At 30.8% G+C, this 105,847-nt stretch carries 112 protein-coding genes (1 of these 112 running past the window's edge); 56 read left to right on the top strand and 56 right to left on the bottom strand.

Annotation, left to right across the window (positions count from 1 at the left end; genetic code table 11):
* On the top strand, positions 1 to 537 hold the end of the coding sequence (locus tag ELQ16_RS01760; RefSeq protein WP_134237851.1) for a capsular polysaccharide biosynthesis protein. 1,536 nt of this gene lie to the left of the window's left edge; only the last 537 of its 2,073 coding nucleotides appear in the window; the start codon falls outside the window, past its left edge; its stop codon occupies positions 535 to 537.
* Between the two features lie 128 nt (positions 538 to 665).
* A complete protein-coding gene (locus tag ELQ16_RS01765) occupies positions 666 to 1,562 on the top strand; it encodes a DMT family transporter (protein WP_134237852.1) in 897 nt (298 codons plus the stop codon).
* Here ELQ16_RS01765 and ELQ16_RS01770 read toward each other — a convergent pair.
* Genes ELQ16_RS01770 through ELQ16_RS01790 form a run of 5 tightly spaced genes read right to left on the bottom strand, consistent with a single transcriptional unit; the run spans position 1,559 to position 5,983 of the window.
* Positions 1,559 to 2,323 (bottom strand): putative hydro-lyase, encoded by a 765-nt coding sequence (locus ELQ16_RS01770; protein WP_134237853.1) that lies wholly within the window; start codon positions 2,321 to 2,323, stop codon positions 1,559 to 1,561. The genes ELQ16_RS01765 and ELQ16_RS01770 overlap by 4 nt on opposite strands.
* A gap of 9 nt (positions 2,324 to 2,332) precedes the next feature.
* A complete protein-coding gene (locus ELQ16_RS01775) occupies positions 2,333 to 3,298 on the bottom strand; it encodes a biotin-dependent carboxyltransferase family protein (protein ID WP_134237854.1) in 966 nt (321 codons plus the stop codon).
* Positions 3,279 to 4,019, bottom strand: a complete 741-nt coding sequence (pxpB, locus tag ELQ16_RS01780) for a 5-oxoprolinase subunit PxpB (protein WP_134237855.1) — start codon at positions 4,017 to 4,019, stop codon at positions 3,279 to 3,281. Before pxpB ends, ELQ16_RS01775 begins: the two co-directional genes overlap by 20 nt.
* 1 nt (position 4,020) lies before the next feature.
* On the bottom strand, positions 4,021 to 5,190 hold the full coding sequence (locus tag ELQ16_RS01785) for an NRAMP family divalent metal transporter (protein ID WP_134237856.1): 1,170 nt from the start codon (positions 5,188 to 5,190) through the stop codon (positions 4,021 to 4,023).
* Positions 5,191 to 5,212: 22 nt separating this feature from the next.
* Positions 5,213 to 5,983 carry a LamB/YcsF family protein gene (locus ELQ16_RS01790; RefSeq protein ID WP_134237857.1) on the bottom strand — a complete coding sequence of 257 codons (771 nt, stop codon included), beginning with the start codon at positions 5,981 to 5,983 and terminating at the stop codon, positions 5,213 to 5,215.
* Between the two features lie 608 nt (positions 5,984 to 6,591).
* Between ELQ16_RS01790 and ELQ16_RS01795 the strand changes: the two genes are divergently transcribed.
* Positions 6,592 to 7,128, top strand: a complete 537-nt coding sequence (locus ELQ16_RS01795; protein ID WP_134237858.1) for a hypothetical protein — start codon at positions 6,592 to 6,594, stop codon at positions 7,126 to 7,128.
* Complete coding sequence (locus ELQ16_RS01800; protein WP_134237859.1) at positions 7,116 to 7,379, top strand: hypothetical protein; 264 nt, start codon at positions 7,116 to 7,118, stop codon at positions 7,377 to 7,379. Before ELQ16_RS01795 ends, ELQ16_RS01800 begins: the two co-directional genes overlap by 13 nt.
* A 16-nt stretch (positions 7,380 to 7,395) precedes the next feature.
* Here ELQ16_RS01800 and ELQ16_RS01805 read toward each other — a convergent pair whose 3' ends face one another.
* Both ELQ16_RS01805 and ELQ16_RS01810 read right to left on the bottom strand, forming a co-directional pair.
* Entirely contained in the window at positions 7,396 to 8,562 is a 1,167-nt protein-coding gene (locus ELQ16_RS01805; protein WP_134237860.1) for a glycosyltransferase, read from the bottom strand.
* A complete protein-coding gene (locus tag ELQ16_RS01810) occupies positions 8,559 to 10,775 on the bottom strand; it encodes a capsular biosynthesis protein (protein WP_134237861.1) in 2,217 nt (738 codons plus the stop codon). The genes ELQ16_RS01805 and ELQ16_RS01810 overlap by 4 nt, the downstream gene beginning before the upstream one ends.
* Positions 10,776 to 10,896: 121 nt before the next feature.
* Between ELQ16_RS01810 and ELQ16_RS01815 the strand changes: the two genes are divergently transcribed.
* On the top strand, positions 10,897 to 11,313 hold the full coding sequence (locus ELQ16_RS01815) for a helix-turn-helix transcriptional regulator (protein WP_134237862.1): 417 nt from the start codon (positions 10,897 to 10,899) through the stop codon (positions 11,311 to 11,313).
* On the opposite strand, the gene tupA is transcribed toward ELQ16_RS01815, so the two are convergent.
* Positions 11,310 to 12,119, bottom strand: coding sequence for a tungstate ABC transporter substrate-binding protein TupA (gene tupA, locus ELQ16_RS01820; RefSeq protein WP_134237863.1), 810 nt, complete (start codon positions 12,117 to 12,119; stop codon positions 11,310 to 11,312). The genes ELQ16_RS01815 and tupA overlap by 4 nt on opposite strands.
* A 78-nt stretch (positions 12,120 to 12,197) precedes the next feature.
* Here tupA and tupB point away from each other — a divergent pair, with 78 nt between their 5' ends.
* Genes tupB through ELQ16_RS01840 form a run of 4 tightly spaced genes read left to right on the top strand, consistent with a single transcriptional unit; the run spans position 12,198 to position 15,883 of the window.
* Positions 12,198 to 12,890, top strand: coding sequence for a tungstate ABC transporter permease TupB (gene tupB / locus ELQ16_RS01825; RefSeq protein WP_134237864.1), 693 nt, complete (start codon positions 12,198 to 12,200; stop codon positions 12,888 to 12,890).
* Positions 12,887 to 13,828: an ATP-binding cassette domain-containing protein gene (locus ELQ16_RS01830; RefSeq protein WP_134237865.1), complete on the top strand. Its 942-nt coding sequence runs from the start codon at positions 12,887 to 12,889 to the stop codon at positions 13,826 to 13,828. The genes tupB and ELQ16_RS01830 overlap by 4 nt, the downstream gene beginning before the upstream one ends.
* Positions 13,829 to 13,838: 10 nt before the next feature.
* On the top strand, positions 13,839 to 14,663 hold the full coding sequence (gene galU, locus ELQ16_RS01835; RefSeq protein ID WP_134237866.1) for a UTP--glucose-1-phosphate uridylyltransferase GalU: 825 nt from the start codon (positions 13,839 to 13,841) through the stop codon (positions 14,661 to 14,663).
* The gene (locus ELQ16_RS01840) at positions 14,657 to 15,883 is read left to right on the top strand and encodes a glucose-6-phosphate isomerase (RefSeq protein ID WP_134237867.1); all 1,227 of its coding nucleotides are present in this window, start codon (positions 14,657 to 14,659) and stop codon (positions 15,881 to 15,883) included. Before galU ends, ELQ16_RS01840 begins: the two co-directional genes overlap by 7 nt.
* Here ELQ16_RS01840 and dcuC read toward each other — a convergent pair.
* From dcuC to ELQ16_RS01855, 3 genes are all read right to left on the bottom strand, one after another.
* Positions 15,873 to 17,336, bottom strand: coding sequence for a C4-dicarboxylate transporter DcuC (gene dcuC, locus ELQ16_RS01845; RefSeq protein WP_134237868.1), 1,464 nt, complete (start codon positions 17,334 to 17,336; stop codon positions 15,873 to 15,875). The two genes, ELQ16_RS01840 and dcuC, sit on opposite strands and share 11 nt — an antisense overlap.
* A gap of 135 nt (positions 17,337 to 17,471) precedes the next feature.
* Positions 17,472 to 18,581 (bottom strand): tRNA pseudouridine(13) synthase TruD, encoded by a 1,110-nt coding sequence (truD, locus tag ELQ16_RS01850; RefSeq protein WP_134237869.1) that lies wholly within the window; start codon positions 18,579 to 18,581, stop codon positions 17,472 to 17,474.
* The gene (locus ELQ16_RS01855; protein WP_134237870.1) at positions 18,550 to 19,371 is read right to left on the bottom strand and encodes a thiamine-phosphate kinase; all 822 of its coding nucleotides are present in this window, start codon (positions 19,369 to 19,371) and stop codon (positions 18,550 to 18,552) included. Before ELQ16_RS01855 ends, truD begins: the two co-directional genes overlap by 32 nt.
* A gap of 93 nt (positions 19,372 to 19,464) precedes the next feature.
* Between ELQ16_RS01855 and ELQ16_RS01860 the strand changes: the two genes are divergently transcribed.
* From ELQ16_RS01860 to mutY, 6 genes are all read left to right on the top strand, one after another.
* A complete protein-coding gene (locus ELQ16_RS01860; protein WP_134237871.1) occupies positions 19,465 to 20,541 on the top strand; it encodes a DUF5644 domain-containing protein in 1,077 nt (358 codons plus the stop codon).
* The gene (locus ELQ16_RS01865) at positions 20,538 to 20,921 is read left to right on the top strand and encodes an ornithine carbamoyltransferase (protein WP_134237872.1); all 384 of its coding nucleotides are present in this window, start codon (positions 20,538 to 20,540) and stop codon (positions 20,919 to 20,921) included. Before ELQ16_RS01860 ends, ELQ16_RS01865 begins: the two co-directional genes overlap by 4 nt.
* Positions 20,914 to 21,594, top strand: coding sequence for an RsmD family RNA methyltransferase (locus ELQ16_RS01870; RefSeq protein WP_134237873.1), 681 nt, complete (start codon positions 20,914 to 20,916; stop codon positions 21,592 to 21,594). The genes ELQ16_RS01865 and ELQ16_RS01870 overlap by 8 nt, the downstream gene beginning before the upstream one ends.
* A gap of 83 nt (positions 21,595 to 21,677) precedes the next feature.
* Entirely contained in the window at positions 21,678 to 24,947 is a 3,270-nt protein-coding gene (gene carB / locus ELQ16_RS01875) for a carbamoyl-phosphate synthase large subunit (protein ID WP_134237874.1), read from the top strand.
* A complete protein-coding gene (locus tag ELQ16_RS01880) occupies positions 24,944 to 25,366 on the top strand; it encodes a Sua5 YciO YrdC YwlC family protein (protein WP_134237875.1) in 423 nt (140 codons plus the stop codon). Before carB ends, ELQ16_RS01880 begins: the two co-directional genes overlap by 4 nt.
* Positions 25,367 to 25,407: 41 nt before the next feature.
* Positions 25,408 to 26,424, top strand: coding sequence for an A/G-specific adenine glycosylase (mutY, locus tag ELQ16_RS01885; protein WP_134237876.1), 1,017 nt, complete (start codon positions 25,408 to 25,410; stop codon positions 26,422 to 26,424).
* Here the strand turns inward: mutY and ELQ16_RS01890 are convergent.
* Positions 26,410 to 27,687, bottom strand: a complete 1,278-nt coding sequence (locus tag ELQ16_RS01890; protein ID WP_134237877.1) for an MFS transporter — start codon at positions 27,685 to 27,687, stop codon at positions 26,410 to 26,412. The two genes, mutY and ELQ16_RS01890, sit on opposite strands and share 15 nt — an antisense overlap.
* A 158-nt stretch (positions 27,688 to 27,845) precedes the next feature.
* On the opposite strand from ELQ16_RS01890, the gene ELQ16_RS01895 reads away from it, so the two are divergent.
* The 7 genes from ELQ16_RS01895 (at position 27,846) to ELQ16_RS01925 (ending at position 36,100) form a co-directional block, all read left to right on the top strand.
* Positions 27,846 to 28,706 carry a radical SAM/SPASM domain-containing protein gene (locus tag ELQ16_RS01895; protein WP_134237878.1) on the top strand — a complete coding sequence of 287 codons (861 nt, stop codon included), beginning with the start codon at positions 27,846 to 27,848 and terminating at the stop codon, positions 28,704 to 28,706.
* A 314-nt stretch (positions 28,707 to 29,020) separates the two neighbouring features.
* Positions 29,021 to 31,111: a type I DNA topoisomerase gene (gene topA, locus ELQ16_RS01900; RefSeq protein WP_134237879.1), complete on the top strand. Its 2,091-nt coding sequence runs from the start codon at positions 29,021 to 29,023 to the stop codon at positions 31,109 to 31,111.
* Between the two features lies 1 nt (position 31,112).
* Positions 31,113 to 31,949 (top strand): biotin synthase, encoded by an 837-nt coding sequence (locus tag ELQ16_RS01905; RefSeq protein ID WP_134237880.1) that lies wholly within the window; start codon positions 31,113 to 31,115, stop codon positions 31,947 to 31,949.
* The gene (locus tag ELQ16_RS01910; RefSeq protein ID WP_134237881.1) at positions 31,930 to 33,120 is read left to right on the top strand and encodes a cation:proton antiporter; all 1,191 of its coding nucleotides are present in this window, start codon (positions 31,930 to 31,932) and stop codon (positions 33,118 to 33,120) included. Before ELQ16_RS01905 ends, ELQ16_RS01910 begins: the two co-directional genes overlap by 20 nt.
* Positions 33,121 to 33,233: 113 nt before the next feature.
* Entirely contained in the window at positions 33,234 to 34,502 is a 1,269-nt protein-coding gene (locus ELQ16_RS01915; RefSeq protein WP_134237882.1) for a citrate synthase, read from the top strand.
* A gap of 125 nt (positions 34,503 to 34,627) precedes the next feature.
* The gene (locus ELQ16_RS01920; RefSeq protein WP_134237883.1) at positions 34,628 to 35,401 is read left to right on the top strand and encodes a 3'(2'),5'-bisphosphate nucleotidase CysQ; all 774 of its coding nucleotides are present in this window, start codon (positions 34,628 to 34,630) and stop codon (positions 35,399 to 35,401) included.
* Between the two features lie 9 nt (positions 35,402 to 35,410).
* Entirely contained in the window at positions 35,411 to 36,100 is a 690-nt protein-coding gene (locus ELQ16_RS01925; protein ID WP_134237884.1) for a hypothetical protein, read from the top strand.
* Here the strand turns inward: ELQ16_RS01925 and ELQ16_RS01930 are convergent.
* The 3 genes from ELQ16_RS01930 to ELQ16_RS01940 are packed head-to-tail and all read right to left on the bottom strand — an operon-like array spanning position 36,093 to position 38,005.
* On the bottom strand, positions 36,093 to 36,869 hold the full coding sequence (locus ELQ16_RS01930; RefSeq protein WP_134237885.1) for a UDP-N-acetylmuramate dehydrogenase: 777 nt from the start codon (positions 36,867 to 36,869) through the stop codon (positions 36,093 to 36,095). The genes ELQ16_RS01925 and ELQ16_RS01930 overlap by 8 nt on opposite strands.
* The gene (fliQ, locus tag ELQ16_RS01935; RefSeq protein ID WP_134237886.1) at positions 36,866 to 37,132 is read right to left on the bottom strand and encodes a flagellar biosynthesis protein FliQ; all 267 of its coding nucleotides are present in this window, start codon (positions 37,130 to 37,132) and stop codon (positions 36,866 to 36,868) included. The genes ELQ16_RS01930 and fliQ overlap by 4 nt, the downstream gene beginning before the upstream one ends.
* A 9-nt stretch (positions 37,133 to 37,141) precedes the next feature.
* On the bottom strand, positions 37,142 to 38,005 hold the full coding sequence (locus ELQ16_RS01940; RefSeq protein WP_134237887.1) for a menaquinone biosynthesis family protein: 864 nt from the start codon (positions 38,003 to 38,005) through the stop codon (positions 37,142 to 37,144).
* Between the two features lie 110 nt (positions 38,006 to 38,115).
* On the opposite strand from ELQ16_RS01940, the gene recA reads away from it, so the two are divergent.
* The 5 genes from recA (at position 38,116) to ELQ16_RS01965 (ending at position 42,189) form a co-directional block, all read left to right on the top strand.
* Positions 38,116 to 39,153: a recombinase RecA gene (gene recA, locus ELQ16_RS01945; protein WP_134237888.1), complete on the top strand. Its 1,038-nt coding sequence runs from the start codon at positions 38,116 to 38,118 to the stop codon at positions 39,151 to 39,153.
* Complete coding sequence (gene eno, locus ELQ16_RS01950; RefSeq protein WP_134237889.1) at positions 39,153 to 40,397, top strand: phosphopyruvate hydratase; 1,245 nt, start codon at positions 39,153 to 39,155, stop codon at positions 40,395 to 40,397. Before recA ends, eno begins: the two co-directional genes overlap by 1 nt.
* 116 nt (positions 40,398 to 40,513) lie before the next feature.
* Positions 40,514 to 40,672 (top strand): hypothetical protein, encoded by a 159-nt coding sequence (locus ELQ16_RS01955; RefSeq protein WP_243832572.1) that lies wholly within the window; start codon positions 40,514 to 40,516, stop codon positions 40,670 to 40,672.
* Positions 40,656 to 41,339 carry an AMIN domain-containing protein gene (locus ELQ16_RS01960; RefSeq protein ID WP_134237891.1) on the top strand — a complete coding sequence of 228 codons (684 nt, stop codon included), beginning with the start codon at positions 40,656 to 40,658 and terminating at the stop codon, positions 41,337 to 41,339. Before ELQ16_RS01955 ends, ELQ16_RS01960 begins: the two co-directional genes overlap by 17 nt.
* Position 41,340: 1 nt before the next feature.
* Positions 41,341 to 42,189, top strand: coding sequence for a DNA ligase (locus tag ELQ16_RS01965; protein ID WP_134237892.1), 849 nt, complete (start codon positions 41,341 to 41,343; stop codon positions 42,187 to 42,189).
* On the opposite strand, the gene ELQ16_RS01970 is transcribed toward ELQ16_RS01965, so the two are convergent.
* From ELQ16_RS01970 to ELQ16_RS01980, 3 genes are read right to left on the bottom strand one after another with little or no spacing between them, the layout of a single operon-like run.
* Positions 42,172 to 42,990 (bottom strand): metal ABC transporter permease, encoded by an 819-nt coding sequence (locus ELQ16_RS01970; protein WP_134237893.1) that lies wholly within the window; start codon positions 42,988 to 42,990, stop codon positions 42,172 to 42,174. The two genes, ELQ16_RS01965 and ELQ16_RS01970, sit on opposite strands and share 18 nt — an antisense overlap.
* Positions 42,983 to 43,783, bottom strand: coding sequence for a metal ABC transporter ATP-binding protein (locus tag ELQ16_RS01975; protein ID WP_134237894.1), 801 nt, complete (start codon positions 43,781 to 43,783; stop codon positions 42,983 to 42,985). The genes ELQ16_RS01970 and ELQ16_RS01975 overlap by 8 nt, the downstream gene beginning before the upstream one ends.
* 9 nt (positions 43,784 to 43,792) lie before the next feature.
* Positions 43,793 to 44,632, bottom strand: coding sequence for a metal ABC transporter solute-binding protein, Zn/Mn family (locus ELQ16_RS01980; RefSeq protein WP_134237895.1), 840 nt, complete (start codon positions 44,630 to 44,632; stop codon positions 43,793 to 43,795).
* Between the two features lie 156 nt (positions 44,633 to 44,788).
* Between ELQ16_RS01980 and ELQ16_RS01985 the strand changes: the two genes are divergently transcribed.
* The 3 genes from ELQ16_RS01985 to ELQ16_RS01995 are packed head-to-tail and all read left to right on the top strand — an operon-like array spanning position 44,789 to position 46,676.
* Positions 44,789 to 45,133, top strand: coding sequence for a Fur family transcriptional regulator (locus ELQ16_RS01985; protein WP_134237896.1), 345 nt, complete (start codon positions 44,789 to 44,791; stop codon positions 45,131 to 45,133).
* Positions 45,134 to 45,844: a class I SAM-dependent methyltransferase gene (locus tag ELQ16_RS01990; RefSeq protein ID WP_134237897.1), complete on the top strand. Its 711-nt coding sequence runs from the start codon at positions 45,134 to 45,136 to the stop codon at positions 45,842 to 45,844.
* A gap of 10 nt (positions 45,845 to 45,854) precedes the next feature.
* A complete protein-coding gene (locus ELQ16_RS01995) occupies positions 45,855 to 46,676 on the top strand; it encodes a DUF6602 domain-containing protein (protein ID WP_134237898.1) in 822 nt (273 codons plus the stop codon).
* Between the two features lie 4 nt (positions 46,677 to 46,680).
* Here the strand turns inward: ELQ16_RS01995 and ELQ16_RS02000 are convergent, their stop codons facing one another.
* From ELQ16_RS02000 to ELQ16_RS02010, 3 genes are all read right to left on the bottom strand, one after another.
* Positions 46,681 to 49,938, bottom strand: coding sequence for a type ISP restriction/modification enzyme (locus ELQ16_RS02000; protein ID WP_134237899.1), 3,258 nt, complete (start codon positions 49,936 to 49,938; stop codon positions 46,681 to 46,683).
* 10 nt (positions 49,939 to 49,948) lie between these two features.
* Positions 49,949 to 50,944 (bottom strand): dihydroorotase, encoded by a 996-nt coding sequence (pyrC, locus tag ELQ16_RS02005; protein ID WP_134237900.1) that lies wholly within the window; start codon positions 50,942 to 50,944, stop codon positions 49,949 to 49,951.
* Positions 50,945 to 51,026: 82 nt separating this feature from the next.
* Entirely contained in the window at positions 51,027 to 52,334 is a 1,308-nt protein-coding gene (locus tag ELQ16_RS02010) for an MFS transporter (RefSeq protein WP_134237901.1), read from the bottom strand.
* Between the two features lie 128 nt (positions 52,335 to 52,462).
* Here ELQ16_RS02010 and ELQ16_RS02015 point away from each other — a divergent pair, with 128 nt between their 5' ends.
* From ELQ16_RS02015 to rdgB, 4 genes are all read left to right on the top strand, one after another.
* Entirely contained in the window at positions 52,463 to 52,939 is a 477-nt protein-coding gene (locus tag ELQ16_RS02015; RefSeq protein ID WP_134237902.1) for a hypothetical protein, read from the top strand.
* A 72-nt stretch (positions 52,940 to 53,011) separates the two neighbouring features.
* On the top strand, positions 53,012 to 53,482 hold the full coding sequence (locus tag ELQ16_RS02020; protein ID WP_134237903.1) for a hypothetical protein: 471 nt from the start codon (positions 53,012 to 53,014) through the stop codon (positions 53,480 to 53,482).
* Positions 53,483 to 53,515: 33 nt separating this feature from the next.
* Positions 53,516 to 53,998, top strand: a complete 483-nt coding sequence (locus tag ELQ16_RS02025; protein ID WP_134237904.1) for a hypothetical protein — start codon at positions 53,516 to 53,518, stop codon at positions 53,996 to 53,998.
* Positions 53,970 to 54,584 (top strand): RdgB/HAM1 family non-canonical purine NTP pyrophosphatase, encoded by a 615-nt coding sequence (gene rdgB, locus ELQ16_RS02030; RefSeq protein WP_134237905.1) that lies wholly within the window; start codon positions 53,970 to 53,972, stop codon positions 54,582 to 54,584. The genes ELQ16_RS02025 and rdgB overlap by 29 nt, the downstream gene beginning before the upstream one ends.
* Here the strand turns inward: rdgB and ELQ16_RS02035 are convergent.
* The 3 genes from ELQ16_RS02035 to ELQ16_RS02045 are packed head-to-tail and all read right to left on the bottom strand — an operon-like array spanning position 54,559 to position 58,260.
* On the bottom strand, positions 54,559 to 56,982 hold the full coding sequence (locus tag ELQ16_RS02035) for an RND family transporter (RefSeq protein WP_134237906.1): 2,424 nt from the start codon (positions 56,980 to 56,982) through the stop codon (positions 54,559 to 54,561). The genes rdgB and ELQ16_RS02035 overlap by 26 nt on opposite strands.
* A gap of 3 nt (positions 56,983 to 56,985) precedes the next feature.
* On the bottom strand, positions 56,986 to 57,552 hold the full coding sequence (locus ELQ16_RS02040) for a phospholipid-binding protein MlaC (protein WP_134237907.1): 567 nt from the start codon (positions 57,550 to 57,552) through the stop codon (positions 56,986 to 56,988).
* Between the two features lie 15 nt (positions 57,553 to 57,567).
* On the bottom strand, positions 57,568 to 58,260 hold the full coding sequence (locus tag ELQ16_RS02045) for a VacJ family lipoprotein (RefSeq protein WP_134237908.1): 693 nt from the start codon (positions 58,258 to 58,260) through the stop codon (positions 57,568 to 57,570).
* Positions 58,261 to 58,407: 147 nt separating this feature from the next.
* Between ELQ16_RS02045 and ELQ16_RS02050 the strand changes: the two genes are divergently transcribed.
* Together ELQ16_RS02050 and ELQ16_RS10385 are read left to right on the top strand one after the other, a co-directional pair.
* The gene (locus ELQ16_RS02050; protein ID WP_134237909.1) at positions 58,408 to 60,216 is read left to right on the top strand and encodes a DASS family sodium-coupled anion symporter; all 1,809 of its coding nucleotides are present in this window, start codon (positions 58,408 to 58,410) and stop codon (positions 60,214 to 60,216) included.
* Positions 60,217 to 60,299: 83 nt separating this feature from the next.
* Positions 60,300 to 60,425, top strand: a complete 126-nt coding sequence (locus ELQ16_RS10385; protein ID WP_279586250.1) for a hypothetical protein — start codon at positions 60,300 to 60,302, stop codon at positions 60,423 to 60,425.
* A 465-nt stretch (positions 60,426 to 60,890) separates the two neighbouring features.
* Here the strand turns inward: ELQ16_RS10385 and ELQ16_RS02055 are convergent, their stop codons facing one another.
* The 4 genes from ELQ16_RS02055 to ELQ16_RS02070 form a co-directional block, all read right to left on the bottom strand.
* Positions 60,891 to 61,121 (bottom strand): hypothetical protein, encoded by a 231-nt coding sequence (locus tag ELQ16_RS02055; RefSeq protein WP_134237910.1) that lies wholly within the window; start codon positions 61,119 to 61,121, stop codon positions 60,891 to 60,893.
* Between the two features lie 19 nt (positions 61,122 to 61,140).
* Positions 61,141 to 61,362, bottom strand: a complete 222-nt coding sequence (locus ELQ16_RS02060) for a hypothetical protein (protein WP_134237911.1) — start codon at positions 61,360 to 61,362, stop codon at positions 61,141 to 61,143.
* 105 nt (positions 61,363 to 61,467) lie between these two features.
* Positions 61,468 to 61,848 carry a hypothetical protein gene (locus tag ELQ16_RS02065; protein ID WP_134237912.1) on the bottom strand — a complete coding sequence of 127 codons (381 nt, stop codon included), beginning with the start codon at positions 61,846 to 61,848 and terminating at the stop codon, positions 61,468 to 61,470.
* 18 nt (positions 61,849 to 61,866) lie between these two features.
* Positions 61,867 to 62,139, bottom strand: a complete 273-nt coding sequence (locus ELQ16_RS02070; protein WP_134237913.1) for a hypothetical protein — start codon at positions 62,137 to 62,139, stop codon at positions 61,867 to 61,869.
* 95 nt (positions 62,140 to 62,234) lie between these two features.
* Here ELQ16_RS02070 and ELQ16_RS02075 point away from each other — a divergent pair, with 95 nt between their 5' ends.
* Complete coding sequence (locus ELQ16_RS02075) at positions 62,235 to 62,483, top strand: helix-turn-helix domain-containing protein (RefSeq protein ID WP_134237914.1); 249 nt, start codon at positions 62,235 to 62,237, stop codon at positions 62,481 to 62,483.
* A gap of 75 nt (positions 62,484 to 62,558) precedes the next feature.
* On the opposite strand, the gene mnmA is transcribed toward ELQ16_RS02075, so the two are convergent.
* The 12 genes from mnmA to aroQ all read right to left on the bottom strand — a co-directional run bounded on the left by mnmA (position 62,559) and on the right by aroQ (position 71,221).
* On the bottom strand, positions 62,559 to 63,575 hold the full coding sequence (mnmA, locus tag ELQ16_RS02080; protein ID WP_134237915.1) for a tRNA 2-thiouridine(34) synthase MnmA: 1,017 nt from the start codon (positions 63,573 to 63,575) through the stop codon (positions 62,559 to 62,561).
* Positions 63,575 to 64,180 (bottom strand): TIGR00730 family Rossman fold protein, encoded by a 606-nt coding sequence (locus ELQ16_RS02085; protein ID WP_134237916.1) that lies wholly within the window; start codon positions 64,178 to 64,180, stop codon positions 63,575 to 63,577. Before ELQ16_RS02085 ends, mnmA begins: the two co-directional genes overlap by 1 nt.
* Positions 64,181 to 64,308: 128 nt before the next feature.
* On the bottom strand, positions 64,309 to 64,683 hold the full coding sequence (locus ELQ16_RS02090; protein WP_134237917.1) for a hypothetical protein: 375 nt from the start codon (positions 64,681 to 64,683) through the stop codon (positions 64,309 to 64,311).
* Between the two features lie 28 nt (positions 64,684 to 64,711).
* Positions 64,712 to 64,969: a hypothetical protein gene (locus ELQ16_RS02095; protein WP_134237918.1), complete on the bottom strand. Its 258-nt coding sequence runs from the start codon at positions 64,967 to 64,969 to the stop codon at positions 64,712 to 64,714.
* A 44-nt stretch (positions 64,970 to 65,013) separates the two neighbouring features.
* Positions 65,014 to 65,859, bottom strand: a complete 846-nt coding sequence (fliY, locus tag ELQ16_RS02100) for a flagellar motor switch protein FliY (protein ID WP_134237919.1) — start codon at positions 65,857 to 65,859, stop codon at positions 65,014 to 65,016.
* Positions 65,852 to 66,940 carry a flagellar motor switch protein FliM gene (fliM, locus tag ELQ16_RS02105; protein ID WP_134237920.1) on the bottom strand — a complete coding sequence of 363 codons (1,089 nt, stop codon included), beginning with the start codon at positions 66,938 to 66,940 and terminating at the stop codon, positions 65,852 to 65,854. Before fliM ends, fliY begins: the two co-directional genes overlap by 8 nt.
* The gene (locus ELQ16_RS02110) at positions 66,940 to 67,632 is read right to left on the bottom strand and encodes an RNA polymerase sigma factor FliA (RefSeq protein WP_134237921.1); all 693 of its coding nucleotides are present in this window, start codon (positions 67,630 to 67,632) and stop codon (positions 66,940 to 66,942) included. The genes fliM and ELQ16_RS02110 overlap by 1 nt, the downstream gene beginning before the upstream one ends.
* On the bottom strand, positions 67,613 to 67,969 hold the full coding sequence (locus ELQ16_RS02115; RefSeq protein ID WP_134237922.1) for a hypothetical protein: 357 nt from the start codon (positions 67,967 to 67,969) through the stop codon (positions 67,613 to 67,615). The genes ELQ16_RS02110 and ELQ16_RS02115 overlap by 20 nt, the downstream gene beginning before the upstream one ends.
* Positions 67,970 to 67,990: 21 nt before the next feature.
* Positions 67,991 to 68,857, bottom strand: a complete 867-nt coding sequence (flhG, locus tag ELQ16_RS02120; RefSeq protein ID WP_134237923.1) for a flagella biosynthesis ATPase FlhG — start codon at positions 68,855 to 68,857, stop codon at positions 67,991 to 67,993.
* Positions 68,850 to 70,229 (bottom strand): flagellar biosynthesis protein FlhF, encoded by a 1,380-nt coding sequence (flhF, locus tag ELQ16_RS02125; protein ID WP_134237924.1) that lies wholly within the window; start codon positions 70,227 to 70,229, stop codon positions 68,850 to 68,852. Before flhF ends, flhG begins: the two co-directional genes overlap by 8 nt.
* Before the next feature lie 11 nt (positions 70,230 to 70,240).
* Positions 70,241 to 70,714 carry a 2-amino-4-hydroxy-6-hydroxymethyldihydropteridine diphosphokinase gene (gene folK / locus ELQ16_RS02130; protein ID WP_134237925.1) on the bottom strand — a complete coding sequence of 158 codons (474 nt, stop codon included), beginning with the start codon at positions 70,712 to 70,714 and terminating at the stop codon, positions 70,241 to 70,243.
* Between the two features lie 9 nt (positions 70,715 to 70,723).
* Positions 70,724 to 71,221: a type II 3-dehydroquinate dehydratase gene (gene aroQ, locus ELQ16_RS02135; RefSeq protein WP_134237926.1), complete on the bottom strand. Its 498-nt coding sequence runs from the start codon at positions 71,219 to 71,221 to the stop codon at positions 70,724 to 70,726.
* 95 nt (positions 71,222 to 71,316) lie between these two features.
* Between aroQ and ELQ16_RS02140 the strand changes: the two genes are divergently transcribed.
* On the top strand, positions 71,317 to 72,546 hold the full coding sequence (locus ELQ16_RS02140; RefSeq protein WP_134237927.1) for a metal-dependent hydrolase: 1,230 nt from the start codon (positions 71,317 to 71,319) through the stop codon (positions 72,544 to 72,546).
* The gene (gene sppA / locus ELQ16_RS02145) at positions 72,534 to 73,427 is read left to right on the top strand and encodes a signal peptide peptidase SppA (protein ID WP_134237928.1); all 894 of its coding nucleotides are present in this window, start codon (positions 72,534 to 72,536) and stop codon (positions 73,425 to 73,427) included. Before ELQ16_RS02140 ends, sppA begins: the two co-directional genes overlap by 13 nt.
* Positions 73,428 to 73,454: 27 nt before the next feature.
* Here the strand turns inward: sppA and ELQ16_RS02150 are convergent, their stop codons facing one another.
* Both ELQ16_RS02150 and uvrB read right to left on the bottom strand, forming a co-directional pair.
* Positions 73,455 to 74,852: an anaerobic C4-dicarboxylate transporter gene (locus ELQ16_RS02150; RefSeq protein ID WP_134237929.1), complete on the bottom strand. Its 1,398-nt coding sequence runs from the start codon at positions 74,850 to 74,852 to the stop codon at positions 73,455 to 73,457.
* A 153-nt stretch (positions 74,853 to 75,005) separates the two neighbouring features.
* On the bottom strand, positions 75,006 to 76,979 hold the full coding sequence (gene uvrB / locus ELQ16_RS02155; RefSeq protein WP_134237930.1) for an excinuclease ABC subunit UvrB: 1,974 nt from the start codon (positions 76,977 to 76,979) through the stop codon (positions 75,006 to 75,008).
* A 161-nt stretch (positions 76,980 to 77,140) separates the two neighbouring features.
* On the opposite strand from uvrB, the gene ELQ16_RS02160 reads away from it, so the two are divergent.
* The 6 genes from ELQ16_RS02160 to ELQ16_RS02185 all read left to right on the top strand — a co-directional run bounded on the left by ELQ16_RS02160 (position 77,141) and on the right by ELQ16_RS02185 (position 82,237).
* Positions 77,141 to 77,371, top strand: coding sequence for a hypothetical protein (locus ELQ16_RS02160; RefSeq protein WP_134237931.1), 231 nt, complete (start codon positions 77,141 to 77,143; stop codon positions 77,369 to 77,371).
* Positions 77,368 to 77,616 (top strand): hypothetical protein, encoded by a 249-nt coding sequence (locus tag ELQ16_RS02165; protein ID WP_134237932.1) that lies wholly within the window; start codon positions 77,368 to 77,370, stop codon positions 77,614 to 77,616. Before ELQ16_RS02160 ends, ELQ16_RS02165 begins: the two co-directional genes overlap by 4 nt.
* Positions 77,616 to 78,092, top strand: coding sequence for a type II secretion system protein (locus tag ELQ16_RS02170; protein ID WP_134237933.1), 477 nt, complete (start codon positions 77,616 to 77,618; stop codon positions 78,090 to 78,092). The genes ELQ16_RS02165 and ELQ16_RS02170 overlap by 1 nt, the downstream gene beginning before the upstream one ends.
* On the top strand, positions 78,089 to 79,927 hold the full coding sequence (locus ELQ16_RS02175; protein WP_134237934.1) for a primosomal protein N': 1,839 nt from the start codon (positions 78,089 to 78,091) through the stop codon (positions 79,925 to 79,927). Before ELQ16_RS02170 ends, ELQ16_RS02175 begins: the two co-directional genes overlap by 4 nt.
* 67 nt (positions 79,928 to 79,994) lie before the next feature.
* Positions 79,995 to 81,068 carry a flavodoxin-dependent (E)-4-hydroxy-3-methylbut-2-enyl-diphosphate synthase gene (gene ispG, locus ELQ16_RS02180; RefSeq protein ID WP_134237935.1) on the top strand — a complete coding sequence of 358 codons (1,074 nt, stop codon included), beginning with the start codon at positions 79,995 to 79,997 and terminating at the stop codon, positions 81,066 to 81,068.
* Positions 81,065 to 82,237: an acyltransferase gene (locus ELQ16_RS02185; protein ID WP_134237936.1), complete on the top strand. Its 1,173-nt coding sequence runs from the start codon at positions 81,065 to 81,067 to the stop codon at positions 82,235 to 82,237. The genes ispG and ELQ16_RS02185 overlap by 4 nt, the downstream gene beginning before the upstream one ends.
* Before the next feature lie 142 nt (positions 82,238 to 82,379).
* On the opposite strand, the gene ELQ16_RS02190 is transcribed toward ELQ16_RS02185, so the two are convergent.
* From ELQ16_RS02190 to ELQ16_RS02230, 9 genes are all read right to left on the bottom strand, one after another.
* A complete protein-coding gene (locus ELQ16_RS02190; protein WP_134237937.1) occupies positions 82,380 to 82,832 on the bottom strand; it encodes a hypothetical protein in 453 nt (150 codons plus the stop codon).
* Between the two features lie 11 nt (positions 82,833 to 82,843).
* Entirely contained in the window at positions 82,844 to 83,251 is a 408-nt protein-coding gene (locus ELQ16_RS02195; RefSeq protein ID WP_134237938.1) for a hypothetical protein, read from the bottom strand.
* A 4-nt stretch (positions 83,252 to 83,255) separates the two neighbouring features.
* Entirely contained in the window at positions 83,256 to 83,852 is a 597-nt protein-coding gene (locus ELQ16_RS02200) for a DUF4879 domain-containing protein (protein ID WP_134237939.1), read from the bottom strand.
* A 129-nt stretch (positions 83,853 to 83,981) separates the two neighbouring features.
* Positions 83,982 to 84,263 (bottom strand): FlhB-like flagellar biosynthesis protein, encoded by a 282-nt coding sequence (locus tag ELQ16_RS02205; protein ID WP_134237940.1) that lies wholly within the window; start codon positions 84,261 to 84,263, stop codon positions 83,982 to 83,984.
* 2 nt (positions 84,264 to 84,265) lie between these two features.
* A complete protein-coding gene (locus tag ELQ16_RS02210) occupies positions 84,266 to 86,494 on the bottom strand; it encodes a flagellar hook-length control protein FliK (RefSeq protein WP_134237941.1) in 2,229 nt (742 codons plus the stop codon).
* Positions 86,487 to 87,677, bottom strand: a complete 1,191-nt coding sequence (locus ELQ16_RS02215) for an MFS transporter (RefSeq protein WP_134237942.1) — start codon at positions 87,675 to 87,677, stop codon at positions 86,487 to 86,489. The genes ELQ16_RS02210 and ELQ16_RS02215 overlap by 8 nt, the downstream gene beginning before the upstream one ends.
* A complete protein-coding gene (locus ELQ16_RS02220) occupies positions 87,655 to 88,143 on the bottom strand; it encodes a hypothetical protein (protein ID WP_134237943.1) in 489 nt (162 codons plus the stop codon). The genes ELQ16_RS02215 and ELQ16_RS02220 overlap by 23 nt, the downstream gene beginning before the upstream one ends.
* Entirely contained in the window at positions 88,140 to 89,135 is a 996-nt protein-coding gene (locus ELQ16_RS02225; protein ID WP_134237944.1) for an alanine racemase, read from the bottom strand. Before ELQ16_RS02225 ends, ELQ16_RS02220 begins: the two co-directional genes overlap by 4 nt.
* Positions 89,135 to 90,109: a murein L,D-transpeptidase family protein gene (locus ELQ16_RS02230; RefSeq protein WP_134237945.1), complete on the bottom strand. Its 975-nt coding sequence runs from the start codon at positions 90,107 to 90,109 to the stop codon at positions 89,135 to 89,137. The genes ELQ16_RS02225 and ELQ16_RS02230 overlap by 1 nt, the downstream gene beginning before the upstream one ends.
* Positions 90,110 to 90,246: 137 nt before the next feature.
* Here ELQ16_RS02230 and ELQ16_RS02235 point away from each other — a divergent pair, with 137 nt between their 5' ends.
* From ELQ16_RS02235 to ELQ16_RS02245, 3 genes are read left to right on the top strand one after another with little or no spacing between them, the layout of a single operon-like run.
* Positions 90,247 to 90,675 (top strand): copper chaperone PCu(A)C, encoded by a 429-nt coding sequence (locus ELQ16_RS02235; protein ID WP_134237946.1) that lies wholly within the window; start codon positions 90,247 to 90,249, stop codon positions 90,673 to 90,675.
* A gap of 44 nt (positions 90,676 to 90,719) precedes the next feature.
* Positions 90,720 to 91,121, top strand: coding sequence for a hypothetical protein (locus ELQ16_RS02240; protein ID WP_243832568.1), 402 nt, complete (start codon positions 90,720 to 90,722; stop codon positions 91,119 to 91,121).
* Positions 91,118 to 91,678 (top strand): SCO family protein, encoded by a 561-nt coding sequence (locus tag ELQ16_RS02245; protein WP_134237948.1) that lies wholly within the window; start codon positions 91,118 to 91,120, stop codon positions 91,676 to 91,678. The genes ELQ16_RS02240 and ELQ16_RS02245 overlap by 4 nt, the downstream gene beginning before the upstream one ends.
* On the opposite strand, the gene cysK is transcribed toward ELQ16_RS02245, so the two are convergent.
* The 3 genes from cysK to ciaB form a co-directional block, all read right to left on the bottom strand.
* The gene (gene cysK, locus ELQ16_RS02250) at positions 91,675 to 92,580 is read right to left on the bottom strand and encodes a cysteine synthase A (RefSeq protein ID WP_134237949.1); all 906 of its coding nucleotides are present in this window, start codon (positions 92,578 to 92,580) and stop codon (positions 91,675 to 91,677) included. The two genes, ELQ16_RS02245 and cysK, sit on opposite strands and share 4 nt — an antisense overlap.
* Before the next feature lie 120 nt (positions 92,581 to 92,700).
* Complete coding sequence (locus ELQ16_RS02255) at positions 92,701 to 92,991, bottom strand: HU family DNA-binding protein (protein WP_134237950.1); 291 nt, start codon at positions 92,989 to 92,991, stop codon at positions 92,701 to 92,703.
* A gap of 113 nt (positions 92,992 to 93,104) precedes the next feature.
* Entirely contained in the window at positions 93,105 to 94,955 is a 1,851-nt protein-coding gene (gene ciaB / locus ELQ16_RS02260) for an invasion protein CiaB (RefSeq protein WP_134237951.1), read from the bottom strand.
* A 67-nt stretch (positions 94,956 to 95,022) separates the two neighbouring features.
* Here ciaB and ELQ16_RS02265 point away from each other — a divergent pair, with 67 nt between their 5' ends.
* A complete protein-coding gene (locus ELQ16_RS02265) occupies positions 95,023 to 95,430 on the top strand; it encodes an acyl-CoA thioesterase (RefSeq protein ID WP_134237952.1) in 408 nt (135 codons plus the stop codon).
* 31 nt (positions 95,431 to 95,461) lie between these two features.
* Here ELQ16_RS02265 and kcuS read toward each other — a convergent pair whose 3' ends face one another.
* Together kcuS and ELQ16_RS02275 are read right to left on the bottom strand one after the other, a co-directional pair.
* Positions 95,462 to 95,659, bottom strand: coding sequence for a KCU-star family selenoprotein (gene kcuS / locus ELQ16_RS02270; protein ID WP_134237953.1), 198 nt, complete (start codon positions 95,657 to 95,659; stop codon positions 95,462 to 95,464).
* Positions 95,656 to 97,764: a carbon starvation CstA family protein gene (locus ELQ16_RS02275; protein WP_134237954.1), complete on the bottom strand. Its 2,109-nt coding sequence runs from the start codon at positions 97,762 to 97,764 to the stop codon at positions 95,656 to 95,658. The genes kcuS and ELQ16_RS02275 overlap by 4 nt, the downstream gene beginning before the upstream one ends.
* Positions 97,765 to 98,029: 265 nt before the next feature.
* Here ELQ16_RS02275 and ELQ16_RS02280 point away from each other — a divergent pair, with 265 nt between their 5' ends.
* From ELQ16_RS02280 to ELQ16_RS02310, 7 genes are all read left to right on the top strand, one after another.
* Positions 98,030 to 98,815, top strand: a complete 786-nt coding sequence (locus ELQ16_RS02280; RefSeq protein WP_134237955.1) for a sulfite exporter TauE/SafE family protein — start codon at positions 98,030 to 98,032, stop codon at positions 98,813 to 98,815.
* Between the two features lie 94 nt (positions 98,816 to 98,909).
* Positions 98,910 to 101,726: an excinuclease ABC subunit UvrA gene (gene uvrA, locus ELQ16_RS02285; RefSeq protein WP_134237956.1), complete on the top strand. Its 2,817-nt coding sequence runs from the start codon at positions 98,910 to 98,912 to the stop codon at positions 101,724 to 101,726.
* A gap of 1 nt (position 101,727) precedes the next feature.
* Entirely contained in the window at positions 101,728 to 102,297 is a 570-nt protein-coding gene (locus tag ELQ16_RS02290) for a hypothetical protein (protein WP_134237957.1), read from the top strand.
* A gap of 107 nt (positions 102,298 to 102,404) precedes the next feature.
* The gene (locus ELQ16_RS02295) at positions 102,405 to 104,039 is read left to right on the top strand and encodes a hypothetical protein (protein ID WP_134237958.1); all 1,635 of its coding nucleotides are present in this window, start codon (positions 102,405 to 102,407) and stop codon (positions 104,037 to 104,039) included.
* Positions 104,027 to 104,740 (top strand): hypothetical protein, encoded by a 714-nt coding sequence (locus tag ELQ16_RS02300; protein WP_134237959.1) that lies wholly within the window; start codon positions 104,027 to 104,029, stop codon positions 104,738 to 104,740. The genes ELQ16_RS02295 and ELQ16_RS02300 overlap by 13 nt, the downstream gene beginning before the upstream one ends.
* Positions 104,721 to 105,305 (top strand): hypothetical protein, encoded by a 585-nt coding sequence (locus tag ELQ16_RS02305; protein WP_134237960.1) that lies wholly within the window; start codon positions 104,721 to 104,723, stop codon positions 105,303 to 105,305. The genes ELQ16_RS02300 and ELQ16_RS02305 overlap by 20 nt, the downstream gene beginning before the upstream one ends.
* On the top strand, positions 105,305 to 105,745 hold the full coding sequence (locus tag ELQ16_RS02310) for a YqaA family protein (protein ID WP_134237961.1): 441 nt from the start codon (positions 105,305 to 105,307) through the stop codon (positions 105,743 to 105,745). The genes ELQ16_RS02305 and ELQ16_RS02310 overlap by 1 nt, the downstream gene beginning before the upstream one ends.
* The last annotated feature ends 102 nt before the right edge of the window (positions 105,746 to 105,847 follow it).

Raw genomic sequence — 105,847 nt, forward strand, 5'->3', positions numbered from 1 at the left:
TTAGAATTTATCAAAGAAGTAAGAGAAAAAAACAAGGATGCTTATATTATTTTTAAGCCTCATCCTGATGTGTTAAGTGGCAATCGTGTAGGCTTAAAAGATGAAAAACTTATCTTAAAATACTGTGATGAAATTATAAAAAATGTAAGCATTGATAGTGCTATTAACGCGTGTGATGAGGTGCATACTATCACTTCTACTTCAGGCTTTGATGCGCTTTTAAGAGAAAAAAAAGTTTTTACTTATGGTATGCCTTTTTATGCGGGTTGGGGGCTTACACAAGATAAATATAAATGCGAGAGAAGAAGTAGAAAATTAAGTCTTGAAGAGCTTGTAGTTGGAGCTTTGATCCTTTATCCAAGGTATATTAACCCAAGAAGCAAAGATTTATGTGAAATTGAACTAAGTTTAGAAATGATGCTAAAAATGCAGCGAGATTATTTCACAAAGTGGCATATAAAAATGGTAAGTGATTGTAAAACTTTTATCATTAGAAAAATCAGAAGAATGATAGAATTTATACTTAAAATTCAGTGAAGATTAAAACAATTTTATGAAAATATTTTTTAAACAAATTTGCTAGGCAATTTGCATTAAAACGCACTTTTTAAGCAAAAGACAAGTGTTTTAGCGCCTAAAAATTTAATCAAATAAAAGGCTTATATATGAAGGATCGTTATTTATATATCCTGCTTATCATCGCTATGTTTTTATGGGGATCTTCTTGGCCCACTTCTAAAATTTTAACAACTTATACAAGTCCTGCTGTGATTACTTTTTGGCGTTTTTTATTTGTATTTTTGGGTTCTTTTTCAATGCTTTATTTTTTAAAAATACCACTTAAAATTCCTTTACAAATTTTTAAATGGGTGTTTTGCGCAGGTATTTTAAACGGACTTTATACTTTTGTTTTTTTCATTGCTTTAAGATATGGAGAAGCCGGAAAAGGTGGTGTTTTAGTAACTACGATGATCCCTATTTTTTCTTATATATTTTTTATGTTAAGTATTGTTTTAAGAAAAAATGAAAAATTAATCCAAAGAGTAGGAAAAAGTGAAATTTTAGGACTTATTTTAGGTCTTGCTTCGGGGCTTTGTTTATTGAATCTTGGCTCACTTGATGAAATTTTTGGCAAATTCAATACACTCTTTTTACTTTGTGCTTTGATTTGGGCAAGTATTACGCTTTTCACACACAAGGCAAAAGGCACACATCCTTTAACGATTAATCTTTATATTAATTTAATTTCTACTTTAATGTTTTCATGGGTTTTGTTTTTAGATGAGCCGTTTAAGGTTTTGACAAGTGATGCAAAATTTTGGATCAATATGTTTGTTGTTGTGATTTTATCAACTATAATTGGCACGAGTATTTATTATTATGCTATACATAGACTTGGCGGAGTAAAGGCAAATTCTTTTGTTTTAATTACCCCTGCAAGTGCGTTAATCTGCAGTTTTTTCATCTTAGATGAAGTACCTACGGTGCTTACTTTGATAGGTTGTATTTTAGCGATTTTTGCTATATATTTTATTAATATTCATAGCAAGAAAAAATCTTAAGATTTTAAAGACGAATTTAAAATATCGCTTATAAACATATGTCCTGGTGCGTGAGTGATTACAAAAGGTAATTTTGCTTTCATTATCACATTTTGCGGCGTTACTCCACAAGCCCAAAATACAGGAATTTCTCCTTCTTTTATGATAGGATCGTCGCCAAAATCCGCTTTTAAAATATCATTTATACCGATTTCTTTAGCATTATCTATTTGCACAGGAGCTCCATGAACTAAAGGATAATTAGCGGTAATTTCACTGGCTTTTTTAGCATCATTAGGAGTAAAAGGACGCATAGAAACAACCATTTCTCCACTAAAAACTCCAGCACTTTTACAAGCAATATTGGTTTTATACATTGGCACATTGCGTTTGTGGCTTATGTGTCTTATTTCTAAACCATTTTCAAGCAAGGCTTCTTCAAAAGAAAAACTACAACCCAGTAAAAAGCCTACCAAATCATCACTATAATACTCGCTTACATCATAAGCTTCTTTAGTTTTTACTCCATTTTCATAAATGAAATATTTTGGAATATCTGTGTAAATATTTGCATTTTTAGCAATTTTTTGAGTGAATTTGCCATGCACTATCTCTAAAAGCGGGCATGGTTTTGGATTAAGCATACAAAAAGTTTCAAAATCTTTAGCATATTCTTTAGGCAAAATGACTAAATTTGCTTGTGCATAGCCTAAAGCCACACCTGAAGTTTGCTCTCTTATTTCACCTTTTGCGATTTTTTCTCTTAGCTCTTTTGGACTCATTTTTACTCCTTAAAATAAATTTTCAAAGTCAAGATTGATTTTTTTATCTAGACTTTTAAAATTTTCTTCCCTTTGTATATAAAGTTTTGTAGCCTCTTGCATACTGATACTTTGAAATTTAAAACTCGTACCTAATTTTGCTTGTGCAAGCAAGGGCAAATCATTTTCTATAACAGAAGCTATTTTTGTATAACCTCCAGTGCTTTGTCTTCCTGCCATTAAAATGATAGGCAAGCCACTTTTTGGTACTTGGATACTCCCAAAAACTGCAGGATCTGAAATGATATCTGCTGAGTTGATATGTTCTATAATGGTATCAGCTTCTGCATAAATTGCCATTCTATCGCTTTTTAAACCAATTTTATAAGTGGTATTTAAAAAGGTATTTAAGCCATTTTGTGTAAAAGCATCATCATTTGTGCCTAAAATCACGCGTATTATAGGCTCTTTGTCAAATTTAAAAATAGGATTTTCGCATTCTCTTTTTTCTAAATTAAAAGGGATAAAATTATTATTTAGTTCTAAGACATCATCTTTTTGTAAGGCTCTTCCATCAAAGATTCCTACGCCCATTTTTACATCACTTGATTTTGAATTTAAAAAGCTTTTTATTTTAAAACCACCTGCTACGCATAAATATCCGCGAAAACCTATTTTTGCTAAACCAAGTTCTAACAAATCTCCTTTTTTTGCTTTATAAATCTTGCAAGTTTGAATTTTTTCATTGTTAAGTTTAGCGTCAAATTCGGCTCCACTTAATGCAAAATAGCTTTCATTTAAAAATTCATATTTTCCACCTTTTAAGCAAAGTTCAAGTCCTGCTTCATCTTGTTTATTTCCAAGTAAAATATTAGCAGTTCTTAAAGAAAGCTCATCCATTGCACCACTTCTTGCTATGCCAAATTTAGCGTAATTTTTGCGTCCAAAGTCTTGTATGGTTGAATTTATAGAAGCTTCAATGATTTTTATACTCATAAATTTCCTTTTGATAGACTTTTTTTACAACTTGTTCTTTAATATCGTAAAATTCATCTTTTGAAATGGCTTTAAATTTTAAAAACATCCCTGCTTGCAAAAGAGTGGGATTTTCTTCATCATCTTTATTAAAAAATTCCAAAGGAGTTCTAGCGATGATTTGCCAACCACCTGGACTTGATATAGGATAAACTCCGGTTTGTTTATCGGCAATGCCTACACTTCCTGCTTCGATTTTGGTTCTAGGACTTGAGAGTCTTGGAGTAAAAAGTCTTTCATCAAGTCCTCCAAGATAAGGAAAACCCGCCATAAAACCTAACATAAAAACAAGGTAATAAGGCTTTGTGTGAAGATGTATGAGTTCTTCTTTTGAAAGATTATTGTGTTTGCATACAAATTCTAAATCAAGTCCAAATTCTTCATCATAACAAAGTGGAATTTCAATACAAAGATTTGCTTTTTGATCGGATATTTTTATATCTTTTTTTATGCTTTCTAAAAAATTAAGCAAAGTATTTAAAGAAAGTATGCAAGGATTAAAATAAATGAGCAAACTAGCGTAAGCACTTACAAGCTCATTAATGCCATAAATTTCATTTGCATCTATACTTTTTTGAATTCTAGCTTCTGTGCTTAAAACCAAAGCATTGATTTTTGGTGAAATTTCTTGTTTAAAACGCAAAAGCACCGCTTTGCTTCCGCTAAAATGCACACTAAACATTTCATACCAACTTTATCATAGAAGTGATAGATAAATAAGACATTAGAATTACTATTAAAAGTCCAAAAATACTCATCCATTTAGGATGTTTATAATCTCCAACTATGCTTTTTTTGTGTGCTGCAATAATCATTACAAGTAAAGTAATGGGCAAAATCCAGCCATTGATTGTACCAACGATGATTAGTATGCTTGTAGGGGATTTTCCAAGCGTATAAAAAACCAAAGTTGAAACAATAATAAAAAAGATAACCACAAAGCGATTGTATTTTTCTATTAATGGGTGAAAAGATCGTATAAAGGATACAGAAGTGTAAGCAGCTCCAATTACCGATGAAATAGCAGCAAAAAATAATACTATACCAAAGACTTTTAAGCCCACATCACCTAAAACATGGTAAAATACAGAACCAGCAGGGTCTTCTTTATCTAATACAAAACCAGAACTAACGACCCCTAAAACCGCTAAAAATAAAATCACGCGCATAATTCCTGTAATAACCACTCCACTAATTGCAGCTCTATTAATATGATTTAAATTTTCTTTACCGCAAAGTTTTGCATCTATGAGTCTATGTGCTCCTGAAAACACTATGTATCCACCAACCGTTCCACCTACCAAGGTTACTATAGAAATTACATCAATTTGTGCAGGCATGAATGTTCTAAAAAGTGCTTCGCTAATAGGAGGTTTTGAAGCAAAAGCCACATAAGCAGTAAGTATAATCATCACAAAACCCGCTAAAACAATAAATTTATCCATCAATTCCCCAGCTTTTTTAGAGATAAAAATTCCGATAGCAAATATTGCACTAATTACCGCAGCATCTTGGGGACTAATGTTAAAAATTATACTTAATCCAAGTCCAGCTCCTGCTATATTTCCCATATTAAAGAAAAAACCACCTAGAGCCACTAAAGAAGCAACAAAATAACCTAAATTTGGCAAAACCATATTTGCAACTTCAGTTCCCCTTTTTCCACTTATTCCTATAATACGCCAAACATTAAGTTGTGCTCCTATATCTAAAATAATAGAAACAAGTATCACAAAACCAAAACTTGCAAGCAAACTTCCTGTAAAAGTTGCAGTTTGAGTTAAAAATCCAGGGCCTATGGCAGAAGTTGCCATCAAAAAAGCAGCGCCTAAAAGTGCCGTTTTATTTACCATTTTCATCCTTTTTTTAAAATTTTCAATTTATAAATTCACTTAAAGCTTTCATTTGAATTTGTTCTTTTTCTAAATTCTCTTTGATTTTTTTAACAAATTCTAACGCTTTTATGCCATCTCCATGCACACAAATGCTATCTGCTTTTAAGTCTATTTCTTTGCCATTTATGCTTGTAACTTTACTTTCTTTTATCATTTTTATCACGCGTTTTATCGCTAAATCTTCATCTGTGATTACCGCACCTTCAAGCTTTCTTGAAACTAAAGTTCCATCATCATTATAAGCGCGATCTGCAAAAACTTCATTAGCGTATTTTAGACCTTTTTTCTTTGCAACTTCTTCCATAGCAGAATTACTAAGTCCTAAGAAAATGATACTTTCATCAAAGCTAGCCACCGCTTCGCAAAGTGCTAGAGCCAAATTTTCATCTATTGCAGCCATATTATAAAGTGCTCCATGGGCTTTAAAATGTTGTATTTTCATACCTTTTGCTTTAGCAAAACCAAATAAAGCACCTAGTTGATACAAAGCATAATTTTTAGCTTCTTCAAAGCTTAATTGCATATTTCGTCTTCCAAAACCCAAAAGATCGGGATAAGACGGATGTGCTCCTATACAAACACTATTTTGCTTGGCTAAATTTAAAGTTTTATCCATCACGCAAGGATCGCCTGCATGAAAACCACAGGCTACATTTGCAGAACTTACAAATTTTAAAATTTCTTCATCCATACCCATTTTGTAGGCACCAAAACTTTCTCCTAAATCACTATTTAAATCTACTTTGAACATTATTTTGCCTTATTTTTGATAAATCTTTATTCTATTGTATCTTTTTTTATTAGAGAAGAAATGATATTTGTTTAAATAAAAATATATGAAAATTATTACAGATTGTAACGAGTATTAAGATGAAATAATGTATTATAAAAAATATTTTGAGGAATGAAAAAATGCAAGAAAATACCAAAAAACATATATAAAATATAAAAATATCGGCTCTAAGTAGCATAGGAATAGCTTTTATAGCAGGAATTTTAGCTTTATTCGCTATAACACTAAAGAGTATTGATTTATCTTTTATTAAATTTGATTTTGAAGATCTTATGAAAATAACTGCGTTTTTAAATTTGCTTTCTTTAGGGTGTTTTTTGATTGCGATTTATGGAGTTAAGAAATATTCTAGTGCTAGAAATTTGTTTGTGAATATTTTTATTATCTTTTTTTGTCAATATTGTATCATCCATAGGGCTTTTTTTAAATCTTAATTTCATGGAAAATCATTATTTTTTTAGATCAGAAAAAAATTTAGCTAATGCTTTGCTTTTATTAACTTATTTCTATACTTTTATGTGTATCATTTTTTTAGCTCTTAAAAATTTTATTATGAATTAGCAAGGGTGACTAAGCAAAAGTATTTTATCAATGCCTTTTGGTGTTTGTTTATAGGAATTTTATTTACACCCATTATGATAGGCATAGTGTTACTTATTATTGGTATGATTTTTTATGTTGTAGCTTGGGTGGAATTACAAGAATTATCCAGCGAAATTCCTCAAACTTTAAAATCATATCAAACTTATAAAGGTAATTTAAATCTTGTAAAAACGCTTTTTATGGGTGCGGGAATTTTGACTTTGATATTATATTTAGGAAGCTTTCTTTTGGAATTTTATTTTAAAGATGAAAGTTTTTCTAATATGTATTCTACTATCCAGATTTTAGTGATGACTATTTCGTTGATTTTGGGTTTTATAGCTACGATTTTATTTTGCAAGAATACAAAAAAATGGATTTTAACTTTGTATTTTGTGTTAGGACTTTTTTCTATTTATGCGGTTTTTATTTTCGTTTTAATTATGGATTTATTTTCCTTGCATTTTTTGTATTTATCGGTGATGATTTTAGTATTCTTAGGGGTATTATGGCTCCTATAAAATGCATTTTTGTTGTTTTATTTTTATTAAAACTAAGCAAGATAACTCATATTGATCTTTTTAAAATAGCCTCTTTATCTTTTATTGCATCCACATTACCTGAAATTTTTAATATCATTTATTTTTTTGAATTTGATTTTAAATTATATTCTGAAAACATCTTAGCTTTTATGTTTTATGCCGATATACTTTTTATCATCTTTTTCATCGTCGCTGTATTTAAAATGAAAAAAGATAAAATGAGTTTTTAAGCAAGGAATTCCTTGCTTAAATTTGGTATTTATTTAAATTACTAGTGATAAATTCTTTTAAAGCACTTTCAAGTTCAGGTCTTTTTATCGTAATGCTTTGCGTGATTTTACCTTGAAATTCGCATTCTAGTATATAAGTAAGAATTGATTTTGAATACACATAAAATACAAGATTTTCAACGAAAGCAAGATGAAATTTGATCTTTTTGCTAAAATCAATATCGATAATAAGCTCTTGTTTTTCTAATTTGATTTGGGAAATTCTTTTAGCTAAGGCAATCTTTTCAAAATACTGAAACACTTCTCCGCCACTTTGTGGAACTTCTAAAAATTCTACAAAACCTTTCTCATAAGCACTTCCACCTAAATTTAACCATTTTTGATAATACACATTCCAAGAAGGCCAAGCAAGGGCGCAAAGTTTGTTATTCCAAAAACGATTATTTTGTCCCCAAGCATGTAAAATCGAAGCATCTTTACTTTTTATCCAAGAAATATTGCCATAATAATTATCATCTAATTCATAAATTTTTAAGCCTTTTTCCAGTAAATATAAAGAAAACAAAAATTGATCACTAAGTTTTGCTTCATCAAAATAATTCTCATTTGTAGCAATAAATTGATAAATAAAATCATAAAATTCGCAAGGATTTTTAAGATTATCACTAAAAACTATAATACCTGTTGAGTAATTTTTAATGTCTTTAAATTTTACAGGAGTGAGCTTGCCCCCCCCCATACTCATCGTAGCAGAGCCTTTAAAACAAGCAATCTCATAACCTTTACTTTTAACCTCCTTTAACTCATTAATGCCTTTAAGCAAAAGCATATCAAAGTCAAGATAAATAATGCACTCGCATTCTTTTAAAAAATTCAAAGCTTCAAATCTTGCAAAAGCCATATGTGTGTAGCGTTTTAGTGTAGAGCTTTGTATATCTAGTTTAAAATCGGCATTGAAATTTTTGATTTTTGCTTCAAAATCATCTATCGTAAAATCCATAAATTTAATATTTGGCACAAGTTTTTGCATAACTAATTTATCATTTTGGCTAAAACCATCGTTGATAATATAAAATATCGTTTGTGAAATATCCATTTTATCTTTGATATTTATAAGCAAAGTTCCTATGGTAAAAGCACTATCTTTAGTAGCAGCAAGTAAAATTCCGAATTTGTATTTCATAAAGTTTTCCTTAAAATTAATTTTATAGGCTTCATAAAAGGTTTTTTGCTATCCATTATGAAATCTTTTGGGCTAGTGATGAATTTTCTAAAAAGTCTGTAAAATCTAAAATGCGAAAATTTAGATTGTGCAACAAGGATTAAAGTATTATCTTTTAAACTTCCTTTTAATTTTTTCTCTTTAATTTCATAAATATAAGGCTTATAAACAAGAGAATTTAGCTTATAATTTTGCTTTTTTACACTATTAAAATCAAGCAATTTCCTACCAAAAAGCACTAAAGAATAAAATTCTATCCTAAAAACCCTAGTATAAATACGCCCATTTTCTTCACTTTTTTTGTAATAACTTTTCCCAAAGCTGTAAAATTCATATCTTAAATAATGTATAAATCTCAAGGCTTTTTCTTCATCAAAATTAAATTTCCCTTGCGATATGCTTAAAATATGTTCTAAAAGTTCTTTTTCATTTTTTGCTTGCAAGTTAAGATTTTCAAATTGATAAAAGGCATTTGCACAAACTATACAAGGTTTTTTAGCCAAAATCGCATAAACCCCAACGCCAGAATTTAAAGTCAAAACCGCATCGCAAAGCTCTAAAAGATCATTTAAATTTGTGTTATCTGGGGCAAAAACTAAATTATTATAAGCTTTTTTATCCACGCTAAGACTTAAAGGATGTTTTTTTACCACAAAAACAATATTTTCTAAAAATAATTTTGTCGCAAGTTCATTTAAAATATCTAAAAAATTTTCATACAAAAAGGGTTCGTAGGTAAAATTTTTAAGCACAGAATCGCCTTTAACTTGCAAAGGCACAAAGAAAATCTTTTTATGTCTTAAACCTAATTTTCGCCTTAGCTCATCGCTTCCTTTACTTGCTCCTTGCTCTTCTAAAAATTTGTCTCCCTTTAAAACTTCTTCTATGTAGGCAAGCGTTTTAGCAATTTGTTCTTCATTTAAAGCTTTGTTCCAATTTTTTTCATCATAAGAGCTAGAATCGTAGTTAAAGCCCTTATCATCAAAAAACCAAGAATCAGGCAAAGCACCTCTATCATAGACAATAAAAGGTAAATTTTTCTCTCTTGCAAATTTAAAAATTTCAAGTCTTTTTTCATCGGCGTGAGAATTAGGGAAAATGATGTGCGTGATATTATTTTGATGATAAAATTTTAAAAAACTTTTAGAGTCAAACTCATCTTTTTCATTAAAAAAATAATATTCCTTAGCTGAAATCATTTTTTCAAAATAAGGCATAATTGCTCGCAAGCTGTAATATAAATTTGAATTTTGCTGAAAAAATATTAATGCATTGCGATTTTTGGCTTCATTTTCCATTAAAGTATCAGGATTATCAAAAATACTCTTATGATTTTTAAGTTTTTGATAAAATTTTTGATGATTAAGTTCTCTATTATCTAAATATCCATTTTGATTGGGTTCAATATGCCAAAGATGATAAAGATAAATTCCATGCACACAAGCTTCATTTCCTGCTACTGCAAATAACGCTCTAAAGCCTTTATAATCATTAAAACTCCAGTTTCTATAGTCAAATTCTAAATTAGCAGGCATTGCTTCAAACTGGGCGCAATTTTTTAAAATTCGCATCATTAAATCAAAATCTTCATAGCCATGTCCTACGAAATCCTTATCGTTGCCACCAAGTTCTAAGAATTTAAAACGATTCATTACAATGGTGCTTGAGGCAGGAGTAAGAAATTTGATGAGTTTGCGTTCAAAAAGCATATCGTGTTTAATGATATTATCCCATAAAGAAGGCTTATGTGCTTTTAAAAATTCAGTGGCAAATTCATTTAAATACACACAGGGTAAAACCAAAAAAGCATTAGGATTTTTATCTATTTCTTTTATATTTATTAACTCTAAAATATTTTCTAAATTTTTTTCGCTTATCGCACAATCAACATCCAAAGACATCACCACATCGCTTTTTGCATTAATAATGCCTAAATTTCTGCATTGTCCTTGCGAAAAATTTGAGATTTGAGTTTCATCTTTAAAATAACGATGCCCTTTGCTTTCAATCAAATTTTTAAGCTCTGGGTGCTCTAGTGATGAAAAGCCTTCTACGAAAATATATTCCACTAAATCATCACTTTTATATTCATTTGCTTTGTTTATCACTCTTTCTTTGATATAAGGTCGTTCTTTGCTTGTGCCAAAAGGGATGATGATAGATAGTTTTGCCAAATTTGACTCCTAATTTTTATTGAAAAACGATAAAATTATAGATAATCGATACTTAAATTATACTTTTACAATAATAAACTAACTTAGAATTACAGATAAACTATAAATTAAAAGTAGAAAAATGAAAGTTGTCGATAGAATCAATGAAATTTTAAAGGAAAAAAATATCAGCAAAAAAGAACTAGCCAATCGCTTGATAAATTTAGGAATGAGAGCAAATAAAACAGGCGAAATTCCCACGCTTTCAAGTATCTATGCGTATTTAAATGGAAATATAGACATAAAAGCAGATATGATACCTTTTATTGCCGATGCTTTAGGGGTTTTTGAGCAAGAACTTTTTAGTGATAAAAAAGAAGAAAATTTTAAAATTATCCATAAACTTTATAGAAATAAAACTTCCAATCAAAACTATAGTAATCTTTTAGAACTTCTTGAATTTCTTTCGCCAAAGAATTTAGAAATTTTAGAAGAAATTTTGCTTCAAAATAAAGCAAAAAGCTTAGAAATTAGCTCTTTGCTTAGAAAAAATCTTTAATCTTTTCTCGTTTTTGCATCAACAATAAATAAAGGTTTATCAAGAAGTTTAAATTCACTTATGAAATTTAAAGTTTTATCGCTTGTTGCCCATTTGATAAATTTGCTAGCTTCTGTGTAATTTACATTTTTACAATGTTTTGGATTTGTAGCGATTATGGAGTAAAAATTTTTAAGACTATCATCACCCTCATTTACAACTACTAAATTTGGATTGCCTTTTTCATTGGCTTCGTATTTGATATAAGTGCCACGATCAGTCAAAATCACACCTTTTTTTTCTTCAGCAATTTTAATACTTGCTAACATTCCCTGTCCGCTTTGTTGATACCAGCTCTCTTTTTCAGGTACACCGCCAAGGTTTTTCCAAAGGCTTTTTTCTTTATTGTCAGTGCCTGATTTATCGCCTCTTGAGATAAAAGTAAGTTTTTCATTTTTGATAAGTTCTAAGCTTTCTTTTAAATTTTTACCTTTAAATTTAGGTGCTAAAGATTTATCCGCGATGATGATAAAATCATTATACATCACAGGCGTTCTATCCACGCCAAAACCTTTATCCATAAATTCTTTTTCAGCCTTTGGAGAATGTACAAAAAGTACATCAGCATTGCAATCTTCGCCCATTTTTAAAGCCGCACCTGTTCCTACTGCAACCCATTTTAAGGTATTACCACTTTCTTTTTCATAAAGCGGTTTTAAGGCATCTAAAAGCCCCGTGTTATCAGTGCTTGTAGTAGTTGCCATTTTAAGTTCTGCTGCACTTGCACTTAGGGCTAAAGCAAGAGCTAGAGAGATAAATTTTTTCATATTGACCTTTCAAAATAAAATTAAACCTTTATTTTAACATAATATGCTAGAATAACGCATTAAATTTTAGGGGTAAATTTGACTTATTTGATCGAAGCATTAAAACAAGCGTTAAATTTGATAATAGGTGGCGATGAAAGCGTTTATTCTGCTATACAAACAACGGTTTTAAGTTCTAGCATTTCCATAGTTTTAGCCTTGCTTGTGGGTTTTCCTTTGGGTTTTATTTTGGGATTTTTTGAATTCAGATCAAAACGCTTTTTAAAGCTTTTGGTTGATACAAGCCTTTCTTTTCCTACGGTTGCGGTGGGACTTATTTTATATGTTTTGATTTCAAGTCGTGGAATTTTTGGGGATTTTCATTTGCTTTTTACAATTAAAGCTTTGATTTTAGGACAATTTGTTTTAGCTTTACCTATCATCATCGCTCTTTTTTCGTCTTTGATTGAAAATATGGATAAAACGCATCTTTTACTTATCAAATCTTTTCATCTAAGCAAACTGCGTTTTATTTTGACCATCATTTATGAGCTAAGATTTGAGCTTGTCAGTGTAATTGCTCTAGCTTATGGTAGGATTGTTGCTGAAGTGGGAGTTGCGATGATAATAGGTGGAAATATCAAGTATCATACACGCACGATCACAACGGCCATTTCGCTTGAAACAAATAAAGGCGAATTTGCAACAGGTATTGCCTTGGGGCTTGTTTTAATTATGATAGCTTTTTGTTTGAATTTTCTTATACATACTTTAAAGAAAGCCCCAAAATGATAGAAATTAACAATTTGCAATTTGCCTATAATGACAAGAAAATTCTTAGTATTGAAAAACTAGAAATTGCAAGCGATAAAATCAGTATCTTAATGGGTGAAAATGGAAGTGGGAAAAGCACATTTTTGCGTATTTTATCCTTTTTAGAAGGAAAATTTGATATTAGTTATTGGGGTAAAAAAAACTTAAATTTAGAAGAAAAGAGACAAATTCGTTTACACTTAGCCCAGCCAATTTTGCTAAATCGCAGTGTGAAAGAAAATTTCATTTTTGCTTTAAAAACATATAAAATCAAAAATACAAAAGAACGCATAGAAGAGGCTTTGGAGTATTTTAAACTTGAAAAAAATTTACTCAAGAAAAACAAAAATGAACTCTCATCAGGACAAATTCAAAAAATTTCTTTAGCACTTGATTTTGCTTTAAGGGCAAAATTTTATCTCTTAGATGAACCGAGTGCGTTTTTGGATAAAGAAAGTATTGTTTTGCTTAAAAATGCGATAATAAAGATGAAAAAAGAGCATAAAAGTGGCTTTTTAATCGCAAGTCATGATAAAATTTTTTTAGACACTTTGGCGGATTTTAAATTTTATTTGCATAGCGGAAATATCTTAGAATTTGAAAATACTAATGTTTTTGCTCTTGAAAATTCTCAAATTGATTTTGGCGATATTTTAAATTTTTATCCTTTTGATGAAGGTAAAATAGCGATTAATCCTTATGAAATTCATCTAAATAACAAGCAGTCATTTGTTATAAATAAAGCAAAAATTATAGCCATAAGAAATAAAAAAAATAATGTTTTTATAAGGGTTTTGGCAAATGAGAAAATCCTGGAATTTGCCTTAGATAAAGGGGAGTATTTGAAGAAAAATTTAAAAATTGATGATATAATTTGCCTTAGTTTTAATAAAAATGCAATCAAATATTTAAATTAAGGACAAATGAATGCTTCAAACTTGTATTTTCCCAGCAGCGGGCTATGGGACAAGATTTTTACCTGCGACAAAAACTTTACCAAAAGAAATGCTACCTATACTCACAAAACCTTTAATCCACTATGGAGTAGATGAGGCTTTAGAAGCAGGTATGGAAACTATGGGTTTTATTACAGGACGGGGAAAAAGGGCTTTAGAAGATTATTTTGATATTTCTTATGAATTAGAGCATCAAATTTCAGGTTCTAAAAAAGAATACCTTTTAAGTGAGATTAGAACTCTTATCAATCGTTGCAAATTTACTTTTACCCGACAAAACGAGATGAAAGGGCTTGGTGATGCGGTTTTGAAGGCTAAGGTTTTAACTGGTGATGAGGCTTTTGGTGTTATTTTAGCCGATGACTTGTGCGTGAATGAAGAAGGTGTAAATGTCATGGCTCAAATGGTAAAAATTTACGAAAAATACCGCTGTACCATCGTTGCAGTAATGGAAGTTCCTAAGGAACAAATTTCAAGTTATGGGGTAATTGCTGGAAATTTTGTAGAAGATAATTTAATCATGGTAAATTCTATGGTTGAAAAGCCAAATCCAGAAGATGCACCAAGTAATCTTGCTATCATAGGAAGATACATTTTAACCCCTGATATTTACGGCATTTTAGAACATACTAAAGCGGGTAAAAATGGAGAAATTCAACTTACTGATGCCTTACTTTCTCAAGCAACGGAAGGCATGGTTTTAGCGTATAAATTTCAAGGTAAAAGATTTGATTGTGGAAGCGTAGAGGGTTTTGTGGAAGCGACAAATTATTTTTATGGAAAAAGCAAATGTTAAAAAATTCTTTATTTTTTAAATCCCAAAATTTGCAAGCCATTAGCGCTTATGCAAGTCGCATTAATGATGAGGTGCAAAGTGGGGAGATTGGCTATTATCATCTTGTGGATACAAGCTTAAATTTGATTGATGAATGTAAAGAATTTGCAAAAAAATTAAGCCATATAAAAAATATTATTTTGGTAGGCATGGGCGGATCAAGTTGTGGGGTAAAGGCTTTAAAAGAGATGCTATTTGATGAGAAAGAAAACGATGTAGAGCTTTTTATCATCGATAATACCTCAGCCCACAGCCTAAGCAATGTGCTTGGTAAAATCAATCCTAAAGAGAGTTTATTTATCATAGCAAGTAAATCAGGCACTACGATAGAAGTGGTTTCGCTTTTTAAGCTTATCGTGCATTATTTTGATTTCAAAAATGAAGATTTAAAACAATCTTTTGTTTTTATCACCGATGAGCTTTCAAAACTTGATGAGCTTGGCAGAAATTTGGGCGTAAAAACCTTTTTTATCCCTTCAAATGTAGGCGGAAGATTTAGTGTGCTATCAGCCATAGGCATCATTCCTTTAACGCTTTGTGGTTATAATACAAGGGCACTTTTAGAAGGTGCAAAAGCTTGCTATATAGATTTTTTTGAACATAAAAAAGATGAGATTTTGCAAAAAGCTTATCATTATTGCACTCATAAAAGTGCGCATATTAATGTTTTATTTAGCTATAGTGATGCTTTTAAGGGTTTTAATGAATGGTATGTGCAATTAATTGCTGAGTCTTTAGGCAAAAAGAAGGGTTATAAAAGAGTGGGCTTAACTCCTGTTGCATTAATTGGCGCTAGAGATCAGCACAGTTTTTTACAGCTTATCATGGATGGACCTAAGGATAAAACAGTTACTTTCATCAAAATTTTAGATAGCCAAAAGTCCCCTATCATCCCAGATATCAGTTTTGAACCGTTAAAATCTTGTGATTTTACAAATAAAGTAAATTTACACGATCTTTTAAATGCTCAATGCGATGCGACTATACACGCTTTAATTGCTGAAAATTTAAGCGTGGATTTAATCGAGCTTGAAAATCTTGATGCGTGGCATGCGGGGTATTTGATGTATTATTACGAGCTTTTCACTTCAGCTTGCGGGGTAATGCTTGGTATTAATACCTACGATCAACCAGGTGTTGAGGTAGGTAAGCTTATATTGAAAAATATGCTTAGCCGTTAAATGCTAAGCTAGCTTGTGAATTTGTAGCATTTTGTTCTAAACTTGTAGAACTTGTTTGTGCGAAGTAAAAAGCCACTGCGATATTAATTACCATAGCGATAAGCAAAAGTGGCATGGTGCGTTTTATGATATCCATAGGATTTACTTTTGCAAAACCTGCCAAAGCTAAAATTCCACCCGAAATCGGACTTGCAGCGCGCCCTAAACAAGAAGCAATTTCTATAGGTAAAACAAAGCTTATAGGTGCAACTCCAAGCTTTGTAGCAATATCAGGTGCTAATTTACCAAAAGCATTAAAAGCAGCTATTCCACTACCCATAATCACACTTGCAAAATACACCAAAAAGCTTAAAATCACAATGCAAGCAAGCACTGCCACCCATGCAAAAGAACTATCATTTCCGAAATTTTTCATTGCTTCTACTAAAACACCGATACCACCTAGTGATTCTATGCCTTTAGCAAAAACACTTGCGGCGATTAATATGCTTACCACGCTTACGAAAATTTCAGCCATGCCCTTTAAAATCACAACCACATCTTCACCAAGTTTTTTAGCATCTTTATGTCTTATAAATTCAATGATAAAAACTATAGTAATGCTGATAAAATTCGCACTTACAACATCAAGTTTTATGCCTAAAAAATAAGTTACAAATAAAAATACAACAGGAAGCCATGGAAAGAAAATATAAATCGTAGGGCATTTTGGATCAATAATTTCTGGGATATCTACCTCATCATTTAAAACACCTTTTTCTTTGTCTTTTTTATCTATCCAAGCAAAATAAAAAGGAATTAAAATTGCAATAGCTACTACATAAAAAATCACACTATAAAATTGATAATTTAAAAAAAGCCCCACGACATTATCACTTTGTCCTACCATATTTGCCATAGTTATAGAATTTGCATCTTTTGGCCCATAATCAAGCGCGATGAGCGAAAGCACACAAACAGCTGTGATAGGACGAATTTTTAAAGAAATTAAAACAGGATATATACAAGCCAAAAGCAAAAGCAAAAGTCCTGTATAACTTGAAATAACGATTTTTAAAGCCATACCCACAACAAAAGTTCCGCTTAAAATCAAATATTTATTTTTAATTTTTCCTAGTGGTTTATTAGCCAAAAATGCAAGTTTTGCTGAAGCGTTAATGTGTTTCATATAAGCTGCAAAACCTGCCACACTCATAATGATAAGCCCTGTACCACTAAGCTGCTCTTTAAAAGTAGCCACTATAAAAGCATAACTATCTAACAATACACTTAAAATGCTTGTATACTCTCTACTAGGAGCCTTTGGTATAGGCACATTTAAAACATAAAAAGCAAAAATAAGCAAAATAAGCCCTGAAAATAAAAATACAAAAATAGGATTGTATTTTTTAAGCACATAATAAGCCACGGCTACAACTGCTAAAAGCGTGGAAAAGATCATAAATATTGGCATAGTTTTTCCTTTATTTAAAATAGGTTTATTATAGCGTAAAATTTGAATTTTATAATAGCAAAAATTCTTTGAAATTTTTTATTATAGAATTTAGTCACTTGCTTTAAAGATGGATTGTTGTATGCGTGAAATTTTTTAAACTTGATGCAAAATCTCCTCTAAAATAATCGTAGCATATGAGCCTTTTTGTAGGAAAAATTCCATACAAAAATGGGCTTTTTCTTTATCATATCGCCATTTAAGTTCTTCTAAATATCCCCACATAAAACGCCTAGAACCTTGCATTTTAGATTTAAATTCTAAAGCATCTTTAAAGATTTCATTTTCTAAATTTAAAGCTAAACCTTGAGTCGTTTCATAAGCTTTATTTCCGATTAAAAGTCCCATGGCACTGATATCTCTTTGATTAAAACGCAATACCTCACTTTCTAAATCTTCGCACAAAAAGCATTTTCCAAAAGGATAGTGTCCCAAAACTTCACCTTTTAAAAGCTTAAAAAATTGCTTTTGATTTTTAATTTGCTTTGCTTCTTCTTTACTGATTTTATAAATTTGAATGAGTTCTGCCACGCTAAAATCTTTTGCAAAATGTGATAATTCCACTCTTTTACTTAAATATCTGTTAAAAAGCTCGCTTTGAAAAGCTGAAATTAAAAATTCTTTCATCTTGACATTTTTCATTTTCTTGCCACGCAAAATTTCAAGCCCTTCTTTGTAATTGTCCCCAAATTTTCCAAAACGCTGATAGCCAAAATAATTCGCAAAGCCTTGCTTGTCTAAATTCATCAAAGCTTGTTCGAGTTTTAAGGCATCACTTGGTAAAACTTTTTTTAAGCGGATGAAAAAAGAATTTCCTTTTAAATGCCCGATTCTTAGCTTATTTTCATGAGTAAAAGTTTCTAAAATTTTAAGCTTAGGATGCGAAAAATTTGTAAGTTCATTTTCAAATTTCTTAGGCATAGAGATATACTGAAAAGTACTTCCTTGCTTGTCTTTAAGCCCCGCATAACCAAAATCACGCATCTTAACCCCACATATTTGGCTTAAAATTCGTAAAGCTTCACTCGTACTTAAATCTTTTTTGTTAATGTGTAAAATTAAGTGCTCGCCTTTGCCGCTAAATTCATACAAAGACCTTTCGCGTACCACAAAATCATCGCTATTTTTGCTAAAATACGCATTAATAGGACTGTGTTTTAAAGTGTATAAGGGTTTAAAAATGGTGTTCTCTTCCGCTAAATTCATATTTTCCTTTCACTGCTTTACCAAAAATATTTAATTTTACACGATGCTTTTTGGCAATTTGTTCTATAATTTTGCGATTTTTTTCATCAAAACCAAATAAAATTTCATATTCTTCACCGCTATAAAGTATGTAATTATCAAGCTTTTTAAACCACAAAATACCGCATTTATTTTGTGCTAAAAGCCTTGATAAATCTTTACTTAGACCATCTGAAATATCCATAGCGCAACTTATAAAAGGCGCAAGTTCATAAAAAAATTCCGCTCTTAATTTTGGCTTTATAAAACGATGATTTGAACTTAAAATCCCGCCATTTTGCAAAATTTCAAGTCCTTTTAAACTTTGCCCTAATTCTCCCGTGTAAGCTAGCAAATGTCCTTTTTTTAAGCCTTTTCTAAAAACCGCATTTTTTTCTATTTTAGAAATGATGGTGATGCTAATATCTATTTTATCGTTACTTATTGTATCACCACCTATGATTTTTATGTCAAATTTTTTAGCAGTTTTTAAAAAGCCTTTCTGTAAAGCTTTGATTTCATCAAAACTTAAATTTTTAGGCAAAGCAAGTCCTAAAAGTGCGTATTTTGGTCTCGCATTCATCACAATGGCATCTGAAATATTAACAAGCATAGCCTTTGTAGCAATTTGTTCTAAATTTAACCATTTTCTTTTAAAATGCACATTTTCACAAAATAAATCTTTGCTAAAACACCAATTATCGATAATCGCACCATCATCACCATTTTTTTCATTTAAAAAGGCTTTAATTACAAAATCTTCTTTATTCATGGGAAAAATTTTATAAAATTTCCTTTTAAATCTTACTTTTATAGTTTAAAAAAATTTTATATAATTGAAAGAAAAATTCACTTAGGATTTCTTATGAAAAGCTTACAATTACGCCTTTTTAGATTTGATCAAAGCAAGGATTATGAGAGTTATTATAAGCCTTATGTTTATGATGATTATGAAAAATTTAATACACTTTATGATCTATTTTTAGGGGTGCAAGAGGACGATATTTATTTTGATTTTGAGAAAAATCAAAATGCTTATATTTTTGTTAACAAAACTCCAATGCAACTTTGTGCTTCTTTAAAATATATTGTCCAAAAATTTGGCTTAGAACTTGTTTTAGAGCCTTTAAGCACCAAAAGAGCCAAAAAGGATTTTATTTTTGACAAAAGCGATTTTTTGGCTAAATTCGATCATGTAGCTTCTTTGGTAAGTTCTGAAGATAAGCGTTTGTATGAGAATTTGGAGTATTTTTATTATACGAGTGAGATTTTGGCCTTTCATCCTGAATATATGGGTGATGCTTTGTTTTATTTTGTGTTTGAAATGATAGAAAAATATCCAGATAAGAAAATGAAATTTTTAAAAATTATTTCTGATACAGAAAAAGGAATTTTTTATCATATCAAAGGCGATGATATTCAGCTTGAAAGTGCTATTTTAAGTCTTCAAGAAGAAATTTTAAAACTAAATATGTTTGATGAAAAATTATTAAATCCTGATAAGAAAATAAAACACAAAGAAAATAATTGTCAAAAAAAAGAATTTGAAAACATAAAGCATTATTTTGAAAATTTTAATATAGGATGCTATGGTTTTAAGCCTTGTGAAGGCTTAAAAACTCAGCTTTTGGCTAAATTTATTGATTTTGAAAATGCAGACAAAAATAGTGGCTATGAGCTTTTAAATTTAGATAGCGAACTAGCTTATAAAATGGCTGCAAATATTGTTTTGGATGCTTATGATAGCGGATGTGATTTTTTGGTTGTCGATAAAGTGAAAGATTTTTATATGTTTGATACTTGTGCAAAAAAATTAATGCAAGTCAGCGGAAGGAATTTTGAGGATTTTTATATTTTAAATCGTATGGAATTTTTAGGTCTTATACAAGGTATTCAAAATCCAAGCTTAAAAGAGCATTGTCTAAAAGTGAGTTTGGTATGAAAATTTGCATAGAGTGTAAAGATGTATTGACGGAAAGAACCTTGCAATTATTTTTAAAAGAATATTTGGTGATGAAAAAGGATTGTGACTTTATCATCACAGATACTAAGTTAAATTCTTCTATACCGCAATTTATCGTTAATAGTGACTCTTCTTTGCTCCAAAGTCCTTTCAGCAAAAAAGAGCTCATTGCAACTTTAGAGCAGTTTTACAGTGGGTTTTGTTACACAGCTGATAAAATTTATGAGAAAAAAAAGAAGGTTTTAGAAAAAAAAATTGATGAATTAAGCAAACAAATGTATCAAGAATGCGTAGAAGAAGTTGGAAAAATTGCCCTTAAATTCCGCGACAAACTTTTAAAAGCTTTGCAAGATGAGTAATGATTTTAAAAGCGTAAAAGATTTTTTGGCTAAATTTGATAAAAAAGAAGAGAAAAAAAAATCTCAAAAAAATCAAAAAAACACAAAAGATCTAAAACTTTTTTCGTTCATAGAGAGTGGTAAATTTAAAGGCAAAAAACTTCGCTTACCTAGCCTTGAAACTACTAGAAGTACAAAAAGTATTGTCAAAGCTTGTGTTTTTAATGTTTTAAGAACAAATTTAAGGGATAAAATTTTCATTGAAGCTTTTGGTGGCAGCGCTTTGATGGCAGCAGAAGCTTTGAGTAATAATGCTTTAAAAGCTTATGCTATAGAATTTGATAAAAAAGCTTATGAGATCGCTGCGCAAAATGCTAAGATAATTGATGAAAATTTAATTATTTTGCATGGAGATACTTTTAAAATTTTACCCACATTTGTTGAAAAAATCGAGCAAGAATTTGTGCTTTACTTTGATCCGCCTTTTAGTATCCGTGAGGGTTTTTGTGATATTTATGAAAGAGTTTATGCTTTAATTGAAAATTTAAACACAACGCACCTTGTTCAATTTATTATCGAGCATCATTCTTATATAACAACTCCACAAAATCTTTGTAATTTTACCCGAGTTAAGCTAAAGAAATTTGGCGCGACGAGTTTAAGTTTTTACGAAAAATTAGATAAAACTTTTTAAAAAGTTTGTTTCGCTTTGCTTAATAGAAGCCTTTTTTTGTTATAATTTCAAGTTTTGTAAATTAAATTTAGCTAGGAATACTCATGCCAAAAAGAACTGATATAAAAAATATTTTACTTATAGGAAGTGGGCCTATTGTGATAGGTCAAGCTTGTGAATTTGATTACTCTGGCACTCAGGCGGCTAAGACTTTGAAAGAATTAGGTTATCGTGTTGTACTTATAAACTCAAACCCAGCGACCATTATGACGGATCCTGAATTTGCTGATGCAACTTACATAGAGCCAATAACAAAAGAAAGTATTTTAAGTATCATCAAAAAAGAAAAAATCGATGCTATTTTACCGACTATGGGCGGACAAGTGGCTTTAAATGTGGCTATGGAAGTCTATGAAAGCGGACTTTTGGGTGATGTGAAATTTTTAGGAGCCAATCCAGAAGCAATTAAAAAAGGTGAAGATCGCCAAGTCTTTAAAGAGTGTATGAAAAAAATCGGTATGGATTTGCCAAAATCCATGTATGCGTATGATTATGACGAAGCTTTAAAAGCTACGCAAGAGATCGGTTTTCCTTTGATGATCCGAGCTTCTTATACCTTAGGTGGTGCTGGAAGTGGCGTGGTTTATAATATGGACGAGTTTAAAGAACTAGCAAATACAGCCTTAGCCCTTTCTCCAATACACGAAATTCTCATTGAAGAGAGTTTGTTAGGGTGGAAAGAATATGAAATGGAAGTCATACGCGATAAAAATGATAATTGTATCATCGTGTGTAGTATAGAAAATCTTGATCCTATGGGCGTGCATACAGGAGATAGTATCACAGTTGCGCCCGCGCTTACTTTAACAGATAAAGAGTATCAAGTCATGCGTAATGCTTCTTTTGCTATTTTGCGTGAAATTGGCGTTGATACTGGTGGAAGTAATGTGCAATTTGCTATAAATCCTAGCAATGGTAGAATGATAGTTATAGAAATGAATCCAAGAGTTTCAAGATCAAGTGCTCTAGCTTCTAAGGCAACGGGCTATCCTATAGCTAAAGTCGCTACGCTTTTGGCAGTAGGTTTTAGCTTAGATGAGATTAAAAACGATATTACGGCAACTCCTGCTAGTTTTGAGCCAGTGATTGATTATATTGTTACGAAAATTCCAAGATTTACTTTTGAGAAATTCCCAAATGCAAACACCACTTTAGGCACAGCGATGAAAAGCGTGGGCGAAGTGATGGCGATTGGTCGTACTTTTAAAGAAAGCATACAAAAAGCACTTTGTTCTTTAGAGAGAAATTTAAGCGGTTTTGATAGAGTGAAATTTGAAGATAAAAACGATCTTATCTTTAAAATTCGCAATGCCAATGAAAAGCGTTTATTATATATCGCACAAGCTTTTAGAGAAGGTTTTAGCGTTGATGAATTGCATGAGCTTTGTAAAATTGATACTTGGTTTTTAACGCAAATTAAGGAAATTGTAGATTTTGAAGAACAAATTGATATGGATATTTTAAATAATAAAACTCTTTTAAGGAAAGCAAAAACTATGGGATATTCAGATAAAATGATCGCTTTGCTTGTAAATTTAAAGGACAATTTAGAATTAAGTCAAAACGATATTTATTATGCAAGAATGAAGCAAAAAATTATCCCAGAATACAGCGAAGTTGATACTTGTGCGGGTGAATTTGAAGCTTTAACCCCTTATCTTTACTCAAGCATAAATGTTAGTGAACTTACTCAAAGCAAAAATGAAGCAAGAGATAAAAAAGAGAAAAAAGTGATGATTATAGGTGGTGGACCAAACCGTATAGGACAGGGAATTGAATTTGACTATGCTTGTGTGCATGCTTCTTTTGCATTAAAAGATATGGGTATAAAAACCATTATGTATAATTGTAATCCTGAAACCGTTTCAACCGATTATGATACGAGTGATATTCTGTATTTTGAACCTATTGATTTTGAGCATTTGCGTGGGGTGATTGAACGCGAAAAGCCTGATGGACTTATAGTGCATTTTGGCGGACAAACACCGCTTAAATTTGCTAAACGTCTTAGTGCTTTTGGTGCTAAGATTATAGGCACAAGTGCTAGAGTGATTGATATGGCAGAAGATAGAAAGAAATTTGCTGAATTTATCACAAGACTTGGTATTAATCAACCTAAAAATTCTACCGCTACAAGCGTAGAAGAAGCCGTTTTAAAAGCTAGTGAAATTGGCTATCCTGTGCTTGTAAGACCAAGCTATGTTTTGGGTGGGCGTGCAATGCGTGTTGTAAGCGATGAGGTTGAGCTTAGACTTTATATGCAAGAAGCGGTTGATGTAAGTGATAAAAGTCCTGTTTTAATCGATCAGTATTTAGATAATGCAACTGAAATTGATGTTGATGCTATAAGTGATGGAAAAGATGTTTATGTGGCTGGGATTATGGAGCATATTGAAGAAGCTGGGATTCACTCAGGCGATAGTGCATGTTCATTGCCGCCTTGTAATATCGATGAAAAAATGCAAGAGCAAATTGTGCAAAAAACCGCAGATATTGCTTTAAATTTAGGCGTTGTAGGACTTTTAAATATACAATTTGCCATTTATGAAAACGAACTTTATATGATAGAGGTTAATCCTAGAGCAAGTCGCACCGTGCCTTTTGTAAGTAAAGCTACGGGAGTACCTTTAGCAAAAGTTGCAACGCGTGTGATGTGGCAAGGAAATTTAAAAGAAGCTTTGAAATTTTACGATGCTTTTGGTGTGGTGAATTTTGATGGCAAAATTTTGCGTCCTAAATCTTCAAAATATATTAGCGTTAAAGAAGCGGTATTTCCTTTTGCAAAGCTTAGCGGAAGTGATTTAGAGCTAGGGCCTGAAATGCGTTCAACTGGCGAAGTAATGGGGATAAGCAAAGATTTTGCTAATTCTTTTGCAAAAAGTCAAGTTTCATCTTTTAATCATTTGCCAGAAAATGGCGTGGTTTTTATTTCTTTAAAAGAAAAAGATAAAAAATATGCTAAAAAGTTAGCAAGCGAGTATTCAAAGCTGGGTTTTAAACTTATGGCCACAAGCGGAACTTACAAAGAAATTTTAGAAAATGGTTTTGAGTGTGAGCTTGTGCATAAAATTTCAGAAGGGCGTCCAAATGTTGAAGATAGATTAAAAAATGGGGAAATTCAGCTAGTGATTAATACAAGTGATAGTCATAGTTTTGCGGGGGATACGAAAAAAATCCGTGAAAATATTATCCGTTTTAAAATCCCTTATTTTACAAATTTACGCTCAGCCTTTGCGGGAGCAAAATCAATCAAAGCAATACAAAGCAAAAGTTATCTAGAAGTGAAAAGCTTGCAGGAGTATTTAAAGGCTTGATTTATCTAGCACAAACCGATACTACAGCGGGATTTTTGAGTAAAGATTTAAAAGAACTTAATGCTTTAAAGGGCAGAGCTAAAGAACAGCCTTGTCTAATCACTTCTGCGAAATTTAGCGAGTTAAAGAATTTAGCAAGAGTCCCAAGTGGGTTTAAAAATTTAGTGCGTCGTGCGAAAAAAACGACTTTTATTTATCCAAATACAAAAGCCATTCGCATAGTAAAAGAGTGTAAACATGCGAAATTTTTAGAAGAAAATGGCTATTTTTACTCATCTTCTGCTAACAAACATGGACAAAAATTTGATGAAATTTGGGCTAGAAGTGTAGCCAATGTGGTGCTTGATGAGGTTTTTTTTGAAAATACTCCATCAAAGATTATAAAACTAAATCGTGGAAAATTAAAAAAAATTCGGTAGTTTTTTATAATTTAAATAATCACAAAAGAAAGCTTTAAAAAGTGGTGTTAAAACAAATTAAAATTTTACAAGAAAATTTACTCCTTTGGTATGAGAAAAACGGACGCAAAAATTTGCCTTGGCGGAATTTAGAGAGTGAAAATTGCGATGAAAGATTAAAGGATATTAGTAGAGCTTATGGGGTTTATATCAGTGAAATTATGCTTCAGCAAACGCAAGTAAAATCTGTTTTGGAAAAGTTTTATTTCCCTTTTTTACAAAAATTTCCTACTTTGCAAAGTTTGGCTGATTGTGATGAAGATGAGCTTTTAAAGGCTTGGCAAGGCCTTGGATATTATAGCCGTGCTAGAAATTTGAAACAAGCGGCTTTGGAATGTGTGAGTAAATTTAATGGTAAACTTCCTAGACAGGTTAGAGATTTAAAAAGTCTTAGCGGTATAGGAGCTTATACTGCAGGGGCGATTGCTTGTTTTGGTTATGATGAAAAAGTGTCTTTTGTTGATGGCAATATCTCGCGTGTGCTCTCACGCCTTTTTGCTTTAAAAAATCCCAGTATGAATGAACTTGAAATCAAAGCTAAAAAACTTTTAAATTTAAATGATGCGTTTAATCACAATCAAGCTTTATTGGATCTTGGAGCTTTGGTTTGTTTACCAAAAAGTGCAAAATGTGGAATTTGTCCAATGTATGACTTTTGTAAAGGTAAATATGAGCCGCAGCTTTATGGAAAAAAGAAAAAAATCATTTATGAAAATCTAAATTTAAAGCTTTTTTTGCTTGAATTTAAACACAAATTTGGTGTGCAAAAAAGTCAAGATAAACTCTATAAAGGAATGTATAATTTTCCTTTTTTCAAAGAAGAGGAAATCGTTTTTGAAAATGCAAAATTCTTAGGCGAATTTAAACACAGTTACACTAAATATAAATTAAATATAAAAATCTATCATAAAATTTTAAAAGATGAAGATATAAATTATGAATTTAAAAGTTTAGAAGAATTGGAAAGCACCGCACTTTCGGCACTTTCTTTAAAGGCTTTGAAATCAGTTAAGCTCTGATTTTTTAGGCAAACATAAAGTCGCTATAAACATAAATAAAATAAGTACAGCGATATAGACAAAAAAGCCTTTTTCTATCCCTGCATTTTTAAATTGTAAAGCTACCCATGGTGCTGAACCGCCAAAAATTGCATTAGATATTGCATAGCCCAAGCCAGTACCCAAAGCCCTTACATGTTCAGGAAATAGTTTGGCTTTAAAAATTCCTGCAACTGAAGTGTAAAAACTTAAAATGGCAAATAAAACTACAACCAAGATGAAAATTAAAAATGCTGAACTTTGCGCATAAGTATCAATAAACATAAAAATAGGATAAATTCCAAAGAAAGCTAAGATGGTAAAAATGATCAAAGATTGTTTGTGTCCTATTTTATCGCCTAAAAGACCAAAAAGAGGTTGAATGATCATTAAAATAAACAAAGCACCTAAGAAAAGATTATTTGTTATCACTTTATCCATACCTGCATTCTCTATGAAGGTTTTAGTATAAGTTGTGATAGTATAAAAGGCCAAAGATCCACCAGCAGTAATGCCAAGAACAAGTAAAAAAGGTTTTAAGGAAGTTCTAAATAAAGCTTTAAAAGTCCCACGATCTTCGTGTTTGTGAATTTGTGTGGCACTTTCATTCATAATTTTTCGCACAAAAAGTGAGCCAAGAGCTAAAACACCACCAATTACAAAGAGAATTCTCCAAGCATATTCTTTCATTTCATCAACGCTAAAAAATAAAAACATAATGCTAATGCTAGCCACTGCTAAAAGTTGTCCGCCAATGAGAGTTACATATTGAAAAGAAGAATAAAATCCTCTTTTGCCTTCTGTAGCAAGTTCTGAGAGATAAGTGGCTGCTATGCCGTATTCTCCACCTACGCTAAGTCCTTGTATGAGTCTTGCAAGTAAAAGTAAAATAATGGCAAAATCCCCCACTATATCTTTACTTGGCAAGGCAGCAATCATAAAAGATCCCAAAGCCATTAAAATCACTGAAATTACCATAGATTTTTTACGACCCACTTTATCAGCCAAAGAACCAAAAAGCCAAGAACCTATAGGACGCATAAAAAATCCAGCAGCAAAAACTCCAAAAGCGTTGATTTGCTGAATCAAAGGATTATCAGAAGTTGAAAAAGTGTGAGCGAAATAAGTCGCACTAAAAGCATAAATGTAAAAATCAAACCATTCTACTAAATTTCCGCTACTTGCGGCGATGATTGAGCGGATTTTTTGCGATCTGGTGAGTGTTTGCGTGTTTGAGTGTGTCATTTTTCTCCTTTAGTTTTTGATAAGAATTTCAGTATATAGCATTAATTTTCATTTTAAGGGGATTAAAAAATATTTTCAGATGATTTTTATCTTTAATGTTACAAAATTTAACTTTATTAACTAAAATTTTTAAGTCAATAAACTAGGAAAATTTATAAATGAAATTTAAAAAAATTTATGTGGAAATAAGTGATATTTGTGGATTAAAATGTGATTTTTGTCCTTCTAAAAAAGGCGAACGCGGGGTAATGAGTGTGGAAAATTTCACCAAACTTGCAGCACAAATTTGCGAAAAAAGTGAAATTTTTACCTTTCATATTTTGGGTGATCCTTTGCTTTTAGGTAATTTGGAAGAGTATTTAAAAATCGCTAAAAATTACAAAATGAAACTAGAAATTACTACAAGTGGCTTTTATCTTAGTCCTAAAAATCGTAAATTGTTGCTAAAATACGACAATATTTGCCAAATAAACATTTCCTTAATGGCATTTTTAAGTCAAAGCAAACTTTCTTTAGAAGAGTATTTTAAGCCAATTATAGATCTTTGCAATGAGCATTTAGGGCAAAAAATCCTTTCTTTTATCAATCTTAGACTTTGGAATTTAAATGAAAATTTTAAAGCTCCGAATGAGAATTTGCAAATTTATGATTTTTTAGAGCAAAATTTTCAAAGCAAAATTAATCAAAACTTAAGTAAAAATCGCCTTGCAAGGCACATCATTTTAAATCAAAATAAACTTTTTAAATGGCCTAGTTTAAAGGATAGGGCGCAATTTTTAGAAGGAAAATGTCACGCCTTAAAAGAACAAATTGGGATTTTAAGCAATGGCACTCTCGTGCCTTGTTGTTTGGATACAAAAGGCGATATTAATTTGGGAAATATTTTTGAAAATTCTTTTGACGAGCTTTTAAAAGGTGCAAGAATAAATTCTATAAAAGAGGCTTTTTATCATAATAAACGCATAGAAGAACTTTGTAAAAGATGCAAATTTCACAAAACAAGATTAATGCCAAATTAATTTTTGGCAAAATCTTTGCGTTTAATCTAAGCCATAAACAGCAACCGAAAAAGTGCACTAAAACATAGGAAGATTTAATGAGATTCTTCACATTCACTCAGAATGATGGAATAATGCGTCATTCTAAATCTTTAGAAAATAGCGTGTCATCCTAAGTGAAACGAAGGATCTCTCTAGTTTTTTAAAATTAAACTTAAATTTAATTAAGATTAAAAATATTTTAGAAAATTTTTAGATTTAAAAAAATAAAAATATAAGTAAAATTTTAAAAATTTTTAGCTAAATTCAGCTTTTTATTTCTATAAAGGTACAAAATGAAAAACTTAATCATAGTAGAGTCCCCAGCAAAAGCCAAAACTATAGGGAATTTTTTAGGAAAAGATTATGAGGTTATTGCTTCAAAAGGACATATAAGAGATTTACCAAAATCAAGTTTTGGGATAAAAATAGACAATGATGAATTTGTACCAGAATATAGAATCACAAGTGATCATAGCACTTTAGTAAAAGAGCTTAAAGAAAAGGCTAAAAAAGCAGATCAAATCTATCTTGCAACCGATGAGGATAGAGAAGGAGAAGCCATAGCTTATCATATCGCAAAAGCTATAGGAAAAGATGAAAATACCTTACCTCGCATCGTTTTTCATGAAATCACAAAAAGCGCTATTGAAAATGCTTTAAAAAACCCAAGAAAACTTGATATGCACTCTGTCAATGCCCAGCAGACTAGGCGTTTGCTAGATCGCATTGTGGGTTATAAATTAAGCCCCTTGCTTGGACAAAAAATTCAAAAAGGTTTAAGCGCAGGAAGGGTGCAAAGTGCTGCTTTAAAAATCATCGTAGATCGTGAAAAAGAAATTAAAGCCTTTGTTCCATTAGAATATTTTAGTATTGATATGATTTTCAAGCAAGATTTAGAAGCAGAGCTTGTGGAATTTGAAAAAGCAAAAATCGAAAAACTAACCATTACAAACAAAGATCGTGCTAAGCTTGTTTATGAAGCATGTAAAAATGAAAATTACACCATAAGTGATATAGAAAGCAAAGAAAGAAAAATTACCCCACCACCGCCTTTTATGACTTCTACTTTACAACAAAGCGCGAGCAATCGTTTGGGGTTTAATCCTAAAAAAACTATGATGATAGCGCAAAAACTTTATGAAGGAGTAAATACTCACGAGGGTATAATGGGCGTTATTACCTATATGAGAACAGATAGTTTAAATTTAGCCAAAGAAGCAGTTGAAAATGCAAGGGTGTTTATAAAAGAAAATTTTGGAAAAGAATATTTGCCAAGCAAAGCCAATGTTTATGCCACAAAGACAAAAGGTGCACAAGAAGCACACGAAGCCATTCGTCCTACAAATTTAAGTTTTACTCCGCAAATTGCGGCTAAATTTTTAGATAAAGATGAGTTAAAACTTTATAGTTTAATTTATAATCGTTTCCTAGCTTGTCAAATGAATCCTGCTATTTCGCAAACTCAAAATGTCTTTGTAAATAACGATAAGGCTGTGTTTAAGATAAGCGGTAGAAAAATCCTTTTTGATGGATATTATAAGGTTTATGGCGATATGGATAAGGATAAAATTTTGCCAAATTTAAAAATCGGCGAGAATTTAAAAATACAAAATTTAGAAATAAACTCTCATTTTACAGAACCACCTTCAAGGTATTCTGAAGCTGGACTTGTAAAAAAGCTCGAAAGTTTAGGAATAGGGCGTCCATCAACTTATGCACCGACGATTTCTATCCTTACGAGTCGTGATTATGTGAAAATTGATAAAAAACAACTCATTCCTAGTGAAGTTGCTTTTACGGTTACTGAAGTACTTGAAAAAAATTTCAGTGATATAGTCGATAGTAAATTCACTTCAAATTTAGAAAATACTTTAGATGAAATTGCCGAAGATAAAGCAGATTGGCAAGAAACTTTAAAAGAATTTTACTATCCTTTTATGAGAAAAATTGAAGAAGGAAAAACAAAAATCGCAAGTTTAAAAACGGTGACAAAATTGGGCGAAACTTGCCCTGATTGTGGTGGTGAGCTTGCCATTAGAAAAGGCAGATATGGCGAGTTTATAGCGTGTTTGAATTTTCCAAAATGTAAATATTCAAGGAATTTAAAAAGCGAAAATAAAAGCGAAGAGGCGCCAAAAGCCAAAGCAAATGGCATAGGTATTACTTGCCCAAGCTGCAAAGAAGGCGAGATAGTAGAGCGTTTTTCTAAACGCGGTAAATTTTATGGTTGCAGTGTTTATCCAAAATGTAATTTTATAAGCAAGTACAAACCAAGTGATGAAAAATGCGAAGAATGTGGCGAAAATTTAGTGATAAAAGAACTCAAAAAAGGCACATTTTTAGAATGTTTAAAATGCAAGATTAAAAAAGAAATAAAGGATTAAAATGCAAATAATGCTTTGTGCTATTTCAAACATAGCCAGTGGAAATTGTTCGGAGGATTGTAAATACTGCACTCAAAGTGCCTATGTAAAAACACCTATACAAAAATATCGCCAAAAAGAAATTTCACAAATCGTTTTAGAAGCTAAAATGGCGAAAAAAAACGAAGCTTTAGGCTTTTGTTTAGTTACCGCAGGACTTGGGCTTGATGATGAGAAATTAGAATATGTTTGCAAGGCCGCAAAGGCAGTGCAAAAAGAAGTGTCAAATTTGCTTTTAATTGCTTGTAATGGAATGGCGAATGTGGAACAGCTTAAGGAGCTTAAAAAAGCGGGGATTTTTTCTTATAATCACAACCTTGAAACTTCAAAAGAATATTTTGAAAAAATTTGCACCACTCATACTTGGGAAAGCAGATTTCAAACCAATTTAAATGCCAAAGAAGCAGGGCTTATGCTTTGTTGTGGTGGAATTTATGGCATGGGAGAAAGTGAAGAAGATAGGATAAGTTTTAGAAAATCTTTACAAGAATTACAGCCCTTTTCAACCCCTGTGAATTTTTTCATCGCTAATGAGAATTTAAAACTACAAGTGTCAAAATTAAGTGCCGATGAAGCTTTAAAAATTGTGCGTGATACTAAAGAAGCTTTGCCAAATTCTGTTGTTATGGTAGCAGGTGGGCGTGAATTTGTTTTAAAAGAAAGACAATATGAGATTTTTAACGCAGGAGCAGGAGCTATTGTGATAGGGGATTATCTTACCACTAAGGGTGAAGAGCCAAGTAAGGATTTAATAAAATTGAAAGAAATGGGATTTACTTTTGCATCCGAGTGCCATTGATCCACAAGGCTTAATTGATTTAAAAAATTTAATTGTAATTGCAATTTGCTTATTGCTTTCGCCTTATATGGCAAAGTTTTTTCGTTTGCCTATCTCTGCAATGGAAATTATTTTAGGTGCAGTAGTAGCTTATTTTGGTTTTATTAGTACGAGTGAGAATTTTAAACTTTTAGCAAATGTAGGCTTTTACTATCTGATGTTTATAGCTGGAATGGAAGTGAATTTGCGTCTTTTGTTTAATATGCCAAAGGATTTACTTAAAAAGAGTTTTTATTATATTATTTTATTGTATTTAATTTCTTTGGTTTTGGTTTTTAGTATAGAAAAATTATCTTATATTTTTATCATTATCATTCCTGTGATGAGCGTTGGACTTTTATCGGTTTTGTTTAAGGAATTTGGTAAGGATTGTTATTGGCTTAAAATTTCAATGCTGGTTGCAACTTTGGCTGAAGTAATAAGCATTATATTGCTTACGATTATGGGGGCTTTGCTTAGAAATTCATCGGTATTTGAACTAGGACAAAGTATTTTTTATTTAACTTTATTTTTAAGTCTTTGTTTGCTAGTTTTTAAACTTCTTGGGGTGCTTTTTTGGTGGTATCCACAACTAAAAATCGTTTTAATGCCATGGGAAGATAAGAATGAAAAAGATATAAGATTTTGTATGGCTATTTTTATTTTAATTATCGCAGCTATGGTGGTTGCAAAATTAGAAATTGCTTTGGGAGCCTTTATTGCTGGATCATTTATCGCAACATTTTTTGACCATAAAAAGGATTTGGAGCATAAACTTTCGAGTTTTGGTTATGGTTTTTTAATCCCTATATTTTTTATTTATATAGGTTCCACTTTTAATGTAAAAATACTAAGCGATTATACTGTGGTTTTAAATGCCGCGATTTTACTCTTTGTAATGATGGCTTTAAGGATTGTAAGCGCTGGGGTGTTTGTTAAAAGTATAGGATTGAAAAATACTGTTTTATTTGGTTTAAGTCATTCTATGCCTTTAACTTTACTAATTGCAACAGCTACCTTATCTTACAATGTAAAACTGATTTCTGAAAATCTTTACTCAGCTTTGATTTTAACAGCATTACTTGAAGCTGTTGTGGTGATGAGTTTGATTAAATTTATTTCAAATTATAAAAAAGTAGTGAGTGAAAATTAAGTTACTTTTTTACTCATAAATCAAACACACTTTTTGAAAAAAATATGCCATTTTGTAAAAAAAAGATGTTTTTTGTTAGAATGTTTTTTGAGTGTAAAAATTAAGGAGAAAAAATGTCAAATTCAGTAACTTTAACAGACAATAGAAATGGCAAGAGTTTCGAGTTTCCAATTTATGATGCAACAATTGGTCCAAGTGTTATTGACATGTCAAGCCTTTATAAACAAACAGGAATGTTTTCTTATGATGAGGGTTTAACTTCAACTGCAACTTGTAAGTCAGATATTACTTATATAGATGGCGAAAATGGGACTTTAATGCACCGTGGTTATCCTATAGAGTGGCTTGCTGAAAATAAGCTTTTCTTAGATGTGGTGCATCTTTTGCTTTATAAAGAACTTCCAAGTAGTCAGAGGCTAGAGTCTTTTAGGTATGAGCTTAAAAAGCGATCTTTTATCCACGAAGGTATGCATAAACTTTTTGATGCTTTCCCTGATAATGCACATCCTATGGCAGTTTTACAAGCCGCGGTAGCTTCACTTTCAACCTTTTATCCTGATCATTTAAATATGGATGTAAGAGAAGAATACATGGAAATGGCAGCAAGAATTGTAGCAAAAATTCCAACCATCGCAGCAACTGCTTATCGTTATAAGCACGGTTTTCCTATGGCGTATCCAAATTTAGATCGTGGTTTTACTGAAAATTTCTTATATATGCTAAGAACTTATCCATATAATCATGTGGAGCTTAAACCTATTGAAGTAAAAGCACTTGATACAGTATTTATGCTTCATGCTGATCATGAGCAAAATGCTTCAACTTCAACTGTGCGTGCGGTGGGTTCAACTCATGCGCATCCTTATTCTTGTATTTCTTCGGCTATTGGTGCACTTTGGGGACATGCGCATGGGGGAGCTAATGAGGGCGTGATTAGAATGCTTGAGCAAATTGGTACAGTGGATAGAGTTGATGAATTTATCAAAAAAGCAAAAGATAAAAATGATCCTTTCCGTTTAATGGGCTTTGGACACCGTGTTTATAAGAATTTTGATCCACGCGCAAAAGTGCTTAAAAAACTTCGTGATCAGCTCATTGATGAGATTGGTATTGATACAAATTTAATCAAAGTGGCTTCAAGAATAGAAGAAATTGCTTTGAGTGATGATTATTTTGTGCAAAGAAATTTATATCCAAATGTTGATTTCCATAGTGGTTTAATCCTAAAAGCTTTAGGAATTCCAAATGAAATGTTTGCGGTACTTTTTGTGATTGGCCGTACTCCAGGATGGATCGCACAATGGATAGAGCTTAAAGAGCAAGAGACTTTAAAAATTGTTCGTCCAAGACAGCTTTACACAGGTGAAGTAAAAAAAATGTAATTTAAATTTGCAGGTTTTGCCTGCAAATTATTCACTACGATCTTTTTTAGCAATAAAAATCTTTTTAATGCTCTTTTTATTAGCTTGTAGATAAAATACATTTATTTTGTTTTAAGAGGGGTTTTATGAATTTAGATTATTTACTTGAACTTGCTTTAAAAGCAAGCAATGAAGCCTCTAAAGCCATTTTAAAAGAAAAAGAAAATTTAAAAATTTGGCAAAAAGAAGACGGAAGTCCTATCAGTTCAGCAGATATTATCTCTAATGAAATTTTAAGTGATGCACTTCAAACAAGCGATATTGCTATTTTATCTGAAGAGTGTATTCCGAGCATAGAAGAGCGCAAAAATTTTCAAACTTTTTGGCTCATTGATCCTCTTGATGGCACGAGTGGATTTTTAAAAAATTCTAACGAGTATTGTATTTTAATTGCTTTGATTGATAAAATGCGTCCGGTTTTAGCTTTAATTCAAAGTCCTACAACTATGGATATATACTACGCGCATTGTCATACTAAAGTGTATAAAAATAGCGCAGTTTTGCAAAAAAATCTTGAAATTTTCGAGCAAAATAAAAATACAGCCCTTTTAAGCATTTATCATCGTAAAAAATGTGAGCAAGAATTTATTAACAAACATTATCTTAAGCCTTTAAGTATTAGTTCGGGACTTAAATTTTGTGCTCTTTTGGAAGGCAAGGCTGGGGTTTATAAACGCAATAAGGGTCTTAGTATTTGGGATATAGCAGCGGGGGATTTTTTGATTAACAAAAATGAAGGCATTATGTGCGATTTTAATGGCAAAATGCTAACATACAATGCTTTAAATTTACAATCTCAATCTTTTATTGCACTGAGTCAAAAAGAATATTTGCAAGAATTTATTGATGGAAATTTTTGAAAGGCAAAAATGAAATTTTTCTTGTTTTCTTTAATGTTACCCGTTTTTTTTCAAAATGTTTATGCCAATGATTTTACGCAAAAAAAATTGATAAAAATTTATAGAGAAAATTATGAAATTATTGAACTTAAGGATCAAATTAATGATGAATTAAATAAGCAAATTTGGGATACTAAATTTGAAAATAATCAAGAATTTATTGTTTGGTTACGCGGTAAAAAATTTGTTATTTTGACAACATTTACTCCTTATTATGGATTTGTTTTGAAAGACTTTAAAAAAAGTGCTTATCATTTTTCTAAGGACTTAGTTGAAAGCGTAATCACACAACTTGATGCAAAAAAACATAAAGATTTTCAATATTCTTTGCTTTATGATGCAAGATGGTTTATGAAAAATCAAAAACAAAGCATTAAAAATTTTATAAAACAAGCTGATTACATTATTGTGATTAATTTAGATGATTTTTATATAGAAATTACAAATTATATGCTTTTTGATATAAAAACCGTTAAAACAAAGCTTAATTATAGTATTATAGATGTAAAAAATCAAAAAATAAAGCAAAATAGAAACTTAGGTATAGATTTTAAAATAGGCGAAAGTAGTCAAGAAAAAGATTATCAAAAGACTTTGGAGCTTTTATCAAAGACCATTAGCGAGGAAATTCTTACTCATTCAGATAAAATACTTAAATGATGATAACTTCGTTTTCTAGTTCAATGCCAAATTCTTCAAATACCTTTTTTCTTGCAAGCCCTATAAGGAAAATCGCGTCTTCAAAACTTGCATTTTTTTTGTTGATTAAAAAATTTGCGTGTTTATCACTTAGCATTGCATCTCCTCTACTAAAGCCTTTAAGTCCTACAGCTTCTATAAGTCTTCCTGCAAAATCTCCTTTAGGATTTTTAAAGATAGATCCAAAACTTGCTCCGCTTGGTTGATTACTCCTTGCATTTTTTAAATTCTCATCTTTTGTTTTATCAAAGCCAAAATCAAGCTTAAATTCAGCCCAAAAAAAAGGCATATTTAAAGGACAAAAGCGATAATCAAAACCGATGTTTTCGCGTAAAATTTCACCCTTTGGGGTAGCAATTTTGACTAAATTTTGACTGATACATTCCCCTTTAAGTCCCGCATTCATTTTTAAAAGTCCACCAAGTGTGCCAGGAATTTTGCTAAGATATTCAAAACCACGAAGATTTTTTTCTTTTGCAAAGCGGTATATTTTATTAGATTTTGTTTTGCAACCTATGCGAATATGGATAAAATCTTTGTTTTGATCCAAAATTTCAATAAAATCAAAATTTTCGCCCAAAATGGCTAAATTTTTAGGCTTAGGACTTATAAGTAAATTATTTGCCCCACCGATTAAAAAACCATCAAAATCACTGATTTTTTCTAAAATTTGCACTTCAAATTTATCGCCTATGTGAACGGAGGAATATTTCTTAAAATCAATAATCATTTGATAAAAGTCGGAATTTGGTTAAAAATATTGGTAGTAAAATCAATCATAGTTGTCGTCATCCAAGGCATTAAAAAAATTATTACAATTACAACTAAAATGATTTTTGGTACAAAAGAAAGAGTCATTTCATTGATTTGCGTTGTAGCTTGAAAAATACTAATAATAAGCCCCGCAATAAGCCCTGCTAAAAGCATAGGTAAAGAAAGCATTAAAGTTACTTTAAAAGTTTGTACGCCAAGAGCCACAAGAGTACTTTCCATGAATTTCCTTTAAGAATTTCTAAATTTTTCATATTCGCTAGGGATTAGATAATCTTTTGCGTGTATGATTTTATCATAAAATTTATAATCATATCCAAGTTTAAAAAGCGTATCAACTGCCTTAAGTTGCGTTTCATTCATACAAATTGAGTTTTTATTCGCGTATAAATTTAAATAAGTCTCTAATTTTTCTTCATTAACGCGGATTAAATTCCTTTCCATAAGCATTGGGGCTAGAATGTGGCGATTGGAATCTGCTATTTTTACGGCATTTGTAAGATCTCGTTCTATTTTTATTGCATCACTTATTGGCAAAGAGCGACGCAAGGCCATTCCGCCTAAAGGCAAAGGTAAGCTCTCTTTTGCAAATTCCAACCAAATATCCCAAAGTTCAGTTTCCACGCAAAGCGTGTCATCAAATTCTAAAATGCTCTCATGGATCAAAATCCCCGCATCAACTTCTCCATTTAAAACCGCATTTTCAATCTCTAAGAAATTTTTATAGACTATTTTAGCTTCAGGATATTTCATACGAAAAATTAAAGCATTTGTGGTATTTGCACCACTTAAAGCAACTTTGAAATTTCTTTTTAAATGAGTGTCCTTTTTCTTTATGAGTTTTGGTCCATAGCCTTCTCCAAAACTTACCGCAGTACGCAAAAGAGCGTATTCAGAAGTGATTAAAGGATAAAGCGCAAATGAAATCGCTGTAACATCAAATTCATTTTTCAAAGCCAGATCATTTAAGGTTTGTATATCTAAAGCTGTGTTTTTGTAAGTAAAATCATTTCCTATCCAGCCAAATTGGATAGCCATATACATAAAAATATCATCAGCGTCTGGAGAATGTGCGATTGTAATTGTTTTTTTCATTTATTTTCCCAATTTAATGAAATAATTTTTTTATTCTAGCGAAATAAATTATTATTTAATTTTATTTTGTTAGAATTCTAGCTAAAAATTTGTAATTTTTAAGGAAAATAATGGATGATAATAAAAAGAAGTCTTTAGATGCAGCATTAAAGTCGCTCGATAAAGCTTTTGGTAAAGGTACGATTTTAAGGCTTGGAGATAAGGAAGTAGAGCAGATTGATAGTATAGCCACAGGCTCAGTTGGACTTGATCTCGCACTCGGAATTGGTGGAATTCCAAAGGGAAGAATTATTGAAATTTATGGTCCTGAAAGTTCAGGTAAAACGACTTTAACCTTGCATATTATCGCAGAGTGTCAAAAAGCAGGTGGTGTTTGCGCGTTTATTGACGCAGAGCACGCACTAGATGTGAAATATGCTAAAAATTTAGGGGTGGATACAGATAATCTTTATATCTCTCAACCTGATTTTGGCGAGCAAGCTTTAGAAATTGTCGAAACCATAGCAAGAAGTGGTGCGATAGATTTGATCGTAGTTGATAGTGTGGCGGCTCTTACCCCAAAAGCTGAAATTGAAGGTGATATGGGTGATCAACATGTAGGACTTCAAGCAAGATTAATGTCTCAGGCTTTAAGAAAACTAACAGGAATTGTCCATAAAATGAATACAACTGTGATTTTCATCAATCAAATTCGTATGAAAATTGGTGCTATGGGTTATGGCACTCCAGAAACTACTACAGGTGGAAATGCACTTAAATTCTACGCTTCGGTGCGTTTAGATGTGAGAAAAGTAGCAACTTTAAAGCAAAATGAAGAGCCTATTGGGAATCGTGTTAAAGTGAAGGTGGTGAAAAACAAGGTAGCACCTCCATTTAGACAGGCTGAATTTGATGTGATGTTCGGTGAGGGACTTAGTCGCGAGGGTGAGCTCATTGATTATGGTGTAAAACTTGATATTGTAGATAAAAGTGGCGCTTGGTTTTCTTATAAAGACAAAAAATTGGGTCAAGGTAGAGAAAATTCAAAAGCTTTCTTGAAAGAAAATCCGCAAATTGCAGATGAAATTACTAAGGCCATCCAAAATTCTATGGGTATAGAAGGTATGATTAGCGGTGGCGAAGATGATGAAGAAGGAGAGCAAGATTAATGTTAGTGATTGAAGATGTAAGAGCTTATGAGGTGCTTGATAGCAGAGGAAATCCAACCGTAAAAGCAGAAGTTACACTAAGTGATGGAAGTATGGGTGCAGCGATCGTGCCAAGCGGTGCGAGTACAGGATCTAAAGAAGCTTTAGAGCTTCGTGATAATGATGAAAGATTTGGTGGAAAAGGTGTTTTAAAAGCTGTTTCTAATGTAAATGAGACTATAGCTGATGAAATTTTAGGACTTGATGCTTTTAATCAAACCCAGCTTGATGATACTTTACGTGAACTTGATGGGACAAATAATTACTCAAATTTAGGCGCTAATGCAACTTTAGGTGTATCTATGGCCACTGCAAGAGCAGCAGCAAATGCTTTAGGAATGCCTTTATATCGCTATTTAGGTGGTGCCAATGCAAGTATTTTACCTGTGCCAATGTGTAATATCATCAATGGCGGTGCACACGCAAGTAATAATATAGACTTTCAAGAATTTATGATCATGCCTTTTGGTTTTACTAGTTTTAAAGAGGCTTTGCGTTCGGTTTGTGAAATTTATGCTATTTTGAAGAAAGAATTGGCTAATGGTGGGCATTCTACTGCTTTGGGTGATGAAGGTGGGTTTGCTCCAAATTTGGCAAATAATACAGAGCCGATTGATCTTTTGATGACTTGTATTAAAAAAGCAGGTTATGAAAATCGTGTCAAAATTGCACTTGATGTAGCAAGTACTGAATTTTTTAAAGATGGAAAATATCATCTAGAGAATAAAACTTTTTCCAGTGAAGATTTAATTGCTCGTTATGAAGAACTTTGTGCTAAATATCCAATTTGTAGCATTGAAGATGGTTTGGCTGAAAATGATTTTGAAGGTTGGATCAAACTTACGGAAAAATTAGGTAAAAAAATTCAGCTTGTGGGCGATGATTTGTTTGTAACTAACGAGGATATTTTAAGAGAAGGTATCATTAAAAAAATGGCGAATGCAGTGCTTATTAAGCCAAATCAAATAGGAACCATTACGCAAACAATGAGAACTGTTCGCTTAGCACAAAGACACAATTATAAATGTGTGATGAGTCATAGAAGTGGCGAAAGCGAAGATGCTTTTATAGCAGATTTTGCAGTGGCTTTAAATACAGGACAAATTAAAACAGGAGCTTTAGCAAGAGGCGAAAGAACAGCTAAATATAATCGCTTATTGGAAATTGAACTTGAAAATGATGAGTATTTGGGAGAAAAACTCTGAGCGACTTACTCAAGGAGTATGATGAAAGCACCAAAAGAAATAGTCTTAAAAGTTCTATAATAAAGACTTCTCTTTTGGCATTTATAGTTATTATCGGAGCGATTTATTTTGGTAATATGCTTTTTGGGCAGTCATCTTTAGAAACCATGCTTACTTTGCAAGCAGCTAAAAAAGAATTTGATAAGAGAATTCTATATTTAAAAAAACAAAATTCGGCTGCACAGAAAGATTATTTTGAATTAAAAGGACTATATCCAGATGAGAAACATAAATAAACTAGTATTTTTGTTAAGTATTTGCTTTATTGTATTGCAGGCAAGAGATAATCCATTTATGCTTGAGGATAATAATACATCTATGGTTTCTTTACCAAGTTTTCAAAAGGAAGATGTAAAATTTAACTCAGATGCAAGAATCTTAAAAAATATTACAATTACTTATATTGCTTTAGATGGGACAGAAGAGAAAATAAGTCTAGATATTAATAAAAGTATAGATTGGCATAATACTTATACTTTTACTAAAACTAAAACCTTGACACCTACTCCGGTTCTTGATGTTTCAGTAACCATACCAGAACAATCTAAAGTTAAGGCTAATTTAGAGAAAAATTCTTCAGTTAATATAGAAGTGCCAAGCGACACTAAAGAAATTTATGATTTTATTGCTTTTAGTTCTTATAAAAATAAAATTAAATTCAACACCAAAGATGATATGATTACTCATTTTTCTATAGGTAATCCAAGTAAAATTGTGCTTGATTTTAAAAGAGATAATATTTTGCTCCCGACAAAAACTTTTAAATTAAATAATACAAGTTTCATTCATAAAATTACTTTTGGATCTCATAAAGATTATTATCGTATAGTGCTTTATTTGGATGGAAAATATAAATATGAAATTCAAAAAGATGCGATAGGTTATACGCTAAATTTCTTATAAAATGAGAATTGTTTTTTTATTTTGTATTCTTGTAAAATTTTTATTTGCAGATATTTTACTTTTAAATGTTTATAAGGAAGAAGATTTTAAAAATAAAGATTTTACAAAATACCTAATGAGTGAAAAACTCGATGGGATTCGTGGAATTTGGGATGGCAAAGTTTTAAAAACAAGACAAAATTATGTGATTAAAGTGCCTGAATTTTTTATGAAAGATTTTCCTGATTTCGCACTTGATGGGGAATTGTGGATTAAAAGATCTGATTTTGATAGTATTTCAGCTTTAGTGCGTAAAGATGATATAAAAAATTCACTTTGGCATAGCGTGACTTATAATGTTTTTGATGTACCTAATGCTTGCGAGGATTTTAAAATTAAAAATTGCACCTTGCAAAATCGTTTAAAAATTTTAGAAGATTATTTAGAAAAAAATTCAAATCCCCATATTAAAATCATCACTCAAATTCCTATAAAAAATAAAGAACATTTGGAGGAGTATTATAATAAAGTACTTTTACAAGGTGGCGAGGGTTTGGTGATTAGATTAAATGATGCGCCTTATGAAAAATTTAGAACAGCTAATGCTTTAAAAATGAAACCCTATGAAGATACAGAGTGTCAAATTATCGCTTATACTAAAGGAAAAGGAAAGTATGAAAATGCTGTTGGTGCTATAGTTTGCGAAGCGAATTTAAAGCAAGGAAAAACAGTGTTTAAAATAGGCAGCGGCTTAAAGGATGATTTTCGTTTTAATCCGCCACCCATCGGAACAATCATCACTTATAAATTTAGTTCTTATACTAAAAAGGGTTTGCCAAGGTTTCCTGTATTTTTACGCATTAGAGAATAAATTCTTAAAAAATTTCATACAAAGACAAAGGAAAAATCCACAACAAGCAATGCCAATGATACTTGGTCCGCTAGAAAGATTAAAACTCACGCTAAAAATTAAACCTAAAACGCAAAAGATCATACTTAAAAAAACACTTAAAATAATCAAACTTCCAAGTCTTTTCGTAAAATGCTCAGCGATAAAGCAAGGTATACTAAGCAAAGCAATAACAAGTATGAGTCCTACAACGCGTATGCTAATGACTATACAAAAAGCTATCATGGCAATTAAAATATAATAAAACAAAGTGGTATTTACCCCACGAAGTTTGGCAAATTCGATATCAAAGCTTAAAACTTCAAATTGCCTGAAAAAAGCTAAAATGATTAAGATAAAAATCATATCCACAAAAGCCATTAAATAAAGATCTTCATTGGAAACTGTGAGAATATTTCCAAATAAATATGCCATTAAATCAGTATTATAACCAGGACTTAAGTCAATCAAAATAAGACCAAATGCCATTCCAAAAGCCCATATAACAGCGATAATACTATCGCTTCTGTTTTGATAATGTCTTGTAAGAAAAGCAACCAAAAAGGCTAAAATTAAAGTAAAAATCCCTGTGCTTAGTAAAACACTCAAGCCAAAATAAAGTGCTATTCCAATACCTCCAAAAGCCCCATGCGTGATGCCTCCAGCCATTGAAAACAAGCGATTTATCATAACAAAAGAACCTATGATCCCACAAGCTATACTAACTAAAATGGCAGCAATGATAGCATTTTGAAAGAAATTATGCTGTAAAATTTCAAACATTTTCTGCCTTTTTTATTTTGAAATTTTTAAAATGAAATTGATCGTGCTGAGTAAAATTATTTTCACAAAGACAAGAATTTAAACTTAATTCAACATCGCAAAAATGCTGATGATGCTCATAAAGATGGGTTAAAAATTCCGATTTTGCTTTATCTTGAATATGATTGTGTAAAGTAAGTTCTTGATTTAAATAAGCGATTTTATTTGCATAAGCTAAAATAATATTGATATCATGACAAATACAAATGATACCAACACCTTGTTTGTGCAAACTTTTTAAAAGCTCGAAAATCCCCACCGCACTTTTGCTATCTACGCTCGCTGTGGGTTCATCAAGGATTAAGAGTTTGCATTCGCCAACCAAGGCTCTTGCTATAAAAACTCTTTGCCTTTGTCCCCCGCTTAATTCATTAATTTTTTTATTCCAAAAATCTTGCATTTGAACCTTTTGTAAGCTTTGCATAGCGATTTTTTTATCTTCTTTAGTATAAAAACCGAAAATTTTTTTATTTACGCGTCCCATCATAACGACTTCTAAAACCCTTGCTGGAAAATTTTCATTTGCTAGAGTATTTTGTGGAACATAGCCAATTTGTGAAGAATATAAAGTGTTATTAATGCCATTTTTGCTTTTTAAAATACCAAGTATAAGCTTTATCAGTGTAGATTTTCCACCCCCATTAGGTCCAATGATAGCTAGAAAATCTTTATTATCATAGCTAAGATTGATATTTTTTAAAACGGGAGTTTTATCGTAGCTATAGCTTAGATTTGTGATTTTAAAAAATTCCAAATTTTTCTCCTATTTTAAACTATTTTCAAGCGCATTAACACTTTTTAAAAGCTCATTTTGCCAATCTTTTGAAAGGTGATTGATTTGCACTACATTGGCATTTAATTCTTTGGCTAATAAAGCAGAGGCATTTTGTGCAAATCCTGCTTGGACAAAGATGACTTTGATATTCTTTTCTTTTGCGATTTGAATTAAATTCATCAAAGCTTTGGGTTTAGGTTCTTTTCCATCTACTTCAACAGGAATTTGCGTTAAATTATAGCGTTTAGCAAAATACGACCAGCTAGGATGATAAACGATGAAATTATTGTGCTTGATGTCCTGAAGTTTTGTCTTAATTGTCTCATTAATTAAATCAAGCTCTTTTTCAAAAAGAGTCAAATTTTCTTCATACATTTTTTTATTTTGTGGAAATTGCTCTATTAAAGCTTTTGCTATCGTTTTGGCTTGAGATTTTACTAAAATGGGATCAAGCCAAGTGTGAGGATCTTTAGAGTGAAGCTCATGCCCTTTGTGAGCATGAGAGTGCTTTTTTTCTATAAGAGGGATATTATCATTTAGGTTAATGATTTTAGTTTGTTTGAATAAACTTTGAAATTTATTAAGCATAGGTCTTTCAAATTCTAAGCCTATGGTAAAGTAAATTTTACTTTTTTCAAGGGTTAATAAGCTTTGTGGTTTTGGTTCAAAGGTGTGTTCATCGGCATTATCAGGAAGTAAGGTGTGAATTTCTACGCTTGTTCCTGCGATTTTTTGCACAAAATATTCTAATGGCGGTATGGAAACACTGATAATGGGTTTGGCAAAAATATAAGTGGTAAAAAAACATAGAAGTATAAATTTTTTCATTAAATTTTCCTAATCAAATGAAATCAAAAGACAAATTATAATTAATGCAACTTAGTTGCAACTTAAAAACACAGTTGCATTAATATCAAAATTTATGAGCTTAATTTTTCATTTTGTGGTAAAATTACTCATTCTTGATTTTTCAAAGGTAAGTTTATGGATGTTAGAGCTTTGCTTAAACAACAAGATATCACTGTTACGGAATTGCGTTTGCAGATGCTAGAAATTTTATCTTGTGCTAATGAGCCTTTAAGTTTTGATCATTTTAAACTCGATGCTAATAAAACGACTTTTTATCGCAATATGGAGCTTTTTGAAAAAAGCGGCATTGTCATTAAAACAGAGCTTAATCGTAAGAGTTTTTATGAGCTTGCCAAGTGTGCCAAAGCACATTTTATTTGTGATGTTTGCCATAAGATGAGTGATGTTAAGATGCCAAAAATTAAAGGAAAAATCAAAAGTGTATTGATAAAAGGAATTTGCGAAAATTGTGAGGATTAAATGAATTTATGGGATAAAAAGGCTAAAAATTACGCAAGATATAGTGAAATTTTAAACGATATACAAAAGCAAAGTTTTAAAGAAATATCAAATTTAAATATTGATTTTAAAGATAAAAATATTATTGATATTGGTTGTGGCACTGGGGTTTGGACCTTGCATTTAGCTAAAAGTGCTAAAGAAATCATTGCGCTTGATAATGCAAATGCTATGCTAGAAATTTTAAAAGAAGATGCTAAAAATTTAGCCTTAGATAATATAAAATACGAAAATTTAAGTTTTACGCAGTGGGCGGATAAAAACAAAGATACTAAATTCGATATAGCCTTTTTAAGTATGTCTCCTGCCTTGCAAAATGAAAAAGATTATAAATTTTTTAAAGATTTGGCAAAAGTAAAAATTTATCTTGGTTGGGCTGATTATAGAAAAAGTGATTTTTTAGATCCTATTTTTAAACATTTTAATACCGAATTTAAAGGCTTTTATAAACAGGATTTAGAAAACTTTTTACTAGAAAATGATGTGAAATTTCATAAATTTGTTTTTGATGAAACACGCATAGTAGAAAGAAAAAAAGATGAAGCCATAGAAAATGCTTTGTGGCATTTGGATATGAATGGTATTAAAGCGAGCAAGCAAGACTTAGAAGCTTTTGTGAAAGACGATATTAAAGAAATAATAAAATCTAAGATAAAATTAATTATTTGCTGATAGATATTTTATGAAATTTAATGTTTCTGATTTTTTAAAATATGTAGGAGAAGAATTAGTCTTAAAATTTAATAGTGCTTCAAATCATAGTCATCCTCATGCAATAGGAAGAGTAAGAGAATGTGGTGTTATAGAAAAACTAGAAGCATTATTGCCTTCAGGCGTTGGCGTTGGTAGTGGTTTTGTTATAGATCTTTATGGTGGGGTATCAAAACAAAGTGATATTGTTATTTATGAGAAGAATTTTGCAAGTAGATTTATACCAAATAATGTTGAAGATTATGCGTATTATTCTTGTGAAAATGTATTAGCGGTTGGTGAGATTAAGTCAAATGCTAACTCTAATGATATCAAAGATTCTATAGAAAAATTAAAACTTGTGAAGCAAATACAAAGAGAAAAACCAAAAGAAAAAGGTGTATATAGAAATTTTTTCTCATCAGTTTGTTCTCAGGATATTGATAGTCAAAGTTTTGATCCTGTTACTAAAGATATAGATCAGATTTTTACTTTTTTAATAGCCAAAACTCTTCCATCGATAGAAATAATTCATAAAAATTTAAAAGATGTATGCGGAAATGAAAAACATTTATATCCAAATTGTTTTATTTCTATAGAAGGCAAATCATTGTATTTTGCAAGTAATGAAGGAATTAGGATTAGTGCTATAAATTCTAAGTGTATTTGCGAAGGTAATTTTGAAAATCCCTTTGCGTATTTTATAAATCATTTGACTACTTTTATTCAATACGCTAGAACCACAGAATTAAATAATCATAAATATCTTGACTATAGAGAAAATATTCTTATTAATAAACAGATAGAAATCTAGCAAATTATGCTAGATTGATTTTTGAAATTTCATCTTGAATTTTTAAAGTCTCATCTAAAGTTTGTATGATCAAGGTAAAATGCTTATGATCTATGTCTTCTTCCTTGTGGCTTTTTAAATATTTATCTAATACAGCATAACCACCTATTTTAAACTCATAAATTTCAGGACTTACTTTATTAAAATATAAGCTTTCGTTTATAAAAAGTTCTTTTGTGTCTTTGTTGTATTTTATTTTTTGTATTTTGAAATTTTTATTTTTGACACTTTTAAACAAAGCTTCGCCCGCATTTGAAATTAACTCATCATCTTTTAATAAATGCAAATTTAAAAGCTTTAAGCCTAGTTTGCTTAAATTTTTAAAAGTTTTTTTATTTTCTACAAAAGGAATTTTTGGAAAATCAATTTTTAGAAAATCAAGGTATTTTTCTCTATAAATTTTATGAAAAAGCACAGCATAGATATAGCCTAGTATATCTTCAGGTGAGAATTTTTCTTTGTAAAGATCATCTATAAAAGCTCTAAAACTTTCTTTGAAATTTTCTATTTTTGAAGTGAAATTTTCTTCATTAAAATTTGGATTTTCTTTTTTTAGGAATTTTTTACTTCTAGTTGTAGGGTAAAGATAGAGTGGATAAATATAGCTACCACTACCCACTAAATGCAAATCTATGATTTTGTTAGCAATAAAAATATTATTAATACTATTTAATTTTGTTCCTCTGTCACAAATTAATCCTATATTTTCATTTTCTAAAAAATGTTCAAAAATATCATAAACAGGATAAGCCATAAAGGCTTTTGAATTTTCTATATAATAAGTCCATTTTTTATCAAAAGGACGATAATGGCATTTTTTTATAAATTTTTCTAAATTACCACAATTTTTATTAACTGCATTTATAGCTGAATCTAATTTCCAATCCCTTGAATCTTCACCAATATCATAAATTTTATACAACTCATTTTTAGTTTTTGTATTAAAATCTTTGAGAAGTTGTATTAAATTTTCTTTTTTATTATGAAAAACTATATTATCTCTTTTTGAGCAAATTCCTACACCTGAAAGCATAAACATATCTTTTACACTTATGCCTTTGTTGTATTCTTCTAATAAATCATTATTTTGTGGTAAGAAAAGATAAAAAGGCTCATTGTTTTTAATCAAAGTCCATTTTATAGAATTTAAGTCATTCTCATATAAAAATTTATATTTATCTTTTCTTTTGCCGTATAAATCATGATAATAAATCTTTGTATTTTTGGCTTTTGAATTTTGCTTTATAAAGATATTTATACTCACACCTTGCATGATATCAAATACATTGTCATCTTTACTTCCATCAGGTGCTTTTTCTTTTTTTCTAGTATTGCCGTGTAAATTTAGTATGTAGATTTTATCAAAGCTTTGCATTAAAGAATATCTCATGCCTCTAAAGGTAGGATTATCCAAAAAGCTATTATTTGAGATAAAAGCAAAAATTCCACTTTCTTGAGAATCGATTTTACTTTGTGCAAAGCGTATGAATTTTACATAATCATCTAAAAGCCATTTTGGATTTTTTTCGTTTTCTAGTTTGTGTTTTTCATATATGGCTTTAAAAGTACTTGTGTTTTGTTTAGATTTTTCTTTAAAATACAAATTTATCCATTCTTTTTGCTCTTTGCTAAGATTTGCTTTGCTTGGTTCTAAACCATAGCTTATTTTGATCTCATCTTCATATAAGCCTTTGTTGCTACTTGCTCCACTATAGGGTGGATTGCCTGTGATGATTAGAATTTGTTCTTCTTTTATTTTTTGTGCTTTTTTAAATTCGTTGGTTAAATCAGCAAGTGTAAAAAGTGTATTTTGTGAATTTTCTTCTTGGGTTGTGCTTTTTGAGTATAGAGTGTTTGTTAGTGCTATTTTAAGACTTTCATTATCATTTAACGGGGAATTAAATTCTTCTTTGAAACTTTGAGAAAGTTTTAAGTGCGCTATAGTATAAGGTGCTATTAAAAATTCAAAACCACAAAATTTATCTATCAGGGCTTTTGGATTGTAATTGGCACTATTTTTGTTTATAGGCTCTAAAGCTTTTCTAAAAGCTTCAAGTAAAAAGGTGCCAGTGCCTGTGGCAAAATCAAGTAAGGTTATGTTTTTATCCAAAGCTTCACTTAGTCCTTTTTTGTGATTAAAATCTTGTTTTAAAACTTCATTTATAGCATTGATGATGAAAATTACTACAGGTGCAGGGGTATAATACACTCCCCTTACTTCTCTAAGTTTTGGGTCATAACTTGCTAAGAATGTTTCATAAAAATGCAAATAAGGATCTTTATGAGTAGATAAAATAGTAGGACGGTTAAACAAGTCTTTTTCACCTGTTTTGTTTAATTCTTTAATAATACTTGTAATGTCTATGTGGTTTATAATGTTTATGATTTCTTCTAAAAGCCATTTTATACTTTCTAAATTTTCAAAACTATCATCTAAAAATCCACTCATGGAGCGGATTAATGGAAATGATTTTGGTATGAATTTTTTAGCATTGTTTAGATCTATTTCTTTTGCGGTATCGTTATTTAATTTGGCTAAGAATAAGCTATAGGTTAGAGTTTGTGCAAAAGAATCACAAAATTCTTCATAGCTTAACTCTTTATAAAGTGTTTCTTTAAAAGTGTTAAATAAACTTATCAATGTTTCATTTTCATTAGACAATAAAAGCTCATCTTTTAAAATTCTTGTTCTTAGGCTTAGATGATTTGCAAAATCTAGGGCTGAATTTATGGGATTTGGGATTTTAGCAAAAAAGATAGCAAAAAGCTCGTTTAGTTCTTTTGTTTTTGTCTCTAGTAAAGATTGGTTTTTAATAGTGTTTTTAATCTCATCAAGAGAGCAAATTTTTACTTCTTTGCAAATGATAATCTCGTTTTTCTCACTTAAGCTTAATAATACAAATCTTAAATAATCGGTGAGAATGATATTTGGGCTTAATTTTGTATATTTTAAAATTTGATCACTTTTTATGATGTTATCAAGATTTGCATTTACTCTTTTGTTTTCTATGTAGCCTAGTGTTAGAAAATCTTTTGTAATTAAAAAATCTGGAGCACCTCTACCTTCTTTATCATTGTTTGGTTCTTGTTTGATAGAGATTTTATTTTGCTTGTCTTGATTTTCTTTTATAGCTTGTAATAAATTTTGCAAAGCTGTTCTATGTGTATGTTCTTTATCATTGATAGAAATATCTTTTATGTTTTCTAGATAAGCTTTTAGCATTAATTTCCTTTTAATTTGCGACTTTGAAATTTAAAGTTTTTCCTGCCATAAATGGCACTACATCGCCGTATTTTTGCGCTACTTGCCATTCTTGTTTTTCTAAAGTGATGATTTTATCTTTTTCAAATTTAAGATTATGAATTTTACAAGCATTATCTGAAATAAATTTTTGTAAATTTGCTTCATTTGAGTGTTTTTCAAAAAGTTCAGCCAATACAGGTAAAATCACGGGTGCACTAAATACACCAGCCGCACATCCACAGCATTCTTTAGTGTGTAATGGATGAGGTGCGCTATCGCTTCCAAACATAGCCTTTTCATAACCACTAAAGGCAAGCTCACATAAAGCATCTTTATCTTCATAGCGTTTTGCAATAGGTTTGCAAAACAAATGCGGATCCATCTTACCGCCCACTACATCATCAAGCGTTATCATCAAATGGTGTAAAGTGATAGTTGCGTATAAATTTTCATAATCTTTTAGTAAATCACACAAAATTTTAGTGGTAATATGCTCCATTACGATTTTTAATTTTGGAAAGTTTTTTGCCAGTTTTTCATAAATTTTAGCAAAATTTGCTTCTCTATCCATTACAAAATCATTGGTTTCCCCATGCACAAGCAAAGGCAGTCCAAGCTCACTCATAGCATTTAGTGTAGGTTTTAACTTTTCTATATCAAAGCTTGAAATTCCATTATCTGAGTTGGTAGTTATACCTGCAGGATAAAGCTTAATGCCAAAAATTTCATCCTTAGCACTTTGAAGAAATTTTTCATCATAGTTTTTAAAAAAAAGTGTCATTAAGGGAGTGAAATTTTCATCCCCACAAGCTTTTACTATACGCATTTTATAAGCTTTTAAACCTTCTAAATCACAAATTGGCGGGACTAAATTTGGCATAATCACGCCTGCACGAAAATCCTTTGCACTAAGAGGTGCAACAAGTTCAAGCATACTCTCATCTCTTAAATGTAAGTGCATATCTAGTGGGTTTTTAAGTGTCATTTTTTCTCCTAAATTGATAGCAAATTTTATCCTATAAAACTAAAATAAAAGCTATAAAAAAGGCTTAAAAATGATAAAAAATTCATTTTATACTATTTAATTTTTCTTCCAATTCTTTTTGATTTATCAAGCAAATATCATATTTTATAACTAAATTTTTTGAGTTTTTATAAATATCTACAATGCCTAGATTTTTACTAAATTCACTAAAATTTAAAGGTGTTTCTAAAGGCAGATAAAGGTTTTTAAATTCAAAAGGGTTTTTTAAATAAAACAAAGCCACTAGCCAAATCACAGCTAAAATCACTAAAATCACAGCTAAAATATTTAATTTATCAAGGTGTAAAAACGCTCCACCCACAATGCCACCCACAAAACTTCCAGCATACCCAAAAGCATTAAAAAGCCCTAATGCAGCTCCTTTTTCATGTACTTTGCAAAATTTAGAAGCACAGCTTTGCATGATAGGTTCATGCAGATTAAAACCTATAAAAAAGATCACAACAGCAATGATGAAAAAACTAATGGAATTTGCAAACACAAAAAGAAGGTAAGAGAGTATGAAAAATCCTATACCTAAAAGTAAAATTTGTTTTGCCAAGCCTCTTTTTTCTCCAAGACTTCCAGCAAAACCCATAGCTAAAAATCCTGCTATCATTGAAGCAGTATAAACAATCCAAAGTTTGTTTTCATCAAAACCTAAATGTTTAACTAAAATAATGGGAATGCTCAAAAACGCGATACTCATAAGCATTTTTTGCATAAAATTTGTAAAATTCATTAAGGCTAAATTTTTTTGTTTAATGAGATGAAAGAAAGGTGTTTTGCTATTTTCATGGGTGATTTTATGCTCTTTTGGAATGACTGTAAAAAGTAAGATGATGCATAAAAGTGATAAAGCTACACTTAAATCAAAAAGACTAGATAGCCCCCATTTAGCACTCATTAAAGGAGAAATCACCATAGAAGCTGCAAAAGAAAGTCCTATAAAAGATCCCATTATTGCCATGGCCTTGCCACGATTTTCTTCGGTAATGAAATCGCTTATCATGGCCGTAGCCACTGCTCCGATAGCTCCTGCACCTTGAAGCATTCTGCCTATTAGCATAGTATAAATATCATCTGCATATGAGCAGATTAAAGAGCCGATTATAAAAATGATTAGTCCTATTAACATGGCTTTTTTGCGTCCAATTTTATCGCTTAAAACTCCAAAAGGCATTTGTAAAGCCATTTGAGTTAAGGCATAAACACCCACTAAAAGTCCTACTAAAAATTCATTTGCGTTTTTTAGTTCAAGTGCATAAAGACTAAGTACAGGTAAAACGATAAAAAGCCCAAAAAATCTTGTTCCAACGATAAAAGATAGAGGTAAAACATTATTTAGCATTATTGCAATTTCCTAAAAAATTAAAATCAAAAATAGGATAATTTTACTATGAAATGCTTTAATACATTATTAAGCTTTAAAGGGTTTTTGTGTAAGATTTTTGAAAAAATTTATCAATAAGGAAAGAAATGAGCCAAAATGATAATTCTTTAGAATTTAACACGGATTTTTTTGACCTTGTGGCGGTTTTCACATATGATAAGATCGATTTTAATTTACTTTTTCCTTATAAGTTTCAAATTAATGCTTTATCTAAGGAAAAAATAAATAGACTACTTTTACTTGATTTTAAAACTCCACTTAAGGCTTTTGTGTGGGGCATTGTCCCTGCGTTTTTATTTTTTGGACTTAGTTTGGACCGTTTTTATAAAGGAGATAAGATTTTAGGTGTTGTGAAATTTTTGCTTTGGTTTTGTAGCACTCCTTTGCTTATCGTATGTGGTTTTTTTGGCTTGAATTTAGAAATTAACCACGATTTTGCTGGCTTTTATATGATAACTTTATCTTTGCTTTTTGTTTGGAATTTAGTCGATTTTTTCTTGGTTTGGCAAGGTATTAAAAAAGATAATTTAAAAAAATTAGTGAATTTTTTGGAGCAAAATTAAAAATATTTTATGTTTTTTATTTCTTTAAAAGAGTGAAAAAAGTATGATACTCATTTTAATAAAGGAGTAAATATGGTTAGTTTTCAAAATTTATTATTGATTCTTCAAGGCAAAGTTGAAGTTGTATCTTTGATGCCTTATAAAGATAAAATTGAAGCTTTGAGTGATGAAAAAATAACCCAAATTCAGTTTTTAAATTTTAAAAATCCTATTATAGGGCTTCTTCTTGGACTTATCCCTGCTTGGATTTTATGCGGACTTAGTTTGGACCGTTTGTATAAAGGCGATATTTTTCTTGGCATTATGAAAATTGTTTTTTGGATTTTATCTTTTGTGTGGATATTTATAGCTATTGCGATAAAGATTGCCGCATTTGACGAACTTGATTATTCGGATGATATGCAAGCGGTAATGACTCTTTTTGTAGCTTTTTTAGGTTTTTTTGTTTTATTTATTTGGAATTTGGTCGATTTTTTCTTGGTTTGGCAAGGTATTAAAAAAGATAATTTAAAAAAAATAGTGAATTTTTTGGAGCAAAATTAAAAATATTTATATTTTTGATTCAAAGGAGTGAAAATGGACTATTTTCAAAAATTACCATCCATTCTTCAAGGGAAAGTTGAAGTTGCATCTTTGATGCCTTATAAAGATAAAATTGAAGCTTTGAGCGATGAAAAAATAACCCAAATTCAGCTTTTAGATTTAAGATCACCTATAGTAGGATTTTTACTGGGATTTATCCCTCCATTTTTGTTTTTGGGACTTAATTTTGATAGACTTTATAAAGGTGATACAGGGCTTTTCGTTTTTAAAATTATGCTTTGGTTATGGATGCTTGTGAATTTTTTTCTCGCATTTATATTTTTATGGGATGATAGCGGTTCACTTAGAGAATATATCCAGTTAATGATTACTTCCCTGTGTTCAAGCGTCATCATACTTTTTATTTGGAATTTGGTCGATTTTTTCTTGGTTTGGCAAGGTATTAAAAAAGATAATTTAAAAAAAATAGTGAATTTTTTGGAGCAAGATGAAAATTTTATTAGCAACGAGCAATAAACATAAAGTCCTCGAAATAAAAGAGCTTTTAAAAGAATTTGAAGTTTATGCTTTTGATGAAATTTTAAAGCCTTTTGAGATAGAAGAGTATGGCACAAGTTTTAAGCAAAATGCTCTTATAAAAGCAAGAGCGGTTTTTGATGCTTTAAATGAAAGACAAAAAAACGAATTTTTTGTTTTAAGTGATGATAGCGGAATTTGTGTTGATATTTTGGGCGGTAAGCCAGGGATTTATTCTGCTAGATTTAGTGGCAAGGGAGATGATAAAAGCAACCGCGATGAGTTAGTTAGACAAATGAAAGAAAAGGGCTATAAAGAAAGTAAGGCTCATTATATGGCTGCCATTGCTATGGTTGCTTTTGCGGGTGAATTTAGTGCGCATGGCAGTATGCATGGGCGCGTGATTGATGAGGAAAGAGGTGAAAATGGCTTTGGCTATGATAGTCTTTTTATCCCAAAGGGTTTTGATAAAACCTTAGCCGAGCTTAGCAATGATGAAAAAAATCAAATTTCTCATCGTTTTAAAGCCTTACAAAATGCAAAATTTATTCTAAAAAATATCAAAAAAGTTTATAACGAAAAGTGATAAGTAAGCTTGGCAATAAGATTAAAGAGCTTAAAAGCAAAAGCATCATAATAAAAAGTGTTAATAGCCCAAAGTAAATGGTTGGGATAAAATTACTACTTACCATCACACTAAAACCAAGCACTATACTAAAACTTGTGTAATAAAGCGCTGAGCCTATGGAATAATGCGTTTTAAGTATGGCGTTTTCTAGATTATTGTGCCTTAATTCTTTTTTGAAGCGATAAATATAATGAATGGTATCATCAACTCCTATGCCTATACAAATGGCAGCTATGGTAATACTCATAATATCTAAAGGTAAATTAGCAAGTCCCATTAAAGCAAAAATAACGCCCAAAGCAATGATATTGCTAAAAATTGCAATCACAGAAAGCTTAAGACTTCTAAAAATCAAAACAAAAAGCACAAAAATAGCCAAAATCACAAAAGAAAGAGTGTTAAATTGCGATTTAAAAAGACTTTGAAGCATATTATTGTAAAGTAACATAATGCCTGTTATATGCACACTAACTTCGTCTTTAGCCAGTAAAACATTAAGCTCGTTTTCAAGCTCTTTAAGAAAAATTGCTCTTTGAAGCAAAGGATGAGAATCCATAATGCGTAAGCTAAAACGCAATTCATTATGCGTGATATTCACAAAAGGAGACAATAAATCTTGCTTGAAGCGATCGGGTAAATTTTCATTTAAAAAGGCTAGAGCAAAATCGTCTAAATCTTGGTTGTTATTAATGCTTTTACCTAAACTCAAAAGACTATTTAAGCTAAGAACAGAGCCTATAAATTCTTTATTTTCTAAAAATTCATGTACTTTTTTTGCGATACGCGTTTTGTGAGAATTAAACCAGTAGGTATTTTGCTGAGCTAAGAAAGCAAACTCGTTTTCAAAACTATCAAATTCATTTCCTGTGATATTTTGATCTTGATCTTTAAATTTAATGATGATATCCAAAGGCAGAGTTCCACCTAAATTTTTATCAATCACAAGTAAGCCTTCTTTAATTTCACTACCATCTTTAAAATAATTCACAAAAGAATTTTCCACTCTAAGTTGCAAAATACCATAAAGTGATAAGATAAAAATTAAAGCACTAATGATATAAATGGTTTTTCTGTGATGAAAACATGCATGAGTGCAAAATTGAAGTAAGTGTAGTTTGAAATTATTTTTTGGATACGCAATAGGTTTTAAAAGCATAAATAAACTAGCAAAAAAGACAAAAGATAAAACTAAACTCACGCTAATACCTAAACTCATCATAATGCCAAGTTTTATAATGGGTTCAATGCCTGAAAACATTAAACTTAAAAAACCAATAATGGTTGTTAATATAGCATAAAAACTAGGCTTTGATTTAGCGAGCAAGCTTGCTAAGATCAGTCTTTGAATTTTAGAATGTGAAAATTTATGGGTCAGTTGGGTAAAATGAGAAATCAAGTGTATAACCACAGAAAGAGTGATGATAAGCATTAAGGCAACATAATTTGATGAAATAACCGTAATCTTAAAATTCATTAAAGCAAACAATCCACTCACGCTAAATAAAGAAATAAAACACACAAACAAAGGAAAAATCACAAGACGCAATTTCTTAAAAAAGCCCCACAAAGCTAAAGCTAAAAGTGGAGCTAGGCTCGCTCCATAAACAAGCAAATCATTTTTAATATAAGTAATCATATCATCAGCTATCATGCTGACTCCGCCAAGATAGAGTTCATCTTGACTTTTTTTGTATTTTTCTTGTATGAGTTTGATATCGTTTAAAATTTGTTTTGTAATGGCGTTTTGTTTTTTTTGGTGTTTGTTAAGGGCAAGACGGTAGTGATTTTTTTCACTTTCACTTAAAGCCTTATCTCTTAAATCAATGAGTTCTAAATATTTTGCATCTGCTTTTAAATAGATGATTAAGGCTGTGGTTTTGGCATCTTTTGAAATGATATTGTTTTTGTAAAAAGGACTGTTTAAAAACTCTTCTTTAGCTTTTGTGAGATTAATGTCTTTATTTTGTATGGTAGGAATGTTTTTTAAAAGTTCTTTAAGATCTTGTGTACTTGAGCTTTGAAGCAAAGGGGCATTTATCATACTAAAGACGCGCTCAACGCCCTTTACTTGCTCTAATTCTTGATGAAGTTGCGTGAGTTTATCAAGATTTTCTTTGCTAAAAAGTTTTTCATCTTTTGGCTTAAAAGAAAGCATGAGAAAATTATCACTTTTATAATGCTTAGAAAATTCTCTAAAAATTTTTAAGTCTTTATCATCTTCTAGTAAAAGACTTTCTGCGCTTGCATCCACTTCAAGCTTAAAAGCAAAAGAGCTTAAAATAATACATATAAGCAAAGTGCCAAAAAATACGCTTTTTGGGTAGGTGATTAAAAATTTAAAAAATTTGACTAACATTTATTAAATTTTTATATTTTCTAATTTTGTAATCAAAGTTTCAAGCTTTTCATTTTTCAAATGATCTTCAAATTGCGATCTATAAGTTTGCACAATGCTAACACCCAAAACATCAACATCATAAATCAGCCAATCGTTTTGGTTGTTATAAAATTTAAAAATCACAAATTTTTCTTCCCCATCTATCATCATAGAGGTGCTTAAAAAATATCTTTTTTCATTTTTTTGTTCGCCTTTTTTGACTTTAAGAATTTGATCTTTATAAAGGGTGAGTTTGCTTGTAAAGCTATTTTTTAAACTTGCTTCAAAGGCTTTCTCATATTTTTCTTGTTCGTTTTTATCTAATTTTTCATAAAATTTTCCAAGACTCAATCTTGCCATAAGCTTATAATCAAAAATTTCATCAAATAAAGCAAAAATATCTTTTGCAGCTAAAGTTTTATCACCTTTGCTTTGACTTAAAATTTGCAAACTTTTATCAATATTGGTTTGCATAGTAGTTGAAATATTTTCAAGTTTTAAAGCAAAGCATGTTAAATTTAAAATGAGTAATAATGCAAAAATTTTCATTTACTAAACCTTTCTTTATTGACTAAGTTTTATGCGTCTTTGCTCATAAGCATCGCGCAAAAATGGATATAAATTTGGAGTATTATGATAAATTTCATCGATTTCATCTGTTCTAAAAGAGAGTTCATTGCCAAAGCCATATGCACTTACTCCAACGCTTAACCAAGTAGGATCAATATAAGCTGTCGGCACCAAAAACCAATCAGCGCTTAAAGCTAAAGTATCTCTTAAATTGCTAGGTCCAAGCACAGGCAAAACGATATGAAAACCATTTCCAACTCCCCAGTGTGCTAAAACACTTCCTATATCAGCAGGATGTTTTTGTATCCCTGTTTTACTTGCCGCATCAATAAAACCAAAAAATCCAAAAACGGTATTAACGCTAAATCTTTTAATTTCTTCCCCAGCATTAGCCAATTTAAACTGCAAGACATTGCCTATAAATCTTAAAGGAAAGATTAAATTATCAAAGAAATTTCTCGTTCCCACTCGCACAAATTCAGGAGTAATGGCATTATAGCCTTTTAAAATAGGCCTAAAACTATAATCATACAAAGTCACATTAAAACTTGTCATTGCTTTGTTATATCCTGATAGTGGATCGTTGACTTGATATTTTTGATATTCTTGTTCAAATTCATCTAAATTTACATTGGCTTGTGCTAAAGTTAAATTAAAAAGCATTAAAAAAATAATTTTTTTAAACATTAAATTTCTCCAAAGCAAAACTTTAATTATACTCAAAATTTACAGATTGTATCAATAAATTTTTATACTTATTTTGTAAAGTATATTTAAGATTTGATTAAAATATATTTGCTTACAATTTATACAAATTTAAAACTAAGGATAAATATGGAAAAAAAGAAAATTCCTATGTTGTTGCTATGTCTTTTGATTGTAGCAATTTTTTATTTCACTCCAGCTCCTATGGGTTTAGAGGAAAATTCTTGGCACTTTTTAGGGCTTTTTATTGCTGTAATTATGGCAGTAATTTTACAAGTAATGCCTTTGGGCGCAGTGTGTTTAATCGCCATTGCCATTGTTGCAATTACTGGCATTACCACTCCGCAAAGCTCCATTAGGGAAACGCAGATTAAAACCTTGCAAACTATAGTTATGCAAGATCAGTCAAATTCGCATAAAGCGGCTATGGACAAGGCTATACAGGAAGTAAGTTTGGCGGCTTTAGTGGAGGCAAACACACAAAAAGGTTTAAAAGCAGAAGTTGAGGCCATTACTTCATCATCTTTGCATAAAGATTTACAGATTACGGAGCTTTCTAAACTTTACACCAAAAAAACCTCTGCAACGCAAAATAAGAAACTTCTTGCAGAAAGTAAAATCAAAGCTTTAAATGAGTTGGCGCTTAAAATAATGCCTCAAAAACAAATCGATGAAAAAGTAAATAATGCCATCTCAAAACTCAAGTCAAAAACAGGCATTAAAGATGCGTTAAGTGGTTTTTCAAATTCACTCATTTGGCTCATTGTTGTTTCTATTATCGTTGCGCGTGGTGTGATTAAAACGGGGCTTGGCGAAAGGCTTGCTTATTATTTTATTAGTATTTTTGGTAAGAAAACTTTAGGAATTGCTTATTCTATTGTATTTAGTGAAACAGTTTTAGCCCCAGTCACTCCCTCAAACACTGCAAGAGCTGGAGCTATCATAAATCCTATCGTCCAAGCTATTAGTCGTTCGTTTAAATCCACTCCTGAAGATGGAACTCAAGGTAAAATTGGTACTTATCTTTCTTTGGTGAATTTTCAAGCTAATCCTATCTCTTCTGCGATGTTTATCACAGCAACTGCGCCAAATCCTTTAGTCGTTGATTTAGTCGCTCAAGCAACGAATATGGATATACATTTAAGCTGGGCGCAATGGGCTTTAGGTATGTTTTTACCGGGTATTGCTGCTATGCTTGTTATGCCTTTGGTGATTTATTTCCTTGCTCCACCAGAAATCAAATCCACTCCAAATGCTTCTGAATTTGCAAAAGGAAAATTAAAAGAACTTGGCTCAATGAAACGCTCCGAAAAGATAATGCTTGGCGTATTTTTGCTTTTACTTGCTTTATGGGCTGGAGCTTTGGGCTTGTTGTTTGGAATTTCTCTTGATGCCACAACGGTAGCTTTATTTGGGCTTTCTTTAGTGCTTTTAAGTGGGGTTTTAACCTTTGGAGAAGTTTTAGCTGAAAAGGCAGCTTGGAATACTTTAATTTGGTTCTCAGCGCTTGTAATGATGGCAACCATGCTTGGAAAACTCGGTGTAACGCAGTTTTTAGCAGAGCAATTAGGAATTTTAGCATCCATTATGGGCTTGGGTGAAATTTCTATTATGTTTTTCTTAGCCATTGCCTTTTTGTATGCGCATTATTTCTTTGCCTCAACTACAGCACACATTTCAGCGATGTTTTTTGTGTTTTACAGCGCAGGACTTGCTTTAGGAGCGCCGCCACTTCTTTATGCTTTTATCATGATTACTGCAGGTAATGTTATGATGGCTTTAACACACTATGCTACAGGAACAGCTCCAGTAATTTTTGGGACAAATTATGTGAGTCTTAAAAAATGGTGGGGCGTTGGTTTTGTCATTTCTGTTGTGGATATGATAGTGATGATAAGTGTTGGACTTCTTTGGTGGAAAGTTTTAGGGTTTTATTAAAATTCTGACAAATTATAAAAATTACATATAAATTCCATCAAAATATATTATGCCATATCAAAATACTTAAAAAAGGATGAGATATGGCAAGTATTTTATTACAACTTAGAGTCGATAGCGAGTTAAAAAAGCAAGCTGATGAACTTTTTAATGATTTAGGACTTGATACACAACAGCCATTAGAATGTTTTCAAGGCGCATTGATTTAAAGCACCGTTTTGGTTTATTATAGTGATGAGAATTGTATTTATATTGTGGGTTGTAGGACACATTATAAAGACAAATGATTGATATATTTCAAATAAAACCCAAATTTAAACAATCACTGACGCACTCTTGCAAAAAAATGTATTTTCTATCATTATGAATAATAATACATCTTCTATTATCCTAAGGAAGCAAATTTATCATCACAAAAGAGTAAGGTAACTTCGTCATCTTGATGGAATGAAGCGACTGAAAGGATCTCTATAATAAAGAAGTTATATTTTATTAAAGAGAAAACAAGTATTTTAATAGAGATTCTTCGCATTCATTCAGAATGACAGTTGGGGTGAAATGACTAAAAAATAGAGATGTTTCGCTGGGCTCAACATGACGGAGTAATAGTTTAATATAGTGAAAAAATAATTCAGCATAGCAAAAAGCAAATTGAAGCTTGAGTGATTTGGAGTTTATTTGAACTTTTTTAAAACATAACTTAGGATTAAAATTAAAACAACTATAACAAATATTGATTTTACAACAAAAGAAGTGATTGTACCTAGCAAAGAGTCTAGTTTGGAAATGTCGCCACTAGATCTATAATGCCTAGAGCTTTGAAAAAAATCACTATCAATTATGGAAGTTAAATCAATCCCATAAACAAAGCTAAGAAAAGAAAATAATAAAATTAATTTTTGCATTTGTTTCCTTGATGAAAAGTTACAAAGCTGAAATAATAGCTGAAATAATGCCAAGAATTATCATAATCCCAAAAAATACTTTAAGAATTTCGCCGACACTATCTCTATGTTCGTAAATTAAACCTATTATACCAAGAGCGACGATAATACCAATAATTACAGCCCAAATTTCCCAAAATTTTACCAGCAAAATGATAAAAACCATAATTAAAATTATGCTAAGTAAGCCGATAATATGCATTTTAACTCCTAATTAAAATTTTTAAAATACGAAAACTACTAAAAACGGTAAATTGATAAAACTTATTTAATTTTCAACCAGCAGTTTGTATTGTAAAAGATGCTATTAATAATAATGTATATACACATCATGCCTTCTTGGCATCATTTGCATCAGTTGTTCATTACTTCTCTGCAATTCCTTGTTTTTTTCGTGTATTCGATCGCCTATATCGTGTAAACTTTCATTTAATTGTCTCCACTCTTCTTTTACTTGTTCTTGTTGATATCGATAATTTTCTATCTCTTGCTCGCTAGCTGGATAAAGTATCCTTCCTGTCTCCACCCCATTTTCATCAGTGCATCTTAATTCATCTGGGTTTGAATATGAATAATTATATCTTGGACAATCAGATGGAAAATAATACATTTTTCCGTTATGCCTAGCTGTACCCATTCCACCAATAGAACAACCCACGAGTAATAAAACGCTTAATACCGACAGCAAATATTTAATTTTCATCATTTATTCCTTTAGTAATAATTTTTCTTGATAGCTAAATTTAACTTCAGAGTTTTCAATTTCCATTAAATTATCTTTCGTATTCTCTGTGAAAAATTTATACACTTCATCTTGGTGTTTTTTAAAACAACGGAATTTAAAGTTGTTTTCTCTAGCTTCAAAATTAATCAAAGTCACATTAGATATTTCATTTTCTGATTTTGATATTTTTACCGCTCTTGTGTTTTTAGTATCAAAAACTCTCACTCTGCCACCATCAACAATTTTCTTTATCATAATTTCCCTTTCTAAAAATTTATCCTATAGGATATATTAAAAAAAATTATATCTTTGTAAAGTTTAAAATTAAATTAATCCTATAGGATAAAAAATTGAAAGAGAATTTTAGTAATTCCAGCGAAGAAGAAATTTTAAATTTTCACAAAGATATTTCAAGTAAAATTCGAGAAATCAGAGAGAAAAAAGGTATTTCACAGCTTGATTTGGCTTTAGATATTGGTATAAAATCAGTGGCTTTTTATTCAAACTGCGAAAATAACCGCTATGGAAAACATTTTAATTTAGAGCATTTATACAAAATTTGCAAAAGCTTAAAAATTCAAGTCAAAGATTTGTTTTAAATTTGCCCAGTTTCACCAAGCAAATTTAAATAAAAAATTTTAAAGTCAGTTTCAAGTTAAATTTAAATCACAAACTCACTCTATAAAGCCACTTGCTATAACTTTATCATCATCATAAAATACTGCCATTTGTCCGCTAGCAAGTCCATAAACACTTTCTTTTAAAGAAATTTTTGCACTTTTATCTTCATTGATTATCACTTTACAAGGTGTGGATTTTGAGCGGTAGCGGATCTTTACCTCACATTCAAGTTCTTTTGCATCGATGAAAAGATTGATATTTTTTAGACTAAATTCATTTATTTTAAGTTCTTCTTTGGTGCCAACGATGATTTGATTTTGCTTAGGATTGATCTTTAAAACAAAATGTGGTTCATGAGCCCCGCGTACTTCAAATCCACGCCTTTTGCCTATGGTATAGTGCATATAGCCCTCGTGTTTTCCTATGACTTTACCACTGCTGTCTAGCACTTCGCCAGGGATTTTTGTGTCCATAAATTGATCTAAAACTTGCACATAAGTATCTTCAACAAAGCAAATTTCAGAACTTTCCTTTTGAGTTGCAAAAGATTTTAAAATTTCTATAGTTGAAGCAAATTTCTTTACCTCTTCTTTTTTCATTTCACCAAGTGGAAAAATAAGATATTTTAAAGCTTCTTTGTCTGCACTAGCTAAAAAATAGCTTTGATCTTTGCTTTCATCTACTGCGGTTTTTATTAGATTATTTTCAAGTCTTGCGTAATGTCCTGTGGCAAGTTTTTCACAGCCTAAATTTTTAGCAAATTCTAAAAGTTTTCCAAGCTTGATAAAGCGATTACACAAAGCACAAGGATTAGGCGTTTTGCCTTCTTTATAAGTATCTACAAAAGGCATATAAACTTTATTTTTAAAATCTTCTTGCAAATCCAAAATATGATAAGGAATTTGCAAAAAATTGGCAACTTTTTCTACTTTTTTGATATTTTCTTCGTGATAATTTGGCTTACCATGAAGTTTCATATAGCAACCTATAACTTCATGTCCTGCATTTTTAAGTTTATAAGCGGTGACCGTGCTATCAACCCCACCACTCATAGCGACTAAAATTTTCATTAAAGTTCCTTTAAAGTATTAATTACGAAATTAACATCGTCAGTAATTTTATACTTTAACTCATCCCCTTTAGAAATGACTTCAAGTTCAAGTAAGGAATTTCTGACAAACCCATCAAAGCCTTGCCAAAATTCACTCCCAAACAAGATAATAGGAACATTTTTTTTGAATTCAAGTTGTTTTAGTGTGAGAATTTCACACAATTCATCAAGTGTTCCAAAGCCGCCTGGGAAAACCACAAAAGCTAGACTCTTTTCAATAAGAGCCATTTTGCGTATGGCTAAGCTCTCAAAAGTGATGTTGTATTCTACAAAATCGTTTAATTTTTGCTCATGAGGCAATAAAATATTAAGTCCCACAGAAGCGATAAAATCTGTGTTCTTTTTTTCTACCAAAGCACCTTCATTAGCCGCACGCATAATGCCTCCACCCCCACCACTAATGACGCAAAAATTATTTTGGACGCATAAACTGGCTAAATTTTTGGCTTGTTGATAGTAAAAATTATCCTCTTTTAATCTTGCAGAACCAAAAAATGTAACTGCTTTGTTAAAACTAGGTATTTGACAAAATTGCTCTAAATCTTTGAGTATTTGCGTATTCATTTATCACCTTTGCAAAAATAACTGCGTATTTTAGCTAAAAATTCATAATAAGTTCTTTATTTATCATAAATAAAAATATAAAAATTATTTATTACTTAAAATTTAAGTTTTTTTCATGCTTTGAATTTTTAGGCTTTAATATCTAAACCTTGTTTATTTAACATTTCTAAGATTTCTAAAATATCCATTCCGTTTTCTTGTTGGACTTTTAAAAAATTTTCCCAAAAATTTGTTTTTACTTCATCTTTGTAAGTTTCGCTTTTACTTTCTGCTTGTATAGGTTTGAAAGTTTTTGTTTCTTGTTCCTTTTGGGTATTGTATTGTTCTTGTGCAATTTGCATTTCTTGTTGGATATCTTTTTTACTTTGTTCGGCTATTTCGCCAAATCTAGCGTCGTGTTTGGCTTGAAGTTCTAGCCATTTTTGTTTAAATTCTTCTATGCTCATACTTGTGTGATAAATTTTTATATATTCTTTTTGTAAATCTTCATCTATCCAATGCACTGAAGCTTTATTTTTTGCTTTAAAATCTTCAAGCGATTTTGAAATCTTCCCCGCTTAACTCACCCTTTAGAATTTGATCTTGTATAGAGCCTTTAGTGATAGGAATTTCTTTTGTAAGTTCATCATAATATTCTTTGTAAGATTTTAGAAGTTCATCTAAATTTGCAACATTTGACTTGCTTTTATCGTCTGGAGTTTGAGCGGTATTTTTATTTATAAATTTATAATTATTATTTGTAGTTATACCAAAAATAACTAAGTTCGAGTAAGAATTTCTTATTTGCATTTTCTGCCTTTTTAACTTTTATGCTAAATCGGCAGAAATGATTTTTATCTTAATTGCTCCAATCTTTCTTTTTTGGAGCCAATTTCAGTGATTTGCACTCCAAAATTTCCATCTACAATGACTACTTCTCCATAAGCAATTCTCTTATCTCCGATTAAAATTTCAAGTGGATCATTAGCGAGTTGATTTAACTCCACAACCGAGCCTATATCCATGGTTAAAACATCTTTTAAAAGCATTTTTTTATTGCCTATTCTTACGCGTATAGGAAGTCTTACATCCATGATTAAGTTGATATTTCTTAATTCATCAGCTATATTAACGCTTGAATTTTCTTCATCATGGTGCATTTTGTGTTCAATAAAGTCTTGCTCAAAACTTGCTTTTTTATCAAGCAAGCTATAAATTCTTTTATCTAAAATTAAAGCAAGAGTCTCTTTAAGTTCTCCTATTTCTATATCAAAAAAATAAAGTTTATAAAAAGGTTTTAAATCTAAATTTTCGGATACAAAGTCAAATTTATCAAGTTCAAAATCAAGTTTTGGTATGTCTTTTTGTGCTCCTAAAGTCGTAGAGAAAGCCGAAATGATATTTAAAATCGCCTCTTTAGCAGCATCCATTTCATCGGCATTTAATTGATCGTTTTTAGAGATTTCTTCCTCTCCCATCATCCATTCGCCAATAGCACTCATTAATACCGCACTAGCTAAAATTCCTATCTCTCCACCACTACTTACTTCAAAAGTAGCACGCACTAAAGGGAGTTTTACGGTGTCTTGGTTGGTAACATCGTATTCTTGATATTCGCTAAAATTTGGTTTTTTCCCTGTTAAACCTTCTATGGTGTTGGAGCATTCTGCTGTGAAAATTTTTAAAAATTCATTAATCATCGTTTTCTTCCTCTTCTAAGTCTTCTTTATCATCATAGACGCTAGCTTTTGCTTTTCTTTCTTCTTCGTATTTTTCCAAAATTTCTTTAATCTCATCTTTATCGGTGCGTATGAGTTCTATAATTTTAATGGATTTTCTGAAGCGATGCAAGCCAATTTGTGCTAAAAAGACATCTTTTTTATCAATGCTTACAATAGCCTTGTCATCAGCTTCTCGATCAAGACGCAAGATATCACCTTGCTTAAGATCTAAAAATTCACTTACGCTAATGAGGGTTTTTCCTAAAATAGCTTCATATACCACTTCAGCACGACCAATTAGAGTTTTAAGCTCTTTATTGCGCGATTTTTTAGCCGAAGTTTCACCCATCATAATATCACGATTTGCCAAGCGACTCAAAATACTTTCTAAATGCACCACAGGATAGCAAATATTGACCATACCGCTTGAATTTCCTATGATAATTTCCATTACCACCATAATAACGATTTCATTTTGTGATACGATTTGAACGACATTTGGACTTGATTCTTTTGCTTCAATGCTTGGATAAATTTCAGTTACCGTTGCCCAACTTTCTTTTAATCTTTGCATTACAATACGCAAAATGGAATCTAAAAGATTGATTTCAATATCCGTAAGCTCTCTTAAGGCCTCATAGCCTTCCCCTTGTCCACCTAAAAGTCTATCTATCATAGGAAAGGCGATGCTTGGATTAATCTCTAAAACACAATTTCCATCTAAGGGTTTGATTGAAAAAACATTAAAGCTCGTTGGACTTGGTAGAGACATTAAAAATTCACCATAAGTCATTTGATCAACGGAGTGAAGTTTGATTTCAACAATACTTCTCATCATAGATGAAATTTGAGATGCCAAATTTCTAGCAAGTTTATCATGAATACCTTTAATGGATCTAAGTTGTTCCTTTGAAACTCTATTAGGGCGTTTGAAGTCATATACAACGATATTGCGTTCGTCTTTCTCTTCTTTTGAGCTTGCACTAATGGTTGAATCTGTGCTATCATCAACCACTTCAAGTAAAGCATCAATTTCTTCTTGAGAGAGTATTTCAGCCATTATACGAGCCTTTCTCTGATTTTTTTCAGTAATTTTTTATGAATTTGTGAAATGCGACTTTCGCTGATATCTAAAATTTCGCTGATTTCTTTTAAATTTAATTCTTCATAATAATAAAGCTGAATGATTAATTGATCGCGTTCTTTGAGATTTTCTAAAACAGCATTGATTTTTTCTATCAACTCCTCTTTTTCGATGCGTTCAATTGTGCGATCTTCATTAAAGCATTCTAGCTGTTCATCTAAGGGCAAAACAAGGCTTATCGCATGTGCGGCTCTTGCCTCTTTGATTTTATCTATTTCAAGGTTAAGTTTTTTAGCCAAATATTCATCATCAGGCTCTTTTTCATGCTCTTGATAATATTCATCAATTAAATTATCGATATCCTTGATGATTTTGCGGTTATTTCTACTCATCACATCAAGACTTCTTAGATAATCAAGCATAGCTCCATTCACGCGTTTTTTTACAAAACCCCAAAAATTGTCATTTTGCTCTTTATCATAGCGACGAGAGAGTTTTATCATCTCTTCTACACCTATGCTAATAAGATCGTTGGTATCTATACTTGAAGGCAAACGCTCTTTAAGTCTATATGCCATAGCACGCAAAGCAGGCATATAGGTTAAAACAAGCTCATCTTGCTCTTTTTTTAAGGCTTGTGCATAAGCTTTAGGCGGCTCTTTTAGCATTTTTGCGTCTTTCTTTTATATCGTTTTTCTTTAGTTCTTCTCGTTCTTCGTTAAGTTTTTCTAAAAGATAGTCCATTTTTTTCTCACGCATGGCAAGATCATTGATGATGGCATCGCTTACTTCTTCGTATTGTAATTTATTAAAGACTTTTCCGCTAATTTTATATACATCAATGAAGTTCATAATGGCAATATGAATAATCACATAAAAAATAAAAGTAATCAAAGCTGTAAATAAAACTATATCAAAAGCACTTTCTATACTTATGATACTAAAAGATAAACCGATAAAAAAACCACAGACTGTAAAAAAAGCTACATAATTTTCTGGTTTCATAACAAATCCTTCAAAGCTATGCTAAAATCTTTCAATAATTCTTTTAAAGAAAGTCGAAAAACTTCTACTTGGTTTATCTTCAAGCACTTTTTGTTCCAACCTGTATAAAAGCTTAGAAGCTATTGATTTTAACTCGTCTGCTGATAGAGTATTTTCGTCGCTAAAAAGTGTTCTTTTTTTAATGCTTAAACTTACATCTTTGCTTGCAGCTAAATATCCTAAAAATTCGAGTTTTAAATCATGTTTAATGTTGATATCTGCTACTTTTTTAATATTTTCAAAAACCTTTAGAGCTTCGTTTTCATTTTTGACAATATTTAACACCATCAATAAATTTGGTTTTGTTTTTGAAGTGGTTTTAATGGTTGCATAAGCATCGGTAATTGCGGCAGGATCGGGCACGGTTACTACAATAACCTCATCAGCCATTTCTAAAAAATTCCCTATATTTCCGCCAATACCCGCACCTGTATCGATGATTAAAAAATCCAAATCATCTAAAATGCTTGCTTGATTTAAAAATCTTTCATAAATGTTTTTATCATTGTATTTTAAAATTTCATCTCCACTTTCACCTGGTATGAGCCACAAATTTTGTTTCACCTCTATTAAAATATCCTCTAAAGAGCATTCGCCTCTTAAAACATGCAATAAATTTTTATTGATACGCACATTTAAAATTACATCCAAATTCGCCAAACCAATATCTGCATCAAATAAAGCAACTTTATAGCCATTATTTGCTAATACATTGCCTAAATTGGCACTTAAAGTGCTTTTTCCTACTCCACCTTTACCACTAGTAATAGCAATAAAATGCGTACCTTTAGTGTTTTTATTTTTGTTTTCACTCATTAAATTTTGTAATTTATTGGCTTGATTATTCATCATCTCTTCCTTTTGCAAAACCTTCTAAAACGCAATGCACTAAAAAATCACTGCTTGCAACTTGTATGTCATCAGGCACTTCTTGACCTATAGAGAAAAAACTCATTGGAATATTTGTTTCGTAAATGAGTGAAAAAATATTACCAAAAACTTTTGTTTCATCAAATTTTGTGACAATAAGAGTGTCGATATTTAAAAAAGAGAAATTTTTATAAATTTCTAATAAATCTTCATATTTGGTATTAGCCGAAATAACTAAATTTACATCAATTTGCGAGTTAGAATGGGATAAAAATTCTTTGGTTTTTGCAAGTTTTGATTCATCATATTGGGAATTTCCTATGGTATCAACTAAAATAACCTCGCAATTACTTAAACTTTTAATAGCCTCATCTAAGTCTTTTGGTTCTATGCTATCAATGATTGGTAGTTTCATCATTTTTGCGTATTGAAAAAGTTGTTCTACAGCGCCGATTCTATAAGTATCAAGAGTGATAATTCCTGTTTTGTATCGTTTATTACCATAAGCATAGCGAAAAGCGAGTTTGGCTAGAGTTGTGGTTTTTCCAACTCCTGTTGGACCTACCAACATCATAATTTTTTGTTTTTTAATATCGCTTTCAACGCGACAAGGAAGCATATTGCGTAAAAGAGAATAAAAATACCTTTGCACAGCTTCTTTGTTTGTTTTCATTGTCGCTGGCATATTTTCCACTGTAGCCTTCATAATTGCTTCTAGATGCTCTTCTTGCATATGGCTTTTTTTAGCTTGTTTGTAAATACTTGCAAATTCGGGTGGAATGATGAGATTTTTTCTCATTTCGGCTTTATTGTCCCACATCATATCAACAAGCAAATTCATTTTATCATTAAGTTTGTTAATTTGTTTTTCAAAATTTTCAATTTTTTTATCATATTGTTTTGGACTTTGAATTTGACTCGGATCGATATTGGTTACTTTGCTGATTTCAGAACTTACTTCAGAAAGTCTTTCCTTGAAATCATTTAAACTGTTAAGTTCTTGATCTTGTATTTTTTTTGTTTTAGAACTTATTTTATTTTTGGCATTATTAGAAAAATCAAGTATAACATCTTCATTGGGTTTATCTAGGGATAATTCTTCTTCACTAGGAAAATTTTTGACAGGCTTTTGAGTTTTTTTAGGTAAAGTTTTTCCTATAGATTTTAAATGCTCTTCGTAATCGGCTTCTTCAATGGCGACCATTACCTCATAAATTCCTTTTTGAGTTAAGGTTTTTGCACGAATTTGTTTATTGGTGATGATTAAGGCCTTATCGCCAAATTCTTGTTTAACTTTGGGAATGATCTCATCAGTGCTTTCAACTGTAAAAGTATGAATAAGTTGTCCCATAAATATCCTTTCTATAATAAGCCCAAAGGTAAAATAACACTAAGCCTATCATTTACTCCAGGGTGTGGCACTTGACAATAAGCATCTTGTTTGACTTTTTGCGAAAAATACAAAAGATCAAGATCAAGAGTTCTTGGAGCATTTTTAAAACTTCTTTTTCTTTTAAATTTTAACTCATAATGCAGTAAAATTTTTAAAAGCATTCTTGCATGTAAATTTGTTTTTATTATCATTACTGCATTGGTAAAGTCTTTTTGTAATTTATAGCCAAAAGCTTCATTGATAAGCAAAGGCGAGGTTGCTAAAATTTTTATTCTTTTATCGTCCATTAAAAGCCTAAAAAAATTTCTAAAACGCTTTTTTTCATCAAAAATATTTGCCCCAAGCCCTATAATAGCATAATATTTTGCTACATATTGAGAACGGGATAAAAAAGGATAAAAGCGTATTTTATGTAAAGCTTTTGCACCTTTGAGTTTTAACATTTAGTTTTGTTATCCTTGTGTAGCAGCTTGCATTTGCTGTTGTTGGGCTAAGGCTGCTGCTTTAAGATTATTAACTTGTTCGCAAACTTGAATCACGCCCATTAAAGCCAAATGATAACCAAAAGGTCCAAAGCCAACTATAGATCCAGCACAAACTGGTGCGATAAGACTTTTTTGTCTGAATTCTTCTCTGCGATAAATATTAGTAATATGTACTTCGATTGTAGGTAAATTAACTGCAGCAATAGCATCACGGATTGCAACTGAAGTATGAGTATAACCACCAGCATTGATGATGATACCATCAACTGTTCCCATACATTCTTGAATTTTATCTATGATTTCACCTTCAAAATTGCTTTGAAAAAATTCAAGTTCTACTTTATTTTGTGAAGCTGCTAATTCCATTTGCTTATGAATATCTTCCATTTTCATAAAACCGTAAAGATTGGTTTCTCTATAACCTAACATATTAAGATTTGGACCTTGGATTACCATAATTTTCATTGTTAAACCTTCATTAATAAAATTTAAGTTTTAATTATAACATCATAAATCTAAATTTTTGCTACAATTTTCATTATTAAATTAAGGGCGATTTGATGTTTATTATTAAGGCAAAACGCATGCTTTTGTGTGATGAAGAATTTGGTATTTTAAAAGATAGGGCTTTTGTTTTTAAAGATGAAATTATAGAATTGGGTGAATTTGAAAATTTAAAACAAAAATATCCTCAAGCAAAATGGATTAAAACTCCTGAAAATTCTTTGATTTTGCCCGCATTTATCAATACCCACACGCATTTAGAATTCAGTGCAAATTCAACCACTTTGCATTTTGGTGAATTTCTTGTGTGGCTTAAAAGTGTGATAAAGTCGCGCAGTGTTTTAAGTGAACAGGCTAAAAACGATCTTATCGATACTGTTTTGAAAAAAATGCAAAAAAGCGGCACGGGTACAATAGGTGAAATTTCAAGCTTTGGAAGTGATTTAAGTGCTTGTATTAAGGCAAGTAAAAATGGTATGAGAGTGGTATTTTTTAATGAAATTTTAGGTACAAATGAAGCACAAATTGAAGAAAAAAAAGTTGAATTTTTAAAGCGTTTTGAAAAAGCTATGCAGGTAAAAAGTGAATTTTTCATCCCTGCAATTTCGGTGCATTCTCCTTATTCTACACATCCTAAACTTGCCAATTTTGCTTTAAATTTAGCCAAAAAAAATGATTTACTTGTAAGCACACATTTTTTAGAAAGTAAGGCTGAAAATGCTTGGCTTAGAAAAGGCATAGGGGGATTTAAAAAATGGCTTGGAAAATTTACACCTAACGCTACTCCTTTGTATAATATAGAAGAATTCATAAATTTATTTAAAGGAGTTCGGACACTTTTTACTCATTGTGTGTATTTAAAAGAATGGCAAAAATTAGATCAAAATTTACACTCCATTACACATTGTGCTTTTTCAAACTATCTTTTGAGTCAAAAAAGTTTAAATATCAAAACCCTTTTAAACAAGCCTATAAATGTCCATTTGGGTACTGATGGTTTAAGTTCTAATATTTCTTTGTCAATGCTGGATGAAATGCGTGCAAATTTACTCATTCATAAAGAAATTCCTGCCTTAAAATTTGCTAAAAAGCTTTTGCAGATGGCAACGCTTTATCCAGCTAAGGCTTTAAATTTAAATACAGGAGAGCTTAAAGTGGGTAAAAGTGCTGATTTTAGCGTGTTTGAACTGGACGAATGTGAAGATTCGCAGTTGGCTTTGCAATTTATTTTGAATGCCAAAGAGCTTAATAAATTATTTATGAAAGGAAAAGAATGCAAATTATAAAATCTTTTTTTGGGGCTATAGGTGCTGGGATAAAATTTATCAACAGCTATTTTAAAACTTTTGTTTTTCTTTTGGTGGTGATTTGGATTTTAATGCCAAGTGGTAATGGAACTTCATCGTATGCGAATTTAGAACGCATAGATTTAAAGGGTGAAATTTTTGATAGCTCTAGTGTACTTGAAAAAATCAATTTGGCAAAAAATAATAAAAATATCAAAGGAGTGCTTTTTGTAATTGATTCTCCTGGTGGGGCTTTTGCACCGAGTATGGAGCTTGCTTTGGCGATTAAGGATTTAAAAGCCAAAAAGCCTGTAATTGCTTATGCAAGTGGAACTATGGCGAGTGGAAGTTATTTAGCTGGTGTGGGTGCAAATAAAATTTTGGCAAATCCTGCAAGCTTTATCGGCTCCATCGGTGTGATTATGCAAGGAGCTGATATTAGCGAATTAACGCAAAAATTAGGCATCAAAGAACAAACTATTAAAGCGGGTACTTACAAACAAGCAGGTACTTTTACAAGAGCTTGGAGTGAACAAGAAAAAGAGTATTTGCAAAATCTCATCAATCAAAGCTATGCGTTGTTTACTAATTTTGTGGCTAAAGAAAGAAATTTAGATATAAATACAAAGGATAAATGGGCAGATGCAAAAGTATTTTTGTCTTTGGAGGCAAAAGGATTAGGACTTATTGATGAACTTAGTAATTACGAAAACGCTAAAAATGAGCTTGAAAAGCTTTCTGGTGTACAAATTCCTATCTGGAAAGAAGAAGATAAAATTGATAAATTTTTAGAAAAGTTAAGTGAACAAAGTGTGAGTTTTTTGAGTGAAGTATTTACCCAGAGTTTAATCCGTTTAAATTCATCAAATTCTTTTAAATGATTAAAGGCACCTTAAAGTGCCTTTATTTTATAGATAGCCTGCAGCTAAAGCTAAGAAATATCCAGCAATACAAGAAGTGATAACACCTATAAGCCCTGGTAAAATGAAACTATGATTGATTACAAATTTACCAATGCGAGTAGTGCCTGAGCGGTCAAATTGAATGGTTGCTAAGTCACTTGGGTAAGTTGGTAAAATATAATAACCATAGCAAGCTGCTGCGAATGCCACTATGATTCCAGGTTCAACGCCAATTCCTAGAGCTAAAGGCACAAAAGCTGCGATAGCTGCTGCTTGAGAATTTACAAATTTTGAAATAAGTAAAAGCATAATTGCATAAGTCCAAGGGTGCTCTTTTACTATATCTCCAAGTGCTGCTTTCATCATAGGAGTATGCACTGCAAACATAGTATCTGCCATCCATGAAATTCCAAATACTGCAACAAGTGCTATCATACCAGATTTAAAAATTTCATTTTTTGCAATTTTACTTGCATCAACTTTCGTGAAGATAATAAGTGCCGCTCCAGCTAAAAGCATAAACATTTGGATGGTTGCTACCATATTCATTGGTTTAGTTACGCCTTTTGAATTAGTAAATTCAGGTCTAAGTTCTGGAAAAGCTCCTAAGATCGCAACAATAGCAATAGCTCCCAAGAAAATCCACATAGCAACCCATTCTATCATAGGTAATTTTGCGCCTAGTAGGGTTTTTGATTCCCCATAAACATAATTTTTAAATTCAGGATTTTTAAGTTTTTCTTGAAATTCTGCATCTTTATCCAAGTCTTTCCCTCTAAACCAAGAAAAAATTCCTATACATAAAACCCCAATTAAAGTAGAAGGTATAGTAATAGCAAGTAAATCCACATAACCATCAAAACCCGCTAAAGGATTTTTGTTAATTTCGGGATTTAACAAAAGTGCAGTTAAAGACACAACTGCCACTGAAACAGGTGAAGCGATAATTCCCATTTGAGATGATATAGAAGATGCAGCCATAGGGCGTTCCGGACGAATTCCATTTTTAATTGCAATATCATAAATAATTGGCATCATAGTATAAACTACATGTCCTGTTCCACAAAGTATAGTTAAAAAGCAAGTTACAAAAGGAGCGAGTATGGTTAAGAATTTAGGATTTTTTCTTAATACTCTTTCTGCAATTTGCAACATTACATCTAAGCCACCACTTGCTTGTAAAGTCGCACTTGCAACAACTACGGCTAAAATGGTAAGCATTACATCAATCGAAGGTTTTCCTGGTTCAACTGAAAAACCAAAACTAAGGACTAAAAGTCCGATTCCGCCTAATAAACCAAGAGCGATTCCGCCTTTTTTTGCACCATAAAAAAGACAAATTAGCACGATAATTAACTGAATGGCAAATTGCGTGCCTTCACTAAGATTTGTTAAAAAATCCATAGTTTTCCTTTCAAAATAAGATTTCTGGTAATTTTATCTAAAAAATTAAGCTTTGTAGAAATAAAAATTAACTTTTTGTAGCAAATTTAAATAAAAATTTAAAATTTATGACATATATTGACTAATTATTAATTTTTTATCGATGAGTTAAAACTATAAATTTTTTAGCTTATTAATCTCATCTCTTAAAGCGGCTGCTTTTTCAAATTCAAGTGCCTTAGCAGCTTCAAGCATTTGTTTGCGAAGTTCTTTTATGATCTTAGCCCTTTCGCTTGCTGGCATTTTTTCTAGCTTTTTACCTTTGCGATAGAATTCTGCTAAATCTTCTTCATTTTTCAAGCTTTCTTCAATGTGGCGTTTGACTGAAGTTGGTGTGATATTATACTTTTTATTATAAGCTTCTTGAAGTTTTCGGCGTTCATTTGTGGTATCCATAGCTTCTTGCATGGACTTTGTGATTTTTTTGCAAAAAAGTAAAACCTTACCATTTACATTTCTAGCAGCCCTTCCCATGGTTTGGATTAAACTTGTAGTGCTTCTTAAAAAGCCTTCTTTATCTGCGTCCATTATGGCAATTAACGAAACTTCAGGCAAATCAAGCCCTTCTCTAAGTAAATTTATACCTATTAGCATATCAAAATTGCCACTTCTTAAGCCCCTTATAATCTCATTGCGTTCGATTGCATCAATATCTGAATGCATATATTTTACTTTAATGCCAAGTTCTAAATAATATCTTGTAAGTTCTTCTGCTAATTTTTTAGTCAGCACGGTAACCAAAACGCGTTCATTTCTTTCTATGACTTTTTTAGCTTCATCAAATAAAATTTCAACTTGATTATCGCTATCTTTAAGTTCTATCAAAGGATCAAGCAAGCCCGTTGGCCGCATAATCTGATGAAATACATTTTCTTTACTAAGTTCAAGTTCTAGCGGTGCAGGGGTGGCTGAAACAAAAAGAAATTGACAATCTTTATGGATAAATTCATCAAACATCAAAGGACGATTATCGAGGGCCGATGGAAGACGAAAACCATAATCAACCAAAGTTTGCTTTCTGCTTCTATCTCCTGCAAACATACCGCGAAATTGTGGCAGGGAAACATGGCTTTCATCAACAATCACAAGAAATTTCCTATCTTTAATTGCAAAATAATCAAAAAGTGTATAAGGCGTATCACCCTCATTTAAACCCGTCAAATGCCTTGCATAATTTTCCACGCCTTTGCACATTCCTGTGCTTGTAAGCATTTCAAGATCAAATTCCACGCGTTGTTTTAGGCGTTGGTATTCTACGAGTTTGTTTTCATACTCAAAATAGGCCAATCTTTCGTTTAATTCTTCTTTTATATCTTTTATGGCTTGTTTTAACCTTATTTCTCCAACGCTAAATTGGCTTGTAGGATATAAAATAAAGCGTTTTAAATCCTTGCCTTTTTTATTTTCTAAGACATTATAATGATACATGGCATCTAATTCATCGCCAAAAAATTCAAGCCTAACCACTTCATCTTCATAATAAGCAGGATATATATCTATAGTATCGCCCTGTACGCGAAAATCTGCACGATCGAAAAAATTATCATTTCTTTTATAGCCCATATCTACAAGTTTTTTTAAAAGTTCTTTTTGTGAAATTTGCATACCTAATTCAAAAATTAAAACCATTCCTATATATTCATTTGGATTTCCAAGTCCATAATTTGCTGAAACACTAGCGATACAAACTACATCTTCATAGCTTAAAAGCGAAGCGGTTGCACTAAGTCTTAATCTTTCTAAATCTTCATTTGTAGAGCTATCTTTTTCTATAAAAACATCAGTGCGTGGTATATAAGCTTCTGGTTGATAATAATCATAATAAGAAATAAAATATTCCACATGATTTTTAGAAAAAAAGCCTTTAAATTCACTATAAAGTTGTGCGCAAAGACTTTTGTTGTGACTCATGATAAGGGTTGGCATATTAAGTTCTTTGATCACATTTGCCATGGTAAAAGTTTTTCCACTTCCTGTAACGCCTAGCAAAGTTTGGTATTTGTTGCCTTTTTTTATACTTTTAACTATGCCTTTGATGGCTTCTTTTTGATCAGGGCTTGGTTTAAATTCACTGGTGAGTTCGAGCATTATTTTAACTTTAATTTTATAATTTTTAAAAAGTATTTATTATACAAAAAATTACTTTGAAAAAAATAATATTAAAATAAAACTTAAAATTAAAGGTTTTTTGCTACAATTATAAAATTGTTTGTATTTATTAAAAATTTTTAAAACAAAGGCTAAATCCAATGTATGATGAAAAAATTATCAACACTATGACAGATAGAGTAAATGAACTTTTAGCAAAGTATAACGAAGTTTGTGAAGCGAATGAAAATTTAAGAAATGAACTTGTTAGTGTTAAAGCACAAAGTGAAGCTAAAAGCAATCAAATCATGCGTTTAGAAGAAGAACTTAAGAATAAAAACATCGAAAGTGAAGATATTGTTAAGAAAATTGAGGCTGTTCTTGGAAAATGAGCGAAAAACAAGTCATTATCAATGTGTCCGCTAAGGACTTTATTGTAAAATGCAGTGAAGAATTTGCACATTATTTAGAAAATGACATAGCTTTAATATCAAATGGAACCCAAAGGATGGAGCTAAAAACCCTTGTTGATGCTTTTGTAAAAAAAAGTTATGATAGCTATATTTTAGAAAAAGATCTTAAAAAGCTTATTAAAACCATCAATGAGGAAGTTTCTTTTGATAAGCCGGTTAAATAATGGGCTTTAGAAAAGCTTTTTCTATACTTGAACTGATTTTTGTTATTGCGATTATTGCTATCTTGGTTAGTATCAGTATTCCTTATTTTTCTAATTCCAAACAAGAAGCGAAAATTACAAAATTAAAAGCCGATTTTACCACTTTGCAAAGTGCTTTGGTTTTTTACAAAAACCAGAATTTTTTACGATCAAATTCTCAAAATTTATCCGTTTTAGATGAGGCTAAGATAGGGCTTGAAAAAGAGCCTTTATTTTTTTGCACGCAAAGTCAAATTAGTGTTTGCAATGATGGGGCAAATTGTTGTCAAGGTTCTTTATTGTCTAATGCTATTTATTCCAACAAGCAAGCATGGATGAAAACAGGTTTTAATGCCTATCGTTACTATATTACTCCAAAATTTTTCTTTGATTTTATATATGATTTTGAGTCTGGTGAGTTAAAATGTATAGGACAAAGATGTAAAGAATTATTATGAGGTATTACGAGCTTGCTATTAAAGGATTTTATCTTGATATTTTAACTTATGAAAGCACTGAAATTATCAAGCCTTTAACAGAGGTGATTGTTGATTTAGGAGTAAAAAAAAATCTCAAAGCCATTGTATTAAGAGAGTGTTTAAAGCCTAATTTCAAAACAAAAGAGATTAAGGAAATTACGCCCAATTCTTTAAGTTTGTTTCAAAAAGAATTGGCTGATTTTATTTCTTATTATTATACTTGTAAATTTGCTTTTATCCTTAGCTTTTTTGAAACCTCTAAGCCTTATGAATGTAAAAAAATGACTGATTTGGAGGGTCCAAATTTAAGTTTTAATCAAAATAAAGCGCTTGATTTTGCTAAGGAAAATCTTACTTCTTTACTTTTTGCTGACACGGGCAGTGGAAAAACTGAAATTTATATTTCTTTAATCAAAGAATATTTAGAAAAAGGACAGCAAGTTTTGCTTTTAATGCCCGAAATTTCACTCACTCCACAAATGCAAAAACGCTTGGAAAAGTATTTTAAAGATAAATTTTTTCTTTGGCATTCTAAAATTTCAAAGAAAAAAAAAGAAGAATGCTTAAGGCACTTTTGTGAAGGTGAAATTTTACTAGTAGCTGGTGCTAGGTCAGCGCTTTTTTTACCCTTTAGAAATTTAGGACTTATTGTGGTAGATGAAGAACATGATAATTCCTATAAAGCTTCAAATAAGCCTTATTTTAATGCTAGGGATTTAGCACTTTTTCTAGGACAAAAATTAAATATCAAAGTCGTTTTAGGCTCTGCAACCCCTTCAGTTACGAGTTTTTATAAGCAAAAATATTTCAGACTCAAAGGCACTTTTTTTGAAAGTAAAAAAGAATATATTTTTGATGAGAGCGATGAAATTTTAAGTCAAAAATTACTTTTGGAGCTTAGAACAAGCTTAAGAGAAAAAAAACAAATTATTATTTTCTTGCCAAGTCGTGCAAATTTTCGCCAAATTTTGTGTAAAGATTGTGGTGATGCTATAAAATGCCCTTTTTGTTCCATTGCTTTGAGTATGCATAAAAGCAAAAACATACTTAAATGCCATTATTGTAATTTTATCCAAGAAATACCCTTTTCTTGCCCTAAATGCAAAGGCGAAGTTTTAGAGGCTAGGAAAATGGGCACTGCAGAGCTTAAAGAAAGGCTAGAAGGCATTTTTATAGATGCAAAAATTGCTAAATTTGATAGTGATGAGATTACAAGTGAAAAGAAATTAAATGCCATTTTAAAAGATTTTAACGATGAAAAAATCGATATTTTAGTAGGTACTTCCATGCTTGCAAAAGGACATGATTATCATAGTGTGGATTTAAGTGTGATTTTAGGGCTTGATGAGTACTTGTTTCGCCCAAATTTTAGAGCCAGTGAAGAAACTTTGGCTTTAGCGATGCAAGTAGCAGGTAGGGCAGGGCGAAAAGGCGAAGCAAGAGTGCTTTTGCAAACTAAAAATAAGCCTTTTTTTGAAAAATACATACAAAATTACGATGAATTTTTGAAAGATGAACTTGAAATTCGAAAAAATTTATATCCACCTTTTAAAAGACTTATGCGAATTGTGATTGAAGATAAAGAGCAAAAAACTGCCCTTAAAACTTGTGAAAAATTAGTTTTTGAAATAGGTAAAATTAAGCAAGTTGAATTGATTGGCTATGGGGCTTGTGGTATAGAGATTATTAATAATAAATTTAGATTTTATATACTTTTAAGAAGTAATACTTATACTCATCTTGTTAAAATTGCAAATTATGCTTTGGAATTTAAAAATGTGAGTTGCGATATTGATCCTATTGATTTCTCGTAATCCATGATGAAAATTAAGCAAAAAAGAGTTAAAATCTTTTAAATTTTTAAATAAAGAAGTTTAAAAAATGGAATATAAAAGATTTAAAACAAGACAGATTAAAGTAGGTGATGTTTTAATAGGTGGTGATGCACCTATTTCAGTGCAATCTATGCTTTTTACAAAGACAAGGGATATTGAAGGCTCATTAGAGCAACTTAACCGCCTTTATTTTGCGGGGGCAAATATCGTGCGTTTGGCGTGTCTTGATATGACAGATGCAAGGGCTTTAAGAGAAATTAAAGCAAAAAGCCCTTTGCCTTTGATTGTAGATATACATTTTAATCACAATTTAGCTGTATTTTGTGCCGAATTTATCGATGGAGTACGTATCAATCCTGGTAATATAGGCTCAAAAGAAAATATTAAAGAAGTCGTAAAAGCGTGTAAAGAGCGAGGTATCCCTATACGCATAGGTGTAAATCATGGTTCCATAGAAAAACAATTTAGTGATAAATTTGGCTATGGTGTTGATGCGATGCTTGAAAGTGCGATGTATAATATCAAGCTTTTGGAGGATTTGGACTTTTTTGATATAAAAATTTCCATGAAAACTTCTGATACGCAAAAAACCATAGAAGCTTATGAAAGACTTAGACCACTTTGTGATTATCCTTTTCATTTAGGAGTTACTGAAGCTGGGACAAAGTTTCATAGCACGATAAAAAGCTCCATTGCTTTAGGAAATTTGCTTCTTAAAGGCATAGGTGATACGATGAGAGTTTCGATGACTGGAGAACTTGAAGAAGAGATTAAAGTTGCAAGGGCGATTTTGCAAGATAGTGGAGTGCAGAAAAGTGGTGTAAATATCATCTCTTGTCCTACTTGTGGAAGGATTCAAAGCGATTTAATCAGTGCTATTAAAATAGTAGAAGAAAAAACTAAACATATAAAAGAACCTTTAAATATCAGCGTTATGGGTTGTGTGGTGAATGCTTTAGGAGAGGCTAAAGGTGCTGATGTGGCTATCGCCTTTGGAAAAAATCAAGGGCTTGTGATAAGGCACGGCGAAGTGGTAGCAAAACTTAAAGAAAACGAACTTGTGGATAGATTTTTAGCTGAAGTTGAAGATGAGGTTAAGAGCAGGGAGATAAAAGAGTGAATTTAGAGGGCGTGAAAATCTCACAAGATGAAAGAGGCAATAAAATTTATAGCTTTAAAGACACAAGCGAGTGGAATTTAAATTCTAAAATCAATTTTAAAGGTAAAAATAATATTCTTTTCATCGCAAAAGATGCAAAATTTAAGGATAGTTTTGTTGGCTTTAGTGGTGATGATTCTTTGGTTTTTATTGGAAATTCTTTGGTGGATAAGGTTAGTATCGGGGTATTTTATAATCAAATTTGTTACATAGGTAATAAAAATTATTTCAATCCAGGTTCTGTGAAAAGCCTTGCTTTATCTGAAGGAAAGCATATAATAATCGGCGATAATTGTTTATTTTCTTTTAATATTTGGTTTAGAAATGCTGATCCGCATTTAATTTATGATGTTACTTCAAAACAAAGGATTAACCCTAGTAAAAGCATCATTATTGGCGATCATGTTTGGTGCGGTCAAGATGCGGGTTTTATGAAGGGTGCTTTTGTGGCAAGTGGAAGCATCATCGGTGCTAAGAGTATGGTTGCGGGTAAAACATACTATTCAAATTCTATCTATGGTGGAAGTCCTTGTAGAAAAATAAAAGAAAATATTTTTTGGAGTGGGCAATGTGTGCATACTTGGACTGATGAAATGACACAAAAATATCAAGAAATGCCTACAGGGGATTTTATTTTTAGCTTTAAAAAAGAGCAATTTTTGGATCCTATTTTGTTGGATAAAAAATTAAGTTCTTTACCTAATGCTTATGAAAAACTGGAATTTGTTTATCAAAATATCTATTTAAATACAAATAAAAATCGTTTTGCTTGTTTTGAAAATTTATCTTCTGCCAAAAAGTCAAATTCTCTTATAGGGGCTAAAGTGATAATCCAAAACGAACTCGCTTATAAACTTGGTTCGGCTATGATTAAGAATTCTAAGAGTGTTAAGGGCTGGTTTGTTTTGCCTTTTGAGCTTGCTAAAATTTCACAAAAACACAAAAAAGAGCAAGAGCTTTATCAAATGCTTCTTAGTTTAAATGTCAATTTTACTTTGTCTAAATTAGAAGATTACGCAGACTTTGATGAAGCTTTGAGAATGAAAAATCATTTAAGTTATAAGTTAGGTGAGGCTTTGATAGAAGCTAATAATAAAAAATGGGGGGGGGTATTGCAAACTGCCCTTTAAAATTTATAAGTTAGTAAAAGTTTTTAAACAGCAAAAAAGCAAAATTTAAGTGTTTAATTTTTTTAACATTCATTACTTTATATAAAAAAGATCAAATTTAAAATACTTATAAAGTGGAGAAAACTCTCCACACGCAAGATAATCAAACTTTTATGTCTTGCAAAATTTCAAAAAGAAAATCTTTTGCTTTATTGTTTAGTCTTTGATTTTCTTCTTTTGTCATACCTGGCAATACTGCATTAAAGTTATTGTTTAACGCAAAAATATCCTTATTAATTTCCACCGCAATTTCACTTGGAGTATCTGCTTTTAGCCTTTCTTGTTGAACTCTTTTCATTTCTCCAAATGGATTTCCTTGAAAGCCATCTTTTGAAGCTTCAACCAATGAAGCGGTTAAAGAAGCACACACTAACCTAAAATGAACATCAGGATCTACTTTCCCATTTGCATAATCTTCCCAAGACTGTTCTTCAATATCTTCATAAGTTAATATTTTATCATCTTCTTTTACATTTTCGGTTTTTTTAACACTTTGATCCGCAGAAAAGTTTTTCTGTGGATAGTAAGCATTATTGTAGCTTGAACTAATTTGCATATTAACTCCTTTTAAACTTTTATGTCTTGCAATAATCCACTTAGATAGTCAATAGCTTGATTTTTCCTAGCTTGAAAATGCGCCTCACTTTCAGCTTGTCCCATATAATATCCTTTTTGGATAGAATTAGATTTTAGAATATCAATCATATCATTGATACTCTTTTTTTGCTCAATAACGCTAGATTTAGCCAATTTATCATTATAATCTTTAATGCGAACATCTCCATTTTTTCTAAAATTTATAATAGACTGACTTTTCCAAACAAACCCAACTGTATTTAAATATTCTTCTGTGGATAATTCTTTCTCCGCTTTATCTAAAGCATTATCAAGAACACTTTTTGTTTCAGCATTTTTATCCACACGAGAATTATTTTGTGCGTAAAAAGTGCTATAAGAATTACCTATTATTCTCATATTTCTACCTAATCTGAATACTTGTGCTCATTGAATTGCCAGGTGCATTAATAGAACGAGAAGTAAATTCAAAATTTCCACTAGAATTAGCAGGTTTAGAAATATCCCAAATATCATACCAACCATCAATAATGTTATCGCCAGTATAATCCATTCCTTCTGAACTTAATTGCACCGCTTGATTTCCAGCAAATGAAGCCTTATCGTAACTTCCACCGCCATATCCCAATACAAGAGTATGAACCACAAATGGATCACCACCGTGATCATTATTAGTAATTGTTTGTCCCTCTTTTAGCTCTTCTCTTCCACCTTGTTGAGATATTACACCTAAAACTGCAACATAATAAACAGGAGGAGCAGGAGCTCTCATTGCCTTATTGTTTTTATTAGCCTCATAAGCTTTTTTCATTGCTTCCAAAGATTTATCAAATTCCCCACTAAGATATTTTTGTTTATTTGGAGAATTTGGCTCTAAATAAATATTAACACCATTGCGAGTAATTTTTTCTTTCCCCTCTATTGACGCATTATCACTAGCATTAGCAATGCCACAACTTAAAACACTAGCAAGTGCAACACTGATTAAATGTTTAACCATACTTACCCCTTTATAAAAAATTTATTTACACTATGATTATAAGCAATAGTTATTCCGAATTAGAATATTTTAAATAATTGCAAAATAAAATCATAGTTTTGTTAAGTAAGAGAAATTTATATAAAAATGCTATTGTTTGGGTGTTTTATCTGCCATTTGGTAAATAAAAGCAAAAATTTCAGCTACGGCTTTGTACATATTTGAAGGTATTTCATCGCCAAGATCAAGTTTGCTAAGTATTTCAACCAAATCCTCATCTTCCTTAATTGGCACTCCGTGCTCTTTGGCTAAAGAGATGATTTTTGTAGCACTTTCACCTTTGCCACTTGCTAAAATTTTTGGAGCATTATTTTGTTTTTGGTTGTATCCTAGAGCAACGGCTTTTTTTATTTTATTAAAATTTTTTGCCATTTTTAAGCCTTTTTATCAATGCCTATGTCAAGATCGTAATCTTTTAATTTTTGATTCTTAAATTCTGTGCGAATAATGTCTCCAACAAAAAAATGAGAACCAAGTAAACCTATTTTGCTGATACTTCGTTTAAGTTCATGAGCGTTTTGATAAATTATTTTTCTAAACTCTGTATTTTCTACCATAATATTAATATCGATATATTTGTCATTATTTAAAGCTACCAATACATCAAGTTCGCCAAGTTTTGCAAATTCGAGTTTAATTTGGGCAAAAAATTTATCTTTTTTACCTCGTTTAAAAATAATCTTAGAGTCGTTTAAATCCTCCCAAAAAAAGGGCAAGAAAGTATTGATAGAATTGTTGGCTAAAGATAATAATTGATTAATTTCAATTTGAGCTAATAAACGATTAGCTTGATTTAACACTGCATCATTCTCAAGATTTTTTGCTAAATTAGATACCTGAAATAAGGTTGATTTAATATCATTTTGAATTTCATCTGAAATTTCTGCATTATTTCTTATCGTGACCTTACTTAAATCTTTAATGGATAATTCAAGCTTATTATCAATATTTTTAATATCATTTAAATTTATTTTTGCATTTCTTGCATCATTATCTAAAATTTTTAAACCTTCATTGATTTTTCTACTTAAAGCAGACAAATCTTTGTTAAGCTTTTCAAGCTCTCCCATAGAATTTTTTTCATCATTGAAAATTAAATTTTTAATTGAAATTTTAGCATTTGTTGAATTTTGATTTTGAAAATTTGCATTTTCTTTTACAATGCCATCTTTGTTTTTACTTTCAAAAAAAGTAGAGTTGCTTTGTGTTGCTTTTTCTGGATTTGGTGTGGATGGATTTTTAATTTCATTTTCTTTTTTTAGAAGTTCTTGTGAAATTTTTTCTGAATTTTCTTTCTTTGAATTTAAAGTTTGATTTTCTTTTTTTAAATCAAGCTTTGTTGCATCTTGTGTTTTTTCATTTATTTTTGTGTCAGAATTTTCTAAATCAAGTTGTTTTTCATCTTCTGGTATTTCATTTTTTTGAGAATTTTCATTATTTCTTTTCTCTTCTTTCAAAATTCCATTTTGTGTTTTATTGCTTTCATTTTCGAGTATTTTTGTGTCAGATGAATTCGAAAGGACTTTTGATTCTTCTTTTAGATTTTCTTGCTTGATGAAATTTGCATCTTGTAAAATTGTGTTTTTGTCGTGTGTATTTTGAATAGGATTTTTTGCATCACTTGGTTTTTCTTGATGAGGTGTAGAAGCATAAGAGTTTTGCGCGTTATCTTGTTTGTGATTTAGGATATTTTTTAGTGTGTCTTTTAGGTGTTTGAAATTTTGACTGATTTCTTTAAGGATTTTTGTATCACTTAAAATTAAATTTTGTGGTTTATTGAGTTCTTTGTATAAAGTATTTTCGTGTTTTTTTAATTCATTTAAAATTTTATTTCCTAGCAGGTGAATCTTTTTATTTGCCAAACTAGGATTTTTAGTTAGGTATTTTTTAAAATTTTCTATTTTTCCACTTAGGCTTAGTAGGGTTTGAAAGGAGCTATTTTTTAAAATATTAAGATTTTGTTCTTTATTGGTTTGAAGTATAGTTTTTAAATTTTTAAAAGAAGAAGTAAGATCTTGATTTTTACTTGCAAGTTCTGCGATCTGGGAAGCGATTTGATTACTACTTAGTGTTTTAATAGTGTTTAAAAGAGAATGAAAGCTTTTGGGAAAATTTTCTGTATTTAGGGCATTTTTAAGTTTTGCTTCAAAAAATACTCCTGAATTTTTAAACAACAGCTCTACATCGTTTTTTTGTATTTGATTGATAGGTTTTGAAATTTGATTAAGCTTTTCTAGTAAAGGTTTAAAATGTTCGTCTTTTGCAAGTTCTATACTTAAGGATTTAAGTTCTTTGCTAAAATTAGGTGCAAAGTTGAGATTTGGAGCTTGTTTTAAAATATTTGAATCAGGATTTTTATGTGCTTTTAATTGATCTAGAAGTTTATTGATGAGGTTTTGAAGTTTAAGTTGAGTATTATCAATGAGGTTTGGGTTTTGAATGTTGGGTTTGTCAATGAGGGTATTAAGCCCTAAATTTTTTTTGAGTTCATTTGATAAAAGATTATTGGAAGTTTGGGTTTTAGTTTTTTTAGCATCGTTTTTAATATCTTCTTTTTTGTTGTTAAGATTTTGATTTGGATTAAGTAAATTTGTATTAATCATTGTTTAAAATAGCCATACTTCCAGGCTCGCTTTTATAGCGTTTTTTGATAATATTTGGCTTATTGATTGTAAATAAAATTAAAAATCCTAAGCATACAAGATAAAACCAAATAAAACCATTAGAGCTAAAAAATTGCATTAAAGCACCAAGTATTAATGGAGCAAATAAAGAGCCAATGGAGTAACAAAACAAAATTCCTCTTCCAAGCTCAATTGTCTTGCTTTTGTCTTCTAGCATATCATTGGCTCTTGCTAAAGCTAGAGCGTAAAGGCAAAAAACTCCTATGCCTAAAAGGAAAGATAAAATACACTGAAAGATTAAATTTAAATTGAAAAGTAAAAAGACAAGCATGGTTAAAAAACCTATACTTGCACAAATCATAATGGCAAATTTGCGACCTAATTTATCAGAAATTGTGCCAATTAGAATTTGGGCAAAAAAACCGCCCAGCATTGCACAGAATATAAAATAAGCCACAGCTTGGGTATTTAGATTTTGCGAAAGTATGAAGAGCGAAGACATAGAAAAAAAGCCATTAATGCACATTCCCGCGATAAAGCTTGTTACGAGTGCTAGTGGAGCGATATTAAAAATTTTTGGGAAAGAAATTTTATTGGCTTTAGGTAAGGTAGGCTCTTTGATGCGAATAAGATTTAAAGGTATAGAGGAGAACATAATCAAAGCCGCACTTAGAATAAAAATCGTTGTTTTGTCAAGATCAAAAGCAATGAGTAAAATTCCTATGCCAAAAGAAAGATAAAAGACTATCTCATAAAATCCTAACACCCTTGAACGAATGGAATTTTTAGCTTTTTCATTGAGCCATGATTCTATAGTCATCAATAAAGCATAATAACAAGCCCCTAAGAAGAATCTTAGCAAGGCCCATAGGTAAAGATTGTTGCTAATGATATGTAAGATTATTGAAATGGAAAAAATCGCAGCAAATATTCCAAATGCCCTGATGTGACCTACTTTAGAAATGATTTTATGAGCACTCATGGTACTAAACATAGCACCAAGAAAAAAGCAAGAATTTATAAGACCTATAGCAAAATCGCTGATATTTAAATTTTTTAATATTACCCCAATTGAGCTTACAATAAGGGCATTTCCGGCAAATAAAAAAGACATTCCGGCAAAAAGTGCCGTCATTGATTTAATAGTTCTTTTTGGACTCATACTTTAAATAGATCATAAATATAAACACCGCTAAAGGCACTATGCAAATTCCTGCGATGAATTCAAAAATGGCTAGGTATTGATGGTTTTGCAAAATCAAAAATCCCAGCACCAAAAATCCGTATCCAAGTAATTTTAAGCCTGAAAAAAATATTAAAGAATTTTTCAATGCCAAAGTTAAACTAGGTTTAAAATCGTCATTAAACTCTTTAAATTTTACAAATTTAAAATCTTTTTGAATTTTTTTTATAAAAATGTTTAATGGTTTGGTTTTAAAATTATATTTTAACGATTTTTTTAAAATATTTTTTTTATAAGTCATAAAAGAAGTAAAAATAATTAATAATGTAGCAAAAAAGGAAAATTCGTAGCTCAAAAATCCATAAGGTGTTAATCCTCTAAAAATAAAAATGGTAAGTAAAATAAAAAAATTTAAAAGCAATGCGATAGAAAAAAAAACTTTCACACTAACACTCTTTTAATATACGGGCTTAACTTGGAAAGAATTTCATAATCTATAGTGTGAAAAAATTCTGCCCAAATTTTAGCATCTTCAAAAACACAAATTTCATCTCCACAATCCTTACAAGAAAAGCTATCCATCGACATTTTGCCTAAAATTTTTTCTTTATTAGCTAAAAATAAATCCCCTTTTCCATCATAGCGAAATAAGCCATCGGCGTAGCCTAAATCATAAGTGGCAATTTTTATATCCTTTGTTGCTATAAATGCACCTCCATATCCTACGCTTTGTCCAGTTTTTAAAATTCTTGAACTTAAACGATTGGCATATAAAGATAAAACTTTTTGTAAATTTTGACTGAATTCTCCATAACCAAATTGCACCAAACCCACTCTACATAATTCATCATCGTCAAGTTTTTCGCAACGAAAAAGAGCTGAGGAGTTGTGAGAATGGAAAATGAGTTTTTTTGGGCTGATTTTGTATAATTTTTTCTTAGCACTTTGAAAATTCTGTTTTTGTATAAAATAATTAGCGTCAATTTCATCAGAAGCGTAAAAATGAGTAAAAGCTCCTTGGATGTCAAGATATTCATTGGCTTTTAAAAAAACTTGTTCTAGATCTTGTAAAGCTATGCCGTTTCGGTGCATATTTGTATCAATCACCAAATGAATCTTTGTCTTTTTTTTGAAATTTTGTATCAAAGAAGCATCGTTTAAGGCATAGATGAAATTTTCATTCTCTTTGCCATGCGGTAAATGGGATAAAATGAGAATATTGTCAAATAAATTCTTTAGTTCTAGAGCTTCTCTTTCGTTTTTGACTGCTACAAAATTTACTCCAAGCTGTTTGGCAATAGGAGCAAGCAAGCTAACTCCATGCCCATAAGCATTATTTTTTAAAACACAGATGATTTTTTCAAAGCCACCTGCTTTTTGAGCGATTTGTTTAAGATTGTGCTCATAAGCACTTTTTTTTAGTCTGATGAGAGACATTATTGTTCTGCAAGAATTTTCATTTGCCCTTTTTCATTTAATTTTACATAAAGCAATTTATCGCCTTTAAATTGATAATTTGTTGTGTAATAATCTTCATAAAAGGTTATTCTGAAAATTTTTTCATCTTTGATATTTGGATAAGGACTGATGCTAATATTTGAAAATTTAATGCTTTTTTCTTCTTTTCTTGAAAAAATTGTTGTTTTCATTTCAGCAAATTTTTCAAATTTCATTTTATCAAATCTTCTAAAATCTTTTTCATCGTAAAATTCAAGATAAGTTTTAATATCGCTTTGAGTCCAGCTTTTTTTCCAAGCAAATAAAGAGCTTAGCAAGATCGCAATTTCATCAGCATTAGTTGTAACCTTATTTTTTTCTTCGGTAAGCGCAAATACCTTTTGATCTTGGATGATTTTAGAAAAGTCTTCCAAAAGATTATTATATAAAGCGATACAGCCTTCGGTTTTTAAATCATCTAACCTTGTTCCATCCAGTGGATAACCGTGTATCCATATCCCTCCGCCTGTTTTTCCTTGAAGTTTATCTAATAAATTTGGATAGGTTGTCGCAAATGCAAAAGGTCCATAATAAGGATCTCCGGGATAAAATTTCTTGCCAAGTTCATAAAATCCTATAGGAGTTTTTAAATCCCCTTCGATTTCTTTATCACCCATAAGTCCGGTTAAAACACCTTTTTGATCAAATTTTTGTGTGACTTTTCCATTATCATAAAAAAATACTTTAAAGGTTTTTTCGCTTTTATTAGTAACCACTATAGCAACATTTTGGTCATAATATCCCAAGCTTACATTTTTATCCCCAATTTCTTTAAGCCAAAAATCTTTTTGTGTAAGTTCTTTTTCTATGGTTTCTCCAACAGCTTCCAAGCCTTGATTAAGATAAATTTGGACCAAATCAGATGCCTTAAGAAAGCCCAATGAGATTAAAAAAATCACTAAAAATCTAAACAATTTTTATCCTTTTATTAGCTTTATTTATAAAAACGAAATTATAATATTTTTTTCTTAAAAATAGAGTATTAAAATTTATAATATTTCGTTATAATCGAAAAATTATGGTTAATACATTGTTATATAAAGGAAAGATAATGTTAAAAAAATATTTATTTTTAGGTTTATTTGGTGTCAATTTTGTTTTTGGTGCTAATTATGAAGTGTCAAATGCTTTTGTAAGAGAAAATCTTCCCAATTCTACAACTACAGCTGCATTTTTTACCATTAAAAATAACACAAATGAAGATATTAAAATCGTAAAAGCTACAAGTAATTTAAGCGATGTTGCTGAACTTCATACGCATAAACACGAGCAAGGTAAAATGATGATGGTGCAAATTCCTGAGATCTTAGTAAAGGCAAATTCAAGCACTGAGCTTAAACCAGGGGGTTTACATATTATGATTTTAAATTTAAAAGAAAATGTTACTAAAGATAAAAAAGCTGAACTTGTTTTGTATTTTGATAATAATCAAAGTTTGAAAGTTGATGATATAGAAATTAAAAACATTAAAATGCAATGAAAAAAATATTTTTTTTGCTTCTATTTTTAATAGGGGCTATTTTTTTGGCTTATTATTTAAATTTAAATACAAATAATACCCAAAAAAGGGAATTAATCACTGATTTAACCCCTTTAACTTGTGATTTAAATCAGCAAGATTGTCATTTTGCTTTTGGAGATAAAAAAGTTTTTGTAGCTTTAAATCCTAAACCTTTAGCTTCTTTGCAAGATTTAGAATTAAGGCTTGAAAATTTAGGCGATTATACCAATTTAAAAGCTGTTGCTTATGGGTTAAATATGTATATGGGAGATATAAATCCTGTTTTTGTGAAAACTTCGAGTGATTCTTATAAAGCAAAAGTAGTTTTAAGCTCTTGTGCAATTGATGTGATGCGTTACAGAGTTGAATTTTTTGATGGAAATCAAAAGCTTGATTTTTATTTTGATTTTGATGTGAGAAGATGATGAAAAATTTAAGATATATTTTTGTTTTTGGAATTATTATTTTGACTTTTGTAGCGAGTTATTTATATTTTAAAAACACTCGTTTTGATTTTGAACTACAAAGCGAAAAAGGTTTGGTTGGTTTGAAAGATTTTAGAGGGGAAAAATTAATTATATATTTTGGTTATACCTCTTGTCCTGATGTTTGTCCTAGTACTTTAGCCTTAATTTCAAAAGCCTTAGAGCAAATTCCAAATTCCAAAGTAATGGTGCTTTTTATTTCTTTAGATCCTTTGCGCGATAAGGATATCAAAAAAACAAATGAATGGTTAAGGTATTTTTATCCCAATGCTCATGCTTTAATCGCTAAAGATGAAGAAGAAATTGCAAAAATAGCAAAAAATTATGGTGTGGTGTATCAAAAAGTAGAATTAAAAGGTTCTTTCATGAAATACTCTATTGCACATAGTAGTGATTTATTCTTGTTTGATGAAAAGGGAGAAATTTTTAAGGTGTTAAAAGACTTAAGTTATGAAAATTTTTACAAAGAACTTAAGTCTTTTTTGGCAAAAACTTAAAGAGCAAACAAATCAGTTGAAAGGTATCTTTCTGCTGTATCATTTAGCATTGTAACTATGGTTTTATCTGGGAATTTTTGCGCAATTAAAGAAGCGGCAAATACATTTGCTCCACTTGAAATTCCTACCATTAAACCATTGTTTTTAGCTAAATCTTTTGCTGTTTGAAGAGCGTCTTCATTGCTAACGCATATGATTTCATCTATAATTTCTTTATTTAAAATTGCCGGTATAAAATTAGCACCTATGCCTTGAATTTTATGAGGGGCAGCATTTCCTTGACTAAGAAGAGGAGAGGCTTGCGGCTCAACGGCAATGATCTTTGCATTGTTGTTTTTTTCCTTTAAAACTTCACCCACGCCGCTAATAGTTCCGCCTGTACCAAAACCCGCGACAAAAATATCCACCTTGCCATCAAGTGCATCTAAAATTTCTAAAGCTGTCGTATTTTTATGGGCGTTTTTATTGGATAAATTCTCAAACTGCGATGGAACGAAAGAATTAGGCGTTTCTTTTGCAAGCTCTAAAGCTTTGTTATACGCGCCCTTCATTCCTTCGCTAGCAGGAGTTAAAACCAAATTCGCGCCAAAATACGCGATCATTTTGCGTCTTTCTAGGCTCATTGATTCTGGCATCACGATGCTGATTTTTAGTCCTAGACTCGCACAAATCATAGCTAAAGAAATTCCTGTGTTTCCACTTGTTGCTTCAATGATATGTGAATTTGAGCTAATTCTGCCGCTTTTTAAAGCATCATTAATCATCGCGAAAGCCGCACGATCTTTGATAGAGTGACTCGGATTTAAAAATTCACACTTTGCATAAATATTTGCTCCATAATTTTTAAGAGCAACTATAGGAGTATTGCCGATAAATTCGGTAATGTTTTCATAAGTTTTCACATTGAATCCTTTATGTTAAAATTTGTGTGGATTTTGATTTTATAAGAAAAGGGTAAATTTGTACGAATGGTTTAAGTGAAGAATAGAAATAAAGGCTAGTTGGTAACACTAGCCTAAAAATTATTTTTTCTTTTTGCTTTTAGCAACAGCTTCTTTAAGATTTTTGCCTACTTTAAATTTAGCAACTTTAGTTGCTGGCACATTGATGGTTTTGCCATTGCTTGGAACTCTTGCAGTTCTTGCAGCTCTTTCAGCTGTAGTGAATGTGCCAAAACCAATAAAGCTAATGCTATCGCCTTTTGACAATAATTCAGTAATTGTAGAAATTACCGCATCTGTTGCTGCAGTAGCATCTTTTTTTGTTAGCCCAGCATTTTGAGCAACTTTTGAAATAAAATCTGCTTTAGTCATAAAAGCTCCTTTTTTAATATTAAAGTTCTTAATTTTAGCACATTTTATAATACTTGGCAAGCTTTTTTACATAAATTATTAAATTTTTATAAAATTTTATTCAAATCTTTATCTTATTTTCTATATTTTTTAATCTCATCACTATCATCAATAATATTTGCAAATTGTTCATATAGCTTATAATAATATAATACAAATTCTTTGCATATTGCATTTTTAGGCAAAAAAACTTCATTTTCTAAAATACAAAATTCATTTAAAAATTCCTTTGCATCAAGTTTTAAACTGTAGTGTTTTGCAAGTTTAAGATAAGTGTTTATTGCTTCTTCTTTGAAATTTTCATAAGCGATGGAATTAAAATTAATTTGTAATTTATTATTTTCAAAGCTAAGCACCTTGCTTTGAAATAAAATATGCAAATGGATTAAACCTTCGGTATAGTAAGGTTTTACTTCTTCTACTTTTTGCCAAGCAATCAAACCTATAGCTCTTTTAATGAGTTCATGGAAAACTGGCATTTTCAGTTCTTCTTTTTCGTGCAAGAAAAAATTCACAAGCCCACCCATAGTGGCTTTAAATTCTTCTATGTTTTTAAAATACCCACTTTCATTCATTATTTTTTCGGTATTTTCATCGATAAAAAACATATGCCCAAATTCGTGACCTATGGTTGAAATTTCATAAACTTTTTTCCATAAAGTTTTATTAAAAAATAAAATTTCTCTTCCATAGTCTAAAAATTCTTTTTCAAAAATCATGCTAGAAAGCTTCATGAAAGGTTTGGTTTTTGCATTTTCATATACGAAATTTAAAAATGCAAAGATTTTTTTGCCCGCTTTTTGACTGACAAATTCATCATTTGGAACTACTTGTGCAGAAAATAAGCCATTGAGCTCTGCACCATAAAATATCATCGGTGAGCAAATATAAAGTTGTGTTTTGTTGAAGTTTTCGCAAACACTGTCGTATAATTTTTGATTTTTAATACCAAGTTTGTGATAAATTTGATCAAAACTTTCCTTGATTTCTTGATTAAAAACTGCTGCATTAAAATCAGAAGCATCTTCGACTCTAATGTCCCATTCCAAAGCCACTGCATGAGTGTAGCTATCTTCGTAATATTCTAAAGGATGACCAATTTGCAAAGGCGATTTTACTTGCATCCATGCAAGTTCTGCATTTTGCCAAGCTTGTATTACTTTATCGTTGTTTTCTTCGCAAAAAGCGAGTTTGAGCTTTTCAAGATAATCAATATAAGCTTTTTCTTCGGTATTAGAAGCTAGACTTTGAAGTTTATTTAAGGTGCGATCAAAAGCATTTCTTAGTTCTTTTGTGTGCTCTTTAAATGCAAGTGCGTAAGGTAAAAATTGCCATGTTTGATTGTTTTTAAAAATCACGCCATAACTTCGCTCACAAATATCATTGTTACGATCTTTTTGATAAAGCTTATTGTCTTTTAAGAATTTTAACGCTTCGTCTAAATTTTCAAAATGAGAACTTAAAAATTCATTGTTTTCTTCTATGATTTTTTGTTGCCATTTTTCTTGCATGGAATTTAGGACTTTTCCTATAGAGTGAATTCCTTCAATAAGGCAAACATAAAAAACATTTAAGATTTTTGCATCTTTGATTTCTTCGATTAATTTTTCGTGCTCATTTTCATAAAATTTTTTCACTTCATTATAAATTTGTGCTTTGATTTTGGAGATTTGATGTTTGTCAAAATGATTTTGTTCTAGTTCTTGGATCAAATTTTCCTCTTTAAGATCTACAAAACGACGTACCATAGCCAATATAGATGAATTTTTCACTTCAAGTTTTATGTTTTTTAGAAGTTTTTCAAAATATTCTTTCTGTTTTTGAAGTTCTTCGTTCAGTTTGTTTTTATCAAGAATATCATAGATTTTATTGATGTTGTTTTTTCTTCTTTGAGTGATTTGCATTAATTTTTTAAAATTATTCATACTTTTTTACTCCTTTATTGTTAAAAATTAATTATAATTCATTTTTTCAAATAAAGGAGTAATATCGATGAAAAATATGGGTGAACCAAAATTAAAAATTGTGGCTATGCCAAGTGATACAAATCCAGCGGGAAATATTTTTGGTGGATGGATTATGTCTCAAATTGACCTTGCTGGAGGCATTGCAGCAAGAGAATTATCTCCAGAGCGTGTTGTGACTATTTCTATGGATAGAGTAGTATTTAAAGAACCTGTTTTTGTAGGTGATATCATTTCTTGCTATGCCAAGATTGTAAAAGTAGGCACGACTTCAATAGCTGTTGATGTAGAAGTTGCTGTACAAAGAGTAGATGAAATGGGTTCAACGCTATGTTTGCATGTAACTTCTGCAAGTGTTACTTATGTGAGTGTTGATAGATGCGGTAAGAAAAAAGCAATTAGCGAAGAACTTAAAAAACTACATGGCTTTGCATGAGTGTGAGATAAAACCTTTATCCTTTAAGCCATTAACAACATTTTTTAAAGCCACCGCTATTATATTTTTTTTCTAAATATTCTTTAAAAAATTCCCCGCGACTTTTTACAACTTCGTTGGGGTGATGTTTTTTCATATGTTCTAAATATTTATCGTAGCTTGCTAAACCTATTAAGGGATGAAAAAACCTTTCGGATTTTTCATACCATTGTTTTAATCTTTTAATCATGGCATTCTCGTTGATTGAATTTCTACATAAGGATTTTCACGCAAAGGAATGCGTATAATTTTAAAGCAAATTCCTATACAAGATAAAATTACAAGCAAGGTTGCAATCATAAAAAATACGCAAAGTATCGCATTGACTATATTAGAAATTTTAGCTTGTTTTGCAAGTGAAAGATCTTTTTGCAATTGTGAAATTTGTGTTTCATCTTTGGTATTGTTAATTTGTTCTGTAAGTTTTTGAATTTTTTGATCTTGAATATAAACACTTGCAACATGACTTACAGCATTGGCAATTTTATCCCCTTCTTTGTAAGGCATAATTTTGGCAATTCCACCATAAAGTGTTGCGATTAAAACAAAAATTGCTGGAACTAGCGTAACCCAAGTATATTTTGCTTTCCCCATTTTTACAAGTATAGTTGTTGCAAGTAAAAGTGCCATTCCTGCAAGCATTTGATTGCTCACTCCAAAAAGCGGCCAAAGTGAATAAATACCGCCTTTTTCATCAATAGCACCTTGATAAAGAAAATATCCCCATCCAGCTACACTCAAAGCTGTGGCAAAAATTCCGGCAAAATAATTATTAAGATTTCCCAAAGGTTTATATACATTACCCAAAATATCTTGCGCCATAAAACGACAAGCCCTTGTTCCAGCATCCACGGCAGTTAAAATAAACAAAGCTTCAAATAATATAGCAAAATGATACCAAAAACCCATCATATTAATATCAAGGAATAACTCATGTAAAATCAAAGCAACGCCAATGGCAAAAGTTGGCGCACCACCCGTTCTTGAAAGTATGGTTTTTTCGCCTATATTTGTTGTTAAGTTTGTAATATCTTCAGGGCTAATGCTAAAACCCCAGCTTGAAATTGTCGTTGCTACGCCTACAACATCACTTCCTATAGTAGCTTCAGGAGAATTTATGGCAAAATAAAGTCCTGGTTCTAAAATACAAGCACAAATTAAAGCCATAATGGCAACCGCACTTTCCATAAGCATAGAGCCATATCCTATAGCCAGAGTGTGAGTTTCATTTTCTACCATTTTTGGAGTAGTTCCACTAGAAATTAAGGCATGAAAACCACTAATAGCACCGCAAGCAATGGTGATAAATAAGAAAGGAAAAATTGATCCTGCAAAAACAGGACCACTGCCATCTAAATATTGAGAGTTGATTTTTGGCATTTGTAAATCAGGAGCAACGACAATAATAGCTAAAGCCATAATTGCAATAACGCCGATTTTAAGAAAAGTAGATAAATAATCTCTTGGGGCAAGTAAAAACCAAACTGGTAAAATCGCAGCAATAAAGCCATAAGCTATCATAATAAGTGCTAAATTTGGAGCACTAAGCGTAAAAATTTGACTCCAGTAAGGATCTGCAGCAATTTGAGCTCCATAATGAATGGCTAAAATTAAAAGCACAAAGCCGATGATTGAAGCTTCTCCAACTTTTCCAGGTCTTAAATATCTCATATAAATTCCCATAAAAACAGCAATAGGTATAGTCATACTAATGGTAAAAAGCCCCCAAGGTGAATGTGCTAATGCTTTGACAACTACCATTGCTAAGATGGCGATAATGATTAACATAATTCCAAAAATTGCTATCATAGCAACAGCGCCCGTAAAACTTCCCATTTCATCTTTAATCATTTCGCCTAAAGATTTTCCATTACGGCGCATAGAGATGAAAAGTACGACAAAATCATGCACAGCACCTGCTAAAACCCCGCCAATTAAAATCCAAAGCATGGAAGGCAAATATCCCATTTGTGCTGCCAAAATCGGACCTACTAAAGGACCAGCGCCCGCAATGGCAGCAAAATGATGGCCAAATAATACAATTTTATTCGTAGGAACAAAATCACAACCATCATCATTGATGATAGCAGGTGTGGCTCTTTTTTTATTTAATTCTAAAACCTTATAGGCTATGAAATGACCATAAAATCTATATCCTATCATATATATACATAAAGCTGCGATGATAAGGTAAATTGCAGATATGCTTTCTCCATTTTGTAAGGATAAGATACCAAAGCAACATGCACCTACAATGGCTACAAAAAACCATAATATTTTATTCGTAATACTCATTAGCAAACCTTTTACTCAAAATACAAAATGTATCAAAAGTGTAACATACTCTTTAATTTTAATGCTTAATTCTTGCACTTTTCACAGAAAGAATGTGTCAAAAAAATTACAAAATGAAACATATTTGTATTGATTTTTATGTTATCAATATAACAAAAATTCACATTTTGTTTTTTGTGGAATTTATGCTTAATTTAATAAAGCATTTAAGTTTAACTAAGATAAAATTACCCTTTTGAAATTTTAAAATTTGGAAGTTTATATTATGGAATTTTGGGATTTATCTTATGCTTTAATTGGTATTGTTTCTGGAATCACTTCAGGGCTTTTTGGTATAGGTGGAGGCATGATTATCGTGCCTTTTATGTTAAGTCTTGGTATGAGCTCGCATCATGCGGTTGGGATATCGGTAATTCAGATGATTTTAGCTTCTGTTTTTGGTTCTTATATTAATTATAAAAAAAAGAATTTAAATTTAAAAGACGGCATTGTGATAGGACTTGGTGGGCTTTTGGGGGCTGGTTTTAGCGGTTTTGTCTTGAGTTATCTTTCTGATGTTGAATTAACTACAATATTTTTATGTGTGAGTTTTGTATTTTTTCTTAAATATGCTTTTGGAGTTAAAAATATTACTCATCATACAAAAAGATCGGTTTTAGCGAAAAATGTGATTTTATTTATAGCAGGGGCTTTTACAGGTGTTTTTGCTATTTCTTTAGGTATTGGTGGCGGACTTTTAATTGCACCAATTTTAGCTTATTTTTTGGGTTATGATAGCAAAAAAGTTGTTCCTATTTCTTTATTTTTTGTGATTTTTGCTTCAATATCTGGAATGTTTTCTTTTGTAGGATCTGGTGTGATTGATGAGGAAGTAATTTATAAAGGAATTTTAGTGGGTTTTGCATCCATGGTGGGAGTTTTTATCGGTATAAAAATTATCGAAAATATGAAAATTACCTCTCACCGTAAAATTTTACTTTGTGTGTATGCCTTATCTATTGTGGTGACTGCATTTTCTTTGCTAAGAAAATTAGAAATTGTATCTTTTTAGTTTGACTATGAAATTATGAAATAAGTTAAAAATAATCACTAAAGTATGGATTTATGTTAAAATTATAAATTTTAAATTTAAGTAGGAAAATTTTATGAATGATAGTATAAAAATCATCGGCGCAAGAGAAAATAATCTTAAAAATATTAATCTTGAAATTCCAAAAAACAAACTCATCGTTTTTACAGGGTTAAGTGGTAGTGGAAAATCAACCCTTGCTTTTGGCACACTTTATGCCGAAGGACAACGCCGTTATATAGAAAGCTTAAGTGCTTATGCAAGACAATTTTTAGACAAAGTAGGCAAACCTGATGTTGATAAAATCGAAGGCTTAACTCCTGCTATTGCTATTGATCAAAAAACCACTTCTAAAAACCCACGCTCAACCGTGGGAACGATCACTGAAATTTATGATTATTTAAGACTTTTATACGCTAGGATAGGCATCCAGCACTGCCACCAATGCGGACAAAAAATTTCATCTATGAGTGCGAGTGATATTGTAGGAGAAATTTTAAAATTCCCAAAAGGTGCTAAAATCATCATTTACGCTCCTTTGGTGCGTGAAAAAAAAGGAACTTACGCGGATTTGCTTGAAAATTTGCGAAACAAAGGCTATGTAAGAGCACAAATTGATGGAGTTTTGGTAAGACTTGATGAAGATATAGAACTGGCAAAAACCAAAAAACACACCATAAAATTAGTTATTGATCGCCTTGAAATTAGCGAAGATTTACTTTCGCGTCTTGCAAGTGATATAGAAAAAGGCTTAGAAGAAAGCTTTGGTGAGATCGAGATAGAAGTTTTAAATCCCGATGAAGTAGGGCTTAATAAGCATTATCATTTTAGTGAACACTGCGCTTGTTTTGATTGTAAAATTTCTTTTGTACCACTTGAGCCTTTGAGTTTTTCTTTTAATTCTCCAAAAGGAGCTTGTGAGGCTTGTGATGGACTTGGAATTCGCTACACACTGGATATGAAAAAAATCATCGATGAAAGCCTAAGTCTTGAAAATGGTGCAGTTAAAATAATGTATGGTTTTAACAAAAGCTATTATTATAAGTTTTTAATCGCCTTTTGTGAACAAAATGAAATTCCTATCAAGTTGCCATTTATGGAGCTTAGTGAAGAACAAAAACGCCTTGTATTATACGGAAATGCAAAAACTATTGACTTTTTTTGGAAAAGAAACCGCCTAAAACGCACCTTTGAAGGCGTGGTAAAAATGGCTTATGAAATGCTAAAAGATGAAAAAGATTTAGCAGAATATATGAGTGAAAAAATTTGCAAAGATTGTGGCGGTCATCGCTTAAGACCTGAAAGTTTGGCAGTAAAAGTAGCTTCAAAAGGGCTTGGTGAAATTTTAGATATGAGTATAGAAGATAGCACCGCTTTTTTTGCTAATGAAAAGAATTTTGCATATTTAGGTGAACAAGAAAAAATGATTTCAAAACCTATTTTAAAAGAGATTAATGAAAGACTTTTCTTTTTATATGATGTGGGGCTTGGATATTTATCTTTAGGACGCGATGCAAGGACGATTAGTGGAGGCGAGGCACAAAGAATTCGTATTGCTTCGCAAATTGGCAGTGGTTTAAGTGGGGTTATGTATGTATTAGATGAGCCTAGCATTGGACTTCATGAAAGAGATACTGCAAAACTCATTAAAACTTTAAGAAATTTACAACAAAAGGGCAATACTTTAATCGTCGTAGAACATGATAAAATGACCATAGAAGAAGCTGATTTTATCGTAGATATTGGGCCAAAAGCAGGGAAATTTGGTGGAGAAGTGGTATTTGCTGGAACTTACAAAGAGCTCTTAAAAAGCAAAAGCGAAACCGCACTTTATATGAGCGGTAAAAAGCAAATTTCGCAGCTTAAAAATAGAGAACAAAAAGAGTGGCTAGAGCTTAAAAATGTGAGTATTAATAATATCAAAGATTTAAGTGTTTCTTTTCCTTTACAAAATTTAGTTGCAATTACTGGGGTTTCAGGCTCTGGAAAAAGCTCTTTGATACTTCAAACCTTACTTCCTTTTGCACAAGAAGAATTAAACCGCGCTAAAAAAGTAAAAAAATTAGGTGGAGTAGAAATTCTTGGACTTGAAAAGCTTGATAAAGTAATTTATCTTGATCAAAGCCCAATCGGCAGAACGCCTAGATCAAATCCTGCTACTTATACGGGTGCTATGGATGAAATTCGTAATCTTTTTGCTGCTACAAAAGAAGCTAAAATGCGTGGCTATAAAGCCGGTCGTTTCTCTTTTAATGTAAAAGGGGGAAGATGCGAAAAATGTAGTGGCGATGGAGAGATTAAAATAGAAATGCATTTTCTGCCTGATGTAATGGTTGTTTGTGATACTTGTGGGGGCAAACGCTATAATGACGCGACTTTAGAGATAAAATATAAAGGTAAAAATATTAGCGAAATTTTAAATATGAGCGTTTTAGAAGCGAGTGAATTTTTTACTGCTGTGCCAAAAATCAAGCAAAAATTAGATACTTTGGTAAAAGTGGGACTTGATTATCTCACTTTAGGACAAAATGCAACGACTTTAAGCGGTGGCGAAGCACAAAGGATAAAACTTGCAAAAGAATTAAGTCGCAGCGATACAGGAAAAACGCTTTATATACTTGATGAGCCAACAACTGGGCTTCATTTTGAAGATGTAAATAAACTCATTTTGGTTTTACAACACTTAGTTGATCTTAAAAATTCCGTTTTTGTGATAGAGCATAATTTAGATGTGATTAAAAACGCAGACTTTATCATCGATATGGGGCCAGAAGGCGGAGTAAAAGGTGGCAAAATAATAAGCACAGGAAGCGTGGAAAAAGTAGCAAAAGAACACAAGAAAACAAAATCTTACACAGGATATTATTTAGATTTAGAGCTTAAAAAGAGTTAAAATGACACAAGCACAAAAAATAGCATTTTTTAAGATTAAAAGATTAAGTGTTTATATATTTTTTTGTGCTTTATATAATTTTTATTACTTTTTTTCTTATGAAGGGGTGACAAGCTCATATGAATCTGGGAACGAAATTCTTTATATTGGCGGTATATTTTTATGCTTTTTTTCTTATATTTATATCATTCTTGCTTTTATTTTTATGGTGGCAAGAATTCATTTTTTATTTTCTTCTAATAAGATTTTAATTTATTTTTTGCCCGCTATTATAAGCCTTGGTTCATCTTTTTTTCTTTTGGAAAATAAAATTTTATTTTTAGGGTTTTTAGCTTTATTTTTCGTTTTTTATTTTTTATTTTCACTCACTCTTGCTTCGCTTTTTAAAGAAGTGAAAATGTCCTTTTATTTTGCGTTTTTTTGTGTGCTTTTGGCATTTTTATCTTTTATATTTTTTGATAAATTAAGTCTTTTATTCCTTTTTATCGCTTTGCATTTTTTGAGTTTTGCTTATGCTTTTGAAAGGTATAAAATTTTAAAAAAATTACAAAATCTTAATTTTAAATTATAATATTTTTAAAATTTAAAGCACATTTTTTTGATTGATTTTTTAATGATATAATTTAAAATTTGTTATTTAAATATGTTTTATTTTTTAATAATTTTTGAAAGGGAAAAATGATTAAAAAATTACAAATACAAAGTATTAAATTTTTTAAAGAAATACTAGATTTTATTACTTTTAAACCTTTAAAACCCTTAAGTTGCTTAGAATTTTTGATTTTTTTAATTTTTACTTGTTTGTTGGCGATTATTTTTGTGATTTTTACACTTATAACTCCAGCATCTCTTTTTTTTGTTGCTATTTTATTTTTAGGACTTTTTGTCATAAGGCTTTGTATGCAAAGACTTTTAGATCTCGATTTGAAATTTATCAATCCTTGGGTGTTTGTAATTTTTATTTTTATAAGCATTTTGCTTTTAGGTTTTGTTGATCTTAATGCTGATTTTTTACAAAAATATCATTTGATTTTTATTTTTCTTAAAGGTTTGATTATCCTTTGTTTTATTTTATTTTGCTGTTTTGTTTATCTTTTTTTCGCTACGGATAAAAATTTTAATATCTTTAAAAGCCCTAAAGAAAAATATCCTTTTGCCTTTGCCTTTTTGTTTATAATGGGCACTTTGCTTATTGCTTTAAATTCATATGACTTGCAAAAAGATATTTCTTGGGATTTAGAAGGCACTCTTAAAGCCTATCATTTTGAATTTTTCATAGGACTTGCAGCATTGGGTTTGGCTGGAATTTTAAGTAGTAATTTTTTGAGTAAATTTTTTAGCATGTTGGCTTTGATTGGAATTTTTATTTTGGCGCTAAGTTATTATGCGTTGTTTGGGGCTAATTTATATAATACGGATGAAATTAATTATGTTCTTATGCTTTTTATTTTTGCCTTTGTTTTTCGCGAGCAGGGTGTGTTTTCTGTATTGATTATTGCGTTGTGGCTTTTAAATTTTCAATTATTTATGAATTCTTTCATCTTTTTGCTCTTTTGTATGCTTTATCTTTCTAGTTTTGTAACTTTAGATAAAAAAACTTGGTATGTATCTGTATTTTGGGCTTTTGGTATAGGACTTTTGTCTGAAATGTTCTTAACGCATTTTCAAAATTTGGACTTTGTATATGCACATCATGAATTTAAATTATTTTGGCTTTTTTTCTTCTTAACTTTAATTTTAGCAACTTTAAATGCTTATTTTCTTCGTTTTCGAAGTCAACTTATGCTGGTATTAGCTTTGTTGTATGGAATTTTTTGTGTAGTGTTTTTTAAGATAGAAGCTTTAAGAATTATATTGGGTGAAATTTTTTTATATTTTTTTCCTTTAGCACAACCTCAAACTGTAACGATCTTTTTTGGTAAAGAAAATTTAATCCTTTTTGCTTTATTTTTTTCTTTAAATTACAGCAATGTTAAATTTAAAACCCTGCTTTGCGTATTGTTTTTTGCCTATATGTGTTTTTCGCAAATTTATCTTTTTGAAGGTGTGCAAAATACTGGCATATCTTTAGTTTGGATTATTTTTATATTTTTTACATTTTTGCTTTCGGTGTTATTACTTAAATTTAAACCTTTAATGGCTTTTATGATTATATTTTATGCCTTTTTGCAATTTTTTGATTATTTTGAATATAAAATAAGTCTAAGCATAACATTAATTTTGACTTTATTTGTGTTTATTGGAGGTCTAAAGAATTTAAAAAAAACTTATGATAAATATCATGTTTTCAAGGGTGCAAAATGTCAAATTTAAACTTTTATGAAATGCTTAAAATTCAAAGACAAAATGATTTTAAAAATGCTAAAATAGCCGCTTGGGTAGTTTTTGCAAGTTTTTTATTTTGCGTTTGTTTTCAGTTTTTACCCATTATTCTTGATTTTGCCTATGATTTAAAATTGTTGAATTTTGATTCTATCACTAATATTTTAGCTATGGTTTTTAATGCAATTTTTTTAATTTCTTATTTGATTGTGATTTTAAAGCTTTATTTTGCAAGTGAAAGTAAAGTTTTTTTGATCAGTTTTTTTATAGCTGCATTTACTCAATTTATCGCTTTATTAAGCTTAATTTATCTTATTATTAGTCCTTATCCTGTTGATAAGATATTGCGTATTTCTTTATATGGCTTTTCCTTTTTATGTCTTGTGGTAGCCATTTTTTGCACTTTTATATTTTTTAAAATGCTAAAAACCTTATGTGAAAATAAGATTTATTTTACAGCGTGTTTTGTTTTTAAAAGTGTGATTTTGATAATTATTTATATATTTATGTTTGTTTTAATTTATAGTGAGCCTTCTTTTGCTTTAATCATTGCTGGATTTATGGTTTTTTTCTTTGCAGGTTTGTTATTTGCTATTTATTATGCACTATTTGCTTTCGCACTTAGTAAAAACAAAGATATCAAATTCGAACCAAATTTAAAGCTTGTATCCAATGAAAAAGAAAATATTTAAATTTAGTATTTTATTTGCTATTTTTCTAAGTTTAAGCCAAAGTGCCTTGGTTTATGTTTTTAATCATTATTTAATTATTGATTTTAGCACTTATGAAATACCATCGCAAAGCCTAAATTTAACCAATCAAAATCTTTATCATTTAAAGCATAATTTGCGTCTTTTGCATTCTATTTTAGTTTTTTTGTTAGCTATTGCATTTTTATTCATACATTTATTTTTCTTTTATATTTTTAGAAAAGAAAAATTTATTTTTTATTCCTTTTTTTGTTTTATGCTTTTTATAATCAGCGTTATTGCTTGTTTGTATCTTGAATATATAGGGCAAGAGGAAAGTATTTTTTGGTATTGTATAGCATTTTTTAGTTTTATTATTTATTTGATTTATCTTTTATTTTTGGATAAATTTTTCAAAAGTCATCTTTTTAAAATCTTTTTTGTTTTTGTTTTTTTATGTGGAGTTTTAACAGAGCTTAAATTTATGCTTATGGATTTTATCATGCCTTTTGTTTTGCCTACTTATTTTTTAATTTTATTTATTTTAATGCGTAAAAAAGAGTTTTAATGTTTGATTTCTTATACAATGATATCAGTTATTTGGGGCTTTTTATAGTGTGTTTTCTTTCAAGTACGCTTTTACCCCTTGCAAGCGAAGCCTTTGTTGTGGGTTTTGTAAAGCTTGATTTTAATGTGAATTTGGTTTTATTTGTAGCGACTTTGGGCAATGCTTTAGGGAGTTTAAGCACTTATGCTTTGGCCTATTTGGGTAAAGAAAAAATTTTAGAAAAGTATTTTTCTAAGTCTTTAAAGAAGCTTGATAAATTCAATGCGAATTTCACTAACTTTGGAAGTATTTATGCTTTTTTAACCTTTTTACCTTTAATAGGCGATATTTTTGCCTTAGGGCTTGGCTTTGCCAAGTATCCTATTTTTAAGAGTGCTTTTTTTATATTTTTGGGAAAATTAAGTCGTTATATAGTGATTATTTTTTTGACTAATATATGAAGCTAACTTCATAGGCAGACTAGCCACTACTATAATCATAGAAGATGGTTTATACATAGGTTAAATTAAGAAAGGATAAATAATGAGCGAAACTTATGAGAT

It is taken from the genome of Campylobacter sp. US33a (assembly GCF_004378855.1).
Classification (GTDB): domain Bacteria; phylum Campylobacterota; class Campylobacteria; order Campylobacterales; family Campylobacteraceae; genus Campylobacter_D.

Excerpts from the sequence above, each read along its gene's own strand:
- ELQ16_RS01765 (WP_134237852.1), top strand. The coding sequence starts at position 666 with ATGAAGGATCGTTATTTATATATCCTGCTTATCATCGCTATGTTTTTA.
- ELQ16_RS01770 (WP_134237853.1), bottom strand. The coding sequence starts at position 2,323 with ATGAGTCCAAAAGAGCTAAGAGAAAAAATCGCAAAAGGTGAAATAAGA.
- ELQ16_RS01775 (WP_134237854.1), bottom strand. The coding sequence starts at position 3,298 with ATGAGTATAAAAATCATTGAAGCTTCTATAAATTCAACCATACAAGAC.
- pxpB (WP_134237855.1), bottom strand. The coding sequence starts at position 4,019 with ATGTTTAGTGTGCATTTTAGCGGAAGCAAAGCGGTGCTTTTGCGTTTT.
- ELQ16_RS01785 (WP_134237856.1), bottom strand. The coding sequence starts at position 5,190 with ATGGTAAATAAAACGGCACTTTTAGGCGCTGCTTTTTTGATGGCAACT.
- ELQ16_RS01790 (WP_134237857.1), bottom strand. The coding sequence starts at position 5,983 with ATGTTCAAAGTAGATTTAAATAGTGATTTAGGAGAAAGTTTTGGTGCC.
- ELQ16_RS01800 (WP_134237859.1), top strand. The coding sequence starts at position 7,116 with ATGGCTCCTATAAAATGCATTTTTGTTGTTTTATTTTTATTAAAACTA.
- ELQ16_RS01805 (WP_134237860.1), bottom strand. The coding sequence starts at position 8,562 with ATGAAATACAAATTCGGAATTTTACTTGCTGCTACTAAAGATAGTGCT.
- ELQ16_RS01815 (WP_134237862.1), top strand. The coding sequence starts at position 10,897 with ATGAAAGTTGTCGATAGAATCAATGAAATTTTAAAGGAAAAAAATATC.
- tupA (WP_134237863.1), bottom strand. The coding sequence starts at position 12,119 with ATGAAAAAATTTATCTCTCTAGCTCTTGCTTTAGCCCTAAGTGCAAGT.
- ELQ16_RS01830 (WP_134237865.1), top strand. The coding sequence starts at position 12,887 with ATGATAGAAATTAACAATTTGCAATTTGCCTATAATGACAAGAAAATT.
- galU (WP_134237866.1), top strand. The coding sequence starts at position 13,839 with ATGCTTCAAACTTGTATTTTCCCAGCAGCGGGCTATGGGACAAGATTT.
- ELQ16_RS01840 (WP_134237867.1), top strand. The coding sequence starts at position 14,657 with ATGTTAAAAAATTCTTTATTTTTTAAATCCCAAAATTTGCAAGCCATT.
- dcuC (WP_134237868.1), bottom strand. The coding sequence starts at position 17,336 with ATGCCAATATTTATGATCTTTTCCACGCTTTTAGCAGTTGTAGCCGTG.
- truD (WP_134237869.1), bottom strand. The coding sequence starts at position 18,581 with ATGAATTTAGCGGAAGAGAACACCATTTTTAAACCCTTATACACTTTA.
- ELQ16_RS01855 (WP_134237870.1), bottom strand. The coding sequence starts at position 19,371 with ATGAATAAAGAAGATTTTGTAATTAAAGCCTTTTTAAATGAAAAAAAT.
- ELQ16_RS01860 (WP_134237871.1), top strand. The coding sequence starts at position 19,465 with ATGAAAAGCTTACAATTACGCCTTTTTAGATTTGATCAAAGCAAGGAT.
- ELQ16_RS01865 (WP_134237872.1), top strand. The coding sequence starts at position 20,538 with ATGAAAATTTGCATAGAGTGTAAAGATGTATTGACGGAAAGAACCTTG.
- ELQ16_RS01870 (WP_134237873.1), top strand. The coding sequence starts at position 20,914 with ATGAGTAATGATTTTAAAAGCGTAAAAGATTTTTTGGCTAAATTTGAT.
- carB (WP_134237874.1), top strand. The coding sequence starts at position 21,678 with ATGCCAAAAAGAACTGATATAAAAAATATTTTACTTATAGGAAGTGGG.
- ELQ16_RS01890 (WP_134237877.1), bottom strand. The coding sequence starts at position 27,687 with ATGACACACTCAAACACGCAAACACTCACCAGATCGCAAAAAATCCGC.
- ELQ16_RS01895 (WP_134237878.1), top strand. The coding sequence starts at position 27,846 with ATGAAATTTAAAAAAATTTATGTGGAAATAAGTGATATTTGTGGATTA.
- topA (WP_134237879.1), top strand. The coding sequence starts at position 29,021 with ATGAAAAACTTAATCATAGTAGAGTCCCCAGCAAAAGCCAAAACTATA.
- ELQ16_RS01905 (WP_134237880.1), top strand. The coding sequence starts at position 31,113 with ATGCAAATAATGCTTTGTGCTATTTCAAACATAGCCAGTGGAAATTGT.
- ELQ16_RS01915 (WP_134237882.1), top strand. The coding sequence starts at position 33,234 with ATGTCAAATTCAGTAACTTTAACAGACAATAGAAATGGCAAGAGTTTC.
- ELQ16_RS01920 (WP_134237883.1), top strand. The coding sequence starts at position 34,628 with ATGAATTTAGATTATTTACTTGAACTTGCTTTAAAAGCAAGCAATGAA.
- ELQ16_RS01925 (WP_134237884.1), top strand. The coding sequence starts at position 35,411 with ATGAAATTTTTCTTGTTTTCTTTAATGTTACCCGTTTTTTTTCAAAAT.
- ELQ16_RS01930 (WP_134237885.1), bottom strand. The coding sequence starts at position 36,869 with ATGATTATTGATTTTAAGAAATATTCCTCCGTTCACATAGGCGATAAA.
- fliQ (WP_134237886.1), bottom strand. The coding sequence starts at position 37,132 with ATGGAAAGTACTCTTGTGGCTCTTGGCGTACAAACTTTTAAAGTAACT.
- ELQ16_RS01940 (WP_134237887.1), bottom strand. The coding sequence starts at position 38,005 with ATGAAAAAAACAATTACAATCGCACATTCTCCAGACGCTGATGATATT.
- recA (WP_134237888.1), top strand. The coding sequence starts at position 38,116 with ATGGATGATAATAAAAAGAAGTCTTTAGATGCAGCATTAAAGTCGCTC.
- eno (WP_134237889.1), top strand. The coding sequence starts at position 39,153 with ATGTTAGTGATTGAAGATGTAAGAGCTTATGAGGTGCTTGATAGCAGA.
- ELQ16_RS01955 (WP_243832572.1), top strand. The coding sequence starts at position 40,514 with ATGCTTTTTGGGCAGTCATCTTTAGAAACCATGCTTACTTTGCAAGCA.
- ELQ16_RS01960 (WP_134237891.1), top strand. The coding sequence starts at position 40,656 with ATGAGAAACATAAATAAACTAGTATTTTTGTTAAGTATTTGCTTTATT.
- ELQ16_RS01965 (WP_134237892.1), top strand. The coding sequence starts at position 41,341 with ATGAGAATTGTTTTTTTATTTTGTATTCTTGTAAAATTTTTATTTGCA.
- ELQ16_RS01970 (WP_134237893.1), bottom strand. The coding sequence starts at position 42,990 with ATGTTTGAAATTTTACAGCATAATTTCTTTCAAAATGCTATCATTGCT.
- ELQ16_RS01980 (WP_134237895.1), bottom strand. The coding sequence starts at position 44,632 with ATGAAAAAATTTATACTTCTATGTTTTTTTACCACTTATATTTTTGCC.
- ELQ16_RS01985 (WP_134237896.1), top strand. The coding sequence starts at position 44,789 with ATGGATGTTAGAGCTTTGCTTAAACAACAAGATATCACTGTTACGGAA.
- ELQ16_RS01990 (WP_134237897.1), top strand. The coding sequence starts at position 45,134 with ATGAATTTATGGGATAAAAAGGCTAAAAATTACGCAAGATATAGTGAA.
- ELQ16_RS01995 (WP_134237898.1), top strand. The coding sequence starts at position 45,855 with ATGAAATTTAATGTTTCTGATTTTTTAAAATATGTAGGAGAAGAATTA.
- ELQ16_RS02000 (WP_134237899.1), bottom strand. The coding sequence starts at position 49,938 with ATGCTAAAAGCTTATCTAGAAAACATAAAAGATATTTCTATCAATGAT.
- pyrC (WP_134237900.1), bottom strand. The coding sequence starts at position 50,944 with ATGACACTTAAAAACCCACTAGATATGCACTTACATTTAAGAGATGAG.
- ELQ16_RS02010 (WP_134237901.1), bottom strand. The coding sequence starts at position 52,334 with ATGCTAAATAATGTTTTACCTCTATCTTTTATCGTTGGAACAAGATTT.
- ELQ16_RS02015 (WP_134237902.1), top strand. The coding sequence starts at position 52,463 with ATGAGCCAAAATGATAATTCTTTAGAATTTAACACGGATTTTTTTGAC.
- ELQ16_RS02020 (WP_134237903.1), top strand. The coding sequence starts at position 53,012 with ATGGTTAGTTTTCAAAATTTATTATTGATTCTTCAAGGCAAAGTTGAA.
- ELQ16_RS02025 (WP_134237904.1), top strand. The coding sequence starts at position 53,516 with ATGGACTATTTTCAAAAATTACCATCCATTCTTCAAGGGAAAGTTGAA.
- rdgB (WP_134237905.1), top strand. The coding sequence starts at position 53,970 with ATGAAAATTTTATTAGCAACGAGCAATAAACATAAAGTCCTCGAAATA.
- ELQ16_RS02035 (WP_134237906.1), bottom strand. The coding sequence starts at position 56,982 with ATGTTAGTCAAATTTTTTAAATTTTTAATCACCTACCCAAAAAGCGTA.
- ELQ16_RS02040 (WP_134237907.1), bottom strand. The coding sequence starts at position 57,552 with ATGAAAATTTTTGCATTATTACTCATTTTAAATTTAACATGCTTTGCT.
- ELQ16_RS02045 (WP_134237908.1), bottom strand. The coding sequence starts at position 58,260 with ATGTTTAAAAAAATTATTTTTTTAATGCTTTTTAATTTAACTTTAGCA.
- ELQ16_RS02050 (WP_134237909.1), top strand. The coding sequence starts at position 58,408 with ATGGAAAAAAAGAAAATTCCTATGTTGTTGCTATGTCTTTTGATTGTA.
- ELQ16_RS10385 (WP_279586250.1), top strand. The coding sequence starts at position 60,300 with ATGGCAAGTATTTTATTACAACTTAGAGTCGATAGCGAGTTAAAAAAG.
- ELQ16_RS02055 (WP_134237910.1), bottom strand. The coding sequence starts at position 61,121 with ATGCAAAAATTAATTTTATTATTTTCTTTTCTTAGCTTTGTTTATGGG.
- ELQ16_RS02060 (WP_134237911.1), bottom strand. The coding sequence starts at position 61,362 with ATGCATATTATCGGCTTACTTAGCATAATTTTAATTATGGTTTTTATC.
- ELQ16_RS02070 (WP_134237913.1), bottom strand. The coding sequence starts at position 62,139 with ATGATAAAGAAAATTGTTGATGGTGGCAGAGTGAGAGTTTTTGATACT.
- mnmA (WP_134237915.1), bottom strand. The coding sequence starts at position 63,575 with ATGAAAATTTTAGTCGCTATGAGTGGTGGGGTTGATAGCACGGTCACC.
- ELQ16_RS02085 (WP_134237916.1), bottom strand. The coding sequence starts at position 64,180 with ATGAATACGCAAATACTCAAAGATTTAGAGCAATTTTGTCAAATACCT.
- ELQ16_RS02095 (WP_134237918.1), bottom strand. The coding sequence starts at position 64,969 with ATGCAAATAAGAAATTCTTACTCGAACTTAGTTATTTTTGGTATAACT.
- fliY (WP_134237919.1), bottom strand. The coding sequence starts at position 65,859 with ATGATTAATGAATTTTTAAAAATTTTCACAGCAGAATGCTCCAACACC.
- fliM (WP_134237920.1), bottom strand. The coding sequence starts at position 66,940 with ATGGCTGAAATACTCTCTCAAGAAGAAATTGATGCTTTACTTGAAGTG.
- ELQ16_RS02110 (WP_134237921.1), bottom strand. The coding sequence starts at position 67,632 with ATGCTAAAAGAGCCGCCTAAAGCTTATGCACAAGCCTTAAAAAAAGAG.
- ELQ16_RS02115 (WP_134237922.1), bottom strand. The coding sequence starts at position 67,969 with ATGAAACCAGAAAATTATGTAGCTTTTTTTACAGTCTGTGGTTTTTTT.
- flhG (WP_134237923.1), bottom strand. The coding sequence starts at position 68,857 with ATGAATAATCAAGCCAATAAATTACAAAATTTAATGAGTGAAAACAAA.
- flhF (WP_134237924.1), bottom strand. The coding sequence starts at position 70,229 with ATGGGACAACTTATTCATACTTTTACAGTTGAAAGCACTGATGAGATC.
- folK (WP_134237925.1), bottom strand. The coding sequence starts at position 70,714 with ATGTTAAAACTCAAAGGTGCAAAAGCTTTACATAAAATACGCTTTTAT.
- aroQ (WP_134237926.1), bottom strand. The coding sequence starts at position 71,221 with ATGAAAATTATGGTAATCCAAGGTCCAAATCTTAATATGTTAGGTTAT.
- ELQ16_RS02140 (WP_134237927.1), top strand. The coding sequence starts at position 71,317 with ATGTTTATTATTAAGGCAAAACGCATGCTTTTGTGTGATGAAGAATTT.
- sppA (WP_134237928.1), top strand. The coding sequence starts at position 72,534 with ATGCAAATTATAAAATCTTTTTTTGGGGCTATAGGTGCTGGGATAAAA.
- ELQ16_RS02150 (WP_134237929.1), bottom strand. The coding sequence starts at position 74,852 with ATGGATTTTTTAACAAATCTTAGTGAAGGCACGCAATTTGCCATTCAG.
- uvrB (WP_134237930.1), bottom strand. The coding sequence starts at position 76,979 with ATGCTCGAACTCACCAGTGAATTTAAACCAAGCCCTGATCAAAAAGAA.
- ELQ16_RS02160 (WP_134237931.1), top strand. The coding sequence starts at position 77,141 with ATGTATGATGAAAAAATTATCAACACTATGACAGATAGAGTAAATGAA.
- ELQ16_RS02165 (WP_134237932.1), top strand. The coding sequence starts at position 77,368 with ATGAGCGAAAAACAAGTCATTATCAATGTGTCCGCTAAGGACTTTATT.
- ELQ16_RS02170 (WP_134237933.1), top strand. The coding sequence starts at position 77,616 with ATGGGCTTTAGAAAAGCTTTTTCTATACTTGAACTGATTTTTGTTATT.
- ELQ16_RS02175 (WP_134237934.1), top strand. The coding sequence starts at position 78,089 with ATGAGGTATTACGAGCTTGCTATTAAAGGATTTTATCTTGATATTTTA.
- ispG (WP_134237935.1), top strand. The coding sequence starts at position 79,995 with ATGGAATATAAAAGATTTAAAACAAGACAGATTAAAGTAGGTGATGTT.
- ELQ16_RS02190 (WP_134237937.1), bottom strand. The coding sequence starts at position 82,832 with ATGCAAATTAGTTCAAGCTACAATAATGCTTACTATCCACAGAAAAAC.
- ELQ16_RS02195 (WP_134237938.1), bottom strand. The coding sequence starts at position 83,251 with ATGAGAATAATAGGTAATTCTTATAGCACTTTTTACGCACAAAATAAT.
- ELQ16_RS02200 (WP_134237939.1), bottom strand. The coding sequence starts at position 83,852 with ATGGTTAAACATTTAATCAGTGTTGCACTTGCTAGTGTTTTAAGTTGT.
- ELQ16_RS02205 (WP_134237940.1), bottom strand. The coding sequence starts at position 84,263 with ATGGCAAAAAATTTTAATAAAATAAAAAAAGCCGTTGCTCTAGGATAC.
- ELQ16_RS02210 (WP_134237941.1), bottom strand. The coding sequence starts at position 86,494 with ATGATTAATACAAATTTACTTAATCCAAATCAAAATCTTAACAACAAA.
- ELQ16_RS02215 (WP_134237942.1), bottom strand. The coding sequence starts at position 87,677 with ATGAGTCCAAAAAGAACTATTAAATCAATGACGGCACTTTTTGCCGGA.
- ELQ16_RS02225 (WP_134237944.1), bottom strand. The coding sequence starts at position 89,135 with ATGTCTCTCATCAGACTAAAAAAAAGTGCTTATGAGCACAATCTTAAA.
- ELQ16_RS02235 (WP_134237946.1), top strand. The coding sequence starts at position 90,247 with ATGTTAAAAAAATATTTATTTTTAGGTTTATTTGGTGTCAATTTTGTT.
- ELQ16_RS02245 (WP_134237948.1), top strand. The coding sequence starts at position 91,118 with ATGATGAAAAATTTAAGATATATTTTTGTTTTTGGAATTATTATTTTG.
- ELQ16_RS02255 (WP_134237950.1), bottom strand. The coding sequence starts at position 92,991 with ATGACTAAAGCAGATTTTATTTCAAAAGTTGCTCAAAATGCTGGGCTA.
- ciaB (WP_134237951.1), bottom strand. The coding sequence starts at position 94,955 with ATGAATAATTTTAAAAAATTAATGCAAATCACTCAAAGAAGAAAAAAC.
- ELQ16_RS02265 (WP_134237952.1), top strand. The coding sequence starts at position 95,023 with ATGAAAAATATGGGTGAACCAAAATTAAAAATTGTGGCTATGCCAAGT.
- kcuS (WP_134237953.1), bottom strand. The coding sequence starts at position 95,659 with ATGATTAAAAGATTAAAACAATGGTATGAAAAATCCGAAAGGTTTTTT.
- ELQ16_RS02275 (WP_134237954.1), bottom strand. The coding sequence starts at position 97,764 with ATGAGTATTACGAATAAAATATTATGGTTTTTTGTAGCCATTGTAGGT.
- ELQ16_RS02280 (WP_134237955.1), top strand. The coding sequence starts at position 98,030 with ATGGAATTTTGGGATTTATCTTATGCTTTAATTGGTATTGTTTCTGGA.
- uvrA (WP_134237956.1), top strand. The coding sequence starts at position 98,910 with ATGAATGATAGTATAAAAATCATCGGCGCAAGAGAAAATAATCTTAAA.
- ELQ16_RS02290 (WP_134237957.1), top strand. The coding sequence starts at position 101,728 with ATGACACAAGCACAAAAAATAGCATTTTTTAAGATTAAAAGATTAAGT.
- ELQ16_RS02295 (WP_134237958.1), top strand. The coding sequence starts at position 102,405 with ATGATTAAAAAATTACAAATACAAAGTATTAAATTTTTTAAAGAAATA.
- ELQ16_RS02300 (WP_134237959.1), top strand. The coding sequence starts at position 104,027 with ATGTCAAATTTAAACTTTTATGAAATGCTTAAAATTCAAAGACAAAAT.
- ELQ16_RS02305 (WP_134237960.1), top strand. The coding sequence starts at position 104,721 with ATGAAAAAGAAAATATTTAAATTTAGTATTTTATTTGCTATTTTTCTA.
- ELQ16_RS02310 (WP_134237961.1), top strand. The coding sequence starts at position 105,305 with ATGTTTGATTTCTTATACAATGATATCAGTTATTTGGGGCTTTTTATA.